Origin of the sequence: Staphylococcus sp. GDY8P131P, from assembly GCF_017891975.1 — a bacterium.
Taxonomy (GTDB): Bacteria; Bacillota; Bacilli; order Staphylococcales; family Staphylococcaceae; genus Staphylococcus; species Staphylococcus nepalensis.
The window spans coordinates 1-109,886 of the sequence record NZ_JAESKF010000001.1 but is presented as its reverse complement, the minus strand read 5'-3'; the positions used below and the strand labels follow the sequence as shown (position 1 = coordinate 109,886).

The 109,886-nt window shown below is 32.5% G+C and carries 107 protein-coding genes; 38 read left to right on the top strand and 69 right to left on the bottom strand.

Annotation, left to right across the window (positions count from 1 at the left end; genetic code table 11):
• Positions 1 to 637 precede the first annotated feature (637 nt).
• The 3 genes from perR to KA894_RS00520 all read right to left on the bottom strand — a co-directional run bounded on the left by perR (position 638) and on the right by KA894_RS00520 (position 2,597).
• A complete protein-coding gene (perR, locus tag KA894_RS00530) occupies positions 638 to 1,090 on the bottom strand; it encodes a peroxide-responsive transcriptional repressor PerR (RefSeq protein WP_119488067.1) in 453 nt (150 codons plus the stop codon).
• A gap of 94 nt (positions 1,091 to 1,184) precedes the next feature.
• Positions 1,185 to 2,135, bottom strand: a complete 951-nt coding sequence (locus KA894_RS00525; protein WP_115342082.1) for a phosphoglycerate dehydrogenase — start codon at positions 2,133 to 2,135, stop codon at positions 1,185 to 1,187.
• 6 nt (positions 2,136 to 2,141) lie between these two features.
• Positions 2,142 to 2,597 (bottom strand): peroxiredoxin, encoded by a 456-nt coding sequence (locus KA894_RS00520; RefSeq protein WP_096808972.1) that lies wholly within the window; start codon positions 2,595 to 2,597, stop codon positions 2,142 to 2,144.
• A gap of 82 nt (positions 2,598 to 2,679) precedes the next feature.
• Here KA894_RS00520 and KA894_RS00515 point away from each other — a divergent pair, with 82 nt between their 5' ends.
• Positions 2,680 to 3,969: a glutamate-1-semialdehyde 2,1-aminomutase gene (locus KA894_RS00515; protein ID WP_103373320.1), complete on the top strand. Its 1,290-nt coding sequence runs from the start codon at positions 2,680 to 2,682 to the stop codon at positions 3,967 to 3,969.
• A 75-nt stretch (positions 3,970 to 4,044) separates the two neighbouring features.
• Positions 4,045 to 5,139, top strand: coding sequence for an FUSC family protein (locus tag KA894_RS00510; protein WP_096808969.1), 1,095 nt, complete (start codon positions 4,045 to 4,047; stop codon positions 5,137 to 5,139).
• A 104-nt stretch (positions 5,140 to 5,243) separates the two neighbouring features.
• On the opposite strand, the gene KA894_RS00505 is transcribed toward KA894_RS00510, so the two are convergent.
• The 3 genes from KA894_RS00505 to mutY form a co-directional block, all read right to left on the bottom strand.
• The gene (locus KA894_RS00505; protein ID WP_096808967.1) at positions 5,244 to 6,980 is read right to left on the bottom strand and encodes an ABC transporter ATP-binding protein; all 1,737 of its coding nucleotides are present in this window, start codon (positions 6,978 to 6,980) and stop codon (positions 5,244 to 5,246) included.
• Positions 6,981 to 7,178: 198 nt separating this feature from the next.
• On the bottom strand, positions 7,179 to 7,721 hold the full coding sequence (gene ntdP, locus KA894_RS00500) for a nucleoside tri-diphosphate phosphatase (protein ID WP_096808965.1): 543 nt from the start codon (positions 7,719 to 7,721) through the stop codon (positions 7,179 to 7,181).
• A gap of 66 nt (positions 7,722 to 7,787) precedes the next feature.
• On the bottom strand, positions 7,788 to 8,834 hold the full coding sequence (gene mutY / locus KA894_RS00495) for an A/G-specific adenine glycosylase (RefSeq protein ID WP_096808963.1): 1,047 nt from the start codon (positions 8,832 to 8,834) through the stop codon (positions 7,788 to 7,790).
• 123 nt (positions 8,835 to 8,957) lie between these two features.
• On the opposite strand from mutY, the gene KA894_RS00490 reads away from it, so the two are divergent.
• Positions 8,958 to 9,935, top strand: a complete 978-nt coding sequence (locus tag KA894_RS00490; protein WP_103373322.1) for a metal-dependent hydrolase — start codon at positions 8,958 to 8,960, stop codon at positions 9,933 to 9,935.
• Between the two features lie 106 nt (positions 9,936 to 10,041).
• Here the strand turns inward: KA894_RS00490 and KA894_RS00485 are convergent, their stop codons facing one another.
• The 7 genes from KA894_RS00485 to KA894_RS00455 all read right to left on the bottom strand — a co-directional run bounded on the left by KA894_RS00485 (position 10,042) and on the right by KA894_RS00455 (position 15,896).
• The gene (locus KA894_RS00485; protein WP_182478045.1) at positions 10,042 to 10,896 is read right to left on the bottom strand and encodes a sugar ABC transporter permease; all 855 of its coding nucleotides are present in this window, start codon (positions 10,894 to 10,896) and stop codon (positions 10,042 to 10,044) included.
• Positions 10,897 to 10,905: 9 nt separating this feature from the next.
• The gene (locus KA894_RS00480; protein WP_103373323.1) at positions 10,906 to 12,438 is read right to left on the bottom strand and encodes an ATP-binding cassette domain-containing protein; all 1,533 of its coding nucleotides are present in this window, start codon (positions 12,436 to 12,438) and stop codon (positions 10,906 to 10,908) included.
• Between the two features lie 15 nt (positions 12,439 to 12,453).
• Complete coding sequence (locus KA894_RS00475) at positions 12,454 to 12,768, bottom strand: YfhH family protein (protein ID WP_096808958.1); 315 nt, start codon at positions 12,766 to 12,768, stop codon at positions 12,454 to 12,456.
• Entirely contained in the window at positions 12,746 to 13,564 is an 819-nt protein-coding gene (gene recX, locus KA894_RS00470; protein WP_096808956.1) for a recombination regulator RecX, read from the bottom strand. Before recX ends, KA894_RS00475 begins: the two co-directional genes overlap by 23 nt.
• A gap of 444 nt (positions 13,565 to 14,008) precedes the next feature.
• Complete coding sequence (gene sgtB, locus KA894_RS00465; protein WP_096808954.1) at positions 14,009 to 14,821, bottom strand: monofunctional peptidoglycan glycosyltransferase SgtB; 813 nt, start codon at positions 14,819 to 14,821, stop codon at positions 14,009 to 14,011.
• A 297-nt stretch (positions 14,822 to 15,118) separates the two neighbouring features.
• Positions 15,119 to 15,637: a type 1 glutamine amidotransferase domain-containing protein gene (locus tag KA894_RS00460; protein ID WP_210133619.1), complete on the bottom strand. Its 519-nt coding sequence runs from the start codon at positions 15,635 to 15,637 to the stop codon at positions 15,119 to 15,121.
• Between the two features lie 88 nt (positions 15,638 to 15,725).
• Positions 15,726 to 15,896, bottom strand: a complete 171-nt coding sequence (locus KA894_RS00455) for an SE1561 family protein (RefSeq protein WP_096808949.1) — start codon at positions 15,894 to 15,896, stop codon at positions 15,726 to 15,728.
• A 177-nt stretch (positions 15,897 to 16,073) separates the two neighbouring features.
• Here KA894_RS00455 and yfkAB point away from each other — a divergent pair, with 177 nt between their 5' ends.
• Positions 16,074 to 17,234, top strand: a complete 1,161-nt coding sequence (gene yfkAB, locus KA894_RS00450) for a radical SAM/CxCxxxxC motif protein YfkAB (RefSeq protein WP_242693594.1) — start codon at positions 16,074 to 16,076, stop codon at positions 17,232 to 17,234.
• A gap of 150 nt (positions 17,235 to 17,384) precedes the next feature.
• On the opposite strand, the gene KA894_RS00445 is transcribed toward yfkAB, so the two are convergent.
• From KA894_RS00445 to KA894_RS00435, 3 genes are all read right to left on the bottom strand, one after another.
• Positions 17,385 to 17,906, bottom strand: a complete 522-nt coding sequence (locus KA894_RS00445; RefSeq protein ID WP_096808945.1) for an acyl-CoA thioesterase — start codon at positions 17,904 to 17,906, stop codon at positions 17,385 to 17,387.
• A gap of 175 nt (positions 17,907 to 18,081) precedes the next feature.
• Positions 18,082 to 19,323 (bottom strand): aminopeptidase, encoded by a 1,242-nt coding sequence (locus KA894_RS00440; protein ID WP_119488069.1) that lies wholly within the window; start codon positions 19,321 to 19,323, stop codon positions 18,082 to 18,084.
• 14 nt (positions 19,324 to 19,337) lie between these two features.
• Positions 19,338 to 19,541, bottom strand: coding sequence for a DUF1128 family protein (locus KA894_RS00435; protein ID WP_096808941.1), 204 nt, complete (start codon positions 19,539 to 19,541; stop codon positions 19,338 to 19,340).
• Positions 19,542 to 19,673: 132 nt separating this feature from the next.
• Between KA894_RS00435 and KA894_RS00430 the strand changes: the two genes are divergently transcribed.
• The 3 genes from KA894_RS00430 (at position 19,674) to KA894_RS00420 (ending at position 21,826) form a co-directional block, all read left to right on the top strand.
• Positions 19,674 to 20,138 carry a low molecular weight protein-tyrosine-phosphatase gene (locus KA894_RS00430; protein ID WP_096808938.1) on the top strand — a complete coding sequence of 155 codons (465 nt, stop codon included), beginning with the start codon at positions 19,674 to 19,676 and terminating at the stop codon, positions 20,136 to 20,138.
• A gap of 6 nt (positions 20,139 to 20,144) precedes the next feature.
• The gene (locus tag KA894_RS00425; protein ID WP_096808936.1) at positions 20,145 to 20,429 is read left to right on the top strand and encodes a YtxH domain-containing protein; all 285 of its coding nucleotides are present in this window, start codon (positions 20,145 to 20,147) and stop codon (positions 20,427 to 20,429) included.
• Between the two features lie 305 nt (positions 20,430 to 20,734).
• Positions 20,735 to 21,826, top strand: a complete 1,092-nt coding sequence (locus KA894_RS00420) for a YihY/virulence factor BrkB family protein (RefSeq protein WP_103372574.1) — start codon at positions 20,735 to 20,737, stop codon at positions 21,824 to 21,826.
• A 72-nt stretch (positions 21,827 to 21,898) separates the two neighbouring features.
• On the opposite strand, the gene vraR is transcribed toward KA894_RS00420, so the two are convergent.
• The 5 genes from vraR to map form a co-directional block, all read right to left on the bottom strand.
• Positions 21,899 to 22,528: a response regulator transcription factor VraR gene (vraR, locus tag KA894_RS00415; RefSeq protein ID WP_096808931.1), complete on the bottom strand. Its 630-nt coding sequence runs from the start codon at positions 22,526 to 22,528 to the stop codon at positions 21,899 to 21,901.
• Positions 22,518 to 23,561: a sensor histidine kinase VraS gene (gene vraS, locus KA894_RS00410; RefSeq protein WP_096808929.1), complete on the bottom strand. Its 1,044-nt coding sequence runs from the start codon at positions 23,559 to 23,561 to the stop codon at positions 22,518 to 22,520. Before vraS ends, vraR begins: the two co-directional genes overlap by 11 nt.
• Entirely contained in the window at positions 23,558 to 24,259 is a 702-nt protein-coding gene (gene vraT / locus KA894_RS00405) for a cell wall-active antibiotics response protein VraT (protein ID WP_096808927.1), read from the bottom strand. The genes vraS and vraT overlap by 4 nt, the downstream gene beginning before the upstream one ends.
• Positions 24,260 to 24,275: 16 nt before the next feature.
• Positions 24,276 to 24,662, bottom strand: a complete 387-nt coding sequence (locus KA894_RS00400) for a hypothetical protein (protein ID WP_103372573.1) — start codon at positions 24,660 to 24,662, stop codon at positions 24,276 to 24,278.
• Positions 24,663 to 24,766: 104 nt separating this feature from the next.
• Positions 24,767 to 25,519, bottom strand: coding sequence for a type I methionyl aminopeptidase (gene map, locus KA894_RS00395; protein ID WP_103372572.1), 753 nt, complete (start codon positions 25,517 to 25,519; stop codon positions 24,767 to 24,769).
• 177 nt (positions 25,520 to 25,696) lie between these two features.
• On the opposite strand from map, the gene KA894_RS00390 reads away from it, so the two are divergent.
• Positions 25,697 to 26,683, top strand: a complete 987-nt coding sequence (locus KA894_RS00390) for an FUSC family protein (protein ID WP_096808922.1) — start codon at positions 25,697 to 25,699, stop codon at positions 26,681 to 26,683.
• Between the two features lie 100 nt (positions 26,684 to 26,783).
• Here the strand turns inward: KA894_RS00390 and gatD are convergent, their stop codons facing one another.
• On the bottom strand, positions 26,784 to 27,509 hold the full coding sequence (gatD, locus tag KA894_RS00385; protein ID WP_096808920.1) for a lipid II isoglutaminyl synthase subunit GatD: 726 nt from the start codon (positions 27,507 to 27,509) through the stop codon (positions 26,784 to 26,786).
• Positions 27,506 to 28,825, bottom strand: a complete 1,320-nt coding sequence (murT, locus tag KA894_RS00380) for a lipid II isoglutaminyl synthase subunit MurT (protein WP_103372594.1) — start codon at positions 28,823 to 28,825, stop codon at positions 27,506 to 27,508. The genes gatD and murT overlap by 4 nt, the downstream gene beginning before the upstream one ends.
• 170 nt (positions 28,826 to 28,995) lie before the next feature.
• Here murT and ftnA point away from each other — a divergent pair, with 170 nt between their 5' ends.
• Positions 28,996 to 29,502, top strand: a complete 507-nt coding sequence (gene ftnA, locus KA894_RS00375; RefSeq protein ID WP_096808915.1) for an H-type ferritin FtnA — start codon at positions 28,996 to 28,998, stop codon at positions 29,500 to 29,502.
• Between the two features lie 487 nt (positions 29,503 to 29,989).
• Positions 29,990 to 30,544 carry a 3'-5' exonuclease gene (locus tag KA894_RS00370; RefSeq protein ID WP_096808913.1) on the top strand — a complete coding sequence of 185 codons (555 nt, stop codon included), beginning with the start codon at positions 29,990 to 29,992 and terminating at the stop codon, positions 30,542 to 30,544.
• Between the two features lie 32 nt (positions 30,545 to 30,576).
• Here KA894_RS00370 and dinB read toward each other — a convergent pair whose 3' ends face one another.
• The 7 genes from dinB to gatC all read right to left on the bottom strand — a co-directional run bounded on the left by dinB (position 30,577) and on the right by gatC (position 38,422).
• A complete protein-coding gene (dinB, locus tag KA894_RS00365; protein ID WP_096808911.1) occupies positions 30,577 to 31,647 on the bottom strand; it encodes a DNA polymerase IV in 1,071 nt (356 codons plus the stop codon).
• A 199-nt stretch (positions 31,648 to 31,846) separates the two neighbouring features.
• Complete coding sequence (locus KA894_RS00360; protein ID WP_096808910.1) at positions 31,847 to 32,401, bottom strand: DUF3267 domain-containing protein; 555 nt, start codon at positions 32,399 to 32,401, stop codon at positions 31,847 to 31,849.
• A 202-nt stretch (positions 32,402 to 32,603) separates the two neighbouring features.
• Complete coding sequence (gene rlmD, locus KA894_RS00355) at positions 32,604 to 33,965, bottom strand: 23S rRNA (uracil(1939)-C(5))-methyltransferase RlmD (protein ID WP_107644091.1); 1,362 nt, start codon at positions 33,963 to 33,965, stop codon at positions 32,604 to 32,606.
• Positions 33,966 to 34,103: 138 nt separating this feature from the next.
• On the bottom strand, positions 34,104 to 35,021 hold the full coding sequence (locus tag KA894_RS00350) for a diacylglycerol kinase (protein ID WP_096808906.1): 918 nt from the start codon (positions 35,019 to 35,021) through the stop codon (positions 34,104 to 34,106).
• 199 nt (positions 35,022 to 35,220) lie between these two features.
• Positions 35,221 to 36,648, bottom strand: a complete 1,428-nt coding sequence (gene gatB / locus KA894_RS00345; RefSeq protein WP_096808904.1) for an Asp-tRNA(Asn)/Glu-tRNA(Gln) amidotransferase subunit GatB — start codon at positions 36,646 to 36,648, stop codon at positions 35,221 to 35,223.
• Between the two features lie 12 nt (positions 36,649 to 36,660).
• Positions 36,661 to 38,118 (bottom strand): Asp-tRNA(Asn)/Glu-tRNA(Gln) amidotransferase subunit GatA, encoded by a 1,458-nt coding sequence (gatA, locus tag KA894_RS00340; RefSeq protein WP_119487898.1) that lies wholly within the window; start codon positions 38,116 to 38,118, stop codon positions 36,661 to 36,663.
• Between the two features lies 1 nt (position 38,119).
• Positions 38,120 to 38,422 (bottom strand): Asp-tRNA(Asn)/Glu-tRNA(Gln) amidotransferase subunit GatC, encoded by a 303-nt coding sequence (gene gatC, locus KA894_RS00335; RefSeq protein ID WP_096808899.1) that lies wholly within the window; start codon positions 38,420 to 38,422, stop codon positions 38,120 to 38,122.
• Between the two features lie 385 nt (positions 38,423 to 38,807).
• Here gatC and putP point away from each other — a divergent pair, with 385 nt between their 5' ends.
• Positions 38,808 to 40,343, top strand: a complete 1,536-nt coding sequence (gene putP / locus KA894_RS00330; RefSeq protein WP_119487897.1) for a sodium/proline symporter PutP — start codon at positions 38,808 to 38,810, stop codon at positions 40,341 to 40,343.
• A gap of 91 nt (positions 40,344 to 40,434) precedes the next feature.
• Here the strand turns inward: putP and KA894_RS00325 are convergent, their stop codons facing one another.
• The 10 genes from KA894_RS00325 to KA894_RS00280 form a co-directional block, all read right to left on the bottom strand.
• The gene (locus tag KA894_RS00325; RefSeq protein ID WP_096808896.1) at positions 40,435 to 41,646 is read right to left on the bottom strand and encodes a CamS family sex pheromone protein; all 1,212 of its coding nucleotides are present in this window, start codon (positions 41,644 to 41,646) and stop codon (positions 40,435 to 40,437) included.
• A gap of 12 nt (positions 41,647 to 41,658) precedes the next feature.
• On the bottom strand, positions 41,659 to 43,662 hold the full coding sequence (gene ligA, locus KA894_RS00320) for an NAD-dependent DNA ligase LigA (protein ID WP_115342076.1): 2,004 nt from the start codon (positions 43,660 to 43,662) through the stop codon (positions 41,659 to 41,661).
• Positions 43,663 to 43,665: 3 nt separating this feature from the next.
• Positions 43,666 to 45,870, bottom strand: coding sequence for a DNA helicase PcrA (gene pcrA / locus KA894_RS00315; RefSeq protein WP_115342075.1), 2,205 nt, complete (start codon positions 45,868 to 45,870; stop codon positions 43,666 to 43,668).
• Complete coding sequence (pcrB, locus tag KA894_RS00310) at positions 45,867 to 46,559, bottom strand: heptaprenylglyceryl phosphate synthase (RefSeq protein WP_210133618.1); 693 nt, start codon at positions 46,557 to 46,559, stop codon at positions 45,867 to 45,869. Before pcrB ends, pcrA begins: the two co-directional genes overlap by 4 nt.
• Positions 46,560 to 46,860: 301 nt before the next feature.
• Positions 46,861 to 47,163 carry a YerC/YecD family TrpR-related protein gene (locus KA894_RS00305; protein ID WP_019469593.1) on the bottom strand — a complete coding sequence of 101 codons (303 nt, stop codon included), beginning with the start codon at positions 47,161 to 47,163 and terminating at the stop codon, positions 46,861 to 46,863.
• A gap of 85 nt (positions 47,164 to 47,248) precedes the next feature.
• Positions 47,249 to 48,544, bottom strand: a complete 1,296-nt coding sequence (gene purB, locus KA894_RS00300) for an adenylosuccinate lyase (protein WP_096808889.1) — start codon at positions 48,542 to 48,544, stop codon at positions 47,249 to 47,251.
• 346 nt (positions 48,545 to 48,890) lie between these two features.
• Complete coding sequence (locus KA894_RS00295) at positions 48,891 to 49,076, bottom strand: NETI motif-containing protein (RefSeq protein WP_103372601.1); 186 nt, start codon at positions 49,074 to 49,076, stop codon at positions 48,891 to 48,893.
• Complete coding sequence (locus tag KA894_RS00290; RefSeq protein ID WP_096808887.1) at positions 49,073 to 49,651, bottom strand: DUF2179 domain-containing protein; 579 nt, start codon at positions 49,649 to 49,651, stop codon at positions 49,073 to 49,075. Before KA894_RS00290 ends, KA894_RS00295 begins: the two co-directional genes overlap by 4 nt.
• A 69-nt stretch (positions 49,652 to 49,720) precedes the next feature.
• Entirely contained in the window at positions 49,721 to 50,557 is an 837-nt protein-coding gene (nadE, locus tag KA894_RS00285) for an ammonia-dependent NAD(+) synthetase (protein ID WP_115342074.1), read from the bottom strand.
• Positions 50,550 to 52,019 (bottom strand): nicotinate phosphoribosyltransferase, encoded by a 1,470-nt coding sequence (locus KA894_RS00280; protein ID WP_115342073.1) that lies wholly within the window; start codon positions 52,017 to 52,019, stop codon positions 50,550 to 50,552. Before KA894_RS00280 ends, nadE begins: the two co-directional genes overlap by 8 nt.
• Positions 52,020 to 52,264: 245 nt before the next feature.
• Between KA894_RS00280 and KA894_RS00275 the strand changes: the two genes are divergently transcribed.
• Both KA894_RS00275 and KA894_RS00270 read left to right on the top strand, forming a co-directional pair.
• Positions 52,265 to 53,332 carry a nitric oxide synthase oxygenase gene (locus tag KA894_RS00275; protein WP_103372602.1) on the top strand — a complete coding sequence of 356 codons (1,068 nt, stop codon included), beginning with the start codon at positions 52,265 to 52,267 and terminating at the stop codon, positions 53,330 to 53,332.
• A gap of 41 nt (positions 53,333 to 53,373) precedes the next feature.
• The gene (locus tag KA894_RS00270) at positions 53,374 to 54,183 is read left to right on the top strand and encodes a prephenate dehydratase (RefSeq protein WP_115342072.1); all 810 of its coding nucleotides are present in this window, start codon (positions 53,374 to 53,376) and stop codon (positions 54,181 to 54,183) included.
• A 206-nt stretch (positions 54,184 to 54,389) separates the two neighbouring features.
• Here the strand turns inward: KA894_RS00270 and KA894_RS00265 are convergent, their stop codons facing one another.
• A complete protein-coding gene (locus KA894_RS00265; protein ID WP_096808882.1) occupies positions 54,390 to 55,949 on the bottom strand; it encodes an SLC13 family permease in 1,560 nt (519 codons plus the stop codon).
• Positions 55,950 to 56,079: 130 nt separating this feature from the next.
• Positions 56,080 to 57,168, bottom strand: a complete 1,089-nt coding sequence (locus tag KA894_RS00260; RefSeq protein WP_096808881.1) for a glycosyl hydrolase family 28-related protein — start codon at positions 57,166 to 57,168, stop codon at positions 56,080 to 56,082.
• Between the two features lie 138 nt (positions 57,169 to 57,306).
• On the opposite strand from KA894_RS00260, the gene KA894_RS00255 reads away from it, so the two are divergent.
• The 3 genes from KA894_RS00255 to KA894_RS00245 all read left to right on the top strand — a co-directional run bounded on the left by KA894_RS00255 (position 57,307) and on the right by KA894_RS00245 (position 60,367).
• The gene (locus KA894_RS00255) at positions 57,307 to 57,858 is read left to right on the top strand and encodes a cysteine hydrolase family protein (RefSeq protein WP_096808880.1); all 552 of its coding nucleotides are present in this window, start codon (positions 57,307 to 57,309) and stop codon (positions 57,856 to 57,858) included.
• Between the two features lie 54 nt (positions 57,859 to 57,912).
• Positions 57,913 to 58,839 carry a manganese-dependent inorganic pyrophosphatase gene (locus KA894_RS00250; protein ID WP_096808879.1) on the top strand — a complete coding sequence of 309 codons (927 nt, stop codon included), beginning with the start codon at positions 57,913 to 57,915 and terminating at the stop codon, positions 58,837 to 58,839.
• 148 nt (positions 58,840 to 58,987) lie between these two features.
• Positions 58,988 to 60,367: an aldehyde dehydrogenase gene (locus KA894_RS00245; protein ID WP_115342071.1), complete on the top strand. Its 1,380-nt coding sequence runs from the start codon at positions 58,988 to 58,990 to the stop codon at positions 60,365 to 60,367.
• 57 nt (positions 60,368 to 60,424) lie between these two features.
• Here the strand turns inward: KA894_RS00245 and pglS are convergent, their stop codons facing one another.
• Complete coding sequence (pglS, locus tag KA894_RS00240; RefSeq protein WP_107644471.1) at positions 60,425 to 61,462, bottom strand: 6-phosphogluconolactonase; 1,038 nt, start codon at positions 61,460 to 61,462, stop codon at positions 60,425 to 60,427.
• Between the two features lie 349 nt (positions 61,463 to 61,811).
• Between pglS and KA894_RS00235 the strand changes: the two genes are divergently transcribed.
• The gene (locus KA894_RS00235) at positions 61,812 to 62,228 is read left to right on the top strand and encodes a YolD-like family protein (RefSeq protein WP_096808876.1); all 417 of its coding nucleotides are present in this window, start codon (positions 61,812 to 61,814) and stop codon (positions 62,226 to 62,228) included.
• A 365-nt stretch (positions 62,229 to 62,593) separates the two neighbouring features.
• Here the strand turns inward: KA894_RS00235 and KA894_RS00230 are convergent, their stop codons facing one another.
• Positions 62,594 to 62,764 (bottom strand): hypothetical protein, encoded by a 171-nt coding sequence (locus KA894_RS00230; RefSeq protein ID WP_017723456.1) that lies wholly within the window; start codon positions 62,762 to 62,764, stop codon positions 62,594 to 62,596.
• A 439-nt stretch (positions 62,765 to 63,203) separates the two neighbouring features.
• Here KA894_RS00230 and KA894_RS00225 point away from each other — a divergent pair, with 439 nt between their 5' ends.
• Positions 63,204 to 64,244: a C45 family autoproteolytic acyltransferase/hydrolase gene (locus KA894_RS00225; protein ID WP_103373735.1), complete on the top strand. Its 1,041-nt coding sequence runs from the start codon at positions 63,204 to 63,206 to the stop codon at positions 64,242 to 64,244.
• Positions 64,245 to 64,337: 93 nt separating this feature from the next.
• On the opposite strand, the gene KA894_RS00220 is transcribed toward KA894_RS00225, so the two are convergent.
• Genes KA894_RS00220 through KA894_RS00210 form a run of 3 tightly spaced genes read right to left on the bottom strand, consistent with a single transcriptional unit; the run spans position 64,338 to position 66,318 of the window.
• A complete protein-coding gene (locus KA894_RS00220; protein WP_103373734.1) occupies positions 64,338 to 65,189 on the bottom strand; it encodes a DUF4097 family beta strand repeat-containing protein in 852 nt (283 codons plus the stop codon).
• Entirely contained in the window at positions 65,186 to 65,746 is a 561-nt protein-coding gene (locus KA894_RS00215) for an HAAS signaling domain-containing protein (RefSeq protein ID WP_096808873.1), read from the bottom strand. Before KA894_RS00215 ends, KA894_RS00220 begins: the two co-directional genes overlap by 4 nt.
• 50 nt (positions 65,747 to 65,796) lie before the next feature.
• Positions 65,797 to 66,318 carry a hypothetical protein gene (locus KA894_RS00210; protein WP_115342070.1) on the bottom strand — a complete coding sequence of 174 codons (522 nt, stop codon included), beginning with the start codon at positions 66,316 to 66,318 and terminating at the stop codon, positions 65,797 to 65,799.
• A 163-nt stretch (positions 66,319 to 66,481) separates the two neighbouring features.
• Here KA894_RS00210 and KA894_RS00205 point away from each other — a divergent pair, with 163 nt between their 5' ends.
• Complete coding sequence (locus KA894_RS00205) at positions 66,482 to 67,042, top strand: thioredoxin family protein (protein WP_103373598.1); 561 nt, start codon at positions 66,482 to 66,484, stop codon at positions 67,040 to 67,042.
• 77 nt (positions 67,043 to 67,119) lie between these two features.
• On the opposite strand, the gene pmtD is transcribed toward KA894_RS00205, so the two are convergent.
• The 7 genes from pmtD to KA894_RS14610 all read right to left on the bottom strand — a co-directional run bounded on the left by pmtD (position 67,120) and on the right by KA894_RS14610 (position 71,355).
• A complete protein-coding gene (gene pmtD / locus KA894_RS00200) occupies positions 67,120 to 67,848 on the bottom strand; it encodes a phenol-soluble modulin export ABC transporter permease subunit PmtD (protein WP_096808870.1) in 729 nt (242 codons plus the stop codon).
• Entirely contained in the window at positions 67,848 to 68,720 is an 873-nt protein-coding gene (gene pmtC / locus KA894_RS00195) for a phenol-soluble modulin export ABC transporter ATP-binding protein PmtC (protein WP_103373597.1), read from the bottom strand. Before pmtC ends, pmtD begins: the two co-directional genes overlap by 1 nt.
• A gap of 18 nt (positions 68,721 to 68,738) precedes the next feature.
• Positions 68,739 to 69,401 carry a phenol-soluble modulin export ABC transporter permease subunit PmtB gene (gene pmtB / locus KA894_RS00190; RefSeq protein WP_096808868.1) on the bottom strand — a complete coding sequence of 221 codons (663 nt, stop codon included), beginning with the start codon at positions 69,399 to 69,401 and terminating at the stop codon, positions 68,739 to 68,741.
• Positions 69,402 to 69,416: 15 nt separating this feature from the next.
• On the bottom strand, positions 69,417 to 70,304 hold the full coding sequence (gene pmtA, locus KA894_RS00185) for a phenol-soluble modulin export ABC transporter ATP-binding protein PmtA (RefSeq protein WP_115342069.1): 888 nt from the start codon (positions 70,302 to 70,304) through the stop codon (positions 69,417 to 69,419).
• A complete protein-coding gene (pmtR, locus tag KA894_RS00180; RefSeq protein WP_096808866.1) occupies positions 70,301 to 70,681 on the bottom strand; it encodes a PSM export ABC transporter transcriptional regulator PmtR in 381 nt (126 codons plus the stop codon). Before pmtR ends, pmtA begins: the two co-directional genes overlap by 4 nt.
• Positions 70,682 to 70,828: 147 nt before the next feature.
• Positions 70,829 to 71,023, bottom strand: coding sequence for an SE1626 family protein (locus KA894_RS00175; RefSeq protein WP_096808865.1), 195 nt, complete (start codon positions 71,021 to 71,023; stop codon positions 70,829 to 70,831).
• A 233-nt stretch (positions 71,024 to 71,256) separates the two neighbouring features.
• Positions 71,257 to 71,355 carry a Trp-rich small protein gene (locus KA894_RS14610; RefSeq protein WP_096808864.1) on the bottom strand — a complete coding sequence of 33 codons (99 nt, stop codon included), beginning with the start codon at positions 71,353 to 71,355 and terminating at the stop codon, positions 71,257 to 71,259.
• A 199-nt stretch (positions 71,356 to 71,554) separates the two neighbouring features.
• On the opposite strand from KA894_RS14610, the gene KA894_RS00170 reads away from it, so the two are divergent.
• Positions 71,555 to 72,847, top strand: coding sequence for an aminotransferase class I/II-fold pyridoxal phosphate-dependent enzyme (locus tag KA894_RS00170; RefSeq protein WP_115342068.1), 1,293 nt, complete (start codon positions 71,555 to 71,557; stop codon positions 72,845 to 72,847).
• 46 nt (positions 72,848 to 72,893) lie between these two features.
• Here the strand turns inward: KA894_RS00170 and KA894_RS00165 are convergent, their stop codons facing one another.
• The 3 genes from KA894_RS00165 to groES all read right to left on the bottom strand — a co-directional run bounded on the left by KA894_RS00165 (position 72,894) and on the right by groES (position 75,727).
• The gene (locus KA894_RS00165) at positions 72,894 to 73,361 is read right to left on the bottom strand and encodes a DinB family protein (protein WP_096808862.1); all 468 of its coding nucleotides are present in this window, start codon (positions 73,359 to 73,361) and stop codon (positions 72,894 to 72,896) included.
• 406 nt (positions 73,362 to 73,767) lie between these two features.
• Positions 73,768 to 75,390, bottom strand: coding sequence for a chaperonin GroEL (gene groL / locus KA894_RS00160; protein ID WP_096808861.1), 1,623 nt, complete (start codon positions 75,388 to 75,390; stop codon positions 73,768 to 73,770).
• Between the two features lie 52 nt (positions 75,391 to 75,442).
• On the bottom strand, positions 75,443 to 75,727 hold the full coding sequence (groES, locus tag KA894_RS00155) for a co-chaperone GroES (RefSeq protein WP_096808860.1): 285 nt from the start codon (positions 75,725 to 75,727) through the stop codon (positions 75,443 to 75,445).
• Positions 75,728 to 75,902: 175 nt separating this feature from the next.
• Between groES and mroQ the strand changes: the two genes are divergently transcribed.
• A complete protein-coding gene (mroQ, locus tag KA894_RS00150; RefSeq protein WP_096808859.1) occupies positions 75,903 to 76,646 on the top strand; it encodes an intramembrane glutamic endopeptidase MroQ in 744 nt (247 codons plus the stop codon).
• A 206-nt stretch (positions 76,647 to 76,852) separates the two neighbouring features.
• On the opposite strand, the gene KA894_RS00145 is transcribed toward mroQ, so the two are convergent.
• A complete protein-coding gene (locus KA894_RS00145; protein WP_210133617.1) occupies positions 76,853 to 78,619 on the bottom strand; it encodes an SdrH family protein in 1,767 nt (588 codons plus the stop codon).
• Positions 78,620 to 78,810: 191 nt separating this feature from the next.
• Between KA894_RS00145 and KA894_RS00140 the strand changes: the two genes are divergently transcribed.
• The 6 genes from KA894_RS00140 to agrA all read left to right on the top strand — a co-directional run bounded on the left by KA894_RS00140 (position 78,811) and on the right by agrA (position 83,896).
• On the top strand, positions 78,811 to 79,440 hold the full coding sequence (locus KA894_RS00140; RefSeq protein ID WP_096808857.1) for a nitroreductase family protein: 630 nt from the start codon (positions 78,811 to 78,813) through the stop codon (positions 79,438 to 79,440).
• Between the two features lie 159 nt (positions 79,441 to 79,599).
• Positions 79,600 to 80,385 (top strand): carbon-nitrogen family hydrolase, encoded by a 786-nt coding sequence (locus KA894_RS00135; RefSeq protein WP_103373159.1) that lies wholly within the window; start codon positions 79,600 to 79,602, stop codon positions 80,383 to 80,385.
• Positions 80,386 to 81,131: 746 nt separating this feature from the next.
• On the top strand, positions 81,132 to 81,701 hold the full coding sequence (locus KA894_RS00130) for an accessory gene regulator AgrB (protein ID WP_096808855.1): 570 nt from the start codon (positions 81,132 to 81,134) through the stop codon (positions 81,699 to 81,701).
• A gap of 2 nt (positions 81,702 to 81,703) precedes the next feature.
• Positions 81,704 to 81,841, top strand: coding sequence for a cyclic lactone autoinducer peptide AgrD (gene agrD / locus KA894_RS00125; RefSeq protein ID WP_107644464.1), 138 nt, complete (start codon positions 81,704 to 81,706; stop codon positions 81,839 to 81,841).
• Positions 81,842 to 81,871: 30 nt separating this feature from the next.
• Positions 81,872 to 83,167 carry a quorum-sensing sensor histidine kinase AgrC gene (gene agrC, locus KA894_RS00120; RefSeq protein ID WP_210133616.1) on the top strand — a complete coding sequence of 432 codons (1,296 nt, stop codon included), beginning with the start codon at positions 81,872 to 81,874 and terminating at the stop codon, positions 83,165 to 83,167.
• A 12-nt stretch (positions 83,168 to 83,179) separates the two neighbouring features.
• Positions 83,180 to 83,896, top strand: coding sequence for a quorum-sensing response regulator AgrA (gene agrA / locus KA894_RS00115; RefSeq protein WP_119488137.1), 717 nt, complete (start codon positions 83,180 to 83,182; stop codon positions 83,894 to 83,896).
• Positions 83,897 to 84,100: 204 nt separating this feature from the next.
• Here agrA and KA894_RS00110 read toward each other — a convergent pair whose 3' ends face one another.
• The 6 genes from KA894_RS00110 to KA894_RS00085 all read right to left on the bottom strand — a co-directional run bounded on the left by KA894_RS00110 (position 84,101) and on the right by KA894_RS00085 (position 90,154).
• Positions 84,101 to 85,066, bottom strand: coding sequence for a carbohydrate kinase family protein (locus KA894_RS00110; protein WP_119488136.1), 966 nt, complete (start codon positions 85,064 to 85,066; stop codon positions 84,101 to 84,103).
• Positions 85,067 to 86,548, bottom strand: coding sequence for a sucrose-6-phosphate hydrolase (locus KA894_RS00105; protein ID WP_210133615.1), 1,482 nt, complete (start codon positions 86,546 to 86,548; stop codon positions 85,067 to 85,069).
• A 78-nt stretch (positions 86,549 to 86,626) separates the two neighbouring features.
• Positions 86,627 to 87,589, bottom strand: a complete 963-nt coding sequence (locus tag KA894_RS00100) for a LacI family DNA-binding transcriptional regulator (RefSeq protein WP_096808849.1) — start codon at positions 87,587 to 87,589, stop codon at positions 86,627 to 86,629.
• A 371-nt stretch (positions 87,590 to 87,960) separates the two neighbouring features.
• Positions 87,961 to 88,185 carry a sulfurtransferase TusA family protein gene (locus KA894_RS00095; protein ID WP_096808848.1) on the bottom strand — a complete coding sequence of 75 codons (225 nt, stop codon included), beginning with the start codon at positions 88,183 to 88,185 and terminating at the stop codon, positions 87,961 to 87,963.
• A gap of 27 nt (positions 88,186 to 88,212) precedes the next feature.
• Complete coding sequence (locus tag KA894_RS00090; RefSeq protein ID WP_119488135.1) at positions 88,213 to 89,307, bottom strand: YeeE/YedE family protein; 1,095 nt, start codon at positions 89,305 to 89,307, stop codon at positions 88,213 to 88,215.
• Between the two features lie 205 nt (positions 89,308 to 89,512).
• The gene (locus KA894_RS00085) at positions 89,513 to 90,154 is read right to left on the bottom strand and encodes a redox-sensing transcriptional repressor Rex (RefSeq protein WP_096808846.1); all 642 of its coding nucleotides are present in this window, start codon (positions 90,152 to 90,154) and stop codon (positions 89,513 to 89,515) included.
• Positions 90,155 to 90,305: 151 nt separating this feature from the next.
• Between KA894_RS00085 and KA894_RS00080 the strand changes: the two genes are divergently transcribed.
• Both KA894_RS00080 and KA894_RS00075 read left to right on the top strand, forming a co-directional pair.
• Entirely contained in the window at positions 90,306 to 92,234 is a 1,929-nt protein-coding gene (locus KA894_RS00080; protein WP_096808845.1) for an ABC-F family ATP-binding cassette domain-containing protein, read from the top strand.
• A gap of 343 nt (positions 92,235 to 92,577) precedes the next feature.
• Positions 92,578 to 94,170 (top strand): MutS-related protein, encoded by a 1,593-nt coding sequence (locus KA894_RS00075; RefSeq protein ID WP_115342046.1) that lies wholly within the window; start codon positions 92,578 to 92,580, stop codon positions 94,168 to 94,170.
• A gap of 272 nt (positions 94,171 to 94,442) precedes the next feature.
• On the opposite strand, the gene KA894_RS00070 is transcribed toward KA894_RS00075, so the two are convergent.
• The 5 genes from KA894_RS00070 to tsaE form a co-directional block, all read right to left on the bottom strand.
• Positions 94,443 to 94,865 carry a VOC family protein gene (locus tag KA894_RS00070; RefSeq protein WP_115342045.1) on the bottom strand — a complete coding sequence of 141 codons (423 nt, stop codon included), beginning with the start codon at positions 94,863 to 94,865 and terminating at the stop codon, positions 94,443 to 94,445.
• 292 nt (positions 94,866 to 95,157) lie between these two features.
• Complete coding sequence (gene tsaD / locus KA894_RS00065) at positions 95,158 to 96,186, bottom strand: tRNA (adenosine(37)-N6)-threonylcarbamoyltransferase complex transferase subunit TsaD (protein WP_210133614.1); 1,029 nt, start codon at positions 96,184 to 96,186, stop codon at positions 95,158 to 95,160.
• Entirely contained in the window at positions 96,179 to 96,643 is a 465-nt protein-coding gene (gene rimI / locus KA894_RS00060; protein WP_096808841.1) for a ribosomal protein S18-alanine N-acetyltransferase, read from the bottom strand. Before rimI ends, tsaD begins: the two co-directional genes overlap by 8 nt.
• Positions 96,616 to 97,278, bottom strand: a complete 663-nt coding sequence (gene tsaB, locus KA894_RS00055; protein ID WP_115342042.1) for a tRNA (adenosine(37)-N6)-threonylcarbamoyltransferase complex dimerization subunit type 1 TsaB — start codon at positions 97,276 to 97,278, stop codon at positions 96,616 to 96,618. The genes rimI and tsaB overlap by 28 nt, the downstream gene beginning before the upstream one ends.
• Positions 97,259 to 97,720, bottom strand: a complete 462-nt coding sequence (tsaE, locus tag KA894_RS00050; RefSeq protein WP_096808839.1) for a tRNA (adenosine(37)-N6)-threonylcarbamoyltransferase complex ATPase subunit type 1 TsaE — start codon at positions 97,718 to 97,720, stop codon at positions 97,259 to 97,261. The genes tsaB and tsaE overlap by 20 nt, the downstream gene beginning before the upstream one ends.
• A 655-nt stretch (positions 97,721 to 98,375) precedes the next feature.
• On the opposite strand from tsaE, the gene ilvD reads away from it, so the two are divergent.
• The 9 genes from ilvD (at position 98,376) to ilvA (ending at position 109,345) form a co-directional block, all read left to right on the top strand.
• The gene (gene ilvD / locus KA894_RS00045; RefSeq protein ID WP_096808838.1) at positions 98,376 to 100,064 is read left to right on the top strand and encodes a dihydroxy-acid dehydratase; all 1,689 of its coding nucleotides are present in this window, start codon (positions 98,376 to 98,378) and stop codon (positions 100,062 to 100,064) included.
• A 12-nt stretch (positions 100,065 to 100,076) separates the two neighbouring features.
• Positions 100,077 to 101,867: a biosynthetic-type acetolactate synthase large subunit gene (ilvB, locus tag KA894_RS00040; RefSeq protein ID WP_096808837.1), complete on the top strand. Its 1,791-nt coding sequence runs from the start codon at positions 100,077 to 100,079 to the stop codon at positions 101,865 to 101,867.
• A complete protein-coding gene (gene ilvN, locus KA894_RS00035) occupies positions 101,864 to 102,337 on the top strand; it encodes an acetolactate synthase small subunit (protein WP_096808836.1) in 474 nt (157 codons plus the stop codon). Before ilvB ends, ilvN begins: the two co-directional genes overlap by 4 nt.
• A gap of 44 nt (positions 102,338 to 102,381) precedes the next feature.
• Positions 102,382 to 103,386: a ketol-acid reductoisomerase gene (gene ilvC, locus KA894_RS00030; RefSeq protein WP_096808835.1), complete on the top strand. Its 1,005-nt coding sequence runs from the start codon at positions 102,382 to 102,384 to the stop codon at positions 103,384 to 103,386.
• A 125-nt stretch (positions 103,387 to 103,511) separates the two neighbouring features.
• The gene (locus tag KA894_RS00025) at positions 103,512 to 105,047 is read left to right on the top strand and encodes a 2-isopropylmalate synthase (protein WP_210133613.1); all 1,536 of its coding nucleotides are present in this window, start codon (positions 103,512 to 103,514) and stop codon (positions 105,045 to 105,047) included.
• Positions 105,044 to 106,084, top strand: coding sequence for a 3-isopropylmalate dehydrogenase (gene leuB, locus KA894_RS00020; RefSeq protein ID WP_096808833.1), 1,041 nt, complete (start codon positions 105,044 to 105,046; stop codon positions 106,082 to 106,084). The genes KA894_RS00025 and leuB overlap by 4 nt, the downstream gene beginning before the upstream one ends.
• A gap of 17 nt (positions 106,085 to 106,101) precedes the next feature.
• On the top strand, positions 106,102 to 107,472 hold the full coding sequence (leuC, locus tag KA894_RS00015) for a 3-isopropylmalate dehydratase large subunit (RefSeq protein WP_103373572.1): 1,371 nt from the start codon (positions 106,102 to 106,104) through the stop codon (positions 107,470 to 107,472).
• A 1-nt stretch (position 107,473) separates the two neighbouring features.
• On the top strand, positions 107,474 to 108,049 hold the full coding sequence (leuD, locus tag KA894_RS00010) for a 3-isopropylmalate dehydratase small subunit (protein ID WP_119488182.1): 576 nt from the start codon (positions 107,474 to 107,476) through the stop codon (positions 108,047 to 108,049).
• Positions 108,050 to 108,076: 27 nt separating this feature from the next.
• The gene (gene ilvA, locus KA894_RS00005) at positions 108,077 to 109,345 is read left to right on the top strand and encodes a threonine ammonia-lyase IlvA (protein WP_103373571.1); all 1,269 of its coding nucleotides are present in this window, start codon (positions 108,077 to 108,079) and stop codon (positions 109,343 to 109,345) included.
• The last annotated feature ends 541 nt before the right edge of the window (positions 109,346 to 109,886 follow it).

Sequence of the window (109,886 nt, the reverse complement as noted above, 5' to 3'; positions counted from 1 at the left end):
ACTAATTTGTGTTATCAATAACACGTTGTTTTTGAATCAACATTTAATGTTGAATTCTGAATTAACGTTGACATATTTCAATTCAGTTTTCAATGTTCATTGATGCGTTACAAGAATTAATTGTAACATTAAGTTTTTGTTAAGTCAATAATAAATTTTGTTTATTTTTATTTAACTTTATTTCGTTTGTTAACTCAACATTTAATATTGTATAACCATTCAAAGGTTTTAACAAGTGTCAAATTTACACTTTGTAATATTTTTTTGTTTGGTTTGTTTTTGGTTGCCATCTCGTTTTGACGACTTTTATATAATATCAAGTTTAATCACAATCGTCAATTCAAATTCTAAATCTTTTTAGTTAAATTTTACCTTAGAGATAACTATTTATTTTTAATATGTATTAAAATATTAAAAAGTGTAAGTATTTTGATGAATTATAGGATGATTTTGAGTATATCCATTCAATTAAGTTTCCAAAATGGAAGTATATTGGAACCATTTAACTGCGCTTATAAATCAATTTACTTCTTTCATTTGTTGTTTCTTCTATATTATAGATAAGAAAAAGGCTTCGTTAATAAAACGAAGCCTCACACTTTAGTAAATTAATTTTTATAAATTTTAATCGATGCTATTATTTTTCATTATCTTGGCAATCTTTACATAAACCATAAATTTCCATACGGTGGTGCGTTACATCGAAGTTTGTTACGTGCTGAGCTAACTGTTCAACTTCATGGAGTTGTGGATAGTGGAAATCTACGATCTTGCCGCAATTTTCACATATAACATGATAGTGATTATGTGTGTTGAAGTCGAAACGGCTTGAAGCATCTCCATAAGGTAATTCTTTTACAATATCTATGCCTTTAAATACACGTAAGTTATTATATATAGTTGCAACACTTATATTTGGAAAATCAGGTGAAAGTGCTTGATAAATTTCATCAGCTGTTGGATGCGTTTCTGAAGCAATTAAAAACTTTAAAATGGCTTGTCTTTGTGGCGTTATTCTAATGCCATTATCTCTTAACGATGCTATTGAATCTTCTAATTGATGTTCAACTGTTTCCATCTCTGCACTCATTTCCCTCACCATCTTTCTATTTAATAATAATTATTACTTAATATTAATATAACGGTTGAGTTAAGGAAATGTCAATAACTAAAGCTCATTTCAATCAATATCCTGCTTGAGGGTTAACCACATTCTCAATTAGCTCATGGTTATTGAGAAAATATACTAGATTTCTTTGGAAAATATCAGTTACTTCTTCCTGATTTTCTATCCCATTCCCCGTAATGTGCGCTGTTATTGAAATGTTATCTAGGTTGTAGAGTTGATTATCTGGATTTAATGGTTCATTTTCAAACACGTCTAAATATGCATGTCTTATCAATTTGTCTTTTAAAACGTTAGCTATAATATTTTCATCCACGATAGTGCCTCTGCCTACATTAATAAACAATGCAGTATCTTTCATCGCCTCGAAATGGCTTCTTTGAAGTAAATGAATCGTATCTTTTGTTTCCGGTAATGTGTTTACAACAATATCCGCTTCAGGTAGAGCTGATGTCAACTCATCAATCGCATATACTTGTGAAAAACCGTCTACTGAATGTCCTGAAGTATTGACGCCTTGAACAATTACATCCATTGCATTTGCTATTTTCGCTGTTTTTTGTGCAATACTACCTGTTCCTAAAAATAAAACTTTTTGTCCACTAACTCTTTTACCAGTTAATTTAGAATCATAATATTTATGTTTTTGATTAATGAAAGAAGTGCTCATATGCTTATAATCGTCTAAAATAAAAGCTATGATGAATTCGGACATTTGTTTAGCGTGCACACCCTTCCCATTAGTAAGTAATATGTTTTGGTTATCAATGTACTCTAATGGTAGCTTATTAACCCCAGTGGAATACCAAGCTAGCCACTTTAAATTTGGACATTCCTCTAAGAATGTTTGATCTATTGCACTATCATATCCAAATAAAATATCTAGATCTTTTTTATCGTTATCATTTATTTCCGAAATACCACTCGTAAATACAAAATTTACATTTGGAAAAGTATCAACTAAATCTCCTTCTAATCCATCCAATCGTTTTAAACTGACAGCCTTCATCTAATCTCACCCCAAAATAGCTTTTAGTTCTTCCATTTGTGATTTTACTTTAACCTTTTCAATTACATCTATAATAATACCATTTTCATCTAAGACAAATGTAGTTCTTACTATCCCCATAGATTCTTTACCAAAAGATTTTTTTAATTGATACACACCAACTTCATTAGATAATTGATAATCCTCGTCTATCAGCAAATCAAAATTCAAGTTAAGTTTATTGCTAAAATTTTGGTGTTTTTTCTTTGTATCTCCACTGATACCATATACTTGTGTATCAAGTTTATTAAAATAAGATAAATTATCTCTAAAATCACATGCTTCTGTAGTACAAGTTGGCGTATTATCTCTAGGATAGAAGTAAATTACTGCTTTACTTCCTTTAAGCGTTTCATTAGAAATAATGTCCCCATTTTGATTTTCTAGTTTGAATTTGGGAAATTGATCTCCTTTTTTTAACAAATAACTCACCCTATTTCTTTTTAATATTAATTATATGATACGATAATAAACGAAAATATTAAATTAAAAGAGGTTGATATTAATGAAATTTACTGAAAGTGAAAGACTTCAAAATTTTTCAAATGAATATATATTAGGTGGCGTCAATTCGCCTTCTCGTTCATATAAAGCTGTAGGAGGTGGTGCTCCAGTAATGATGCAATCTGGAGAAGGCGCTTATCTATATGATGTAGATGGAAATAAGTATATTGATTATTTACAAGCATACGGCCCAATTATAACTGGTCATGCGCATCCTCATATTACAAAAGCAATTCAAGACCAAGCTGCACTGGGTGTTTTATATGGTACACCTACAGAGTTGGAAATAGACTTTGCCAAAAAATTACGCGATGCAATTCCTTCATTAGAAAAAATTCGTTTTGTAAACTCAGGGACAGAAGCTGTGATGACAACCATACGTGTAGCCCGCGCATATACTAGAAGAAATAAAATAATCAAATTTTCAGGTCAATATCACGGTCACTCAGACCTAGTATTAGTAGCAGCTGGCAGTGGACCTTCCCAATTAGGTTCTCCTGATTCAGCAGGTGTGCCTCAAAGCGTTGCGCAAGAAGTTATCACAGTACCTTATAATGATATCGACGCATATAAAGAAGCTATTAATTATTGGGGGGATGACATTGCGGCAGTTTTAGTGGAACCGATTGTTGGAAATTTTGGTATGGTCAAACCTAAACAAGGTTTTTTAGAACAAGTAAATGAAATCACACATAATAATGGAAGTTTAGTAATTTATGACGAGGTCATTACTGCCTTTCGTTTCCATTATGGTGGTGCGCAAGATCTTTACAAAGTTTACCCCGATTTGACTGCTTTTGGGAAAATTATCGGCGGTGGCTTGCCAATAGGCGGTTATGGCGGCAAACAAGAGATAATGGAACAAGTCGCACCATTAGGTCCTGCGTATCAAGCTGGAACGATGGCTGGTAATCCATTATCGATGAAAGCAGGTATTGCTTTATTGGAAGTATTAGAACAAGAAGGCATATATGAACATCTCAACGATTTAGGAAAACGCTTAGAGGAAGGCTTGAATGAACTAATTCAAAAACACCATATAACTGCAACTGTTAATAGAGTATATGGTGCATTGACGCTTTACTTCACAAATGAAGTTGTCACACATTATGACCAAGCTGAAAATTCAGATGGAGAAGCGTTTGCTAAATTCTTCAAACTCATGTTACATCAAGGAATTAACCTTGCACCATCCAAATTTGAAGCATGGTTTTTAACAACTGAACACACTAAAAAAGATATAGATCAAACATTAGCAGCTGTAGATTATGCATTCAGTCAAATGAAATAAACTTGAATTTTATAGGGAATCGTTGTATAACAAGTATAAACATTATTTTATTAAATATACGAAGGAGCGGTACATTTGAAATTAGGAGCACGTATTCTGAAGACAGGTATAGCTATTATACTTGCTTTGTTTATCGCTTCTCTGTTCCCTGATGAAGCAGGATTAAAAGCAATCGCTGCAGTCAGTGCGGTAATCGCGATGCAACCAAGTGTTTTTCGTTCCATTAAAACAATTTCAGAAAGAGCAATTGGTAACCTCATAGGTGCATTACTTGCAGTTGTTATGGTTACAGTTTTTGGTAATAATCCAGTAATCATGGGTGTTACCGTTATACTATTAATTGCCATTTTATTCCGTTTTAATTTGGAACATGTAGCTACACTTGCAAGTATAACTGCATTAATAATTATGGGAACACATACTGGTAACTTTTATGTTTCTGCATTTTACAGATTTGTACTTGTTATGGTAGGTGTAATTAGTTCTTCTGCAGTTAATCTTTTATTTTTACCCCCTAAATTTGAGTCGAAAATTTACTATAACGCTTTGAATATTTGTTCAGACATATTTGTATGGTTCAAACTTGTTTTAAATGACACATCTGAATATCATCATATCAAAGAAGATAGAGGCCTAATTAGCAAACGTATTTCGAAGTTAGAGCAAACATTTGAGTATTATGAAGAGGAAAGACCTTGGACTAAAAAGCAAATGTACGCACAAAACAGAAAAAAAATACTCTTCAAGCAAGTTGTTCGAAGTACACGTCAAGCTTATGATGTATTAAAACGAATGAATCGATACCAAAATGATCTTCATAATTTAAATAATGAATTACTACTACAAATTAAATTAGAGATTGATTTGCTAATCGCTTATCATGAACAAATTTTTATCAGTCTTTCAAAAAAAGCACGTTACGACGTTAGCCACTTCGACAGTCAAATTGAGAATCCGCAAAAAAAAGATTTAATGGATGCCTTTCAACGTGAAATTATCAAAGATCCTTACCAAACAACATATTCTTTCGCTAATATCATGCAGATTATTTCATCCATAGAAGAATATCGTTATACTTTAGAACATTTAGATCGGTTAGTTATTAGTTTCTTTTCTTATCATCAAAATGATAATGAAATTGAAATTGAAGAAGAAGATTTCGATTTATAAATAAAAAGAGGCCGGACGTCATATTGTCCTAGCCTCTTTTTTATTATTAACTGGCGTTGTCTCAAAAAGCAACACAATAGATTTTTTGCTCACTTTTCTACCTATTATAAATTTTGAATACTATATAGGTGTTCATACGTTCCGTTTTTAGCTAATAACTCTTGATGCGTACCACTTTCTACTATCTCACCATTTTCAATAACTACTATTTTATCTGCATGTGTAATTGTAGATAATCTATGCGCGACAATCAATGTAGTACGATTTTCACTTAAGATATTCAATGCTTCTTGAATAATAGATTCGCTTTCTAAATCTAGTGCACTCGTCGCTTCATCTAATATAATAATGGGTGGATTATTAAGGAAAATACGTGCTATAGAAATACGTTGTTTCTGGCCACCAGAAAGTTTAACGCCTCTTTCTCCAACTTCTGTATCATACCCTTCTGATAATTCCATAATAAAATCATGTGCGTTAGCCATTTTTGCAGCAGTAATGACTTCCTGGTCTGTAGCATTCGGTCTACCTAATAAGATATTTTCTTTAATCGTATCTGAGAATAAAATATTATCTTGCTGAACTAACCCAATTTGATGTCTTAAACTACCAGTTAAATATGATTTAATATTAGTACCATCTATTTTAATTTCACCATCTGTTACATCGTAAAATCTTGGGATGAGATTAATCAGCGTAGATTTACCTCCACCACTCATACCAACAAAAGCGACAGTTTCGCCCTCTTCAATATCTAAATTAATATGATTTAATATAGTAGATTCTTCATTATTGTATTTGAAACTAACATCATTTATTTCAATACGCCCTTCTTTAATCTCTAAAGGTAAAGCACCCTTTTTATTTTTAATATCATAACCTTCGTCCATCAATTGGAAAACACGGTCCATAGACGCAAAACTTTGAGTTAATGTAGTAAATGAAGAAACTAGTCTACGTAAAGGGCCGAAGAGTTGTTCAAGATAACCGACAAATGCAGCTAGTGTCCCTACTGTAATAGACCCATTGATAGCTAAAACAGCGCCTGAGCCTATAATGATAAGTGGTCCTAAATCTGTTACTGTATTAATCGCTGAAAAAGAATAGGCATTCCATCGTGTATGTGTAAAGGCACGCTGTAAAAAATTACTGTTATGTTTATCAAAATTAGCTGCTTCGTTATCTTCGATAGCAAAACTTTTAATAACTGACATACCTTGTACACGTTCATGTAAAAAGCCTTGTACTTCTGCTAATGCTTGAGATCTTTTTCTTGTTAAGTTTCTTAAGCGTCCAAAGAAGAAATACACTGTTAAAATATATATTGGGAAAATAATGATTGCTGCTAATGTTAATTTCACATCTAAAACAAACATAATAGATAAAGCGATAACGATAGTGATACAGTCAAGCCAAATATTCATTAACCCTGTTAAAATAAAATCTTTGGTCTGCTCAACATCATTAATCACTCTTGAAATAACTTGGCCCGCTTGATTATTAGCATAAAATCTTGAGCTCAAAGCTTGCAAATGGTTATATAACTTTTTACGAATGTCATATAAAATTTTATTACTCGTCCATTGCGCTAAGTATTGTCTTAAAAATTCTATCGGTGGTCTAACAATCACAAAAATGAATATTGCTATACCTAATGCAATTGCTAATCTTGTAAATTTTTCTTCAATAGTGATTGCCCCATTATTAATAATGTTATCAATAACATATTTAATTAATAATGGAATCAGCATTGGAATACCAAATTTTAATATACCAACAAGTATAGTGGCAATGATCCGCCATTTATATGGTCTTACGAATTGTAAATATCTGCGAATCATATAACTTACTCCTCCCTGCTTATTTCAGCAAATGAAACAGCCTTCGTTGAATTTCAACAAGGCTGTTAATACAATTTATCTTTGACTAGGTGATTATTATCGTGCATTTGCTGTGATTTTCAAAATTAAATAATTATTTTGTATTGTTTATACCTATCTAACTATATACGATAAATCACTTAAATACATTAAATCTGCTTAATAATCTCTAATCTTTTTAAATCTTTCACGCCAGACTTTAATAAAATCTGGAGCAAAGGGACCCTTTTTCTGTTCGATCCATTGTTGTAGAATATCTACATTTCTTCTTAAAATAATATCAATATCAGAAGAATAATTCATTTGCTTCATATGTTGCTCATATTCATCTTCATCTAAAAGATGATATTTACCATTAGGATAGACTTTAATATCTAAATCGTAATCAATGTATTTCAAAGCTTCCTCGTCGCATACAAATGGTGAGGATAAATTACAATAATAATAAACGCCATCTTCCCTAAACATACAAATAACATTAAACCAGTACTCAGAATGGAAATACACAATTGCTGGTTCTCTTGTAATCCATGTGCGATTATCACTTTCTGTTACTAATGTATGGTCATTGCCACCAATGACTACATGATCCGTACCCTTTAAAATAGTCGTTTCAGACCAAACACGATGTATATTACCATCATGTTTATAACTTTGAATTTTTATTGTCTGACCTTCTTTAGGTATGGATTCTTTCACCATGCTCCACACCACCTTTTCTTATTTCACACATTGAATTATAACATAATTATGCTTAACAGAACGACCCTAACTGTTGGTTATCAAAAATTTATATATTTTGGACATACTTACTGGAAAATTATAATTCTCCCTATCTTCTAATTTCATCCATACCATATTTTCAGATAAAGTAACTTCTTGTGGATTAACTTGGGTTTTTGCTAAGTACACGTTGATATCCCAAGTTATATGCGTAAATTGGTGTTTCAATGAATAAACAGGTTTATGTTGAAACTGAATATTCGTTGATAATTGTGCGTTTACACTTTCATCACCTGTAGCTTCAAACATTGGGAATTCCCACATATTGTTTAACAGCCTTTGTGTTCGTTTTTCAATAAGATAAGCGCCGTCTGTGTTTTTTATAATATACACATTTTGTTTTATATGTTTTTTCTTCACTTGTGTAGTTTTCACCGGTAATTGTTCAACTGTTCCTTGTTCAAAAGCTTCGCAATGTGCTTGAACGGGACAAAATAAACACAATGCGTTTTTTGGAGTACAGATTAACGCACCTAATTCCATCATAGCCTGATTAAAAGTACCAGCCTTTTCTTGAACATAAGGCGCTAACTCATTTTCAAAAGCTTTTCTTGTAGATTGTAATTTAATATCTCGATCATCATTATTTAGCCTAGACCAAACCCTAAAAACATTACCGTCAACAGTTGCTAATGGCTTATTGAAAGCAATACTCATTACAGCTGCTTGAGTATAAGGTCCTACGCCTTTAAGTTTTCCAAAAAGTTGCGGATCATCTGGGACTTCCCCATTATAAGATTCATAGACATCTTTTATAGCGGTATGAAAATTACGTGCTCTACTATAATAACCAAGCCCTTCCCAATATTTAAGTACTTCATCTTCGTGAGCTTTGCTCAATTCATAAATAGTCGGGAACCTACTGATAAATTTGTGATAGTAATCAATTACAGTTTTAACTTGTGTTTGTTGTAACATAACTTCACTTAACCAAATATAATACGGATTAGTGGTTTCTCTCCATGGCATTTGACGTTGATTTTCTTCAAACCATGTAACGAGATTATTTTTAAATTGCGATTTATTTAACATGTTATACATCTCTTTCTATGCGTCATTCTAAAACTTTTTTTCTTAATTTTAGTATGTTAATTTTATTATTTAGTATATTAGATTATAATAGATATAATATCGAAATGAAATGAGAGGATACTTATGGATACAGGTACGCATATTGTCATGGGTATCGGTTTAACAGCTTTAGCAACACAAGACCCTGCAATGACCGGTTCATTTGCAGCTACAGCCACCACATTAATTATTGGTTCTTTGATACCTGATAGCGACACAGTTTTAAAGCTTAAAGATAATGCCACTTATATATCAAACCATAGAGGGATAACACATTCAATACCTTTTACAATTTTATGGCCGTTACTTATAACTTTATTTATATTTACGTTTTTTAAAAATATTGATACTGGCCATATTTGGTTGTGGGCACAGCTTGCAGTATTTCTTCATGTTTTTGTAGATATATTTAATTCTTATGGTACTCAAGCACTTAGACCAATTACAAATAAATGGATTCAACTCAGTGTAATTAATACGTTTGATCCAATCATTTTCTCCTTGTTATGTATTGGTATCATACTTTGGATAATAGGTTTACATCCTTACATTTCATTCTTCCCTATTGTTGGAATACTCGTTGTCTATTATATTATTCGCTTTAGAATGCAAGCAATAATTAAGCAACAAGCATTAAAACAAATTAAACAAGAGCATAACCCAGTCAAAGTTTTCGTTGCGCCTACAATGCGTTTTATGGAATGGCGTGTAGCTATTCAAACAGAAGCACATGATTATGTGGGGCGTAGTTACGGCCGCAATATCGTTTTTAGTGATAAATCAAAACGTCATTCATTTCCGAGTAACGATTTAATGAAGTATGTAAAAGACGATAAAAATATCAAAACATTTCTTAACTTTTCATCTATCTATCGTTGGCAAACAAGAAAATTGGATGATGATACAACGGAAATTAGATTAATTGATTTACGTTATTTAAAAAATGGACATTATTCTTTCGTAGCGATTGCTCATTTAGATGAATGTATGAATATTGATCATTCTTATATCGGTTGGGTATTCAGTGAAGATAAATTACAAAAAAAATTATTTGCAAAGTAAACGTTATAAATTAAAAAAATAGGAAGTAATCATGTACTATATCATTGATTACTTCCTATTTTTTAATCTTTTATTAGCGTAAACTGAACTAAATAAAATCAGTTTTCTAATGTTTTTTCATGTCTTTAGATGTTTCAATATGCCCATTCTCTATTTCGTTTGTTGTACTGTTTTCTTTAGATTGATTCATTATTGGAGCAAAAAATCGGAATTTTTTGTATGCTGTTATTCTATACATTGCAAATATCATAATACAAACTGTTGCTACAAAAAATAGGTAATAGAAATGATAGGGGACATTATTCAAACTTAATGCGCCTAAAACGACAGATTGTGAAATACCATCAACGAGATAAAATAATGGGTTTAGCATTAAAATATGAGTGAATAATGTTGAATAACTTGACGGTATGAAAATAATCGGTACAATAAAAAACATTATAAATGATAGGACATACATTATCATATCTACATTTTTTCTAATGACTGTAAATAAACCAATCAGTGTGGAAGTTATCACTACAAAGATTGTAGACATGACCACAAAATACAATGCAGATGGTATAGAACTTTCAATATTTACTGGAGTCATAAAGATAATGAACATTAGTGCAATAAACATTAAGAGATTAGAAATAACAGCTATAACAATATTTTGAAATATTGGGTTTAAATTATACAGTTTAGTAGTAAAATATTCTTTTTTAAACAAATGAACGCTGTGATAAATTGCCATCCAAATAAATATGAAACTTGTTAAAGCTGCTAATCTAAAATAGCCTCGAGCTTGTTTTATTTCTTCTGTACCATTTATTTTAAAAATAAACATTAATAACCATAATAAAAGGATGCTTACAACAAAAGGTATTACAAACCATTTCCATTGTCCTTTTAAGCGATGAAACAAATGTTTACTTAAATATGGTGTGTTTTTATAAAAATTAATTATATTATCTATCATTTACTACACCTACAATTCAATATATATCCATTTATTATTTTTGAAGTCTGCCATAAAATAACCTTCGTCTGATTTAGTTATCCAAAAATTATTATCTATATTAAACTTATTTTTTAATTTTTCCTTATCTTTCATTGGGATAGTAAAACCTGCTAGTTTATTTTGGTCATTAAATATCATTGTTATTGGCTGTTGCGTAATTGGCACAATAAAACGATCATTTCCACCTGCTTCTGGTACAAGTGAATCTGTCACAGTACTGTGTTTTTTATGTAAGTGACTATTATAAAATTCATAGTAATTGCTATAATTATTACTCATAAATGGTGCAAGTGATTTACCACTGTGTTCCTCAAATAACCCAGCTGGGTCAAAATAACGTATATCTTTTTTACTAACTTTATAAGACTGGTTATCAACAGTAACTTTATAACTTTTACTGTTTTCCCCAGTAATTGTAATAAAAGCATATTTAGTCGCTTTTAAATCTTTATCACTTTCCATGTTTTCAAGTTTGATTGAATCGTCTAAAACAATGCCATAAGCTAGTTTTTCTTCATAAGGATTTTTCGATTGATTTTGTATAGAAGCTTGGTCTTCGTTCTGACCAATTTTAATTTTCCCTATATCGTTAAACATTAACAACGCCGTTAAAACCATTCCTAAAATAAAAATACTAACCCATATCCAAATTCTTACTAGAACAACAGGGGGTTTGACGTGATTATATCTATCTACACGTTTGAAGTTATAGGTTAATTCAGGTGTACGTGTTCTATTTTCTTTCCAATCTAGATCAAAATTCTTTTTTTCATCATCTGTTTTTAAAGAATTTCTATCTCTTTCATGATCTTTAAATAGAGGGATAACTTGTTTAATGGAGCCTTCCATTCTAAATTGTCCATGAGAAATCCAAGCTATATAATTACTTGCTTTTGTAATTCTTTCTACATTGTCATCTATCATAACAATGGTTAAATTATTGTTTATGTATTCATTTGATAGCTCAATTGCTTTTTCAAAATATTCATCAGTTAAATTTTGCAGTATTTTATTAAAAATAATAATATTTGCTTTCGAAGTGCGAGAAAGCGTAAAAAGTAAACGCGCATAAGCTTCATCTGAGAGTTCACATATAGGTGTATCGCTTTGTTCTTCTATATGAGCATATTTTAAAACCTGTTCGACTTTATGAGTATTTGTTTTATAAGGAAATAATGTGACTGCATGTGATACATAATCTACCACTGAAATATCTTGCAAATATTTATCATCTATATCTGCATAAAACACATCCATTTTGCGAATAACTTTCCCCTTATCAGGCTTAACTTCACCGCTTAATATACGTCCTATAAGTGATTTTGAAGAACCAGGTTCACCAATAATGCCTAATGATTCACCTTGATAGATATGTAAGTTAATATTATTCAATTCTATATTCTCTGCATCATAACCAAAAGGCTGATACCATTTTTTTGACTTTTTATCTCTATAATAGTGCGTTACATTAAGTAACTTTAAAATAATTGAACTACCCATGCTATCTTCATCCTTCTACAGTTTTAATAATGCTAGAGGCAAACCTTCTTCTGGTTCTGAACTATTAATTCTGAACCCCCATGCAAAAACGCCTTTAAGCCGTTCTACCTTAAAATAATTTCCAGTTCCGTCATTTAATTGATATATTTTACCAAGTTCTACTTTATTTCTATCTATTAAATAACTCTCAGCTATAATGGCTTTACTAGCATATACATCATACTCATTATATATACCGTTCATTTCTGCTTTACGCATTTGTTCTTTATACCCTTGAATTTCATGACGTAATTCTATTTCGCTCATTTCACTCAATTTCTTCCGTTCCATCTTCTATACCACTCTCTTCTAGTTTAGATTTTATTTTATCATATTGGTAACCTTTTCTCATAAGCGTTTCAATTGTTTTATTAATTATTTTTTTACCTGAATATTTTTTTGAAAATTTATTATACGCTTTCTCTAACTCATCTTGTAGCAATATATCTAATGTTTCTTCGGATTGTGAGAAATCCAACGCTTCTATAACTAGGTTAATGGTGTCAAACGTATAACCCTTTTGCATTAGAGATTGTGTTAGTTTTTCTTTTCGTTTTATTTGAGGGCCCTTCTTCTGTTTTAAAATTTTTTTAGCTACTTTTAAAATGTCATCTAACGGCTGTTCCTCAATATAAATAAGCGCATATTCATCAATTAATTTTTGTTCGATACCAGCTTGATGCAATTTTTGTTTGAAAATCTCAGGACCTTTGTCTGTCGTTAAAATCATCGTATTTTTCAAACTATTAGCATAATCTTTATGATCTATTAGTTTTTGTTTATGACAGTATTCTAAAACATTTGCAATAACAGGTTCAGATATATCTTTTTTAGATAAATGTTGCGCTACTTCGTGTTCAGTTCTTTTTCTATAAGATAAATACTGAATAGCTATATTGATAGCTTGTCTATATTGTTCATAGTTTTGAATTTTTTCCATATCTTGTGCTTCAACTATTTGGTCTTTTTTGAGGTTGAAATAGACAAAAGTATCAATATCGATACCCATTTCAAATTCATCATCTAAATATAAATTAAAACGTTCTTTATTATTTTTTTGTACTTCAATTTTTGTGATTTTCGGCATTGTATTCACTCCACTTATAAGAATAACTTATATCGATTATGAATGGAATTATAGTGGTTTTTATATTTAAACATCTACTGAAAAATATGTACTTAATTAAATTATAACATTAAAAAGAAGCGGAACAGAAATCACTTTTCTCAAAAAATGGTTTCGTTGTCCCGCTCCATTAAGGATGGCTAAAAAAGAATAACGTACTGGAGCCTTACATTAAGAGAGGCTCATCTGCACAGTGGATTAAATGAGCTAAAATCCAAATCAAACCATAAATAGTACCAAGAATTAATGAGGACATATGAGTCAAACCACATGGATACACGGTGCTTTAGCATAAATAGCGTTAAAACGGATTGATATAAATTTTTCCTTTATTGTCATTTGATCTGATGCAAATACTAGAAATCAAAACATTACTTACGCTTCAATTCAGAACACCTATGCTATTTATACACCTAACTCTAATAAAGCATTTTTATATTGATCATTAGAGATATACCCCTGTTGTTTCATCTTTTCTAAATCTATCTTTACTCGGTTTATAAAATTGTTTGACATGTCATTAATATTATAAACACTGGGTGCGTTAATTTTACTTGCTAATATAGCACTTTGTAATACTGAAATTTGAGGCAAATTTTGATTATTTTTATCTGTAGTGACTCCAAAATAATAATTTGCGGCTGCTTCAACTGAATAATTATCACTTCCAAAGAATATATTATTCACATAAAAACTGAGTATTTCATCTTTGCTGTACGCTTTTTCAACACGATGTGCAACAAATAATTCTTTGAGTTTACGTGTTATCGATTGTTCATTATCATAAAAATAATTTTTTACTACCTGCTGTGTAATTGTACTTCCACCTTGTACATTTCTATCGCTCAAAGTAGAGAAAATAGCACGTGATGTTCCCTTAATATCAAATCCATGATGCTTATAATATCGTTCATCTTCCATAGCTATAAAAGCGCCTTTAGTATAATCTGGCATATTAGATACAGAAACAAAAGTATCTTTATCTTCAATATTTTGCAAATCATCAACGTCTGCTCGAGACGATAACGCATACATAGCACCTATAAAAATGCCTACTATAACTAATAGTAGAATTAGGAGTTTAAAAAACAGCCCTTTTCCTCTTTTTGTCTTTTGTGATTTTGTGACTGGTTGAAAATAAGTATTGTATTGAGGTTCATTTACAGTATGAGTTTGGGATTTTTTGTGTGTTTGCTTATAACGATCGCTTCTTTTCATGCGGTAGCTCCTTTATATTGCTCTCATATCATTATAAGTGAGTTTATCAATTGTTGGAATTTTTATCTATAGTAAATAGTAAAAATCAGTCCAAGGGTGTATGAGTATATCGTTTTAAGGTTTTATAATAAATAGTTTACTCATCTTTAGGTATATTAACATGACACGCTATTACTTATAAATTACATTTATCAATGAAACGCCTAAGAGACAACAAAAAAGTTAACTCATTCATATAATGAGTTAACTTCTAATTCTAAACTATCTATTCAAACGAATGTTGCTTAATTTAATAAATTAAGCGTTTAGTTGATCTACAATTGCTTTATTAAAATCATCTAAATCGTCGGGTGTACGACTTGTAACAATATTATTATCGACTACTACAGATTCATCGACAACTTGAGCACCTGCATTAGCAAGATCTTTACGAACGTTTAACACCGCTGTTAACGTTCTGCCATTTAAATCATCAGTATCAATTAATATTTGTGGTCCATGGCAAATTGCGAATGTTGGAACATCATTTTTAGTGAAGTATTTAGCAAATGTACCGTATCTACCTTCTGAATCACCACGTAAATGGTCAGGTGAGAAACCGCCTGGTATTAATAAAGCATCATAGTCTTCTGCTTTAGCATCAGCAATACTTACATCTACTGTTTCTTTTGCACCGTGTTTACCTACCACTTCACTATTAGCCTCGTTACCAATAATAACTATTTCATGTCCTGCTTCTTCAATTGCTTCTTTTGGACTTGTTAATTCCACATCTTCAAATTCATTAGTTACAATAATTGCTACTTTTTTAGCCATGAATTATCACCTTTCTCTATTTGCGTTCTATAAACTGTTTAGACTAAAATTTAAATTTTAAACATATCTGATTGAATTTCGTTAACTATTAATCTGACGTATGAGATACTGTCTTAACTTTTTCTTCTAATTGATCCAACAAACCAATCCATTCATCTATATCTTCTACTTTAACTTCATCAGGGTTCACATGATCAATATCATCAATAAATTTCTCTAATCTTTTCTTAATTTGATCAATTGTTTGATTTTCATCCATAATATTTGTAACTCCTTTTTTTCATATATTCTTATATTAACATGGATTTGACAAATTTTGGTAATGTCTGAATAATATTAAACTGAAATAAAAACATCACGTTTTAGAAATGATGATACACATAGTTACGGATCACTTTCCTAATCACAACGAAACCATTATAAAAGGATGTTAAAAATGACTAGTTCAAACTCTGCTTTACCTCATTTTAAAAAGCCTATATCTATATCTCACGACCCTTGGGAAGCCTATAATGACTTTTCAGAACATAATCAATTAACATTAAGTAATATTGAATTTACAACCACCAATTTATGCAATATGCGTTGCAGCCATTGTGCAGTAGGTTATACGCTACAAACTTCAGACCCTACGCCATTGCCAATGGATTTAATTTATCGTCGATTAGACGAAGTGCCCAATTTAAAAACGATATCCATAACCGGTGGCGAACCTATGTTTTCAAAAAAATCTATTAAAAATGTAGTTAAACCCCTGTTGAAATATGCTTTTGACCGTGGCATATATGTACAAATGAATTCTAACCTAATATTGTCATTAGATAGGTATCTAGAGATTGCTGAATATATAGATGTAATGCATATCTCTCACAATTGGGGAACAATTGATACGTTTACTGAAGTGGGTTTTGGTGCTATGCAAAAACAACCACCTTTAAAAGCAAAGCTAAAGTTATATGATCAAATGTTATTAAACACTCGTACACTTTCCGAACAAGGTATGTTTATATCAGCAGAAACCATGTTAAATAAAAGTACACAACCTCACTTAAATAAAATACATAATGAAATTGTTTATGATATGAAATGTCAGAGACATGAAATACATCCGATGTATCCTGCTGATTTTGCAAGTCAACTAGAAGTACTATCATTGAGAGAAATAAAAGAAACTATACATTATCTTTTAGATCATCGTCATCCAGGTACATGGATGCTTTTCGGGACGCTACCAATTTATCCTTGTATTAGGGATGAGGAGGACCAAGCCCTACTTCAAAAGCTTAGAAATGCTCAAAACGTTTCATTGAGAAATGATCCAGATGGGAGAAATAGACTAAACGTCAACGTATTTACTGGTAATATTATTGTCACAGATTTTGGGGATGAAAACGGCACGCTATCTAATATTAAAAATGACAAACTAACAGATGTATTTAGCACATGGCTAAAATCGCCCTTAGCTCAATCCATCAACTGCCATTGCGCTCAATTTAGTTGTTTAGGTCCCAATATACTTGTTAAAAATATGTATTACCCTCAATCAGATTTTAAAGAAAATGAATCAAACATGCGTCGTATATATACTATGGATTAAATAAAGCTGCAATTCAATAAGTTAAATAAAGAGAGCATATCATTTGAAATGTCATAACCTAATCCATCACTCATGACATTTAACTTGATATACTCTCTTTGTTTGTAAGCAATTCGCTTTTATATGTAACTCTCACGGATTTAATACACTTCATTCTATATGTTGTACATTAGCTAAAAATTCAATTGTCTCTTTACTTTCTTGTCTTCTTTCTTTGCGGCGTTTCACCCTTGCTAATGCTGTTTCATGAAACCATGTTTCCGTTTTTGTTTCTGGATAGACTTGTGGCACAGATATTGGTTTGCCAACATCATTCAATGCAACAAATGTTAAAAAGCTAAGTGCTGCTAAATGTCTTTCATTTTTCAATACATCTTCAATTGTAATTTGCACACAAACCTCCATCGAAGAAGTACCTGCATATGACACCATAGCTTCATATGAGACAACGTCTCCTGTTTTGATTGGTTTTAAAAAATCTACGGAGTCTGTAGATGCAGTCACAACTTGTGCGTTACTATGTTTCATTGCGGTAATCGCAGCGATTTCATCTATATTTGCCATAAGCATCCCACCAAACATAGTATGATGATGATTAGTGTCTTGTGGAAATACTTGTCTTGTTTTAATGCTTCTAGATTTTGACATTGCTTTACTATTAGTAGTTCCCATAAAATAACCCTTCCCCTTTTAAAAGCTTAGATAAAACGTATTAAATGAAAGGAGTGGGACAGAAATCGCATTTTTCTTAAACAATTTCATTGTCCCGCTCCAGCAGGCATGAGTAGAAAAAGAATACAAGCGTTAAGACGCTTGCATAAGAACTACTCGTTTTCGTAAATTAATTTTAATCATTAGTCCAATTACCATTTTCAAAAATCAATTCTTGATCACCATTTTCCAGAATACCATAAATAGTTAAATCTGGGCTGCCAATCATAAAGTCTACATGGATTAACGAATCATTCAAACCATGTGCTAGTTTTTCTTCTGTAGTCATGGTCGTGCCGCCTTCAATATTAAAGCCGTATGCTGAACCTAATGCAATATGACAAGACGCATTCTCATCAAATAATGTGTTATAAAATATCGTATTACGGTTTGATATTGGAGAATCATCTGGAACTAAAGCCACTTCACCTAAATGTTTGGCTCCTTCGTCTGTATTTAATAAATCACGTAGCACATCTTCACCTTGTTCAGCAGTAAAATCAACTACTGCACCATCTTTAAATGTCAAGGTAAACCCATCAATAATATTGCCATTATGACTTAACGGCAATTTGTTTGTCACGTACCCATTTACATTTAAACGATCGGGCGCAGTAAATACTTCTTCTGTTGGTATATTAGCAACAAATGCTTGTCCGTTTTCGGTATAACTTGTTGCATCTTCCCATATATGTCCTTTAGGAAGGCCAATTTTTAAATCAGTCCCTTCCGAAATATAATGTAAAGTTTTATAATTCTTATGTTGTAATTTATCAGCATGTTTACTTAAATTAGCAATATGTTCTTCCCAGTTTGTTACTGGGTCATTACCATCTACTCTGACAATGTCTAGAACTTCATCTATAAATTTAACATATGCTTCTTCTACAGATAAATTTGGATATACACGTGCCGCCCACGCTTTAGAAGGAAAAGCAGCTACACACCAAGGAAATTGGTTTTTTTGACTTGCTTCCATATACCCTTTATATGCCGTAGCATATTGCTTTTGAAATGCAGATAATTTATCCCTATCAATACCATTTAATAAATCTGGGTCTTGCGTGATAAGCGCCAAGTTAGCTGCACCACGTTGAACGTAATCCATACGTTTAGCCACTTCGTAATCTTTAACCTCATTAAGTTCGAAATGCTCAACTGGTTCATATTCAAATTTCAAACGCGATAACCGATCATCGCTATACTCAACTTTCACATCAGAAGCGCCTCTTTTATATGCAGCTTCAACTATGTAATGTGTTAATTCCAAAGCATCTACACTTGAACGTATAAATACTGGTTGTCCTTTTTGTATATTCATACCTACTCCAGCTAGAAGCTCGGCGTATTGTTTCAATTTATCTTGTAATTGAACCATGTTTCAACACTCCCTTATTTACGAATTTGTCCAAGTGCGTCTGCAATTGCTGATGCTTCGCTTGGTGTAAATGACGCTTTAGATGTAACATAATCATATACTTCTTTCACTTCTTGTTCATCTGCAGATTTATACTTTTCAGGGTCAATTAAACTTTGATTAACTAAATTTAAACGTTCCCTAATTTCACCGATCATTTCTTCATTGTTCTTTGTCATTACGCTCACCTCTTTTTTATTCATTTTATCAAATTTACTAACCTTGTAAAACTTTTATCCTAATTCCTCTTTAGAAATGATTGAAAAAGCATTAAAATGGGAAATAGGATTATATAATTTGGAGGTACACACATGATTACAGTTGCATTTGTTTGTCTTGGAAATATTTGTCGATCACCTATGGCAGAAGCTATTATGCGACAAAGATTAAAAGATAGAGATATCAATGGTATAGAAGTAACTTCAAGAGGTACTGGTAAATGGAATCTTGGCCAAACACCCCATGAAGGGACACAAAAAATACTAACAGAACACAATGTCCCATTTGATGGCATGATAAGTGAGTTATTTGAATCAGATAACGACTTTGATTATATTATTGCTATGGATCAAAGTAACGTAAATACTATTCAAAGCATTAATCCAAATATTAAAGGACAATTGTATAAATTGTTAGAGTTTAGTGATATGGATGAGACTGATGTACCTGATCCTTATTATACAAATAATTTCGAAGGCGTATATAAAATGGTACAATCATCTTGTGATAATTTAATTGATTTCATTATTAAAGATGCTAATTTAAGAGAGGAGTAACACATCATGCAAAACAAATTAATTCCAGGTATATTATTAGGTGCTGTAATCGGAGGCGCAGCAACACTCGCTGACAAATCTACACGCCAATCATTAAAACAATCAATTAAAGATATTAAAGAAGGCAATCGTTCTCAAAAACCTTCAGCTATTTCAAACATTAAAGATGAAGTCGTATACTGGAAAGATGCAATTGAAGAGATTAGACGCAACAATCCAGAATTAGAACGTTCTTTAAAAAATGCCAAAGACACTTTTGTTGAACGCAAAAACAATCGATTAAATGACTAACGCAAATAGCACTTCATTACTAAATTAACATAGTATAGGTAGAGCATAGCTGATGACTAATTTTAAATCCTATCCTAACTAAAAGATTATTGAAACTATCATCACGCTAACAATGGGCGAGAACAAGAAATCAACTTTCAAATTTCGATTTCTTTCTCGCCCTTTATATATTGATTATTTTCAGCATTTTATTTTTAAAAATTTACTATATCTTAAAAGAATATAGCAACACATATTTACCTTTTATATAATTTAAAGTATATTAAACTGTATACTTTAAATATCAATACATAAGGAGATTTGATATGTCTAAACACGATAAAACTACTTCTAATTTTCTAAATGAAATCAAAGATGATGAAGAAAATAAGAAGCAAAAACACAAGAACGATCAAATTGAACGTGATCGTGTATATATTACACCTAATGAATTTAAATCTAAAACACCAAAAAAAGACAATCAAGCATTTTTTGTATCACGTATCAATAAACCAGCGAAATATACTAAAGATTCGAATTTTTTCTCTTATTTAGTATACAGAATTGGAAAAGATGATGCATCTGGTTTATCAGCACAATTATCGTATTATTTCATGCTATCATTATTTCCAATGCTACTTTTCTTATTATCTATCGTCCCATCTCTCGGCATTAACCAAAAAACGATTAGAAATATGATTAGTGATCATGTGCCGCAAGATTATGCACCTCAAGTAACATCAATCGTTGGTGATATTATGAATAATGCAAGTGGCGGCATTTTATCTGTCGGATTAATTTTAGCACTCTGGTCCGCATCTAACGGTATGACAGCTTTGATGAACTCATTTAATGTGGCCTATGATGTGGAAGATAGCAGAAACTTTATTGTCTCCAAATTATTAAGTGTTCTATTCACGCTTGCGTTAATCATTGTATTACCATTAGCAATCATTTTGCCAACATTTGGTGAACAAATTAGTTCATTACTTTTTGGACCAATAGGTTTAGGCGATCAAATCAAATGGGTATTTAATCTAGTTCGTTTCGCTTTACCTGTCATTGTAGTACTCATTGCATTCATTGTCCTTTATACATTAGCGCCAAATGTTAAGATTAAAATGCTTTCAGTTATACCAGGCGCTATATTTGCAACTATCGTATTTTTAGGTGGTTCATATTTATTTGGTATTTACATTTCAAATTTTGCTAATTACTCTAAAACATATGGTAGTATCGCCGGTATCATTATACTCATGTTATGGTTGTATATTACTGGATTCATCATTATTATCGGTGCGGAAATCAATGCAATTATGCATCAAAGAAAAGTTGTAGCTGGAAAAACACCAGAAGAAATAACAATTGCTCAAATTGAAGACGACCAAAATGATGATGACTACCAAAAAGACAATTAATTTGATTATAATAAACATAAAAGCTAAAACCTAGGCAGACCTTGTCGTATTTCTGCTTAGGTTTTAGCTTTTTTATTGTATTAAATTATGTTGGAATGCATAAATAACAGCTTGTGTTCTATCTTGTACCTCTAATTTGCTTAATACATTACTCACATGTGTTTTAACCGTCTTAATCGTAATGTGGGAAGCGCTAGCTATTTCTTGGTTTGAATAACCTTTTGCAATTAATAATAAGATTTCCATTTCTCGCTCAGTTAACATTTCATACAATTCAGCACGTTGTTTCATGCGATTTCTCATTTTAACTAATACTTCAGCTTCAAATACAGACTCATTGTGATATGTTTTACGAATAGCTTCAGCAATGTCACTCGCACTTGTCGTTTTTAAAATATAACTATCGACACCTGAATCTAAAGCGCGGTACACTTCATTATCTTCAATATAACTTGTTAACATAACCACTTTAATATGCGGCAAATCTTTTTTTATTTGTTCTGTTGCTTCTACGCCATCCATATCATCCATTAATAAATCCATTAAAATTAAATCAGGATGTAGTTCATGTGCTTTTTTTATTGCATCTTTTCCTGATTGCCCTTCTCCAACTACTTCTATGTCTGATTGTGTAGATAAATAACTAGAAATTCCGATTCGAACCATTTCATGGTCATCAACAAACAATACTTTAATCGGCATTTGAATCCTCCTTATTTAATGGGGCCTTGACTTCAATTCGCGTGCCTGAATCTGGCAGAGATACGATATGGAAAGTTGCACCAATTTCAAGGGCGCGTTCTCGCATATTTTTCAAACCATAACTTTGTTCTACCTTATCATCTACGTTAAAGCCTTTACCGTCATCTTGTATACGTAATAATAAATATTCTTCTCTATTAAATAATTCAATTGTAACTTTAGTACCTTTCGAATGTCTTAATGTATTTGAAATTGCCTCTTGGGTAATCCGAAATAAGTGATCTTCAATACCTTTGGGTACTTTGAAGTCTTCAATATCGTGTACGACTTTCATGGGTACTTTTTTCTGCAAGTCAACAACTAAATCTTTGATACCTTGGCCTAGTGATTTATCCTTCAAACCAATTGGTCTTAAATGTAATAGTAATGCGCGCATTTCTAATTGTGAATCTTGAACCATTTTTTCGAGTACTGGAATTTGTTGATCTAAAGGCGCTTGTAATTCAGTTTCTTTAATTGCTGAAAGCATCATGCTTGCTGCAAATAATTGTTGGCTTACAGAATCATGTAGTTCACGAGCCAACCTTTGTCGTTCGTCTTCTATTATTTTTTTAACTTTCACGTCATTCATATTATATGATTCGTTTGTTAAATTTTGCGTTTTCATACGCAACTTGTGAACTTCTTGATTAAGTGGTACCAGTGCTTGATATAATTCAATGGTTTCATTGTACAACTCTATATTTTGGTCATTGATACCTACTGTTTGGCCTTCTATGGAGCGCTCAATTTGATCTTGTAACCAATGATTCTGTTGATTAATTTTATATGCTAATACAGATCCAACGATGATACAAAGTAATATAACTAACAAGTTTATAAATAATAAAACTGGTATGCCAAATATTTGTGTGTAAATCATGCCTTGGAAATATATGATATTAACAAATACTTTGTCTATAAAAAACATGGCGAAAAAAGTACTATATACTAATATCAACATTGACCCTATTGCTCTTATGTAGTGATTCATTTATAAATCACCTCAACATCACCTATAAATGTTGATACATAAATATTAACAGCATAGTTATCTTCTTTTGTTTCTTCTACGACCTTAATATTATTATTTTCTACTTTATATGAGGTCTCGTTAACATAGGCATTACCATAAAGTGTCGAAAAATGTAATTTAATATTGTAATTGAGTGGTACAATTATTTGCACTTTACCTAAAATATGTCTAATAACTACGGTGTTATGCTCTCTGATATTGGCAGCTTTAGACATATCTATGTGAATGTCACCAATGCCATGTTGAATTTGTAAATCCTCCCATTTATACACATAAACAGGTGTCCGTTGTTCGCCAAACCATTTTTGTTTGATAAACTCCGGAGATTCAACAGCTTCTTCAGTCGCAATAACCTTTAAAGGCTTAAACCTATAAAATATATACCTAACAATTAACACAATTAAAAAGACAAATAATATGATAATCGTATACTTATTGGATAATAAGGTAAAGGCGATGAGTAATACGCCTATCCAAAATGATAATAGTCCTCGTACTTTATGGAAATATAAATAGCCCACATAAACTAAAATACAACCTAATAACAATACAAAAATAAAACCAATTTTTTCAAAGAAAATATAATAGAAGTTAGCTATTATCATTAATGCTGTAAACACAATTAGCATCTCAGTTGATATATATTTATGAGTCATGTTTCGCCACCTTTCTTCAAGCGACTAAACTAATGCGTTCGATTAAATCACATTCTGTTTCAACATTCACTTTTTCTTTTGCTTGTTGTGACAAATCGGCTACAATTCGAGCGTAGTCTGCTTCCATTTCATTTAATTCGTTTTTAATATGTTCAATATCATGATGCTCTACCTCTTGAGCGCATTCGATATATGTTTCATCTAATATATCAATATATTTATTCTCTAAAGACAATGTCAAATGATCGATTAATTTTCCTACATACATTTTTCTTTCGAATAGATATTTTATGTACATTTCTATACTTCTTAATTTTTTATCAAGATATTGTCTGTATTCAATTAAGCTTGAATAAAATGTTTGTTTAGTCACTTTTTCTAAATAAGTCGTAATATAATTCATAGAATCACCTCATGATTGATTAAATTCTATTATAAAAAATATCCGGAACCATTAGTATAGGCTCCGGAACCATCTTATATTAGGACTTTAGACCGAAACTTATTTTAATCTATTTTAGTAGTTAAAACTGGTCCTTCTTTTGTGACTATCACCGTATGTTCTATTTGTGCAACAAAACTTTTATCTTGCGTTTCAAATGCCCAGTCATTTTTGCCTTCAGTTACAAAAGTTGCATTAGTAGAGATAAATGGTTCTACTGCAATAACTGTACCTTCTTTTAGTAATGTTTTGTCTTTTGGATCGTAATAATTTAAGACATGACTTGGTGCTTCATGAAGTGATTGCCCTACACCATGTCCAGTTAAATTTTTAATCACTTTCAAATCATTTTTCCGTGCGGTAGCATGCACTGCTTTACCGATTTGACTTAATTTTGCGCCTGGTCTAACTTTTGTCATAGCTTGTTCAAACGCTTCTAAAGCAACATCACAAACTTTTTGTTTTAAAGGATTATCCGCTTCACCTACAACAAATGAAATACCAGTATCTGCATAATAACCATTTTTCAATGCAGAAACATCGATATTGACTAAATCACCTTCACGGATTTTTCTTTTTCCAGGTATACCATGCGCAACTTCTTCGTTCACGCTTATACAAGTTTGGCCTGGAAAGTTTTCATCATGGATTGGTGCTGAAATTGCATCATGTTCTTCAAACAATGCTTTAGCAATGTCATCTAATTCTTTAGTAGTGATACCTGGTTTAGTAGCTGCTTGCATTTTATCTCTTACTAATGCACAGATATAACCAATATCTTTTAACGCTGTTAATTCTTCTTCAGTTTTTACAATCATTTTATCCCGTTCCTTTTTGTAAATTATATTCTTTCTTATTATAGCAGACTTTTTTTGATATAATAAATTAGAAAATTTTTATCATATATAGTTTAACATTTTAAACTGATAATGACATAACCACTTTTACTATTCTGGTTATTTCGATTAATGTATAAATTTAATAGGAGTTTTTTTATGAATGACATCTGGTATAAAAAAATTGTAGGCGCTAGAACAATTAAAACTGGCTTAGCGACCTTTTTAACAGCCTTCTTTTGTTTGGCTTTAAACTTAAATCCGATTTTTGCAATTTTAACTGCAATCGTTACCATCGAACCAACTGCGAAAGCATCTTTAAAAAAAGGGTATAAGAGGCTTCCTGCTACGGTTATTGGTGCATTATTTGCAGTAATATTTACGTTTGTTTTTGGTGATCAATCTCCATTCACATATGCATTTAGCGCAACATGCACAATCATTTTATGTACAAGATTAAATTTACAAGTAGGCACAACCGTAGCGACATTAACTGCTATGGCTATGATCCCTGGTATACATGATGCTTATTACTTTAATTTTTTTTCCAGATTATTAACGGCTATCATTGGGCTTGTTACGGCGGGATTAGTAAACTTTATTATCTTGCCCCCCAAGTATTATGACCAACTAGATGACTCTATTAATTTAACTGAGGAAAAAATGTATGCATTATTTAACCAGCGAATGCGTGAACTCGTAATGGGCAAGTTTAATAAAGGAAGCACGTATCATCAATTAAATTCATTATTAGATTTAAACCAAAAAGTAGAAACATTATTATCTTACCAAAAAGATGAACTCAGTTACCACAAACACCATAATTCTGAATGGATGCGATTAAAGTCATTAACAACTCGCACCCATACAAACCGATTATTTATAACGCATCTATCCAATTTAGTTTACTTGCCTAAAGATACTTATGTTACTTTTACAAAAGATGAAAAAGTTGCCATTTTAAGCATTGCACAAAGTATACATAAAATTCATAGTTCTGGGCACTTCGAACGTCAACCCAAATCTGCATCGTTACTTAAATCGACTGTTAAGGGTCTAGATGAATTTGATAAAAATCAATTAAAAAGCCATATCGTATATGAAATATTATTGATTTATAGAATATTAAATAATCGTTTTGCCTAAACCTGTTTTTTTATAAAATTGTCATTACATAAACTAGAACATTAAAAGCCAAAAGCTGATTTGAATCAATCAACTTTTGGCTTTTAATATTATGGTAATGCTATTTGCTTTGCTGTGAAACACGTTCTATGATCACATTTTTTGCTGCTTCTTCCTCAGTATTATCCACATTTTTTGGTTCAAAAACAATCCCCTTACGATCACAGGCCTTTTCTAATAAATAGTCAGTAATTTCATGATTTTTAGGTAATATGGGACCATGTAAATAGGTGCCAAGTAAGTTTTTATAATGTATGCCTTCTTTTGCATCTTCATCATTATTACCATACCCATAAGTTACTGAACCCAGTGTTCCAAAATCATGATATGTACGCCCACCATGATTTTCGAAACCGACTATAGTACCAAAAGTATCGCTTTCTATAACAATATCTCCAGTTAAGCGATCTTTTTGTGATTCTGTATAAAAATCTAAAATATTTAAACCTTCTAACGCTATACCATCTGGCGTGATATATTTACTTCCTAAAAATTGATATCCTCCACAAACAGTTAATCCAGGCATACCATCTTCAATTGCAGCTTTCAAGCTCTCTTTTATCTTGCTTAGTTCTTGAGTTGCTAATGCTTGTTCTCTATCACTGCCACCACCAATGAAGAAAATATCACATTCTTCAAACGTCACACCTTCTGTTTGATTGATATCAATTACATTTAAAGTGATATTTCGTAATTTTGCACGCTGTTTCAAAGCAATAATGTTTCCAATATCACTATATAAATTTAATTTATCAGGCATAAAGTGATAAACCGTTAACTCATTCATTTTGTTTTATCCTCCTCAAAAGAGTGATTTAATTGTTTTAACATAGGTGATAGCGAAGTATAATTAGGGATTGCCACAGTAAAACTATTTGCATAGTTCATTGTTTTGGCCGTCGCTTTATAAATATCTTTTTCTAAAATAATAGGTGCTTCTACCCCTGCTAATTTTAATCTTAACTGTAATTCTTCTGCGCGAGTACCAGTAACAATAATGGTTTCGATTTGTTGATTTACTAATTTTTCAAAATCTGCATCATAAATCCATGAAGTATCACGGCCATCTGCAGCGTAATCATTTAAACTTATAACGTAAATTTTATTCCCTTCGATTTGTTCTCCTACTGAAAGACTTGCATTCATTCCAGCAGGGTTTTTAGCTAAATTAATCATCGCCTCTTTTTTACCCTTTTTGAAATATTGCATACGCCCATTATCGGAAGTATAACTTTCAAAACCCTTTTGAATAGATTCATCATTCAACCCTAATTCTCTTAACACAGTGTAGGCAGCAATTGCGTTATATGCATTAAAATCACCTGCAATTTTCATATTAAATGTTGTAGTACCAACATTTAGGTTGATAAAAGGTGCCAAATCAAATTGTGTCACCTCATACTTTGTTTCTTCTCGCTTAAAACCACATTCACAATAATAATGTCCTAACTGGTTGTAGTGAATATAATCATAATGTAGCAAACGACCACAATTAGGACAATATCTGCTTTCATTCATTAAACTTTGCTCAAAATTGTGCGCGTTCTTTTTCATACCATAATAAATTACAATATCGCTAGCTGTCTTTAACCTACTTACAAACGGATCGTCAGCATTTAATAATAATTTAATCCCTTTATTATTAATTGCATTTGCAATATTATTTACCATAATATCGATTTCCCCAAATCTATCCATTTGATCACGGAAGAAATTCGTCACAACCATCATTGTTGGTGTAACTTCATTTAACACTCTCGGAATAGAACCCTCATCTATTTCAATAACAGCAATTTTAGTTTCTTTTTTTATTTGTAAAATAAATGCTGATGTAATACCTGCAGCCATATTTGCACCTTCATTATTATGTATGATTTCAATATGATTCTCTTTTAAAGTATGGCCAATTAAATTTGATGTAGTTGTTTTCCCATTTGTACCACTTATAAATACAATCTCATCTACATGAGACGCCAATTCTCTTAATATATTTTTATCCACTTTTCTAGCAACTTGACCTGGTAAATCAGTGCCCTTTTTTCCAGCAGCTCTACTCACTTGTCTTGCCAGTTTTGCTAAGCGGGTTGCAGTCCATTGTCTCATTTATTTCCTCCTCTACTATTCACTAAAATATTATAACACGATTAAGTTGTATTCCAAACAATTCTCAATGCAAAAGACTCCATCTTTTTTCAGATTATAATAATTATTATTTACGAATGAGAATAACTTTGCTATACTATTTAAAAACTAATACATGGAGGCTATTTCTTATGTTAAATAAAGAATTATTAGATGCATTAAACGAACAAATGAATCACGAATATTTTGCTGCACATGCATATATGGCTATGGCTGCGTACTGTGATAGCAAGTCTTACGAAGGCTTTGCGAATTTCTATATCCAGCAAGCCAAAGAAGAAAGATTTCACGGTCACAAAATCTATGACTATATTAATGATCGTGGCGAACAAGCAAAATTTGATTCTATCCCAGCACCTAAATCTGAATTCTCAAGTATTTTAGAAACATTTGAAGATGGTTTAGCACAAGAACAAGATGTAACACGTAGATTTTATAACTTGTCTGACCTAGCCAATAAAGATAAAGACTATGCTACTATTTCATTTTTAAATTGGTTCTTAGATGAACAGGTGGAAGAAGAATCAATGTTCGATACACATATTGATTATTTAAAACGCATCGGCGATGACAGCAATACATTATATTTATATGAAAAAGAATTGGCAGCACGTTCCTTTAATGAAGAGGAAGCATAGTTCAACCATGCCATTATTTACTCGTAAATTCAGTTTGAATTGAATACAAAAGAGAGTAAACAGGAATCATATTTTATAAAATGATTTCCTTGCACACTCGGCAAGAATGATTAGAAAAAAGCATGCAAAAACAAAGACTCACGCATAAGTGCTACTAAATTCAGTACATTGCATGAACTTAACCTTAATACTAAGCTTCATAGATGAAGAAGTTGCTCTTTAGAACTAGCGCTTTAAAATTTGCACTTAGATCTAGTTTTTAAAGAAGTGCGTTTTTATATTTTCTTTCCAGTCATCTATTGCCAATATGATATCTAAGGCTGACACATTATTTATGTTTCAGCCTCTTTTCGTTATTTTTAATACTACGAATATCAAAGCATCAACAAGTACTGACATAGTTGAAAACAGTATGACTCGCTTGACTTCAAAAACAGAATTATATAAAGTCATATCACATTCATAAATGAGAAAGGAATCTTGCTTCATGACCGCCAATGCTTATATTGCTTTAGACTTTGAAACTGCGAATGGAAAACGAACTAGTATTTGCTCAATAGGTATGGTTAAAGTTATCAATCATCAAATCACAGAATCTTTTTACACACTTATAAACCCTAATGACTATTTTTCCAAACAAAATATAGCTGTACACGGTATCCAACCGAATGATGTCATAGATGCACCTACATTTGACTTAGTGTATCCCTATATGATGCAATTCATCGAGAATCTCCCAGTCGTTGCTCACAATGCGGCATTCGATATGAATGTATTATATGAGAGCATTAAAGCGATAGGACAAGACACACCTCCAATGACATATTTTTGTTCTTTACAACTATCTAGAAGAACAATCAATAATCATCGTTATGGATTAAACTATATGATGTCTTATTACAACCTAGATTTTCATGGTCATCATGATGCTTTAAACGATGCTAAAGCATGTGCGATGATAACCTTTCGCTTATTAAAACACTATGATGATTTGAATAGCATGCTCAATATATATGGCAAACAATTGCAAGATAAAGATTGAAATAGAAATGGTGTCTGTTAGTGGCGCTTTAGTTAAATGTAATCATAAATCGTCATATTCTCATATGTTGCTTTTTCTAGATTGCCTACTGTGACTCCCACCAATCGAATAGGTGTTTCCGATTCTTTTAATTCTGTATACAAACTATAGGCAATATTATATATATCTGTCTCATTTTTAACTGGGTCTCTTAAACTTCTTTGCTTAGACAGTGTTTCAAACTTAAAGGTCTTTATTTTAACTGTTACGGTTTTTCCAGATTTTTGAATTCTAGCTAACCGCTCAGCTGTTTTACCACATAACTCCCATATTTTTTGGAGAATTTGTTCGTCATCGTTCATGTCAGTAGCAAATGTTCGTTCTGTTCCAACTGATTTTCTAATTCTTGTGGGTTTAACTTCGTTATAATCTATACCTCTTGCTTTATTGTATAATCCATGCCCACGCTTGCCAAATAAACGGATTAACTCTCGCTCACTTTGATTATACAAATCTTGTCCATTATAAATTTGATGTTCATGCATTTTTTCTTTCGAAGCTTTACCAACCCCTGGAAAATCGCCAATATCTAATCCCATTAATATTTCATGAACATTGTTATAATCGATAACAGTGAGGCCATTGGGTTTGTTCATACCACTTGCTAATTTAGCTAAAAATTTATTATATGATACACCCGCTGAAGAAGTTAATTGTGTTGCTTCGTAAATATCTCTTCGAATATATTGAGCAATTGTAGAAGCAGGTAAATCTGGCCGTACAAGATGTGTTATATCTAAATAAGCTTCATCGAGTGATAAAGGTTCAACCTCTTCTGTATAGCTCTTAAAAATGTTCATTATCGTATTTGACGCTGTTTTGTATGCTTCAAACCGAGGTGATACGTAAAAACCATCAGGACATAATTTATGTGCTTGCGCTGTGGGCATTGCAGAGTGAACACCATATTTTCGAGCTTCATATGATGCTGTTGATACAACGCCCCTCCCGCTTGCTTTTCCACCAACGATGACTGGTTTACCTTTTAATTTAGGATTATCTCTGATTTCCACTTGAGCAAAAAAATAATCCATATCAATATGAATGATTCTTCTTTCTGACAATGCACACACCTCCCTTGTAACATCTTAAATTAATATCATTGGTATTTATCTTACATTCTTAATAATTTCCTTACATAAAATATGCTCATTAAAATGAACACAATTAAAAAAAGAGTTAGCTATCACGATGTAAATACGATATCTGTTTAAACATTGATTACGTATTTACCAGTAATACTAACTCAAATTAATTTACATTCTACGATTTGGTATCAGTTTGTAACTGATTAGAGGGATTTTGGGTAAAATATATGATGCCATCTTCTGTATCTTCAATATATTGAACATTAGCATTTAAAACTCCGGATAATAAATATATATCCCTAACACAGTATCCAATATGGAAACTTGCAATAAAAATAATAGATGAATAAGTAGCAACAGAAAATAGGGTAAATAAAATTAACGTAATAATTAATAAAGGTGCTAACATAATCATGCTATATTGCCATTTTTTAAAATACACTTGAGGCATATGTGACTTTATTAAACCATATTTAATGCGATAAGTAGGCTTTTGTCCTTTTGACAACAAACGAAACATCAGATTATGAACCAATTCATGTAATAAATAAATAACAGTAAATCCTAATATACCATAAATTAAATTAAATAAGATATTTTGCTCTATTACTGAAGCAAATAAATAAGCAAATTTATACGATAACAATATGCTGATCATTACTACTGTAAATTGAAATAATAAGAAGCCTTCTAATAACTTTTTATTAGAAAACAAATCAATTTTAAACATTAGTCACCCTCCAAGCGCTTCGCTATTACCTAGAGTATACAACGATTTAACCCACTATGAAAGAGTAATGCTAGAAAGTAAGTTACTTGTAATTGAATTTTAACAAACCTTCTTACTTTGCAATACTCTGCAATATTAAGCAAACAATAAATTAATTAACTTTACACACTGTATTGCAAGAAATGCAACACATAATCATTTGTTAAATATGTTCAAATTGAGCAACAGTTTCAACATGTGTTGTATGTGGAAACATATCAACTGGTGTAATTTGTGTTAACTTATATTGTTTTGCTAAATGTTGTGCATCCCGTTGTTGTGTTGACGGGTTGCAAGATATATAGACGATTTTTCTTGGATTTAATTCTAAAAGTGTTTCCAAAAAGGTATCGTCACAGCCTTTTCTAGGTGGGTCAACCATCACTACATCTGGTTTAATTCCTTGTGCTTTCCATTTTAAAATAACTTCTTCTGCCTTTCCACAGACAAAAGTAGTATTTTCATATTGGTTTATGGTCGCATTTTGTTTTGCATCTTCAATGGCTTCTGAAACGACTTCTACGCCATAAACATGCTTGGCTTGTGGCGCCATATATAACCCAATCGTACCAATGCCACAATACGTATCAAGTACGATATCTTCACCATTCAACTCTGCGTATTCTATTGCGCGTTGATATAATTTTTCAGTTTGTATCGAGTTAATTTGGTAGAAAGATTGATCACTTATTTTGAAAGTAACGTCTGATAAAGTATCATGAATTGCATCTTTACCATATAAAGTATAAGATTCTGATCCCATTATTACGTTGGAATGTGTATTATTAATATTGTGTTTAATACTTGTGATATAAGGAAACGCATCAACCATTTTTTGGACAAGTAAATCGCTCTGTTTAAATTTTTTCCCGTTTGTCACAAAAATCACCATTAATTCTCTTGAATAGTGCCCAGTTCTTACTACAACATGTCTCATAAGCCCTTGCTTTTTATGTTCGTTATAAACACTTATATTTAATTCATTAAACCAAGCTTTTATTTGATTCATCACTTGTTGATGCAGTTGATCTTGAATTAAGCATTCATCCATATCTATAATGTCATGACTTCTCTGTCTATAAAAACCGGAAATTATTTTTCCTTCTTGGTTTTTACCTACGGGCACTTGAGTTTTATTACGGTAATACCAGGGGTGCTCCATTCCCACAGTGTCGTGGATGATTGTATCTTTAAAGCCGGCTTTCCTATGGAACAAATTAATCACTTGTTCTTTTTTCATATTTAATTGCGCTTGGTATGTCATGTGTTGTAATTGACAACCCCCGCATTTGTAATAGTATACACATGGTGGTTCAACACGATCGCTGCTTGGCTCTTTTATTTCTATTAATTTTCCAATGGCAAAATTCTTTTTAACTTTGATGACCTTAAATGTAATTATTTCATTTATTAACGCGTTAGGTACAAAAATAGGATAACGATCTAATTTAACAACACCGTGTCCTTCATGTGTTAAATCAACCACTTTTCCCTCTAATCTTTCATTTTTTTGTAATGTTTTCATCTTGTCACTCCACATAAAAGAGGTTAGGATACTTTATGTCATTACCTAACCTCGTAGTTTATTATTAATTTTTTGACTATTTATTTTAACTTAAAAGCAAGAAATAATTCAAGTTTGCTTTTATGTGTTTCGTAAATCTTATTGTTCTACTAATTCTTCGTTTTTCATATCACTAGGTGTATATACTTCAATATGTTGTTTTAAATTCAAGAAATTACCTGGTAATTTACCCCCATATTCACCGTCTACATTCAATTGCATATCTATAAATGATGATATATTGATTGATTTCGCTTTTTTATAGTGTACTTTAGGATGCTTGATATGCTCACCTCGTGAAGCAAGTGTCATAATATGACCTAATTCAGCTAAATTAGCTTTTTCAACTATAATTAAAGTAAAATACCCATCATCTAATTTAGCATCAGGCACTAATTTTTCAAATCCTGCCATAGAATTGGTCAAACCTAAAAGAAACAACAAGGCTTCTCCTTGAAAAACTTCACCATCATATTCAATACGAATATCAACAGCTTTCATTTGTGGTAACATTTCAAACCCTTTTATATAGTAAGCAAATGGACCAACGATGGATTTTAACCTACTTGGTGTTTCATAGGAGACCTGTGTTAATTGCCCTCCAGCGGCTAAATTAATAAAATATCTACTATTCATTTTCCCAATATCCACACGTGTTGAATGACCTTCTATAATCACATCAATTGCACTCATGATATCATTTGGTAAATGTAAAGCACGACCAAAATCATTTACAGTGCCCATTGGAATTATCCCTATATTAGGCCTATTCGGATATTCAGCTATACCATTGATGACTTCATTTAATGTACCATCACCACCTGCGGCTATTAGAACATCATAATTTTGTGTTAAACAGCGTCTAGCTTCTGTTGTCGCATCACCAATTTTTTCAGTTGCGTAGGCACTTGTTTCAAAACCGGCCTTTTCTAATTTGATTAATACATCTGGCAATGTACGCTTAAATAATTCTTTACCAGATGTTGGGTTATAAATGATTCTAGCTCGTTTTCTCATATTTTATCCCTCAACTTTTTATACTCAGTTTCTATATTAAATGATTTAGTTAAATGATAAAAGTAATTAGGCTATTTTTTAAAAGAAAATATAGCATCCTACTCAATAATAAAGAACCTGTAGATAGCATTGCTCTACAGGTTCTTTCAAAATTAGATTTTCAAATTTTAAATCTCGAAATTATAGATTAATCATTTGATTATCTTTTGTCTAATTCTTGTTTTAACAATTGGTTAACTAGTTGTGGATTAGCTTGGCCTTTGGATGCCTTCATAATTTGACCAACTAAGAAGCCCATTGCTTTACCTTTACCGTTTTGGTAATCTTCTACTGATTGTGGATTGTTATCTAATGCTTCGTTAACAAATTTAAGTAGTGTTGCTTCATCAGAAATTTGGACGAGGCCTTTATCTTCCATAATTTGTTTTGCGTCGCCGCCATTTTCAGCTAATTCTGGGAATACTTTTTTAGCAATTTTACTACTCATTGTACCGTCTTCGATTAATTGAATCATACCAGCCAAGTTTTGTGGTGTTAATTTTGTATCTAATAATTCAATTTGATGTTTATTTAAATATTCATTAACGCCGCCCATTAGCCAATTTGATGTTAATTTCACATCTGCACCTTCGGCTACTGCACCTTCGAAGAAGTCGGACATTTCTTTTGTTAATGTTAACACGTGTGCATCATATGCTGGTAATCCAAATTGATTCACATATTTTTCTTTTCTTTCATCAGGTAATTCAGGGATTGTTTGACGTACACGCTCTTTCCATGCTTCATCTACGTACAATGGTACAATATCCGGCTCAGGGAAATAACGATAGTCATCTGATCCTTCTTTAACACGCATTAAAATTGTTTTACCTGTTGATTCATCAAAACGTCTCGTTTCTTGGAGGATTTCTCCACCATTTAACAGTTCTTCTTCTTGACGTTTTTCTTCGTATTCTAAACCTTTACGTACGTACGTAAATGAGTTTAAGTTTTTAAGTTCTGCTTTGGTACCGAATGCTTCTTGGCCATATGGACGTAAGGAAATGTTAGCATCACAACGTAATGATCCTTCTTCCATTTTACAGTCAGAAACGCCAGTATATTGAATAATTGAACGTAGTTTTTCTAAATATGCATATGCTTCTTGTGGTGAACGGATGTCTGGCTCAGAAACAATCTCAATTAATGGTGTGCCTTGTCTATTTAAATCAACTAAAGAGTAACCATCTTTATGTGTTGACTTACCAGCATCTTCTTCCATGTGTAAACGCGTAATACCGATACGTTTTGTTTCACCATCTACTTCAATATCGATATAACCATTTTCGCCTATAGGTTGGTCAAATTGTGAAATTTGGTAGGCTTTAGGATTATCTGGATAAAAATAGTTTTTACGATCAAATTTTGATTCTGTTGCAATATCCATATTTAATGCCATTGATGCTCTCATAGCCCAATCAACAGCGCGTCTATTGACTACTGGTAACACACCAGGATAAGCCAAATCAATTACGTTTGTATTTGAGTTAGGTTTTGCCCCAAAATGAGCTGGTGATGGAGAAAACATTTTTGATTCTGTTTTTAACTCAACATGGACCTCTAGTCCAATAACTGTTTCAAAATGCATGATTTCCACTCCTTATAATTTTTCATATTCATTATGCAAATTAAATTTCGTTTCATATTGGTAAGCGATACGATATAACGTTTTCTCATCAAATGGTTTACCGATAAATTGTAAACCAATTGGACGCCCATTCGCTTTTCCACAAGGAACAGAGATACCTGGCAAACCAGCTAAGTTGACTGGTGTTGTTAGTAAATCATTCGCATACATTGTAAGTGGATCATCAATTTCTTCACCTAAATTAAATGCAGCTGTTGGTGTCGTCGGTCCTACTACAACATCATAATTTTCAAAAATACGATTAAAATCATTTTTAATTAAAGTTCTAACTTTTTGTGATTTTTTGTAGAAAGCATCATAATATCCAGAACTTAAAGCAAATGTACCTAAGAAAATACGGCGTTTAACTTCTTCGCCAAACCCTTGACTTCTCGACATTTTATATAATTCTTCAAGTGATTTTGCTTCTGGTGAATGATAACCATATCTAATACCATCGAAACGAGATAAGTTTGATGATGCTTCAGATGATGCAATTACGTAATAAGAAGGGATACCATATTTCGTATTAGGCAGTGATACTTCCTCTACTGTAGCTCCTAATTCACTTAATGTTTCAACTGCTTTTTTCACTGATGCTTTTACTTCTTCAGAAACGCCCTCTCCTATATATTCTTTTGGTAAGGCTACTTTAAGACCTTGAATGTCTTTACCGATTTCTGAAGTGAAATCAGCATCTTCGATTGGTGCGCTTGTAGAATCATTTTCATCCACACCTGTGATTGCTTCTAACACTAAAGCATTGTCTTTAACGTTACGTGTCAATGGTCCGATTTGATCTAATGAAGATGCGAATGCTACCAATCCAAAACGAGATACACGGCCATAAGTTGGTTTTAAACCAACAACGCCACAGTATGCTGCTGGTTGGCGTATTGATCCACCAGTGTCTGTGCCTAAACTAAATGGTACTAATCCTGCTGCTACTGCTGCTGCAGAACCACCAGATGACCCACCAGGCACAGCGCTATGATCAAATGGGTTTACAGTTTTTTTGAAATAAGAAGTTTCTGTAGAACCACCCATTGCAAACTCATCCATGTTTAGTTTTCCAATTAAAATCGCTTGTTCATTGTGTAATTTATTCATAACTGTAGATTCATAAATTGGTACAAAGCCTTCAAGCATCTTACTAGCGCAAGTTGTTTCTACGCCGTCAGTAATAATATTATCTTTAATTCCCATAGGAATACCAAATAGTTTTCCTTCCATTTGGTCTTTAGCTTGTAATTCATCTAATTCTTGTGCTTTTTTAATAGCATTTTCTTTATCTAATGCAAGAAATGATTTGATTGTTGGATCAGTTTCTTCGATAGCATCATAGATATCGTTCACTACTTGTGAAGGTTTAATTTCTTTATTTTTTATTAGTTTAATTAAATTTTCCACAGATTCATAACGGATGGTCATCTTAAGCGTCCTCCTCATTCATGATAGATGGTACTTTAAATTGTCCATCTTCCGTCTCTTTAGCATTTTTTAATGCAAGCTCTTGAGGAATGCCCTCGATTGCTTCGTCTTCTCTTAACACGTTTTGTAAATCTAATACGTGATAAGTTGGCTCAATAGCACTAGTATCTGCTGTATCTATTTGATTAGCAAAATTTAAAATACTTTCTAATGTATCTTGCATTTCTGTTGTTTCTTCTTCAGTAATTTGAAGTTTAGCTAAATTAGCAATATGCTCTACTTCTTCACGTGTAACCTTAGCCATTAAATAAAAGCCTCCTTGTTTACTCATTCATTATAAAATTGTATCAAAATTTCGTTCAAAAATCTAAACTTTTCAACAATATCAACAAATAACCTCGTTTTATTTTAAAATCTTTGAGGAGGTTGCTTCACATTAAGTAACTTAAATAATGAATATCATACGCGTCACTTTTATATGATTAGATTAAACGTCGTCATTGCATAATAAATCATACACTTTTATAAAACTTGAAATCATGTTTTCAATAAATGTAAGGCTTTATTTTAGATTCCATATGTTATTTTTGTAATTTTCTGAAAATTTTTCTACTCTATTTATAAATTCCATTGTATAATCATTCATGTAACACAATTTAATATGACGGAAATAAGGGAGTTGAGCAATTATGTTGATTCTAGGCGCATCGTTAGCCAATCAAGTTCATGCAACTTGGCAAACGTATATTATGATTATTGTCTACTTTATCATTTTACTATTTATTGGTTATTACGGTTATAAACAGGCGACAGGTAATTTAAGTGAATTTATGCTCGGAGGCAGAAGTATAGGTCCCTATGTTACTGCGCTTTCGGCGGGTGCATCAGATATGAGTGGATGGATGATTATGGGACTTCCAGGTTCTGTTTATAGTACAGGATTATCCGCTATGTGGATTACCATAGGCTTGTCACTAGGTGCTTATGTTAACTATTTTGTAGTTGCGCCGCGACTTCGTGTTTATACTGAAATTGCTGGAGACGCCATTACACTACCAGATTTCTTTAAAAATCGGCTCAATGACCGTAAAAATTATCTAAAAATTATTTCAGGTCTCATTATCGTTGTCTTTTTCACTTTATACACACATTCTGGCTTCGTTTCTGGAGGAAAGTTATTTGAAAGTGCCTTTGGTTTAAATTATCATTGGGGACTTGTTATTGTTGCCGCTATAGTTATTTTTTACACATTTTTTGGCGGTTATTTAGCTGTTTCAATTACTGATTTCTTCCAAGGTGTTATCATGCTAATCGCAATGGTTATGGTCCCTATTGTAGCGCTTATCAAACTTAATGGTTTAGATACCTTTAGCGAAGTTGCCACTATGAGACCTACTAATATGGACTTGTTTAAAGGAACAACATTTTTAGGTATCGTTTCATTATTTGCTTGGGGATTAGGCTATTTCGGACAACCTCATATTATTGTTCGATTTATGTCTATTAAGACACATAAACTTTTACCAAAAGCTAGACGCTTAGGGATAAGTTGGATGGTGGTTGGCTTATTAGGAGCAGTAGCAGTTGGTTTAACTGGTATTGCATTTGTTCCTCAATATAATATAAAAATGGAAGATCCTGAAACGTTATTTATTATTATGAGCCAAATATTATTCCACCCACTTGTTGGAGGGTTTTTATTAGCAGCTATCTTGGCAGCAATTATGAGCACAATTTCATCACAATTATTAGTTACTTCTAGTTCTTTAACGGAAGATTTTTATAAACTTATCCGAGGCGAAGATAAAGCTAAAACACACGAAAAAGAATTCGTCCTGGTTGGCAGATTATCCGTTTTGTTAGTAGCTATTATTGCAATCTGGATTGCTTGGTCACCAAATGATACGATATTAAACCTTGTTGGCAATGCTTGGGCTGGGTTCGGAGCTGCATTTAGTCCTTTAGTTATACTTTCACTTTACTGGAAAGGCTTATCCCACATCGGTGCATTAAGCGGTATGGTTACAGGTGCTTTAGTTGTTATTATTTGGATTGCATGGATTAAACCGTTAGCTTCATTTAATGAAATATTTGGCATGTATGAAATCATTCCTGGTTTTTTAGCCAGTGTCATTGTCACTTATGTAGTAAGTAAATTCACGAAAAAGCCCGGCCTTTTTGTCGAACGTGATTTAAATAAAGTAAAACAAATTGTTAAAGAATAAGTTTTCAAATAATATCGTTTCATAATTAAGAAGCCACACAATGTAATCATGAAAAGTATTACAAAGTGTGGCTTTAATTGTTTGTCACATATTAATTATTATTTTTATAAATGTGAACCTGTGGCTCTTTATCATCTTTAGATTTACTTATTAAAGCTTTGGCTTTATTACCATCTTTAATGTGGATTTCATATTCGCCTATATCATCAAAGTATTTTTCAGCTTGTTCAGTTATATATTGTGTGATACCAATTGTTTCTGCTTCGCCATAATAATCAATAGGTACATCGACCGTTAATTGTTTTGCTTTTTTATTATCAAATTTAACTGTACCCACTGCTTGCGTAAAGTTATTAAAATATGTCTGTAAATCATCATTAAATTGTTTGAAATTATTGTTTAGATTTTCATCAACTTTACCCGCTTCTTCAGAAGGTAGTAACGCCGTTTGTTGGTTAATATCCTTCCATTCATTAATACGCGTTTTGCCATCTTCAACCGTAGTACCCGCTATAAATTCCCCAGGGACAATTGAATTTTCCCCAGATTGCTTATAGATTGCAAAATGGATAGGTATCTCTTTTAATTCTTTATGTTCTCTGAGTCTAGAAAGAATTTCTCCTGCCATTTGCTTGCCTTGCTTTTTAATTTCTTTGTCATCTAAATCTTTACTATACGTTTCGCCATCTTTTTCTTTTTGGTAATAATATGTACTATTCATAGCTAATCCGATAGTCATACCCTTGATATTTTTACCTTTCGTATCTCCACTCGCATAAAAATCTTGCTCTAAAATATTAGAAAGATATGCTGGTGTGTTTTCAGCAATTTTTTCTGGATCGGTTTCCCCTTTATGCGATGGGTTAAGACCTAAATTTTCGTTTGCTTTCTTTTCTTTACGTTCATCTTCGTCCATAGCATCTACTTCAGATTTAGTATATTTAGGGCTCAAATAAGCATTAATTGTGTCTTTATCTAAATATTGACCGTCTTGGTACAAGTAATCATCAGTAGGAAAGACTTCTTTACTTAATTCTAAAAGACCGTGTTCAAAATCTTCACCATTATAACTATTTGCCATATTATCTTGTAACAAACCACGTGCTTGGCTCTCTTTAAACGGTAAAATCGTTCTATAATTATTGCCTTGTACATTTTTATCAGTAGCAATTTCCTTTACAGAGCCAGACTCTTCTTGTTGTTTATTATCATTTGACTGTTCTTTATTGTTCTCATCATTATCGTTACCACATGCTGATAATACAAAAATTGCTGAAATAAATAATATAATCGTTCTTTTCATGCATTATCTCCTCTATCCCTCTATTTCATTTTGTTTTTTGACAAAGTCATCTTCTGTCCACACTTCTGTTCCAAATTGCTCAGCTTTCATAAGTTTAGAACCAGCATCTTCACCAGCAATCACTAAATCTGTTTTTTTTGTAACACTATTTGTAACTTTAGCACCGTGAAGTTCTAACCACTTGGAAGCTTCATTTCGAGTCATTTGATATAACTTACCGGTTAAAACAATTGTCTTATTACTAAATTCTGGATGTCCAGCTAAATCACTTGTTTTAATACCTTTATAAGTCATATTAACATTTTTTTCTTTGAGTTTATTGATAAGCGCACGAATGTCTTCATTTTCTAAATATGTCACTAACGATTGAGCTAATTTGTGACCCACATCATATATTTCAATTAACGAGTCTTCTGTAACATCAAATAAAGTATCCATCGTGCCATATTTTTCAGCAATAACTTGACTTGCTTTCACGCCTAAATGTCTTATACCTAAACCAAATAGTAAATGTTCTAATGAATTCGACTTAGCTTTTTCGATAGCATTTAATAAGTTGTCTACCTTTTTTTCACCCATTCTCTCTAATGGTAGCAAATCATCTTTAGTTAAGTAAAATATATCTGCAACATCTTTAATCTTATGATTTTCATAAAGTTGCTGAATAATTTTAGTACCTAAACCATCGATATTCATTGCTTGACGAGAAACAAAATGAATCATGCCTTCTACAAGCTGTGCTTGGCATTTTGGATTAATACATCTCAGTGCTACTTCGCCTTCAATTCTAACAAGTTCATGGTCACAGCTAGGACAATGCGTTGGCATATGATAAACTTCAGCGTTTTGAGGTCTGCGATCTAATACGCTTTTAATGACTTCCGGTATAATATCTCCTGCTTTTTTAATAATTACACTGTCACCAATTCGAATATCTTTTTCGTGTATCAAATCTTCGTTATGTAAAGAAGCTCTAGACACAGTTGTGCCTGCAACCTTTACAGGCTCAAGTATTGCTGTTGGTGTAACAACACCTGTTCTACCAATACTCAATTCAATATCTAATAAGTCTGTGATAACTTCTTCTGCTGGAAACTTATATGCGATTGCCCAACGAGGAGATTTTTGTGTGTATCCTAATTCATCTTGTTGCTCTAAATCATTGACTTTAATAACGATGCCATCAATATCGTATTGCAGTCCTTCACGCGCTTCTGTCCACTTCTCAATATACTCTAAAACTTCTTCAATTGTTTGAAGCCGCTCACGCTCTTGATTTGTCTTGAAACCCAATTCGTCTAATTCATCTAAAGCATCACTTTGTGTATTGGCATTAAACTGTGTAAAATCATTCACACTATATAAGAAAACACTTAATTTCCGTTTTGCTGCAAGTTTAGAATCTAATTGTCTAAGCGATCCAGCGGCAGCATTCCTAGGGTTGGCAAAGGGTTGTTCATCATTTTGAGCTTTAGCTTCATTTAAATCAAAGAAAGATTTTCTAGGCATATACGCTTCACCGCGAACTTCGAACGTTCTAGGTTCATTTATTTTCAAAGGAATCGCATGTATCGTTCTTAAATTTTCAGTAATATCTTCACCTGTTATACCATCCCCGCGTGTTAAACCTTGAACAAATCGTCCATTTTCATATTTAAGAGAAACCGCTAAACCATCAATTTTTAATTCACACATATACTCGATTTTACCAATTTGTTCACGTACACGTTGATCAAATTTTCTCAAATCTTCTTCATTAAACGCGTTGCCTAAACTAAGCATTGGTGTATCATGATTCACTTTTTCAAAAGTTGATTGTGCTGCACCACCCACTCTCACAGTAGGTGAATCCACTGTTTGATATTCTGGATGGTTTGTTTCAATTTCAATCAACTCGTGCAATAATTTATCGTATTCACTATCTGGTACAGAGGGATTATCTTGTACGTAGTATTCATAGCTATATTGATTTAATAATTGATGCAATTCATTAACACGTGATTGTATGTCAGCCACATTTTATTCCCCTTTCTTTTCGATAGGTGCAAACTGAGCAAGCAGACGCTTTGGTCCTTCTGATTTAAATATAATATCTAACTCTACAGAGCCATTTTTTTCATTTACATTACTTACCATACCTTCACCCCAAGATTTATGGATAACTTTATCACCGACATGCCAATTCGTATTTTGTTGTGATTGCTTAGAAGATGCAACACGTTTACTATGACTTCTTTTTTCAGGTTGTTTGGTTGCTGATTTAAAGTGATTGTTTTGTGTTTTAACTGCCGCTTTATTTTCATTTTCCAATAAATCTTCAGGTATTTCTTGTAAGAATCTTGAAGCCATATTAGATTGTGGTCTGCCAAAAAGCATTCTTGAAGTAGCATGCGTTAAATATAATGTTTGTTCTGCACGGGTAATCGCTACATAGCAGATTCTTCTTTCTTCCTGCATTTCATGATCATCATCGCTTTTTATCGCTCTGATATGAGGGAATAACGACTCTTCCATCCCCATAATAAACACGATTGGGAATTCTAATCCTTTGGCTGAGTGCATTGTCATCAATGTTATGCCATCTTCTATTTGCGCTTCGTCTATATCAGCAACTAAAGATAAATCGGTTAAGAAATTAATCAATGACTGTTCTTCTAGTGGTGTATTTTCTTCATAGTCTTTGGGAACCGACATAAATTCATCTATATTTTCTAGTCTACTTCTTGATTCTAGTGTTTTCTCACGTTCTAACATATCTCGATAACCTGATTTAACTAATACTTCTTCAACAATTTCAGTAATCTCTAAAAACTCTTGTTGTTTAATCAAATTTTGAATCGTGTCATAAAAAGTTATACATTCTTGTGTTACCTTTTTAGATAAACCGATAAAATCTACTTCTGCTAAAGCGTCAAACATACTAATATCATTTTGATTCGCATAAGCTTGAATTTTATCTACTGAAGATGGACCAATACCACGTTTAGGTACATTAATTACACGACGCAAGCTAATATCATCATTACTATTAGCTATTATTCTCAAATAGCTTAATAAATCTTTAATTTCTTTACGATCGTAGAATTTTTGACCACCGACCATCGTATAAGGCATATTAGACTTCATAAATGTTTCTTCAAGCACACGTGATTGGGCATTTGTACGATACAAAATTGCCATATCCTTAAACTTTTTGCCGTTGCGTTGATGTTTCATAATTTCTTTTACTACATATTCTGCTTCATCTCTCTCAGTCGTAGCTTCGTAGTAATGGATTTTATCTCCAGATGTGTTGCCAGTCCACAACCCTTTAGGTTTACGCTCTGAGTTATTTTTGATTACTTCATTTGCTGCATTTAATATATTTTTAGTTGATCGGTAATTTTGTTCTAAAAATATCGTTTTTGCTTCAGGATAATCTTCTTCAAAGGACAGTATATTTTGAATATCTGCGCCACGCCATCCATAGATAGATTGATCAGAATCTCCTACTACACATAAATTTTTAAATTTAGCTGCCAAAAGATTTACTAGCGTATACTGTGCTTTATTTGTATCTTGATACTCATCTACGTGTATGTATTGAAATTTATTTTGATAATATTCTAATACATCAGGTACACGTTCAAACAAACGAATTGTAACCATTATTAAATCATCAAAATCCAAAGCTTCGTTTCTTGATAATTGTCGTTGGTAACCTTTATAAACGGTAGCGACCATTTGTTCATGATATGTCTCAGCTTCTTTTTGTGCGTCTTCCGGTGTTTTTAATTCATTTTTCAAATTACTTATAGCGCCAATAAACATTCTCGGCTCAAATTTTTTGCTATCTATATTTTCTTGCTTTAAAACGTCTTTAATAACTGATTTTTGATCAGTAGGGTCAATAATTGTAAAATTACGTTCAATACCAATTCTATCTGCGTCTCTTCTAAGAATTCTTACACACATTGAGTGGAAAGTTGACATCCAAATAACTTGCGCAGGCTCACCCACTAAAGATTCAACACGCGCTTTCATTTCTTTTGCTGCTTTGTTTGTAAAAGTAATCGCTAGAACATTATAGGGAGACACGTCTTTTTCATCAAGCAAGTAAGCTATACGATGGGTCAAGACACGTGTTTTGCCTGAACCAGCACCTGCCATAATAAGAAGTGGCCCTTCTGTAGTTCGTACCGCTAGGCTTTGTTCATCATTCATCTGATTTACTAATGCATTCATTTATGTGACTCCTTTACCTTAACTGTTTTTAGTGCTTTTTTAATATCTTTGTAAACAATATCACCAATGATAATCGTATCAGCAATTGAAGCCATTTCTTCCGCTTCTTCTTGGTTACTAATACCCCCACCATAAAACAACTGGGTATCAGTCAACATGCTTGCTGCTGTTTTAACTTTTTCGCTTTCTCCATATGTACCACTATACTCAAGATACATAACTGGTAATTTATACATTGCATTAATCATTTGAGCGTATGCTTCAATATCGTCCTCTGTTAAATTAGTGTTAGCCTGTGTAAGCTGAGCAACTTTACTGTCTGGGTTCATTACAACGTAGCCTTCAAAAACAACTTCATCAAAATCAATCATGTGACCAAATGATTTTAATGCGTCTAAAAGTATGCCATTATGATATTTTACGTTTGCGCTGTTTAGCACAGTTGGTACAAAATAAAAATCAAATCCTGGCATCACACTTTCTACATTTGAAATTTCTAGAGCTAAAGGTAGTGGATACCTTCTTACTCTACTCATTAATTGAATAACATTATCTTCAGTAACACCGTCTGTCCCACCTATAATAATTGCATCGGTTTTAGACATACAAATAGCGTCTAAATCATTATCAGATATGGATTTGGCAGGATCTAATTTGAAAATATGTTTCCATTTTTTAATGTCATACATGATATGTTACTCCTTTTTTTAGCATACATAAGATTATATCATTTTTAATCAGCGAGTTCTAAAATGATGTAAGAAAATATAGTGTATTTTAACAAGTTGTATTAACGTATTATTTTCATCACTACGCCTTATATACATTTTAATAAACTATATATAAAATAAACGTCTTTGTATCTATTTTATCAATACACTTTAAATTAACAACAGAAAAAAGCTGCCAACAAAGTGAGTTACTTTGCCAACAGCTTTTCAAATGAAATGATGTAAATTACACGCTATGCTACGATTATTGAGTTATGAATTAATCGGTCGTTTCAATATTCATGCGATCTAGAATCATTGTGTACGCATCATTTCCCCATTGTAAAGATCTTTTAACACGGGAAATTGTTGCGGTTGAAGCCCCAGACTCTTGCTCAATTGTCGCATAAGTATAACCTTGTTTAATCATTTTTGCGACTTGTAATCGTTGTGATAATGACTGAATTTCATTCACTGTACATAAATCGTCAAAGAATTGATAACATTCTTCTCTATTTTCTAATGTAAGAATAGCATCAAATAATTCATCTAATGCTTTTCCTCGTAATTTTTCTATTTGCATCAAAAACAACCCCTGTACTTTCAATTTAATCTCAGTTCAACGTACTAATACATTAAAGTGTAACCATTTCATTTGAAAATTTCAATCATTCTAAACCTGCACGGCTAAAAATAGTGTCTACTTGATTTAAATGATGTTTAGGATTAAAACATTCATCTAATTCCTCAGAGCTTAATAACTCAGTAATGGATGAGTCATTTTCAATCAATGTTCTAAATGGTGTTTTAGTTTCCCAAGATGTCATCGCTTTTGGCTGTACTTTATCATAAGCTACTTCGCGTGCTAACCCTTTATTGATTAAGGCTAATAATACACGCTGCGAATAGATAAGGCCGTATGTTTTATCAATATTTGTTAACATATTGTCTTCAAACACAGTAAGTCTTTCTACAATATTTGTAAATCTGTTTAATCCATAATCTAACGCTATCGTAACATCTGGCAACATGATGCGTTCTGCTGATGAATGAGAAATATCTCTTTCATGCCATAATGCTACATTTTCGTATGCAGTGGTTACATATCCTCTGATAACACGTGCGATGCCTGTAATATTTTCTGAACCAATTGGGTTACGTTTATGAGGCATCGCTGATGAACCTTTTTGTCCTTTGGCAAATGCTTCTTCTACTTCTCGTGTTTCAGTTTTTTGTAAATTACGTATTTCTACCGCGAATTTTTCCATAGAAGTGCTGATTAAGGCTAATGTAGCAATATAGTATGCATGGCGGTCTCGTTGTAATGTTTGTGTTGAAACTGGCGCCGCATCTAAACCTAAATGTTCACAGACATATGCTTCGATTTCTGGTGGGATATTTGCAAACGTTCCTACTGCACCACTCATTTTACCTACTTCGATTTCTTCTCTGACGCGTTTGAAGCGCTCTAAATTACGTTTCATTTCTGTATACCATAAAGCCATTTTTACACCAAATGTCGTCGGTTCAGCGTGTACGCCATGTGTGCGTCCCATCATTAATGTATATTTATAGTCTTTGGCTTTTTGCGCTAATACTTCAATAAATCTTTCTAAATCTTTTTCAATAATATCGTTCGCTTGTTTAATTACATAACTTAACGCAGTGTCAACTACGTCTGTTGACGTTAAACCATAGTGAACCCACTTACGTTCTTCCCCTAATGTTTCAGATACTTGTCTTGTAAATGCAACGACATCATGACGTGTTTCTTCTTCAATTTCTTTTGCACGGTTAACGTCAACCTTCGCATTTTGGCGAATTTTTTTTACATCTTCAGCAGGTATATCACCTAATTTACTCCAAGCTTCACACGCTAGTATTTCTACCTCTAACCATGCTTCATAACGATTTTGATCCGTCCATATATTAGACATTTCTTCTCTAGAATAACGTTCTATCATTGAAATAAGCTCCTATCTTACGTAAGTTTTAGTGCACAAACTCCAAAACATGTACATTTAACAATATTTTACGATTAAAGTTCGTGTTTGTTCTTTTCACTATTAGTTTAACAGAATTAGCTTTAAATGTATAAGCCTTTTCTTCCTTCTTTAAGAAATTTTAACATGTTTCATAAAAATAATGGATAGGATTAAAATCCATTTTCATTAAAATGCATTATCTTGTCTTCCTTATATTGTCTGGGATTAATAAACTTAATTTAAAGGGCTTTCAAATAAGCTATGCACTATTCATAGCATATTTAAGGCTGGAACATATATTGATGTCCCAGCCTCCTTCAAGCATTTATTCTTGCAATTTTCCAACAAATTGAATTTCCTGTCTATATACTTCATAAGTACCATTTTTATTTTCTTTGTAAATTGGTTTTTCAAAGCGCTTAACAGGCATATAACCAGCGTCTCGCATACGTTTTAAACAATCTTGAATAGTTTCGTTTTCGCCAACCTTGAATTTTTGTTGTTTCTTCATATACTTTCCACTTTATCTGGATCATATTGTTTGAGTTTTTTACTTCGAACGCCTTTAACCCAGAAACCACCGTGGATTGTTCTTGGCTCGTATGCGATAATAAAGGCTTTTTCGTCTATTTGCTTGATTGTTTCAATCAGTTTTAATTCAAAACGTCTCGGGGTTAAAATTTGCAAAATTAACCTTGCGCCATCTCGGCCATATGCAGTATTGTGCGTGACACCATAACCTAAATCTCTCAATTGTTTTGGTAAATCTAACTCATGTTCAGAAGATGTTACATTAACTACTGTATAGCCCAGTGCTAATTTTTCTTCAATTTTCATTCCTACTATGATACCAATTGAGAACCCAAAAGCATATGCAAAGACATTCTGAATTTGGTCTAAACTAGACATAACCATACCTAAACCAATAACATATACTAAGACTTCTAGGAAACTTACTACTGCTGCAACATAGCGATAACCTTTAAGTGTTAATATCGTTCTCATTGTTAAGCATGTCACATATGCAACATTAATAATAAAAATTGCTAAAACCATTAACCATGGATTAGATGTTATCACTGACATGTCCATTTTCCTTTCTGTCACATTAAATTCAAATTATTTTATCAGTAAGTTACTATTTTGTCACTAAAATTATTCGAAATTTGTTTGGTTTTTTGGCCATGTATATCTTGTATATGCTAATTCTCTTTTATGTGCATTTTTAATATAATGACTTTCGATGATTGATTTAACTTCGCTTGGAACAGGCTTTCCTTCCAAATAGTCATCAATATGATTATAACTAACACCTAATGCATCTTCATCTGGCACTTGTGGTTTATTTTCTTCTAAATCAGCAGTTGGTACTTTTTCATATAGATGTGAGGGAGCGCCCAAATATGCGAGTATTTGACGGCCTTGACGCTTATTCAAACCAAACAGAGGCGCTATATCTGCTGCCCCATCACCGTATTTAGTAAAGAAGCCTGTTAAATTTTCAGCTGAATGGTCAGTACCTACTACAATACCTTGTGTATTGGAAGCAATTGAAAATTGTACTTTCATACGTTCACGCGCTTTTTCGTTTCCCTTTTGAAAATCTGTTAATATAATGTCTGCATTTTTTAACGATTGAACACTTTGATCCACTGCAGGTTTAATATTCACAGTGAATATTTCATCAGGCTGTATAAATTCCAAAGCATCTTCCACTTCGTCCGCGTCACTTTGTTCGCCATAGGGCAATTTGACCGCAATAAATCGACAATCGATATCTTTCTCTTTTAATTCATTAACTGCAATTTGGCACAATTTACCAGCTAAAGTTGAATCTTGTCCGCCTGATATACCTAACACCAAGGATGTGATAAAAGAGTGAGATTGAACGTAGTTTTTTACAAACTGAATGATTTGACGTGTTTCTATCTTGCTATCAATTGTAGGCTTCACTTTCATTTCTCTAACAATAATATCTTGAATTTCACTCATTTTCTTCCTCCATCTCCTTAACCTGTTCTGCCACTTCAAATATACGTTTATGTTTATTTTCCCAACATTCAGTACTTAAATCAACTGGATACTCTTGTGGGTTAAGGTGACGTTTATTTTCATCCCATAAGTAAGATAGGCTTTCCGTTAAATAAGCTTGTGCTTCTTTTTCACTTGGTAAATCGTATACTAATTTACCATCTTTGAAAATATCATGGTGTAATGCTTTTGCTATAAAAGATTTTATAAATTTCATCTTATAAGTGTGAACAGGATGGAATAATTTAAGTGACGACTCGTTATAAGGATCTTCATGAGCCAGTGTAATATAATCGCCTTCAGCTTTATTTGTCTTTTTATTAATAATACGATATACATTTTTCTTACCAGGTGTAGTTACTTTTTCTGCGTTATTAGATAATTTTATACGGTCTACATATGATCCAGAACTATCCTCAACTGCTACCAACTTATAAACAGCGCCTAAAGCAGGTTGATCATAACCTGTGATTAGTTTTGTCCCTACTCCCCATGAATCAACCTTTGCACCTTGAGATTTTAAACTCGTAATTGTCTGCTCATCTAGATCATTCGAAGCGATAATTTTAGCATCAGGGAAACCAGCTTCGTCTAGCATACGACGTGCTTCTTTCGATAAATATGCTATGTCTCCGGAGTCCAAACGAATGCCGACAAAATTAATTTTATCACCTAATTCTTTAGCAACTTTAATTGCTGTTGGCACACCTGATTTTAACGTATGGTAAGTATCAACTAAAAATACACAATCTTTGTGACGTTCTGCATATTTTTTAAACGCTATATATTCATCTCCATAAGTTTGAACCATGGCGTGTGCGTGTGTCCCTGAGACTGGAATACCAAATAGTTTTCCGGCACGTACATTACTTGTTGAATTGAATCCTCCAATATATGCAGCTCTTGCGCCCCATAAAGCTGCATCTGCTTCTTGTGCACGTCTTGTCCCAAATTCCATCAAATTGTCATTGGGCGCTACTTGTTTAATTCTACTAGCTTTTGTAGTGATGAGCGTGTGAAAATTTACAATATTTAATAACATTGTTTCGATTAATTGCGCTTGGATTAAAGGCGCTTCAACTCTTAATAAAGGTTCATTACCGAAACACAACTCGCCTTCTTGCATAGAACGAATATTACCAGTAAATTTTAAATCTTTTAAATATCCCAAAAAATCTTCTTGATAACCAATGGATTTCAAATATTCAATATCTGAATTTGAAAAATGAAATTTTTCGATATAATCAATAACACGTTTTAACCCATTAAAAACCGCGTAACCACTATTAAATGGCATACTTCTAAAATATAAATCAAATATAGCATAACGTTCGTGAATGCCATCATTCCAATAACTTTCTGCCATATTTATTTGATATAAATCATTGTGTAATACAAATGTATCATCTTCAAATTGGTACACCGCTATCTCTCCAATCGGCTTTTTCATTAGTTTAACACAAAATAATAATCGTTTATATCTGAAACAAATATATATGTGTATATAAATACAACGTTTTTGTAGGGGTATTTACATTTATAAATCATTAGTTATTCATAATGATAGTTTTTACATTTTTTCAAATAGTAGCGACAAAATAGTGACAATTATTTTAGTAAGGATTAAAAATATACAAAATACCGTATAATATGTTATGAGGTGTTTATATGTTAAACGAAGCTAAATCTTTTGTTAAAACGATGTATAGAGAACTAAATTATAATGAAGATAGTATATCAAAACGCATTTATCAAATTGAGAAACAAATTAATGCCACAGGCACGTATGAACATACAAATGAAGAACTTATTTATGGTGCTAAAATGGCTTGGAGAAATTCCAATCGTTGTATTGGCCGTGCTTTTTGGGACGCTTTAACAGTAAATGATGCAAGGCACATCCAAACTGAAAATGAATTTATTGACACAATTGAAAGCCATATTCAAATTGCTACAAATAAAGGTAAAATAAAGCCATATATTACAATTTTTTCATCTCATCATCCACCCCAAATTTTTAATAATCAACTTATAAGATATGCTGGATATGAAGATGTTGGCGATCCAGCTGAAAGGAAAGTTACACAATTAGCGGAATATCTAGGATGGGAGAGCAAACATACTCATTTTGATATTTTACCATTAATTTATCAAATGCCTGGAGACAAATTAAAGTTTCATAATTATAATCCTGAGTTAATTAAAGAAGTACCTATCACTCATGAGCAGTTTCCAAAATTAAAAGAACTTGGTTTAAAATGGTATGCAGTCCCTATCATATCTAGTATGGACTTGAAAATTGGGGGTGTGACATATCCGACTGCCCCATTTAATGGTTGGTATATGGTAAATGAAATTGCCGTGCGTAACTTTACGGATTCATATCGATATAATTTATTAGAAACTATTGCAGAAGCATTTGAATTTGATACACTAAAGAATAATTCTTTCAATAAAGACAGAACATTAGTCGAATTGAATTATGCAGTATATCATTCATTTAAAAACGAAGGTGTTTCAATGGTTGATCATTTAACTGCGTCAAAACAATTTGAAAGATTTGAAAAAAATGAACAAAAACATGGAAGAATAGTTACTGGTAAATGGTCTTGGTTGGCGCCCCCATTATCTCCTACACTTGTATCTAATTATCATCATGGATATAAAAATGAGATAAGAGATCCTAACTTCTTTTACAAAAAACAATCATCTACTACAGGCTGTCCCTTCCATTAACACTTTAAAATTACACATATCTTAATAAGGGGTAACGTCAAATGAAATTATATTATTTAGGACCAAAAGGTACTTTTTCATATTTAGCTGCACAAAAATATAAATCTGATTCAGAAATTGAATATGTTTCAAAATCAAATTTATATGAAGTGGTTGCTTCTGTATCAGAAGATGATAATAGTATCGCTGTAGTACCAATAGAAAACTCAATTGAAGGCACTATAAACATTGTTGCTGACGCCTTAACACAACAAAATATTTATGCTCAAGGAGAAATTCATTTAGATATTCAATTTGCTTTATATGGATTAGAAAATGCTACAGTAAACGATATTTCTAAAGTGTATTCCATAGGACCTGCAATTAGTCAAACTAGCAAATATATTCAACAACACGATTTCACATATGATTATGTAGATAGCACAATACAGAGTTTAGAAAAAATCACTAATCATGTTGGCGCTATAGCGCCTTTAGGTAGCGGAGAGACTTACGGTTTTCAACCTATTGAACAAAATATTCAAGATTTTCCTCATAATGTCACGCGTTTCTTAGTAGTCAGCAATCAACCACAACATTTAGATAACGCCAGTGATACCATGCTATTAATCACACCACAATATGATAAACCAGGTTTGTTGGCGAGTATTTTAAACACGTTTGTCCTTTTCAATATCAACTTATCTTGGATTGAATCCAGACCTTTAAAAACACAATTAGGTATGTACCACTTTTTTGTACAAGCAGATACTGGATTAACTGAAGATTTATCAAAAGTGATCAAAATCTTAAATACATTAGACTTTCAAGTCACTGTGATTGGATCATTTAATAAATTAGGGCACACTTAATACAAAATAGCTCCTATAAAGGAAGACCGAGACACAAAAACGGTGCCTTAGGCATGTACACCTACTTTTTAAATTAGTAGCACTTATACATCATTTTTAGCTTATGTAATTCTCTTAAACTAAAATACTTTTGCATAAAAAAAGAGACCCCACTGGGTCTCTTTTTGTTAGGTTAGCGTAACACCGTTATTTTATAAAAATGCGATTTATTTTAATGGTAATGGTTTGGTTACATCTATACCTAATACTGGAGGCACTAAGAAATAAACAACTAACACGATAATAACAATACTTAATATGTTGACCCAAAAACCAACTGATGCCATTTTTTTAATACTGATTTTTCCAGTACCGAAGACAATTGCGTTTGGCGGTGTTCCAACTGGCAGCATGTACGCACAGTTAGCTGCCATCGCTGCTGGGACCATCAGTAATAGTGGATGCACATTTACAGCGACAGACAATGTAGCAAGTATTGGTAAAATCATAGTTGCAGTCGCAGTATTGGAAGTAATTTCTGTTAAAAACAGCACAAATATTGTAATCACAAGCACTATAATTAACGGGCTCACACCTTCGATTAGCTTTAATTGCTCGCCTAACCATTTCGCTAAGCCACTTTCAGAAATACCCTTAGCAAGTGCTAAACCACCGCCAAAGAGAATTAACACGCCCCACGGCAAATCCTTAGCAACATTCCAATCAATAATTCGGGTATGTTGTTCTTTATTTTTAGCAGGTATCAAAAATAACAAAACAGCAATAAACATTGCAATCGTACCGTCCGCTACTTCTGAAGTAAGCGACCAATTTTTCAATAAAAACTCTCTGCTGATCCATAATAAGCTGGCTAAAATAAAAACAGCTTGAACTACTTTTTCTTCATATTTCATTTTACCTAATTCATCTAGTTTTTTTCTAATTAAATTTTGACCGCCTGGTAATTCTTTCATATCATGTTTGAAAGCGACATAGCGCAAATATAGCCACACTAAAACAAGTAATATAATAACGGTTGGCACACCAATTATCATCCATTTAGCAAAACTGATTTCTTCACCAAAAGCTGATTGATATTGCCCTTTTAAAATAATGAGTGGCGGTGTCCCAATAAGTGTACCTAAACCACCTATCGTACCCGCATAACCAATAGCTAACACCATAGATTGTTCGAATTTACTAATGCTCGTGGCATTCATTTGTTCACCTTTTAACTCATTAGCCTCTTTAATAATTGCCAAGCCAATTGGAATCATAATCATAACCGCTGCTGTATTTGAAACAAACATAGATAAAAAGCCCGTTGCAATCATAAATCCTAACAATATTTTCCCTGTGCTTGTGCCTAAAATACTAATAATTGTTAAAGCTACACGTGTATGTAAATTCCATCTTTCCATAGCGATTGCTAAAATAAATCCACCTAAGAATAAGAATATAATATCGTTGCCATATTGAGCAGATACTTCTTCTGGACTGAGCACATGACCAACAGGTAATAAAACGAGTGGCAATAAACTAGTTGCTGCTATCGGTATTGCTTCAGTAATCCACCAAATAGCAATCCAAATTGTAATAGCAAGCACGAAAACACCTTTATTTGATAAATTTTCAGGCTGAAAAATCAATAATGTTAAAATAAATAGTAGCGGTCCTAAAATTAAACCTACAAATTGCCCTGCATTATACGGTTTCTTTTCTTTGTCTTTAGAAAAGAAAGTTAAATACTGAGAACGCCTCATTTCCCCTTTGCTTTTATCACTCATAATGTTCCCCCTTATTTCAGATGTTTTCTGAATTTTCTTAAATTATCACTCTATAACATAATATAATTCTAATTAGATTTCAATATTATATATTAATGTTTTAACTCAGAAATGTGAAACTAAGCGACGTTTAAATTGATTTCACATTCACTTTTTTAATTTTTATATTTCCTTGACTTAAAAGATGCAAGTTCTGTATATCTTTCAAATATAAGGTTTGAGAGCTATAACCAAAATCATTTTGAGCGATTAAAACACGATTGTGCTTTATATTATTGTAACTTTGGATACGAATTGCATCTTTAGCCATATAACCCAAAAATTGGTTACGATAAATATATAAATTCTTTCCTGCTTGCGTCGGCCTTACATTCCCTTTGAGATCTTGTGCATTTTTGCCATCTTTGACTGCTAAAAAACGTAAACCGCCCACGCAATTTTTAAATACATTATGATGCACAAATATATCTTTAGATTTTAAAGGTGTGAGCGCGTATTGGTTCATGCCTTCAAACGTATTAAATCGAATATGAATATTTTCGTAAAATTGATTATACCTGCTTGCATGAGAGCCAATCGCCCTGTTCCATGCATCCATATGAGGCGTTTTAGAACCTCCAAAATAGCAATTTTCAATCACTACATTTTTAGTTATTGTCCCATCAGTAGCGCCAAACTTAGGAAAAGCGCCTTTTACTTGGATATCTAGTTGTACCGCTTCAGAAAATGGGCGTGTACCATTATTATCATTAAATCCTAGGAATTGACATCTATTGATATATAAACCGTTGATTCCACATGCATCAAGTGCGTGACCCCCAACCACATCTTTAAATGTGACGTTTATGATTTGAATATCTTCTGCGTGCCCCATACACATTGCAGTATTGTTATACGGATATTGATACCCATTCATATCAAATGTACCTCCAGCAATATGTATATGCCCATTACCATCATATCCATAATAAGATTTTAACCAGTTTCCATTTTTCAATAATGTATCTTTACCTACTCTTTTTAATACCGCTTCATCATCCAGTATTAAGGTCGTGGAATCATATATTACCAGTGGTCTATGTATATGATACTCCCCTTTAGGGACATAGATTGTAGTATGTTTGTGTTTTTTAGCATATTTTAATGCTTTTTGCATTGCACGTGTATCTGCTCGTTTGTCCTTTCCTTTCAAACCAAATTGTTTAGCATTAATCCGCATTAATCCACCTTCCTTCTCAATTTCATACTCTATAATAAACTAATACAAAGTTTCTTAAACGCTTTATTTGCATCTTTATTGATTTACCTACTTAAGATATAATGGCTGTAATCTAAAATTTTGGGAGTGTTACATAATATGAAAAATAGCGCACTTATCATTGTCGACTATTCAAATGATTTTGTGGCTGATAATGGTAAATTAACTTGTGGCCTTCCTGGTCAACAAATTGAAAATTATATTATCGAAAGAATTGAAGCTTATAACAATAAACAAGCTAATATTTTTTTCCTTATGGATTTACATTATGAAGAAAATACGTATCATCCAGAAAACAAACTTTTCCCTCCTCATAATATAATAGATACTACAGGAAGAGAACTTTATGGCAAAGTAAATGATATTTATCAAAATATCCTGTTTAACGATCATGTACATTATTTAGATAAAACACGTTATGATTCTTTTTGTGGTACGCCATTAGATATTATGTTACGCGAAAGAAACATTACACATTTAGAAATTGTCGGTGTGTGTACCGACATTTGCGTACTCCATACTGCTATTACTGCATATAATTTAGGATATTCTATTTCAATCTCTCATAAAGGCGTGGCGTCGTTTAATCCAACGGGCCATCAATGGGCTTTAGACCACTTTAAAAATTCTCTAGGTGCTGAAGTAGAATAACAATACAAAATCATGATAAAATATAACTAAATATAAAATAAGGAGAATTTAAACATGGCAAAAACTTATATTTTCGGGCATAAAAATCCAGATACAGATGCAATTTCATCAGCGATTATTATGGCAGACTTTGAACAACAAACAGGAAATGCAGAGGCAACACCTTTTCGATTAGGTGAAATAGGTCCTGAAACACAATACGCATTAGATCAGTTTAAAGTTTCAACGCCAGCATTATTAAGCGATGACTTAAATGATCAAAACGTCATTTTAGTGGACCATAATGAATTCCAACAAAGTGCTGATACAATCGATAAAGCATCAATCAAACATGTAGTCGACCACCACAGAATTTCTAACTTTGAAACTGCAGCACCTTTATACTACCGTGCTGAGCCAGTAGGTTGTACTGCAACAATTTTATACAAAATGTATAAAGAACGTGGATTTGAAATCAAACCAGAAATCGCTGGTTTAATGATTTCTGCTATTATTTCAGACAGCTTATTATTTAAGTCTCCTACTTGCACACAAGAAGATATTGAAGCTGCGGAAGCATTAAAATCAATTGCTAATGTTGATTTAGAAGCGTATGGTTTAGAGATGTTAAAAGCTGGAGCCTCTACAACTGATAAAACTGCAACTGAACTATTAAATATGGACGCAAAATCATTTAACATGGGTGACTATATTACACGTATTGGACAAGTTAACACTGTAGACATTAACGAAGTATTTGAACGCCAAGAAGAATTAGAAAAAGAAATGTTAGAAGTTAGTACAAATGAAAAGTATGATCTTTTTGTATTACTTGTAACTGATATAATCAATAGTGACTCTAAAATTCTAGTTGTTGGTGCAGAGAAAGATAAAGTAGGTTCTGCGTTTAATGTTCAACTTGAAAACAATACCGCTTTCCTTCCAGGTGTTGTATCACGTAAAAAACAAGTTGTACCACAAATCACGGAAGCTTTGAGTTAGTTCAACACAATAATTTTAAATAACTATGTTAAATTGAAAACTTAAATATTTTACTAAACAGCAAAACTGGGACATAATTGTTATGTTCCAGTTTTTTATCAACTATTTTGAGCTATCTAAATCGCCAATATACTAGGAGGAATAATATTTGAATTTAATAGAACAAACTTTCCACAATAGTAAACAATATTTTAATACTCATGAGACTAAATCTCTTAAATTTAGAAAAAAACAACTTAAACAGTTAAGCAAAAGTATTAAAAACTATGAAAATGAATTACTTGAAGCTTTTCAAAAAGATTTAGGTAAAAACAAAGTAGAAACATATGCAACAGAAATTGGTTATACATTAAAAAGTATTAAATTAGCTCGTAAAGAACTTAAAAATTGGTCAAAAACCAAACAAGTAAATACGCCATTATATATGTTTCCTACTAAAAGCTATATTATGAAGGAACCTTATGGCACAGTCTTAATTATCGGTCCTTTCAACTACCCTTTCCAATTGCTCATAGAACCATTAATTGGTGCTATTGCAGCTGGTAATACTGTTATACTCAAACCTTCTGAATACACACCAAACGTATCAGAAATAATAGAGAAAATAATTACAGATGCATTTGCCCCTGAGTATATTAGTATTATTCAGGGAAACGCTGAAACTACACAATCTTTACTTCAATTACCTTTTGACTATATTTTCTTTACTGGTAGTGAACAAGTTGGCCACATTGTTTATAAGGCAGCAAGTGAACATTTAACACCTGTTACTTTAGAACTCGGCGGAAAATCCCCGGCCATCATTGACGAAAGTGCTAATATCAAAGTGGCAAGTGAACGTATTAGCTTTGGTAAATTTACGAATGCAGGCCAAACTTGTGTTGCACCGGATTACTTACTTGTAAATCGTAAGGTCAAAAATGAGCTCATTAGCGCGTTAACAAAAACAATCACTGAATTTTATGGAGAAAATATACAGGAAAGCCCAGATTATGGCCGTATTGTAAACGAGAAGCATTTTAACCGTTTAAGTGAATTGTTAAATATCCATAAACCTGAAATAAGTTTTGGCGGTCAAACAGATGCTGATGAAAATTATATTGCACCTACTATTTTAGACGGCATTACCATCAATTCAAAAATTATGGATGATGAAATTTTCGGTCCATTATTGCCAATTATAACTTATGACGATTTTAACGAAGCTATTGATTTAATACGCACTAAACCTAAACCGCTCAGTCTTTATTTATTTAGCGAAGATGAAAACAGTTCAGAACGTGTCTTAAACGAACTATCCTTTGGTGGAGGCGCAATAAACGATACTTTAATGCATTTAGCAAACCCAAACTTACCATTTGGTGGTGTTGGTGCTTCTGGTATAGGAAAATATCACGGTAAGTATACTTTCGATACATTTAGCCATGATAAATCATATATTTTTAAATCTACACGGCTTGAATCAAGCTTACTTTTCCCACCTTATAAAGGGAAATTCAAGTATATTAAAGCCTTTTTCAATAAATAATATTAAAATATAAAAGTCCGAAAACTAAAATTTAGCTTTCGGACTTTTATATTTTTATTATTGTAAAAACTGAACACAAACACCTTCTGGTGCAGTGTATTGACCATCAGATTTTTCTAATTTTCCAGTCACTTTATCTCGTTTAAATACAGTTAGCTCATAACCATCTTCTTGGTGTGCACAAACTAAGAAATCATCTGTCTCAGTAATATTAAAATCGCGGGGAAATGCTCCTCCACTACCCACTATGTCTACTAAGGAAATTGTGGCTCCGTTATCTCCTATTTTAAAAATTGCGATACTGTCATGTCCTCTATTACTAATATATAGGAAGTTTTGATCATGAGATAATCTTACCGCAGCTAACTTTGTAGCACCTTCAAAATTTTCAGGAATCGTTGCATGGCGTTCAATTTCCGAAAATTCACCATTCTTGTACTGCATAACACTTACAACATTAGATAATTCATGAACTACATAAGCAATTTCACCATTTTCATGAAATGTAATATGTCTTGGTCCATCACCTGGTTCAAAGTCAAATACGGCATATTCGCTATAACCTTCTTCACCAAATTCATATGTTATAAGCTTATCAGTACCTAAATCCATTGCTACAACATACTGTTCATCTGGTGTGGTATCTAAATAATGAACATGAGGTTGCTCTTGTCTTTCTAGAGGACCTGTAGGATAATCATGTGCTAATTCTTGGATTAAACGAACCACTTCACCCGTAATTGGATTTGCTTCATAGATACGAGCAAGCCCTGCACCATAAACCGCTTCAAAAACATATTTACCATCTGGCGATACTGAAACATAACATCCGCTACCTTTTGTGGAAGCTAAACATTTATTGATAAGACTGAGTTTGCCATCTTCTCCTATTTTAAGACTTGCAATGCCACAATCTTCCCCTTCTCGTGTTACAGCATATAAAAAAGCGTCATGTTGATTTACATATGTCGACGCTTCTAATTCATAACCCGTTTCCACTTCAGTAATCGTCCCCGTTTGTTCATCTAATTCAAAGCGGTAGACGCCCTTACCTTCTTTTTTTGTATATGAACCAATATATCCTATTGTTGTCATGTAAACCCCTCCATATTATGATACTTTCATTTTAATAAATATTACGAATAAAAGACAATATAATGTTTTTTATTGATAAACATACATATACATCGTTTAAATAATGTTTCTTCATAAAAACTCACCTTGCTTATTAAACCAAATGCTTATGTCATCCTATCATTTTCCATGATACATTTTAAACATTTCTTTAACCGTCTCCATTAGTTGAAAAACATTGTCATACTTATGATACCACTTTCAATGAAAATTTAACTATTACCTACTTTTGACAATAGATTTATAAATTTTTGAAAAATAACTTGCACAAACACGAACAAATGTTCTATTATGATATTGAGGTGATTTGATGCATTCAGATAAATACAATAATAAAGAAACAGATTACAGAAAAATTCCAAGAGAAAAACTAAACCCTAATATCCCACAAGGGCGTGGTATGGTTAAATGGGCCCCGTTCGCTACATTACCTGAGCAATTTGAAGCTATACAACAGCATATCGTAGATCAAAATAAAATTGACCGCCCTATTTTATCAGACGATCAATTAAATGAACTCAATAGTCAATTACACTATGCTTTACATAAAAATACACTTATCCACATAGAATATTACCAAGATGGTTGGTTAGAACATACCATCCTGAAAATTAAAAATATAGATATGGTTCATATGACGTTAAAAGGTCATGCATGTCATAATAACGAAATCGTTAAATTGTCTTTATTTGATATCATGCAAATCTCGCACGACACTAGGCATTAACTTTACTTCACATAGATTGAACCTATAAATTGCTTAATTCCTTCAATCAGATAAGCATTAACAACTTCGTTGAACGTTTTGAATATGTAGACATTCATACTGTATATGGAAGTCAGAAAGGAAACTATGTTGTCTTTTTAATTTTTTCTTCCTTAAGTAAAGAAGTTTAGGAAAAATCATACAAGAACTAGAGCGTTTGCATAATAACTGTCGGCCTTCATAAGCAGTAACCTCTTTAAAGATTAAAAGATTTATGCAGTGACATTTAATACCAGTCATCTAACATTTGTATCATACATAGCCTTGATTGTTTATCAGTATTTCAGACAAAAAAATAGAACACTCTAGGGTGTTCTATTAGTAAATTAATTATTTGATTCAATATCTGAAACAATTTCTTTTGTTTTACTTTCGATATCTTCAAAATCTTTTTTGAAAATATAAGCAAATACTACAGCACCGATGCCTGCTGCTAATGATACAGTAAGGATTGTACCAAATACAAATTTAAATAAACCTTTAATAAAATTCCACATTCTGTTTCACCTCAATAATTTATTAACATGTCTAATATTTATGATAGCACATTTAACTACATCAATAAATATATACCCATTTCCAAATATACTATTCTAAATATTTTTAATGTAATATTCCATATTCAAGACATAAAATAAATTATTATTAAATCTAAATCTGTTAAAACAATCGACACGAATATACTCACTACTATTTGAAGTTGACATTATACTACTATAAAATAATTGTAGATGTTAATTACCCCACCAAGTTGATATAGCATCTCTTAATTTTCCATAATAATTTAACATACTCATCACCTCATTCAACTAACATACAAATTTAGTTTTAAAAGTTATCCTTATCATAACTGTCGAAGTAACATAATACAATTAACGTGAGATTACAATGAAGTGACATTTTTGTAAGATTACACTTTAATATAGGAGTTTAGAAATGCAAAATATACAATCAGATATTTTAACACATCGTGGGTCCCACTTTGATTTAGGCGTAAAAACCGCCGAATGGATGCAACAAACGCCCATGCTTAAAAATAGAGAAAGCGAATGGAAAAAACGTATGCCTCGTTTTGATATCCATATCAAAGAGACTTACGATGTTTTTCAAACTTATGCCCCTCAAATTTGGGAAGAGATAAAAGGGATGCAAGAAGTTTTAAATCTTCCTACTAACCAAATGATACTTAATTTTGGACATTATCGTTTTACCCCGTTAAAAAATAGCGGCTGTACTGTATTCTTAGGTGAAGATTATATGGTACGCAATTACGATTATCACCCTGCTACATATGACGGTCGTTATTTACTATTTCAACCAAATGATGGCGGGCTAGCGCAGATTGGCCCAACATCTCGTATAACTGGGAGAATGGATGGTATGAACGAGGCCGGTCTAGCTATGGGTTACAACTTTATGCATCGTAAACATCCTGGCGATGGCTTTGTTTGTTATATGATAGGCAGACTCATTTTACAGTATTGTAAAAATGTGTCAGAGGCAATTCAACTTTTAAAGGAAATACCACATAGAAGTTCTTTTAGTTATATTGTCATGGATAAGCAACTCGCGTCTGCTATTGTAGAAGTTACACCGCGTTCAATTGATGTGCGCTATGATTCTACTTGCACGAACCATTTCAAACTTTTAACGCATGAAAATAGAAATTACACAAAAGAATCCGAAGAACGTTTAAAACGACTGGTCAATCATAAACCAACAAACTTAAATAAAGCAGACGCTTTTCAACTATTTAATGATCCACAGTACCAAATATACAGTAAATTGTTCAGAAGCTGGTCTGGCACTATACATACAAGTATGTATGAACCACAATCTTTAACTGCACAGATTGGAATAGGTCAAAATAGCTTTCCTACGAAAATAGATTTTGCAAAATGGCTTAAAGGCGATACGTTGTCTACCTACACTATTGCAGGTCACCTAGACACCGATTTAACATTTGCAACTTACTAAGTATTCCATATAAAAATATCTCCCTCTAAAGTTTTCACTTTTTTAGTGTCTACTTTAGAGGGAGCATTTCAATCCCTAAGCCTCTTTAAATTATTAATCGATATTAATATCTCCGTCATTTGTATATAACTCTAGAATATTGTCTCCGTTTCCTACTCTATCGTTCACAAAACGACTATTATTGATATTTGTTGTACCATGAACAGGGTATAATTTTAATAATATATTATTAGGTGCTTGTTTATAACTAATATTAATATCACCCTTTTTCGTAGATGCTTTAAAATTTGAATTAACATCTATATCTGATAAATATATATTACTGTGATTGGCTAACAGTACAGATTTCTGAATTAACGAGTTTTCACTTAATATTCTTGCATTTTCAGTTTTAATATCAGCATTTATAACTTCACTGTCATCGAGCTTTATTTGTGAGTTTACACCTTTATATAATAATTTTTCAAATTTAGTTTTGTCTATATTTACTTTACCACCATTTTTATTATTTTTAGATATTTCAGCTGATTTTATATTTAAATTCTTAATGTTAATAGAATTATAACTACTTGACAACTTAAGTTTATTTAATTTTTCTTTAGGTAAGGTGATTATTAAATGATCGTCAAACTGTCTAAAGGGGTTGAAATTTAAACCGTAGTGGTTTTCTAACTCCTTAGTTTCTTTTACCTTTAAAGTATTATCCACTTCTTTTATGTCAATATTTCTTTTACCTTTATATTTTATCGAAGTTTGGCCACCTGATTTAATTAAGACTTTACAATTTTCAGTCAATACATCTAAATTTTTAATATCATTCGTATTCAACACCTTATTAACAGTGTTCAATTTTTCATTTTGCTTTTCAAAACCGAACCAGGCAATACTTCCTATTAGGAAACAAATGATAAACAGCCCTAGTCCGCCTATAAATAATCGCTTCATAGATCTGCACTTCCTTTAATTGTTCGGATATTCCATCTTAGGTATTTTAAAATCAAGCGATAAACAAGCTGGCTCAACTTAGCAATAATCACAAACAACACGATACCTAATCCTGTAAAAGAAAAAGCAAAAAAATAATTACTAATTGCAAGGCTCATCATATGATTTAGTAATCCGTGAATAATTAATAATATGGGGCTGATTGTTAAGAAAAAAGCCACAAGCAATAAACCAAACATAAATACAGCCAATACCACCATTGGTAACAAAATAATAACTAACGAAAGAATCCCCATACCAAGGGATGCCATAATAGCTTTGACAATATTTTTAGCATTTGGTCTATATTCTGCAGAAACGATTGCATTTTTTACCATAATCTCTTTACCGATTTGCTTTGGGGATTCTAACGCGCCAATAATTTGATACTCATTTTTACCGTCACTTTCTTGTTCAAAAAAATATTGTTCATACTCATACATGATCTTGTCTCGCTCATTACGAGGTAGATTATGTAATTCTTGTTCTAGAGCATTTAAAAAAGTGATTTTATCCAAGTTATCTACCACCATTCAATTCGTAAAATTGAACCAAATTCTATTGCAATTCAAAAAATAACATACCTAAATGGAATGTCATTTTTAAAGTTACTTCTTATTGATTTCAATTTTTTTATTTTATTATCTTTATGAATGAGAGATAATTTTATTTGATTATCTTTATCCACATAAATAGTAGCCTTAAATCCATTACGCAATTTTTTCTCAATAAAATTTTTACCCAGATAGTTTTTTACATTTTGTATACGATTGTTAATTGAGGTGTTGAAATTCGTATTGATGCTCTGATCACTTATTAAAGTCATTGATTTAACCGTATCATTACTTTTATCAACTTTATAAATCAAGTCTGGCTGTGATTTTGTATAATAAATTTGATATTTTTTTAACATCACATCATCATTTTTAATATAATTACGAATATCAATCTGAGAATTAACCTTATTTTGATTAATCGTTAAACATGATAAATTTGTAGTTTGTTCATTTTTTAAATAATTAATTAGCATCCAAACCATTGCGGCCATTAATAAAAAAATAATAAATACCAAAGTTTTACGTCGTTTCAAAGTAGCTTACACACTCCATTATACGTAAACAATATAGCATACTCAGATAGTATTTTCATTTAAAACATATGATGAAACTTATCATTTTTCTGAGTATTAAAAATTTTCTTTCACTAACAATTGTTGCTATAATAATACCTAATAAATTAAAGGGGGAAAAACAATGACAAGTTTAGAAACTTATTTCAAAAACAGTCAACCGCTTGATCAATACATTGAGGATATGACTGAAAACCAAGAAAATGTACTATCTATTTATAATTCATTCTCAATTCCTCAAGATGATGAACGTCTTGAAAAAATTAAATCACTACCTTATAGCAAGGTGCTTGTTATCACGGAAGATTGGTGTGGAGATGCCATGATGAATCTTCCTATTTTGAAACATATAAGTGAAGCACTTCATTTTGAAGTGAGAGTATTTCACCGTGATGAAAACACAGATTTAATAGATCAATACTTAACGAACGGTACAGCTAGATCCATTCCAATTTTTGTTTTTCTTAACGATGAATTTGAACAACAAACTGTTTGGGGACCTCGTTCTAGACACGCACAGAACTTTGTTGATGAAACACGCTCAAAGCTACCTGCAAAAGATGACCCAACGTTTGACGATAAAGCTGCAGAAACACATGCAATTATCTCCAATCGTTACAAAACAGATTCACAAATGTGGAAATATGTCTACGACTCAATTTTAGATAAATTGATTACTAAATAACTAAAGACGTATGGATTGCGCTAATATAACCGCAATTCATACGTCTTTTAAAAAAATTTTAATTTCGGTTATTTATATTAAATATCTTTCTTAGATGCATAGAACAAGTTGATGATAAATAAAATAACAATAGAAGCTGATGTTATAAACCATTGCCAATTAGAAAACGTATAATCCCCAGTAGTTGTTTTCGATGTTAAATAACTAAATGGGATATATTTTAATGCATCTTGAATATTGTCTCCAATTTTTGGAATCATTGGTAAAAATGGTTCCGCAAACGGCACAATTAATACTAAGAAAATACCCAAAGTAAAGATAAGCGCTGTTTTAGGTACGATTAGCGCAAATAAATATAATAATAAACCAAAGAATAGATGAAACATTAAGAAAAACCAAAGTAATTCAAAGATTTTTTCAGTTTTAACATTTTCACCGTCTACAATACCTTGAACAATTAAAATGAAAATCACAAGTATCGCTGTTATTAATATTGCTATTAATATAATAGAAATTACTTTTGCAATAACATAACCTACACGGCTCGATGTCTTATTCATATACAATTGTATTGTTCCTTGAGATATATCGCGTGTAATGGTTTTAATTACAAAAAGCAAGCCCATAATTGAAAAGAACCAACTACCTATCGCAAGTAATGTATTTCCATTCATTTCGTCAGATTGTTGAACAAATAGAATTGTAAATCCAATCATTGGCAAAATAGTCAATAGTAACGCTAAATAAGTCAATGGACTTTTAAAAATACTAATCAAGTCATATTTTACAAGTTGAATGCTATTCATTATTGGCCGCCTTTCTGATTTATATTAAAGTAAGTATCACGTAAAGAACTTTTACGTGTCTCAATATATTTAGGGAATATTGATTTACTAGCCAGTCCTTTGAGGATATTTCTATAATTTTTTTGTGCTTTCAATATAATTTCTCCACTCTCTTTTTGTGACTGTAAAACATCAAAATGTTCATTTAAGTAAGCTAACCCTTCATCAAAATCTTCTAATTCAAGATGTAACACTGTAGAATCAGTGGGTGCGCCTTCTTTCATATCTACATCTTGTACAAAGGTACCATCCCGTAAGAATACAGCTCTATCACAAATTAATTCGATGTCTTCAAGTTTATGACTAGAGATTAATATTTTCATATCTAGTTCTTGTACGAGTGATTGAATAGTTGTTAAAACATCTATAGAACCATCCGGATCCATACCATTTGTTGGTTCATCTAAGATCAAATATTTAGGCTTATTCATCAAAGAAACTGCAATTGCTAACTTTTGTTTCATACCCATTGAATATTTTTTTATTTTCTTTTTTATATAATTGCGCATTCCAAAAGCATCAATGATTTGGTCAGCGTACTTTTTATCGAAGCCTTTGCCTAACACATTAGCGAACAGTTTCAAATTATATAAGCCAGACTTATTATCGTATAATTTCGGATGTTCAATTAAGTAGCCTATATTTTCTTTATTACTTAATTGTACCTCTCCTTTGTAATTAACAATATTGCCATTCATGACCTTCATCAGTGTTGTTTTACCTACACCATTTTTTCCTATTAAACCTACAATTTGACTATGACCGAAGTCAAAATCAATATGGTCTAATACATTATTGCTACCATACGTTTTCGTAATTTCTTTTAATTGCATAGTACGCCTCCTTTAAAATTAAGTTAATTTTCTATATTGAATTATATAATTTATCACAAAAAATATAATGCTTAGAGCTAAAAAGCCATAGTTAAAGCTATCTTTAAAATACTTAAAATGTTCAAAATTATAATTGAATAATAAGGAATATCCAATAATCATTATCGCAATTAAAAACGGAATAAAAATCAGCATACCTAATATATAAGGAATGAAAGAAATATATTCTGACTTTTGTTCAGTGTATTTCTTAAACCCTATTGGGATTGCAAATAAATTAATTGCAATATATGAGAAAGGCAATGTGAAATTAATATTAATTGCATCCTTTGAAAAATCATTATTTGTTGCACCATATAAAGATAAAATACCGGCACCAATTAAAGTGAAAATAATTACTGTGAGATAGTTGGCATTAAGTAAAGACAGTTTAGAAACTGGCAAACTGGCAAAAAAATGATATGCATGTTTATGTCCTAATTTACTATTAAATCGAAAGACATGACCAGAATCTAACACTGAAATGGCTACTAAAATCATTCCAAGTGTAGAGTATAATACTTTAGCTAAATTGGTATGATAGTCCAACACAAGCTGCAATGGAGACGCAACGAGTAAAACGGTATAAATAGCAATTGTCCATTTACGCAACTTAAGATTTCGAATAAGTAAATTTTTCATCTTAGACCTCCCGTATTATTCGTTTTCATAACGATCGTACTCATTATTTCGGGTCCCTTTTTCGAGATAAACCATTAAATCTTCAATTGTAGGAGTAGTAATTGTAACAGAATTCCCGAATATTTCATAAAATACATTGGCTTGTGTGGTTAAAGCAGTATATCCTGTTTTATTTCTTTCAAAATAATATGTGAGTTGAACTAACTCTTCATCAATTTGTTGAGGATCACCTTTAACAATTTGAAATTGCTTTAAAATATTATCTAAAAAATCACCTAAAGCGATGTGGCCATCTTTAATGTAAACTAAGTAATCCGCGATTTTCTCTAAATCTGAAATGATATGTGTGGATATAAAAACGGTTTTTCTTTCGTCAATTAATTCTTTTTGTATTATATCTAAAACTTCATTTCTAATAATTGGGTCTAACCCAGAAGTTGGCTCATCAAATATAAATAATTCAGCTTGATGGCTAAACGCAATCGCTATAGATAATTTCATCTTCATACCAGTTGAAAAAGTTTTAATTTTTTTATTAAAAGATAAACCAAACTTTTCAATGTAATACTTAAAGATCTCATGGTCCCAACGGCTATAAAAAGGAGCAATATAATTTTCAATTTTTTTAATTGTCCATTTATCATTAAGATATAATTCTGAATAAACAAAACCAATTTTATCTTTAATAGCTACAGCATTATTTTTCATTTTTTGATTAAAAATGAATATATCACCATCATGAGGTTCAATTAAATCCATAATCAACCTAATGATAGTTGTTTTTCCTGCGCCATTAGCACCAATAAATCCCGTTACAAAACCTTGAGGTACACGAAAAGTAATATCGTTCAATTGAAATGCTTTATGTTGATAATGAACATTTTTCAATTCTATAACATTCATTCTTCGTCCTCCTCATAGATTAAAGTAAGGATCTCTTGTAATTCAGACAATGACATCCCTATTGTCTTAGCTTCTTTACTCATCGATTTAGCTAAAGACTCTATGACTATAAACTGTTTTTCTTTTAATATTGAACTATCTTGTTCTTTTACAAATGTACCTTTACCTCTAATAGTAAAAACAAAACCATCCTTTTCCAAATCTTCATAAGCACGTTTTGTGGTAATCACACTCACACTTAAATCTAATGCTAACTCTCTCATGGATGGTAAATGTTCTCCAGGAACAACGTAGCCTTTTAAAATATTTTCTTTTATTTGTTGTTTAATTTGCTCATAAATCGGTCTTTCACTACTATTTTTCAAAAGTATTTTCATTAACGTCCTCCCCCATAACTGTATATATACAATATATACAATATACACACAGTTGTAAAGAAAAATTTGTAATAAAATTAAAAACGAAATAAAAGCTATAAATAAATGTATTTACTATGCGATACACTCATTTATAGCTTTTTAAAATTATTTCTTTTTATTATGTTGATTATTCCTTTTTCGTCTATCATTACTTCTATTTATAAATGCACAAACCATAAACATAATCGCGGCAATTAGTAATTTAATTCCAGAATTTTCATGACCTGTAGCTTGTAAATAGTAGCCAACAATAAATAATATGATAGCAATAATCACAAATATTTTTGTTAAATGTTTCACTATACTCACCCCAAATAACTACATTGTACCAAAGTTTTCTTTTAATTTCTAAAAGCATTACATTAGTATAATGCGTATTTACCATTTTCTAGTTACTAATTTCTATTACGCGCAATAAAATATATTGTTTGCAGTTTCTACTTTACGATGATAAAATATATATTGCATCCACGGATTATACTACACAACCCCAAGTCTGGTACCGCAGACTTGGGGTTTTTGTGTAAGGCCGCCTATTTGTTTTTCCATTTGTCTTCTAACCAAACTCGAAATACAACAAGCAAGCCACCTGTTAATAACGTAACTATGATTTCTTGCCACCACGTAACCATACTACACCCCCCACAGAAAAAAGTACCATGTAGGAATTTGATGGCCTATTTATATTCTAACATAAAATAGAACGTGTGTTCGTATAAATAACTATAATTTTACAATTTTCTTATAAAACACGTGCAACACTTTAATTTTAACCTATTTCAAGATAATATAGATATATCATTTAAAAAAGTAAAGAGAGGTTGACCAACTATGAATCCTTTAGCTTTAGATTTAAACGAGCAATTATCTAAATCCAGCCCAGAAATTGCTGACATGCTTTCTGATCTTGGAAAGTTAATGTATTATCCAAAAGGTATTTTATCACAATCAGCTGAAGCAAAAGCTACTAAGTATAATGCTACAATCGGTATGGCAACATATAAAGATAGTAAAATGTATGCTGAAACATTAAACGATATGTTCAATCATTTAGAACCAGATGAAATTTTCCCCTATGCTCCACCTCAAGGTTTAGAGACGCTGCGCGACTTGTGGCAACAAAAAATGTTGAAAGAAAACCCTGATTTAAATTCTAATGACATGTCTAGACCTATCGTTACCAATGCATTGACACATGGTTTATCCCTAGTTGGAGATATGTTCGTTGATAGCGGCGATACGATTTTATTACCATCACATAATTGGGGTAATTATAAACTTGTATATAGTACAAGACACAGCGCTGAAATTGAAACGTATGACATCTTTGATGAGAATGGCCATTTTACTACTGAACAACTTGTTCATACATTAGAACAATACAATAAAGAAAAAGTTGTTTTAATTTTAAATTATCCAAATAACCCAACTGGTTACACACCTACAAAAGATGAGGCAACCATCATAGTTGATGCAATTAAATCACTTGCTGAACGTGGGACAAACGTAATTGCGTTAGTAGATGACGCATACTATGGTTTATTTTATGAAGATGTTTACACACAATCTCTATTTACTGCATTAACGAATTTACATTTATCAAACTTATTACCAATCCGTTTGGATGGCGCTACTAAAGAATTTTTTGCATGGGGCTTAAGAGTAGGATTTATCAGCTTTGGCGTTGAAGACGATACTACCAAACAAGTTTTAGAAGCCAAAGTAAAAGGATTGATAAGAAGCAATATTTCGAGCGGCCCAATGCCATCACAAAGCGCTGTTAAATATGTTCTTGAAAATCATGATGAATTTGATAAAGAGATTCAAAATAATATTAATACGCTAAACGATAGATACCGTGTTACAAAATCTGTTGTTTATGATGAAAAATATGCAGCATACTGGCAACCATATGATTTTAACTCTGGTTATTTTATGGCGCTCCAAGTTAAAGCCGTTAACCCAGAACAATTACGTAAACATTTAATTGAAAAATATTCAATCGGCATCATCGCATTAAATGATTCTGACATTAGAATTGCTTTCAGTTGTGTTGAAAAAAATGATATACCTCATGTTTTTGATTCCATTGCAAAAGGCATTGAAGATCTACAAAATGCTTAACAATAAAAAAGAGATGAAATTGCTAAAAAGCAATTTCATCTCTTTTTTATTGTTGTTGTTTCAAGACACGTGACATTTCTTCAATTTTACCGGCATGTAACGGGATATGAATCGCGTTTAGTACTAATAATTCATCTAATGTACTACAACCTGCAATCGTTTCAGTCAACTCAGCTTCTAATTCTTCATCTGTAAGTTTTCTAGAACGTTCAGGCAATGTTTGTAACGTATCTAATATCTCATTAATATCTGGTACTGTTTCGTCTTCCCAGTTTTCCGGTGAAGAACCATAACCAAACAGTTTTGTATATTTCTCTATATCCACTGTATTTTTATCATATAAAGATAAAGCTGTTTCGAATATAGTTAATACATGACCATATTGCCAATGTATCGTGTTTGGAAATAAATCAATTTTATCATCTAACACTTGATCATTATTCCAATTTTCATAATTTGAAATAAGATAATTAATGCCCATATCAATCACATCGTATACTGATTTTTTTGTCATAATTAAACTCCCTCCACAATTAGATATATCATACGTACAAGACACTCCTTTAACGTTTCAAGAGTTATCTAAAATGTACACTCACTCTCTACCCTTTTATTTATTAATTATTCATTTCATCTAAATTTATAATTAAATTTCAAATAATTTTAATTTCCTAAATCGTCCTGTTTCTACACATTTCTCACCATTACTACTGATAAAATTATCATATGGATAGCCAGTGTATGATTTATTTCATGTTCTTATTTATTAAAGCATGTTTCAGGATTAAAATTAAAAAACGTTTCTCAAAAGTTTGATAATCTAATGAGAAACGTCAATAAAGCATTATTTTAAAATTTTTACGTAAAATGATGTCATGTCAACAACCTAAATATTGATATAACAGCCTTGAATGGTTATTTTACATCATACCTGGCATACCACCCATGCCTGGTTGTGGGTCATTACCGCTTTCTTCTGGGATATTAGCTACAACTGCTTCAGTAGTTAAGAACATTGCTGCAACACTTGCTGCATGTTGAAGCGATGAACGTGTCACTTTTGTTGGGTCCACAATTCCAGCTTCTAGCATATTAACCCATTCGTTAGTTGCCGCATTAAAACCGACACCTACTTCTGAATTTTTAAGTCTTTCAACTATAATTGAACCTTCTAGACCAGCGTTTATTGCTATTTGACGAACTGGTGCTTCTAAAGCTTTCAGGACAATATTCACTCCTGTAGCTACATCGCCATCAGCTTCAATTTTAGATACTTTATCATAAATATTCATAAATGCTGTGCCACCGCCTGCTACGATACCTTCTTCCACAGCAGCTCTAGTAGAGTTTAAAGCATCTTCAATACGTAATTTGCGTTCTTTTAATTCAGTTTCACTTGCTGCGCCCACTTTAATTACTGCAACGCCACCTGCTAATTTAGCTAAACGTTCTTGTAATTTTTCTCTATCAAAATCTGAATCAGTTTCTTCAATTTGAGCTTTGATTTGGCTTACTCTTGCATCTATATTATTTTGATCGCCATCACCATCGACGATTGTAGTATTGTCTTTAGTAACTTCAGCTTTATTTGATGTACCTAACATATCAAGTGATGCATCTTTTAACTCTAAACCTAAATCATCTGTAATAACTTGCGCACCTGTTAAGATTGCTAAATCTTCTAACATTGCTTTACGACGATCACCAAATCCGGGTGCTTTTACAGCTACTGCAGTAAACGTGCCGCGCATACGGTTTAAAACAATGTTTGTTAATGCGTCGCCCTCTACATCATCAGCTACAATTAAAATTGGACGATTAGATTGAACTACTTGTTCTAATAGCGGTAAGATATCTTGGAATGATGAAATCTTTTTATCTGTAATTAAAATGTATGGTCTTTCTAGCTCAGCAACCATTTTATCGGAATCAGTTACCATATATGGTGATTGATAACCTCTATCGAATTGCATACCTTCAACCACTTCTAGTTCTGTGTTAAAACCACTTGATTCTTCAATAGTAATAACGCCATCATTGCCAACTTTTTCCATTGCTTCAGAAATATATTTACCGATTTCTTCATCTGCTGCCGAAATAGAACCAACTTGTGCAATTTCATTTTTATTATCCACATTTTGTGAAATTTCATGTAATGCTTCAATTGCAACGTCAACAGCTTTATCAATGCCTTGGCGTAAACCAACTGGGTTAGCACCACTTGTTACGTTTTTCAAACCTTCTTGAATCATTGCTTGTGCTAATACAGTTGCAGTAGTAGTACCATCGCCAGCAATCTCATTTGTCTTATTAGCTACTTCTTGTACTAATTTCGCACCCATATTTTCATATGGATCTTCTAATTCAATCTCTTTAGCGATTGTTACCCCATCATTTGTAATTAATGGTGATGTATATTCTTTATCTAATACAACGTTACGTCCTTTTGGTCCAATTGTAACTTTGACAGCATTTGCTAATTTGTCTACACCTCTAAGCATAGATTGACGTGCATCTTCAGAGAATTTTAAATCTTTAGCCATATTTCTCGTACCTCCATGTTGTTAGTATTTTATAAAGTTAATTTTTTATTTTCTATTCAATAATTGCTAAAATATCGTCTTCATTAAGGATTAAATAAGTTTCGTCTCCACGTTTAACTTCAGTACCGGCAAATTGTTGAAATACAACGTTATCGCCTTCGTTTACTTCAGGAGCAACTCGAGAACCATCTTTTAAAATACGCCCTGCACCTACTGCAATTATCGTACCTTCGTTTGACTTCTCTTTAGCGCTATCTGTTAATACGATACCACTTTTTGTTGTTTGCTCTTGTTCTATTTTTTGAATAATTACTCGGTTACCTAATGGTTTTAACATTGATTGTTCCTCCTTAGAATTAAAAATCTTTAGCACTTAGTTAATCAGAGTGCTAATCTACTTTCTATAATAATCAAAGTTGGTCAATATTTCAAGTTAAAACCATCACTGTTTATTTTGTATGAAAAACTAATTTGCGCTAAAATAGAGTATAAACTATTTTTGGAGGTTCATTATGTCTCGTTTGTGGGTATCCATATTGACATTAATTATTTATGGCCTTGCACAATATGGTGTTTTATTTTTTCATATGGCAGGCTTTTTTAACAATCTAAGTGGTAAATCATTAGCATTTGCTAATATTTATACACAAGTAACTTTATTTATTATTGCAGCATTTATCATCATTATTATCAACAACTTTATTTCTAATCCTACACAGCTTGAACAACAGCATAAGGAAAAGAAACGTTATGCAATTTTATGGTCATTAATTGGATATGTATGTGTTATGTTTTATCAAATTATTGCCGGCATTATCAATATGTATGTTCTAGGTGGCCCTAAATCAAGCCCTAACACTGAACAATTAATGAAAGTAGCCCAAGAAATACCTGTCTTTATTATTTTAATCTCAGTAGTAGGGCCTATTCTTGAAGAATATGTATTTAGAAAAGTTATATTCGGTGAATTGTATAACCTTATGAAGGGTAGTAAAGCGTTACGATTCATTGTAGCTTCAATCGTAAGTTCTATTATTTTTAGTGCTGCGCATGGCGACCCTGCTTTCTTTATAATTTACTTTGGCATGGGAATGATTTTTTCAGGTTTATATGCTTTTACAAAACGTATATGGGTGCCAATTGTTGTACATATGATGCAAAACGGTTTTGTAGTTATCATTCAAGTTTTAGTAGGGCCAGAAAAAATAAAAGAATTACAAGAAACAGCTTCATTTATCTTTAATTTAATTATTTAGATTATTGGAGTGACAAAATATATTAAGAAAAGAGCCTGAGACAACGATTGTCTCAGGCTCTTTATTGATATCAAAAGCATGTGGTTAAACCAAAAACATCATTGTTTCAATTTTGATATCCACGCTTAGGAAGGATAACGAAACTTTTTCTAGATTAGGTTTTTCTTTCATCTCTTTTTTTATGTCAATTCAATTAATGACTGTATTTATTTTATTTTGCTGTTTTTACGATGAACAAAATATCCAACCAGTACACCTACAAAAATTACAATAATCGCTGTGATTAAAGCAAATAAAGTGCGTTCAAATTTGATATCAATGGTATTTTGGGCATCTCTTTTTGTAGTCTCGGTTATTTCTTCATCACTACTTGAGTGATACTCATATTTGCCTGAAGCATTTTTGGTTTTTGGATTTTTCAAATCTGGCATTGAACCAATTTCTCCAGTAATCAATGCTAATACTTGATTATCTAAATTTTGATAATAATCTTGTGATTTTAACGGGTTAAAATACTGGAACTTAAAATAATTTGTGCCTTTTTGTAACTCGTTTAAAAAACTATTATCATCAAATTTGTGTGGTCTAAGCATTGATAAAATTTCTTTGTTCGAAACATCATCTTGATTATCGTTTAATTGTTTTGCTTGATTCACAACAAAAGGATTATATTTGAAAGATCCAGTAGACATTTGGCTAAATCTGTTTAAAATTTGATGTTCATTATTTATATTTGAGGATGCTTGTTTTGTACTTTCATTAGCTGGTAAATCACCATAGTTTAATTCGCTATGTTGGTTATTCGAATGTGACCTTTGTGTAATGTTGTTTTGCTGACCATTAGACTTTTCATTTTCAACTGATCTTTGCACATTAGGTCGTGATGGGTTTGAAGGCCTATTTGGTTGTATTCGTTGATAATTATCACCGATATCGCCCTTATCATCTTCATTATTAGGCTTCGAAGGGTTATTAAGATTATTGGAGTTAGACGACTGACCTGAGGAAGTTGAATTACCTGCCCCTTCGTTTGTATTACCTACGCCATTTGGATTTGTTGTGCCCTCGCCATTCGAGTTGTCTGGGTTGGTTGGCGTACCTCCACCACCATTATTTGGTTGTTCCGAATTGTTTGAATCATCTGCGCCTTCATTGGTGTCGCCAGATTCATTCGGATTTGAGGTGTTTCCATCATTCGGTTTATCTGGATTTGTTGGCGTACCTCCACCACCATTATTTGGTTGTTCCGAATTGTTTGAATCATCTGTGCCTTCATTGGTGTCGCCAGGTTCATTCGGATTTGAGGTGTTTCCATCATTCGGTTTATCTGGATTTGTTGGTGTATCTCCGCCACCATTATTTGGTTGTTCCGAATTGTTTGAATCATCTGCGCCTTCATTGGTGTCGCCAGATTCATCCGGATTTGAGGTGTTTCCATCATTCGGTTTATCTGGATTTGTTGGCGTACCTCCACCACCATTATTTGGTTGTTCCGAATTTGTATCGTCACTTATATCTGAGTGTGAAGTACTATCATCGTTTGTATTATCTGAATTGATCGGTATATGTTCATCATTTGATTCATCTGGATTATTGGATGTGCTTTCGCCATTATCGTTTGGTTGATTCGAATTTGTTGAATCATTTGTGCCTTCATTTGTACCATCATTTACATCTTGATTTGGTATATCCGTTGAAGCATTATTTGTATTAGCAGTTGCTTCATCAACATTCGAATTTGTATTTTCTGTATTATAGTTTGTTGCATAAAGGTCAGAAACTGAAGGCATAAACTTTGAATTTACCGCCTTATTTTTATCGCTAATATCTTTGGCTAAATTCATTGATAAATTGTTATTTTTGTTAGTATCTTTATTTTCTTCTTCGGCTAGAATAGGTTTAGACATTAAAGTAGCTCCTACAGCAAAAGCGAAGCCAGAAACTAACAGTTTATTTGTTTTATACCTTTTCATTCTCTCACCTCCGATTATTCATTTTACATTCAGTTTTATTATATTAGAAAGCATACTTTTTTTCATTAGTTAGATGCTTTTTGAAAGGAAAAAGTAATAAATCTGAAATTTTTTGTAAAAACCCTATTTACAAACTCTGATATAATATTTATACTAGGTATATAATTTGAATTATTAAAGGAGCTATCATAATGGGAATTTTCACTAAAAAATCAAAAGATTTAGATGCATTGCAAAATGCTATAGAAACTAGACGCACAGTATATAGTTTAGATAAAGAAATTTCAATTTCTGATAAAGAAGTTGAAAATATAATTGAACACGCTATTAAACATGTACCATCTTCATTTAACTCACAATCAACACGCGTTGTATTATTATTGAATAATAATCATGATAAATTTTGGGAAATCGCAAAAGAAGAACTTAAAAATGTAATGGGCCCTGACCGTGATTTCCAACCTACTGCAGACAAAATTGACAACTTCAAACATTCACATGGCACTATTTTATTCTTTGAAGATGAAGAAGTAATCGAAGGTTTACAAAATCAAATGCCAAACTACGCAGAAAATTTTGCGGTTTGGTCTAATCAAACAAATGCTATGCACCAATTCGCAATTTGGACAGCATTAAGTACTGAGGGCATTGGTGCTTCTCTCCAACATTACAACCCTCTTGTAGATGTAGCCGTTGCTGAAGCATTTGATATTCCAAAAACTTGGAAACTTGTGGGACAAATGCCTTTCGGTAATGTCCGTGAAGAAGCTGGCGAAAAAGAATTTAATGATGTAAGCAAACGTTTCCTTATTAGAAAATAATTAAATTCATATGCTAGTTAATAGAATTAAATTTTTATAATTTTTATAACTGACGGTAAGTTGTTAAACTTCTCTGTCAGTTTTTTTATTAAACAAATTTTGAATTTTCTAAAAATATTTAGTATATTAACTTTAATACTAAATTAAGGGGCGATAGAGATGAATATAGAAGTCTTTCAATTTAAAATTGAACCATCTAATGTTTCATTAAATGAAGAAACAATTAAAAATTGGTTTTCTAAATATGTGACATCAGAAACAGATGTTGTCGTATTACCAGAAATGTGGAATAACGGTTATGCCCTACCTCAATTAAATAAGCTTGCTGATCAACAATTATCACGAAGCTTTGAATTTATATCAAAATTAGCGATACAATATCATGTTGATATCGTTGCGGGTTCTGTATCAAACAGTATGAAAGAAGATATTTATAATACTGCCTTTGCAGTATCTAAACACGGTTATCTCATTAATAGTTACGATAAAGTACACCTTGTTCCTATGTTAGATGAACCACTCTATATGAGTGCAGGTAATGCTGTTCCTGAACCCTTTTCACTTTCGAATGGAGTAAAAATTGCACAAATCATTTGCTATGATTTACGTTTTCCTGAATTACTACGTTATCCAGCACGTAAAGGCGCAGAAATAGCAATTTATGTAGCACAGTGGCCAAGTGTTAGATTAGATCATTGGGTTGCGCTGTTGAAAGCACGAGCAATTGAAAATGATATGTTCGTTATCGGTTGCAATAGTTGTGGTGATGATGGTAAAACCGAGTATGCGGGCAATTCTATTATTATTAATCCTAATGGCGAAGTGATAGACCAACTCAACGATAAAGAAGGACAACTAAGTTGTTCTTTAGATTTAAATGAAGTATCTAAACAACGTGAATCAATACCAGTTTTTAAAAATTTGAGACCTCATCTTTATAAATGAATATAAAAAACCGTGAGCTTGGGAGCGACTCACGGTTTTGTAACTTATTATTAAGGGAATGTTTTATACAGTTATTTCTCTATCTATTTTTGGGGATGTTATTAATTATGAAAAAAATTAGTGAATTTATCGATTAAAATGATAAATTGAATGATGTTTACGATAGCTTACATGTTTAATTTTAATTTGTCTCTGTTATAGACAATGTTAAAATTGAATTGGATTTGAGACTGGGAAAGGTCTACAAATACAAATAAGGGATTTGCTTAAAGAATTAAGCGAGTTGTGTACTTATTTAGTACTATTTTACGAAATCACTAGCTATTGCTGAAAAGGTTCTTGTCACTACATCAGCCTCCTCTTGTCCGTATTCAAAGAACTGAAAACGATAACTAAACTTGTAACTTCAATAACTATACGAAGAAAGCACAGTTACAATTTTTAGTTGTATTAATTAGACTCCTGCTCATAAGTCTAATCAATATAGTCATTTAAACGATTCAGTTAAAATGACTCAAGCAATGTTATCACTTCTTTGTGATACAATTATATTTAACCATATATCTGTTTAATTGCGTGAGATATTCCCTAACTCGTAATATTTCATACTTATTCGTTAAGAATTGTATGTTAAAATAAAGAAGATAAGAATTTCAAACAGTTAGGAATTCAAAATATACACTTAAGCAATGAGACGCCTAAAATATAATTAAAATTGTATAATACGAGTGAGGAGAGAAAAGCCAATGGTAAAGTTAATTGATAATAAAATTGACAACTTTGCTAAACACCTACAATTACGCAACAACTTAGATCATATAGAATATTTAAAAATGCGTTTAGGTATGCAAGTTTTTGTAAGTAATATTTTTAAGACGATTATAATTTATGGCGTTTCTATCCTTTGTCATCTATTTTTATACACACTAACTGTCCACTTATCATTTTTTATAATTAGGCATTTTGCGCATGGCGCGCATGCTAAAAATTCTCTAATTTGTTATTTAGAAAGTTTAGTTTATTTTGTTTTACTGCCTTGGATAGTCGGGTATATACAAGTGCCGTTTCTGGTAATGTTTCCACTAGCTATTATAGGTTTAATTATAATTATAATATACGCACCATCTGCTACTAAAAAGCAACCTATCCCAAAAAGACTAAGAAAAGGTAAGAGAATCAAAGCTATAAGTGTAACGTTACTATTGTTGATAATTTCAATCTTTTTAAATGAGCCTTATCAACAATTAATGTTACTTGGTATTATTATTATATCTATCTTGCAACTTCCAATATTTTTCCCTAAGGAGGATGGTTAATTATGAATATTTTCGAATCGTTTTTAACATTTTTTGCTAAGTTTTTTGCTATTATTGGTGCAATTTCGGGTGTTAAACCTTGTACTGCATTTGCCGATGAACCTGAAATTCCTAAAGAATTAACAGATTTATACGAATAGAATAATAGTTAGTTAGAAAGTGTGTATAATATGGTGATTTTAATATCAGTGCTTTTATCGTTGTTACAAGCAATTATTTTATTTTATAATATGAAGCTTATAAGTGGGGTTCATTTTACTAAGAGGGATTATATTTCAATTATTGGGATAATAATCCCTTCTGCTGTTTTATTTCTTACTATTGAATCTCAAGCAGTCTTATTTTTGTTTATAGCAAGTATAGTATTCATGTATTTCAAAAACAAATTCATGGGTATTGTCACCGCATTAATTTGTTTTTTTATTTTATATATGGCCAATTTCACAAGTTTATGGCTAAGCAGTTTAATTGTAGACGTAATAATCATAAAATATAATTTTTCAATATTTTACGCTGTTACTTACACGATATTTTCATTAATTTATGCCTACATTGCTAAATTTTTTATTAAACGCTTATCTTTTTCAGATTTATCGTTAAACAAAATATATTTAACATTAGTTAGTTTATTTTTATTAACGATTTTAGGCCTAATTTATTTTTATTTACCACAACAAGATGTAACTTTTGGTGATGCTAAATTTATTTCAATTATGTATGCAGTCGTAATTGTTACTACTGCGATTTTAATTGTTACCATTTCTTTTAGTATTATTCGCCAAATCCAGTATAAGCGTAATATGCAAGAAATTGAAAATTATTATAAATATACGTTGCAAATCGAAGAAATTAATAATGAAATGCGTAAATTTCGACATGATTATGTTAATATACTTTCAACTTTATCTGATTTTATAAGAGAAGATGATATGGAAGGCCTACGTAAATATTTCAATGAAGAAATTATGCCGATGCAAGATAATATGCAAATGAAGTCACTCAAAATTAATGGTATTGAAAATTTAAAAGTTCGTGAAATTAAAGGTTTATTAACTACTAAAATTTTACAAGCACAAGAAAAAAACATTAGACTAAGCATTGAGGTGCCTGAGCCAATTGAAAAAATTGATATGCCGATTATCAACTTAAGTAGAGTGATTGGTATATTACTAGATAATGCGATTGAGGCATCAGAAAAAATTGAAGAAGATCCTTTAATTCGTATTGCTTTTATTAAAAATGAAGACGCATCTGTGACATTTATTGTTATGAATAAATGTAAACCAGATATGCCTAGGGTACATACATTATTCCAAGAAAATTATTCTACAAAAGGTAAAAACCGAGGATTAGGTTTATCTAACCTAAAAGAAATAACCGATGCAACTTCCAATGTTTTATTAGATACGACCATTGATAATAACTATTTTATTCAAAAAGTAGAAATATTAAATTCAGATTCATAAGGATGTGTATATATGAAAATATTCATTTGTGAAGATGATGAGAGACAACGTGAAAATTTGGTTTCTATTATCAATAATTACATCATGATAGAAGAAAAACCGATGGAAATTGAAGTAGCAACCTCTGATCCTTATGAGGTATTGGAACATGCAAAGGAACTTAAAGATATCGGTTGTTACTTTCTAGACATACAATTAGAAGCTGATATTAATGGTATTAAATTAGCGAGCGAAATCCGAAAATATGATCCAGTCAGTAATATCATTTTCGTCACTAGTCATAGTGAACTGACCTATCTGACATTTGTTTATAAAGTTGCGGCTATGGATTTTATTTTCAAGGATGATCCTGATGAATTGAAATCAAGAGTTATTGATTGTCTTGAAACTTCTGAAACACGATTGAAATTACTTTCTAAAGAAAGTACTGTAGAAACAATTGAATTAAAACGTGGAAGCAATTCTGTTTATGTACAATACGATGATGTAATGTTCTTTGAGTCTTCCTCTAATTCTCATCGTTTAATTGCTCATTTAGATAATAGACAAATTGAATTCTATGGTAACTTGAAAGAAATCGACAATTTAGATGAACGCTTTTTCAGATGCCATAATAGTTTCGTTATTAACAGGCACAATATTGAATCTATTGATTCTAAATCACGTATTGTTTACTTTAAAAATAACGAACACTGCTACGCTTCCGTACGTAATGTAAAAAAAATTTAATACATACTAAACTTAGCTATGAAAAATCAATGACGATTGATTTTTCATAGCTATTTTTTTATAGTTGTAGAGATTGAGACACAAAATGGTATGCTTCCTTTAAAGAGAGCATATCAAAATGAATTGTTTTAACCTTAATGTTTACTATATTGGTAATAGCTTATTGAATTAAATATATACTCATTTCGTTCTAAGCCTTTGTTTTTAACCTTTTAATGCTTGTTCTACCTCATCCAAAGTGGGGATACTACCGATTGCACCGTATTTGGTCGTAACTTTTGCAGCTACTATATTACTAAATTGCAGCATTGTTTCGCCTTCAGTTTTCAAAGCTTCTATAGGGTTATTGATTTGAGATACTGATAATCTATTAATTAATGCACCTATAAATGCATCGCCAGCACCTGTTGTATCTACTGCTTGTACTTTATATCCTAAGTGACTAATGACTGTGCCATCTTTTAAATGAATTTCAGCACCATCTCTACCTTTAGTATAAATGACCGCTTCAACAGTGCCTTGGAACAGCCATGCGATCGCTTTTTGTTCATCTTCAAATCCTGTTACAAATGTTAATTCTTCGTCAGAAATTTTCACAATATGTGTTAATGGTAGAAACTCATGAATGGCTGCTCTACAAGCCACTTCACTGTCCCATAATGGTAAACGTACATTAGGATCAAAAATAATAGTACCATTTACTGATTTAACCTTATCTATTAATGCTTTATGCGCTTGTTTCATTGGGCTGTCTACCAAATCTACTGAACAAAAATGTAGCATATCATTTTCCGATACTGTGATATGTGCTATATTGTTAGCATCATACAACATATCTGCAGATGGTTTGCGATAAAATGAAAAATCTCGTTCACCGTCCTTAGTTAAACTTACAAATGCTAATGCAGTGTTTGCTTCATTTGTACGCTGAATATAATCAGTTTTGACACCAATCTCTTCTATTGTCTCAACAATTAAATCTCCGAATGCATCGGTGCCTAATTGCGTTATCATTTCAGCTTGTCCGCCCAATTTTGTCGTCGTACAAGCAACATTGCAAGGAGCGCCCCCTACCTGCCTTGTAAACCCTTCAACGTCTTTTAATTTTGAGTCCTTCTGGTCAGGGATAAAATCTATTAGTGCTTCTCCTATTGCAAGTAAACGTTTCATTTATTTATCATCCTTTAAATCATATTTTGTAAAATTAAGAAATACTTGTCCAGATTCCGTAGAAGCTTTTATACCTATGGCTTCATCATCCGTAAAAATTCTTGAAGTCATCACACGCTCACCATCATTACAGAATAGTTCAATACTTGAAGTATCAACAAATAATTGCAATTGAGATAAAGGCTTATCTAAATAGGTACTTCGTGTTTTTCCATCAACTGGTTCTGGCAATGTACCACTTTCACTGCGATCCAATGTGATTTTTCTTGTTTTCGTATTATAAGTGATGAGTGTCGATTGTAATTTAGATGCTCTGATTTCAAAATAGATCTCAGTAGCTTCATTTTCTAAAATATCAATGATTAACTCAAATTGTTTACCTTCATATGGATACAAAAAACGTGTAAATTTATTTGCATAACCTAGCGCTGTTTCCTTATTAGATCTCAATTGTTGAAGGGCCTTAATTGGACGTTGCTTTAAATTGCCTTGCTCAATGGACAAAATACGTGGGATTGTTAAACAATGTGCCCAATCATCAGAGTCAGAAGGATAATTTATTTCTGGCAAACCCATCCACCCTATTAGTATTCTGTTTCCAGAAGCATCTGTAAAAGTTTGTGGTGCATAAAAGTCAAAACCATGATCTAATTCATGAAAATCTCCATGATTCATATCTAAATTTTCGATATCGTATTGGCCCATGATATAACCAGATTGATATATATTTCTAAATTTCTCTCCTTCTGGTTCAACACCTTGTGGACAGAATAATAATAAATCAAAGCCATCTAAATTAAAATAGTCTGGACATTCCCATATATATCCAAAGGCATCTAGTTTTGTTTGAATTTCACCTTGAAACGTCCAATTAACAATATCTTTGGATTGATATTGGAGTATTCGGCCGAACCCTTCCTCATTTTGAGCAGCAATAAAGGCATAATAAATCCCATCTTTAACATACACTTTTGGGTCTCTAAAATGCTGTGTATAACCTGACGGAGGTCCCGATATCACAGCTTTAGGAAATTTATGTACTTCACCGTTTTTATGCACTTTAGCTATATGTTGTGTTGATTTTCGATTCCAGTCTTCATCTCTGTGATTGCCAGTATACATATAATATAAGTTATCTTGATAAACAAACGCACTGCCACTATACACTCCGTGACTATCATCTTTTGTATCTGGTTTTAATGAAATACCTTTATCGGCAAAATTGATTAAATCTTTACTTGTATATGTATACCAATATTTCAAACCATGAACAGGTCCTAAAGGGAACCATTGATGAGAAATATAATAGTCTCCGTTAAAATAAATAAGTCCATTAGGATCGTTTAATAGTCCTGTTTTCGGTTGTATATGAAATAATTGTCTATATTTGGATTGATTAACACGTTCTGTTAATTCATTTATTGTATCTTGATCCATATCTTCATAACGTTGATAACGTTCATCTCTTGTCCATTCACGCACTGTTTTTCCTCCTATTGCAAATTCTTCCGGATTTTGGTACCGGTTCCACTTAATATAATTTATCATACCATCGATTGTTTATATTTTAAATGACAGACTGACATCAATTAATATTTTAGACTCTGCTGGAACGTGTTGAATCAGTTTCTCTAACTGGTTCATAGCTACTTCACCAGCTTCTTCAAAGTGATATAGCACAGTTTGGATTGATGGGGAGACAATTTCAGTAACTGGATCGCCACCAAATCCAACAACCATTGGATTAAACATTTGATTTGATTGTTCTGAAATCACTTTATGCACTGCTAATGCAATAGAATCTGTCGCGCCTATAACTACTTCTAAGTCTGGCGATGCATTAAGTGTTTTCTTTACATCTGGCATTGCTTCTTTAAAATTGAATGAGGTTAATGTCATTTGAGGCATTACACCATTTACTTTCAAACCATCTATAAGCCCTTCTTTCCTCTGTATGCCAACTGCCTCATCGCTTTCTGTAACGCCAAAAAACTGAACACACGTAAAACCCTTTTCTCCAATATATTTTCCTACTAAATAACCAGCTCGATAATCGTCATGAATAACACAATTCAAATCAGTATGTGCTTGCCCAACGATGATGACTGGTACATCTATTTTATTAATCACTTCTAAATGTCGGTCAGTGATTTCTGTAGCCATAAAAATGATGCCATCTACTTTGCTTCTATTAAAGGTTTCTAACGCGTCTATTTCTTTTTCAATATCTAAATTTGTGTAATTAAGTAATAATCTATAATTTAAATTATCACAAATTGTTTTAACACCCTGAATAGTTTCATCAACAGCAAAAGAGTTCATACGTGGGATAATCGCACCTACCATATTCGTCCTTCTTGCTCTTAAACTTTGTGCAAATTGATTGGGTTGGTAGTTATTTTCACTGATAATTTTATCTAATTTTTGTTTTGTTTTATTACTGACTGAACCATTATTTAGATACCTAGAAACTGTACTTTTAGATACACCAGCAATTTTTGCAATGTCTTCAATGTTTTTCATAAATTTTCACTCTCATTAATTTGCTATTGTAAACATCATCTATTTTATCATATTGCAACCGCTTTAAATACTATTTAAAAATAAAATGAACTATGTTGGCTAAGAAACGCTTGTGCTTAAGATATTTGTTTCAATAAACGCCTGCCAATATAATAAACCATTGTGCTATCTATATTTAATTATCATAAATTGTCTTCAAAAATTGAACACTTAACGTAGAAAAACACCTTCGTATAAATTCATTTTATTATGAATCCAACGAAGGTGTTTATATATTATTTAAAAATTGGCTTTATTCACTTGGAATAAACCCAGATTTTTATTTCAATCATGAACATCTATATTTCAGTCCGACTATTTATTGAAAAGCATTATGCCTTTTGAACTGTAATTGTCCATGAAGCATCATCTAGCTGTTCGTAATTAGTCACTGGATAACCTTCTTCAGCTGCCCAGTTTGGAATCGCTTCTGTTGCTTGCGTGCAATCAAAGTCAATTTTTAACTCCTCACCATTTTCCAATGTACTCATTTTCTTTTGTGCTTCAATTAAAGGGAAGGGACATACCATTCCTACTGTTCCTAATTCATGTACCATAATTAATTCCTCCTTTAAGTTAAAATCTTAAGTCGTTTGAGTTTGCGTTGTAACTGTATGCTTCGCAGATTTTTCTACTTTTTGTGCTTTTTTCATTGGTTTGATAAATATAAAGTAGCTCATGAACCATGCACCTAATATCATGGAAGCAAGTGCTATCCAACCTTTCCACGACATTGTAGCTGTTTCTACTAATCCGTTTCCTATTGAACAACCGCCAGCTACTGATGCACCAAAGCCCATGCAAACACCGCCAATAATGCTGTTACGAATTGTTTTCTTATCTGGTAATCTCCACTTAAATTCTTTGGATCCTTTGGCTGCAATATAAGAACCAGCAAAAATTCCTAAGACAAGGAAAACACCCCAATCTAAAAGCTTAAGGTCTCCAGTTACGAAAAATTGAACTAAGTTTGCAGATGGCGTTGTGATTCCTAAACCATACATTCTTCCTGTAGATTCACTGACAGGCCATGCTAAAAGTGCAATGAGACCAACTGCTATAGCTGCTACAAATGGATGATATTTTTTCTCAAATAAATAATGACGAACGCCTGTAAATTTTTGCTTTAATTTCGGAACTGCAACTTTTGGTTTTGGTTTACGCAATGTTTTCACAACAAATGTGATAGTTATAATCGTTAATAACAAAACCCAAACCCAAGTTGGAATACCAGTTGTTTGTGACATACTAGTATTTACATTAGTTGGTTTATTAACCCCGTCCATTAAAGGTAACAATAAACCAAATTTAGTAGCAGCAGAAGTAAATGCATATGCGATAAGTGCTAACCAACTTCCAATCAATCCTTCTCCAGCTCTATACCATGTCCCAGTGGCGCAACCACCAGCTAATATGATACCAATCCCAAAAATAAATGAACCTATTACCGTTCCAATTATTGGATATGTTGATTCTGGAATTTGTACTAATCCAGTGGAAGTCAATATTAATAAGCCAATACTTTGTACAGATATCGCTATTAATAATGCGTAGAACATTTTGTTACTTTTTTGAATATACATATCTCTAAAACCGCCAGCAAGACAAAATCGTGTACGTTGCATGACAAATCCTAGAAGCGCACCCACGACCAATCCACTGATTATTAACCACGTCATAACATTACCTCTTTTCCCGATAAAATCAATATGAATTATCATATTAGATTTATATGGAAATTTCAACCTTTAATGATTAATAATTTAAAAAAAGTATAAATTCACTAATTAAATATGAAACTATTTGGAAAATAAAAAAGCTTTTTATAAATGTATCGTCATGATTGGTGACTTACATCTATAAAAAGCTCAGTGCTTTAAAATCTTATTTATTACTGTAGTTTTTCATAAAGAATAATAAAGATTGTAGCTCAATTCCCAAATCAATATGGTGGACTTGAACATCTACTGGTGTATACACACGTGTTGGTGTAAAGTTGAGCACGCCTTTAATGCCAGCATCAACCAAAGTATCTACAACTTGTTGTGCAGCATCTTCAGGCGTTGTTAAAATCACAACATCTATTTGTTCTTGTTTTAATATATCAGTAGCCTTCGAAAATGGACTCACAGTAACTTGCCCAATTTCAGTACCGATCACTTCATCTCGTATATCAAAAGCTTCCGTTATGGTCATTTCATCATGAATAGAAAAGTTATATGTTAATAATGCTTTACCTAGGTTTCCTACACCCACGATGGCGATTTTAATTTCATCATTTTCACTAATTTCATTTTTGAAAAAATGTAATAAACTGTCAATATTATAGCCATACCCTTTTTTGCCTAATTCACCAAAATAAGAAAAATCACGACGTATTGTTGCAGAATCAATATTTAATCCTTCACTAATTGTTTTAGAATTAACTCTGTCTATACCTTTAGATTTTAATGTATTGACAAATCTATAATATAACGGTAAACGCTTCAATGTGGCACGAGGAATCTTTTCGCTTTGGTTAGCCAAGATCTTGTCCTCCTATACTATGATCTATTACTAATTAATCTTATAATTACTACAACATTATACATTAATACATGCTAAAAATAAACACTGATAGTTTTAACAATGCTTAGAATACGGTAGAATGATAATGGATAGAGAGGTGCAAAATCGGATGATATTATTACAACTAAATGATATAACAAAATCATTCGACGGAGAAGATATTTTTAATGACGTAGATTTTGAAGTTAAAACAGGCGAACGTATTGGTATAGTCGGTCGCAATGGTGCTGGTAAATCTACTTTAATGAAAATTATTGCTGGCGTCGAAGATTATGATAGTGGCCATGTTTCAAAGAGTAAAAATTTAAAACTCGGCTATTTAACACAGCAAATGACATTAAATACAAATCAAACTGTTATTGAAGAAATGTCTAAACCATTTGAGAGTATGAAACAACTTGAAAATGAAATGAAAAAAGAAACAGATTGGTTAGCGCAACATGCAAATGAATATGATACAGAAGAATATAAAACACATATTGACCGCTATGAATATTTATCAAATGAATTTGAACAACAAGATGGATATCAATACGAAAGTAAAATCAAAACAGTGCTTCATGGTCTGAATTTTACTGAATCAGATTACAACCGCCCTATTAATGATTTTAGCGGAGGTCAAAAAACAAGACTTTCACTAGCCCAAATGCTCCTTAGCGAACCTGATTTATTATTATTAGACGAGCCTACGAACCATTTAGACATGGAGACCACGCAATGGTTAGAAGGGTATTTGAATTACTTTAAAGGCGCTATTGTAATCATCAGCCATGACAGATACTTTTTAGATAAAATTGTAAACCAAATCTATGATGTTGCACTCGGAGATGTACAGCATTATGTAGGTAATTACAAACAATTCATTGAACAAAGGGATAAATATTATGAAAAACGCATGCAAGAATACGAACGTCAACAAGCTGAAATAAAACGCTTAGAAACTTTTGTAGAAAAAAATATTGCACGTGCTTCAACTACTGGCATGGCAAAAAGTCGTCGAAAAATGCTCGAAAAAATTGAAAGAATCAATAAACCAATGATTGATGCCAAAAGTGCGAATATCCAATTTAACTTTGATAGAAACACAGGTAACGATGTTTTCCATATAAAAAATTTAGAAATTGGCTATGAACAAGCTATCACTAAGGGGATTAATATTGAAGTTTCTAAAGGAGATCATATAGCCATTATTGGGCCCAATGGTATTGGTAAATCTACATTAATCAAGACAATTGCAGGCATTCAGCCTCAATTAGCTGGGCAAATTACTACAGGTGCCAATTTAAAAATAGGTTATTATGATCAAAAACAAGCTGAATTCAAATCAAACAAGACGATTCTCGATTATCTATGGGATCAATATCCCTCAATGAATGAAAAAGATATTCGGGCAGTGTTGGGTCGTTTCTTATTTGTCCAAGAAGATGTCAAAAAAATTATCAACGATCTTTCGGGTGGTGAAAAAGCCCGGTTACAATTAGCGTTACTCATGCTCGAACGCAACAATGTCCTTATATTAGATGAGCCAACTAACCACCTTGATATAGATTCGAAAGAAATGCTCGAACAAGCATTAGATCATTTTGAAGGAACCATATTATTTGTTTCCCATGATCGTTATTTTATTAATCAACTGGCAAATAAAGTTTATGATTTAGATCATGAGGGCGGCACAATGTATCTAGGTAATTATCAATATTTCATTGAAAAAAAAGAAGAAAATGCAGCTATCCAAGCCAAAAAAGAACAAGAAACTCCGACGCAATCTGAAGTAACCACCACGCAAAATAATAATTATTTTGATCAAAAACTTCAAAAACGAGAACAGCGGCAAATCGAACGGCAAATCGAACAAGTTGAAGCTGATATAGAAAACTACGAAAGTAAAATTGGTGAAATTAACGAACAATTAACCTTACCAGATATATATAGCAATCCTGAAGAAGCAAGTCGTTTAGCCAAAGAAAAAGAAGAAAGCGAACAAAAATTAGAACAAGTGATGTCTAAATGGACAGAATTACAAGAAAAGTTAATATAATTATGAACTACTCAAAAATACGGAATGATTTTATCATTTTCCGTATTTTTTATGTTTTTTTACACTCGAATTATTAACAGCGATAAACCTTATAACGAGAGCTGTCCACAGAGTTATCCTAGTTATCCACAAGCAAAAAGCAATACCATTTTGTATTGAATTTTCAGATAACAAGTCATATCCACACACATACACACTACTTATCCACAGGTTGTACACTAACTGTTGATAAGTACGCACGTTCCCTATTGACATCTAGCAAAGTTTATTTAATTTAACTAATTGTTTATTAATCCATTTAATGACATAATTATTGTAATCATTAAAAAGAGAGATCGGACCTATGTTACCGTTATTTTGGTTTTTTATTGCTTTTATCATCGCTGCTTTCCTCGTGTCTATGATGACAAATATTGTGACAAATAAAAAATTAAAGCATGATATCCAGCTCTTATGGTCAAAGCAAAAGCCTCTAGAGAATTTTGTTCGGCCGAACCATATATATAGTTATCAGTTTGATACATATCAATTTCAATATGATAAAAACGCATTAGTAGATGATAAAACTTATTCAGATTTAAACATTAACGCTATGTTTGAGAAAATGAACTTTAATTTTACTGCTATAGGGGAAATGAGATTATATGCAACCTTAAGAAAAATGTTTACAATCAGTAACCAAAGCTTAATACATAAATTTAAACATGATGAATCATTTCGGATACAACTTTCTATACATTTAGCAGAAATCGGTAAAGCAATTTATCCAACATTCCCGGACCAACTATATACGGTTAAACGAAATAATTGTTTTATGTTATGCACGTATTTCCCTTTGATTTTTATTATTTTTTCTTTTTTCAATCCTGGTTTAGGCATATTACTAACGATACTTAGTGCCATTTTTAATATGGTTTTAAGCGGGGTGCTAAAAAAGACATTCAATCAAGATTTAAATTCAATATTTTATACATCAATGGTTATTAAAAAAGCGTATGCGCTACAAAAAATTGATGGCGTCCCTACGATAGATGTTGATTTCAGTCATTTTAAAACTGCTCGTAAACTGAGTGGATTGTTAGGAAAAGTTAATACGTCTGAAGATGCTATGGTATTTGCTTTTTTATTTAAAACTATGTTTATGCTGGATTACCACATTTTTCACTTAATACAAAATAGTTTTAAAAAATACGAGTCCGAAGTGATGTCATGTTACGACTATATAACAAATATTGATAATCATTATGCTGTGGCATTATGGAGGGAAACATTAACACAATATACATTTCCAGAAGAAAACGAAGCAAGCACACTGGAATTTGAGGAAATTACACATCCCCTACTTGATTACGCAGTGCCTAATGATTTAGAGATCAATAGTCATATTTTACTAACTGGTTCAAACGCTTCCGGTAAGTCTACTTTTATGAAATCTATCGCGTTAAATCTTATATTAGCTCAAACAGTATATACCGTGACCGCAAAGCATTTCAAATTTAAACCAGGTTTAGTTTATACTTCTATGGTTAATCAAGACGATATATTATCTGGCGATAGTTATTTTATGACCGAGATTAAATCAATAAAGCGTTTATTTGATATACAAACAAATAACATGGTTTATTGTTTCATAGATGAAATTTTCAAGGGAACAAATACTACAGAAAGAATTGCAGCTTCTGAATCTGTTTTAAATTACTTAGGCCCCTGTAAACATTACAGAGTGATTGCTGCAACTCATGATATTGAATTAACTTCATTATTAAAACACAATTATATAAATTATCATTTTAATGAAATCATTTCTGACAATGGAATTACTTTCGATTACAAAGTGAAATCTGGCAAAGCAGATACGAGGAATGCTATTGAACTATTAAGAATTATGGATTTTCCTGAACAAGTTTATTCACGTGCTCAGGCGTTATCCTCTTAAAATGATTTCATGGTGTAAATTAAGTTTTTACGCAATATTGTTTAATCTTAAAACCAAAGGCGAGATGCAGAAATCATATCCTTCTAAACCAATGTATCTTATCCTAGCAAACCTAACTGAAAACCATACAATTATTGAATTTTTTATAAATAATGAGAGACCGATGTGGTCTCTTTTTTATGTAAAAGAAGCTTAGTAAAGTGTAGTAAATAAGCGAAACCTCTTTACTAAGCACTGCACGTCTTCATAACCATTTGACGTATTTAAATTTATTATTCTGCATTAATCATCCAAGTTATGCCAAATGGATCATTGAACATACCATAAAGATTAGACCATTCTGTCTTACCTAAAGGCATTGTTTCTTCACATCCTGCTATAATCGCTTTATTAAAAAAGTCAATCGCAAGTTGTTTCTCCGCTTCATTATGATAGTCAAACGTAAATGTTACAATCGCACCACTATTATCAATTTTTTTATTTTTCCATGTATCACTACAATAAAATGTTTCTCCTAAAATTTTGAAGGACGCATTCATTGTAAAGTTTTTATCGACTTGATATTCTTCAGGCATATCCGCAAACATTTCATGATCTCCGCCTACACGCTGAATATCTGTTGCACCTAATTTTTTTTCGTAAAAATCTAATGCAGCTAAACTATTTTGAAAGTTAAAATACTGAACTGATTTCATTTCAAAACCCCCTTTTTTTAATGCGTGAATCCATACAAAAACACTAAAATACTTATACCCCATTTCTCACATTTAAACATTTTAACTTAGTATGCTATACAAAATTACTTTTTACTTAAAAACAAGATCTAATTTACTTCAATACAAATTTTTATATCAAATTTAAATATTAAAAAAGCAGAAAATGAAACCAACCATCAAGTTGATGTCATATTTCTGCTTATCTAGTTACTTTTCTCTTATTTGACCGAAACAAACGTAGAAATACATGAGCTATTATATTTTTAAATAATTATTTAACTATTGAAAATTGTTCTATATCCATATTATTAAAACCATTTAATGACATATCTCCTGTATAACCTGCTTGATATAAATAATGCGCTGCTGCGCCAATCATTGCTGCATTATCTGTACACAGGCTTGGGCTTGGAATACGCAAGTTAATACCATGCGTGTCACATACTTCAGTTAATTGCGCCCTTAAACCTTTGTTACTTGCAACGCCTCCTGCTACAATTAACTGTTTCACATCATAAGCTTCACAAGCTGATATTGATTTTCCAACCAATACTTCTACAACACTATTTTGAAAACTAGTTGCTACATCTTCAGGTTTGATTTCACAATTTTTTTGACGTAAATTATGCAATTTGTTAATCACTGCACTTTTTAACCCACTAAAACTAAAATCATAACTATTAGCGTCTAACCATACGCGCGGAAAGCCATAACTATCTTGACCTTTTGCTGCTAACTGATCAATTTGTGGCCCACCTGGATAACCTAATCCAATCGTTCTCGCAACTTTATCATAAGCCTCTCCAACTGCGTCATCTCGTGTTTCTCCTATGACTTCAAAATTTAAATGGTCTTTCATATATACAAGTTCTGTGTGACCTCCCGAAACAATTAAAGCCATTAATGGAAATTGTAAAGGGTGCTCTAAATGATTAGCATAAATATGACCTGCAATATGATGCACGGGTATCAAAGGTTTGTCGTAAGCAAAAGCAAGCGCCTTTGCAGCATTGACACCTACTAATAAAGCACCTATTAGTCCAGGTCCTTGCGTTACTGCAATTGCATTGATATCCTTCATTTGTAATTTTGCTTCTCTTAAAGCTTGATCAATTGTTGTAGTGATACCTTCAACATGATGCCTACTCGCAACTTCTGGTACGACGCCACCAAAACGTTTATGACTTTCAATTTGACTTAACACAATATTGCTTAAAATTTGCGTTCCGTTTTTTATAATACTTACACTAGTTTCATCACAACTAGATTCAACTGCTAAAATTAATGTTTGATTATTCATTTAAATTCACCCACATCACTATCGCATCCTCACCTTCACCGTAATAATTTTTTCGCTTACCACCATATTGAAAACCTAAATTAGTATAAACATGTTGTGCTACTTCGTTATCTACACGTACTTCTAAACTCATAATTTCACATTTCGTTTGTACGTAGTTCATTGCATATTTTAATAATAATTGTCCTAACCCGTAACCTCTATAAGCCTCATCTATTGCCACAGTTGTAATCTGAGCTTGATCAATCACAATCCATATACCAATATAACCAACAATTTCCTCATTAAATTCTATTATAAAATAGTGCGCAAATTCATTTTTTTCTATCTCATGATAAAAAGCGTCTATTGTCCAACTACTGTCATTAAAGCTATTTCTTTCTATATCAAATACTTGTGGTACATCTTTTATAGTCATCAAACGTATATTTAATTCTTGTTCTGTTGGTTTAACCAATTTCTCTCGGCCTCAGATAATTTAATATAATTGGGTTTAAATTGATGAATATCGGCAGTAGTTTCAATAAGTTTTTTCATATATTTTGCTTTAGGTAAGTTAGGTATACCCTCACTATCTAATAAGTCTTTTAATTTTTCAGTGTCTATACCCACAAATACATATGGTTTGTCCATACGATGTAATAAATCAAGGAGCGTTTGTATTGGTAAATATTGGTCTTCTTTAACTTTCACTAAATTATTTGCTTTATATTCATAAATACCTGTATATACTGCTTCTCTCCGGGCATCAAAAATAGGTACAATTAAACGTTTATCATCTTGCACAGTGGCAGCTAACGCTTTGAGTGATGAAACACCGTATAATTCAGCATTCAATGCGTATGCTAAAGTTTTAGCAACTGTTACACCAATTCTTAATCCTGTGTAAGAACCTGGTCCTTGAGCTACAATAATCGCGTCAATATCTTCTTTCGCTATTTGGCTTTCACCAATCACCTGTTGGATAGCTGGCATCAATTGAGTAGAATGATTCTGCTTTATATTTGAATTTATTTCGCTAAGTACGTTATCATCTTGCATCACTGCAACAGATAAAGGTTGATTCGATGTATCAATCAACAAGCATTTCATGTTCAACAGCCTCCTTTATTTTTAGATAATGTTGACCAACGGCTTTTATTTCTATGTCTCTTTCAGTTGGGCTTACTGTTTTAATATTAATAATAAGATGCTCAGGTGGTAAAAATTCTGTTATAAATTGACTCCACTCTATCAATGTGATTGCTTTATCTTCAAAATATTCATCGAAACCTAAATCTTCTTCGCTATCTTCTAATCTATAACAATCCATATGATGTAATTTTAAAGTTTCACCTTGATAAGATTTAATGATATTAAAAGTTGGAGAATTAATATTACGTTTGACCCCCAGTGCTTTACCAATAAATTGACTTAATGTTGTTTTTCCCGCACCTAGATCACCGTTCAATAATATGATATCTCCGGCAGATAGATGTTTCGTTAATATTTCACCAAATTGCTCCATATTTTCCAATCCTTTAATTTTAATCATATTCCTCTCCTTTTTTTTAGCGACACTTCCAAATTAATTTGGATTAGTGTCGAGCTTGCTTCATGTAACCTGCTTAACTAAGCAATTTTTTAGTCATACTTACTACAATGGAACGACAAATTTATTTTTTTAAATATGTTTGTTGTCCAACCCGCTCCATTTAAATATTATTTAAGTTTAAATCGACTTATACTTTATATAAATGAATATATTCTATAAAAATGATGGTACGCTCAAACATTTGATTTTATTAAATTAACTATTACAGTTTAACAAATTTTTTAGTATTTTACTTCAAACTAAAATAAGTTCTAAGTATTTAAAATTGTGTGAATTGAGAGAAAATTTAAAAAAATCATTGACAGTATAGCTTCAGTATAGTAAATTTAATTTATCGAATTTTTAGACAATTCAATTTAACAAATAAAAACAAACCATTCTATCGGAAAGGAGCATAATAAAATGACCAAACATACAACGCAATACCAACCAACAACTTCAAATATTTTAGTCATTTTATTATGCTATTAGGACTGGAACTTTAGTAAAGAATCTACTAAATGTTTAAGTCCTATTTCTAGTTGAATGGGACTCAAAAGCGTCCCAATTATTTATTGGGACGCTTTTTTATTTTCAAATTTATGGGGGAATTAATATGAGAAGCGATATGATCAAAAAAGGAGATCATCAAGCTCCAGCAAGAAGCCTTTTGCACGCAACAGGCGCTTTAGAAAAACCAACAGATATGAACAAGCCTTTCGTAGCTATTTGTAATTCATACATTGACATTGTCCCAGGACATGTTCATTTAAGAGAACTTGCGGATATTGCTAAAGAAGCAATTCGTGAAGCAGGCGCTATTCCCTTTGAATTTGACACTATCGGTGTTGATGACGGTATTGCAATGGGACATATTGGAATGAGATATTCACTTCCGTCCAGAGAAATCATTGCAGACGCTGCAGAAACTGTTATCAATGCACATTGGTTTGATGGTGTTTTTTACATACCGAACTGTGACAAGATTACACCTGGCATGTTATTAGCATCTGTAAGAACTAACGTTCCAGCTATTTTCTGCTCAGGTGGGCCTATGAAAGCAGGCTTATCATCACAAGGTAAAGCATTAACTTTGTCTTCCATGTTTGAGGCCGTTGGTGCATTTAAAGATGGTTCAATTTCAAAAGACGAATTTCTAGATATGGAACAAAATGCTTGCCCTACTTGTGGTTCATGTTCTGGTATGTTTACAGCGAATTCAATGAATTGCTTAATGGAAGTTTTAGGATTGGCTCTCCCATATAATGGCACAGCATTAGCAGTAAGCGAACAACGTAGAGAAATGATTCGTGAAGCAGCGTTTAAACTTGTTGATAATATCAAAAATGATATTAAACCAAGAGACATTGTAACAAAAGAAGCAATTGATGATGCATTCGCTTTAGACATGGCAATGGGTGGTTCAACAAACACTGTTTTACACACTTTAGCTATTGCAAATGAAGCTGGTATCGACTACGACCTCTCAAGAATTAACGAGATTGCAAAGAAAACACCTTACCTCTCAAAAATCGCACCAAGTTCTTCATATTCAATGCATGATGTACACGAGGCAGGTGGCGTTCCAGCTATTATCAATGAATTATTTAAGAAAGAAGGTACATTGCATCCAGATAGAATTACAGCTACAGGAAAAACGCTTCGTGAAAACAATGAGAACAAAGCAATACTAAATAGTGACGTTATTAGACATCTCGATAATCCATATGACAAACAAGGTGGCCTTTCCATCTTATACGGTAACTTAGCTCCAAATGGTGCAGTTATTAAGGTTGGTGGAGTCGACCCTTCAATTAAAGTATTTAAAGGAAAAGCAATCTGTTTCGATTCACATGATGAAGCTGTGGAAGCGATTGATAATCACGTTGTGCGTGAAGGACACGTAGTTGTTATCAGATATGAAGGACCTAAAGGTGGCCCTGGTATGCCAGAGATGTTAGCTCCTACATCTTCTATTGTAGGTAGAGGTTTAGGTAAAGATGTTGCATTAATTACAGATGGTAGATTTTCAGGAGCGACGAGAGGCATAGCAGTCGGACATATTTCACCAGAAGCTGCATCAGGTGGCCCTATCGCTTTAATTGAAAATAACGACGAAATTACGATTGATTTAACGAACAGGACATTAAACGTAGAAGTTTTAGATGAAGTATTGGAATCCAGAAAACAAAACTTAAAACAATTTAAAGCAAAAGTAAAAACTGGTTATCTTGCACGTTATACTGCATTAGTAACAAGCGCTAACACAGGTGGTATTATGCAAGTACCTGAAGATCTCATTTAAGGAGTGAGCATTATGTCTAAACAAACTGAAATACTTGAATACGAAAAGTCAGAAAATTTAGATTATTTAGAAACAACAGAAACAATTGAACCTGAAATGGAATTAGAAAAAGAAACAATTGATGAAATGAAATCTGGTTCAGAATTATTAGTAGATTCGCTCGCAAATGAAGGTGTAGATTTCATATTTGGTTACCCTGGCGGTGCAGTACTCCCATTATATGACACATTTTATGAAGGGAAAATCGAGCACATTTTAGCTAGACATGAACAAGGCGCAACTCACGCTGCTGAAGGGTATGCCCGTGTTTCTGGTAAAACAGGTGTTGTTGTAGTGACAAGCGGACCAGGAGCCACAAATGCGATCACTGGTATTGCAGATGCATATAGTGACTCTTTACCATTGGTAGTTATTACTGGCCAAGTAGCGACAGCAGGTATTGGCAAAGACGCCTTTCAAGAAGCGGATTTACTTTCAATGACGACGCCAATTACTAAGCATAACTATCAAATCAAAAATGTAAATGAAATACCAAAAGTACTTCATGAAGCATTTCACATTGCTAATTCTGGAAGAAAAGGACCAGTTGTCATTGACTTCCCTAAAGACATGGGTATTTTATCAACTAATGTAGATGTTTCAAATGAACTAGATTTACCTGGTTACTCGGTACCTAACAAACCGGATAAAACTGAAATTCAAAAATTACGTGATTATTTGAAAACTTCTAAAAAGCCTATTGTACTTTCAGGAGCTGGTATTAACCATGCTAAAGCAAATGAAGTATTGACCGAGTTTGTTACACGACATCAATTACCTGTAGTAAGCACTTTATTAGGACTAGGAGCAATTCCATATGACAATCCCCTGTTTTTAGGAATGGGAGGTATGCATGGTTCCTATGCAAGTAACATGGCATTAACAGAGTGTGATTTACTCATTAATTTTGGAAGCCGCTTCGATGATAGGCTTGCTAGTAAACCAGATGAATTTGCTCCTAATGCCAAAATTGTTCATATAGATATCGACCCTTCAGAAATAAATAAAATTATCAAAGTGGATTTAGGTATTGTAGCGGACTGTAAAGCAACTTTAGAAGCTTTATTAGATTTTGAAAGCTATTCAATCAGACACGAAGAATGGCTAGAAACATGTTTTAACAATAAATCAGCACAGCCTTTCGCTTTTAAAGAAGACGCTGATGGTACTTTCTCAAAACCACAACGCACAATTGAATATATAGGAGAAATTACTCAAGGTGACGCCGTGGTTACTACTGACGTAGGCCAACATCAAATGTGGGTTGCACAATACTACCCATTTAAAAACCATGGTCAATTAGTAACAAGCGGTGGCTTAGGAACAATGGGCTTTGGTATCCCCGCTGCAATCGGTGCAAAGTTAGCAGAACCTGATAAAACGGTCGTAGCTTTTGTAGGTGATGGCGGTTTCCAAATGACAAACCAAGAAATGGCAATCTTAGAAGAATACAACTTGGATATTAAAATAGTAATCATAAACAATGGTACTTTAGGGATGGTTAAGCAATGGCAAGATAAATTCTTTAATAAACGTTTCTCTCATTCTGTATTTAACGGACAACCTGATTTCTTAAAATTAGGAGAAGCTTATAACGTTAAAGGATTTCTTATAGATGATCCGGCGCATTTAGAACAAAAACTAGATGAAGCTTTCCAACATGATGGTCCCGCGTTAATTGACGTTCGTATTTCACCAATTGAACCCGTTAATCCAATGGTTCCTAGTGGTAAAGCTAACTACGAGATGGAGGGATTATTATGAGACGCACATTTAGAACCAAAGTTATGGACAAGGCTGGTACTTTAAACAGATTAACAGGTATTTTTGTACGGAGGCAATTTAATATTGTCACACTATCAGTAACGCCCACTCGAGAAGAAGGAATTTCTAATATTACTTTTGTAGCAGAAATCCCAGATTCAGATGTGTTACGAAATCTATTAAGACAACTCGAAAAACAAATAAACATCATAGAAGTAGAAGACATCACGGATACAAACACATACAACAGAGAATTAGTACTTGTGAAATTAGAAACACCAAGTAATCATCAAGATTTACAAAATATTATTAAACCATATGATGCGCTAGTTTCAGTTCTAAAAAGTGAGGCGCCTTATACGTATCTTCAAGCTTCTGGCCCACAGTATACAATGGACAACTTATTAGACGATCTATCATCATATAACATTGAACAAGTTTCTAGAACTGGTTCAGCAAGTTTAGTTTAAAGCTAAGTACTAAAACGATATTTTAAAACATGGAGGATTTTATTATGACAACAGTTTATTATGACCAATCAGTTACGAAAGATGCATTACAAGGTAAAAAAATTGCAATCATTGGATATGGTTCACAAGGCCATGCCCATGCTCAAAATTTAAAAGACAACGGCTACGATGTCATCATCGGTATTAGACCTGGACGCTCTTTTGATAAAGCAAAAGATGACGGCTTCGAAGTTTACCCTGTAAATGAAGCAGCAAAACAAGCTGATGTCATCATGGTGCTTTTACCCGATGAAATTCAAGGACAAGTATATAAAGAAGAAATTGAACCTAATTTAGAACCAAATAACGCACTTGTTTTTGCACACGGCTTTAATATTCACTTTAATGTGATCCAACCACCAGAAACAGTAGATGTATTTTTAGTAGCACCAAAAGGTCCCGGACATTTAGTTAGACGTACATTTACTGAAGGAAGCGCAGTACCTGCCCTATTTGCAGTCGAACAAGATGCAAGTGGTGAAGCTACTGATTTAGCGTTAAGTTATGCTAAAGGAATTGGTGCAACACGTGCAGGCGTTTTAGAAACATCATTTAAAGAAGAAACTGAAACAGATTTATTTGGTGAACAAGCAGTGCTCTGTGGTGGTACAACAAAATTAATTCAATCTGGTTTCGAAACACTTGTCGAAGCTGGTTATCAACCAGAAATCGCTTATTTTGAAGTGTTACATGAAATGAAACTTATTGTTGACTTAATGTACGAGGGCGGTATGGAAAATATGCGTTATTCAATTTCAAATACAGCTGAATTTGGTGATTATGTATCAGGTCCACGCGTAATTACTCCAGATGTTAAAGATAATATGAAAGCAGTGCTTAACGACATTCAACAAGGAAACTTCAGTGATCGTTTCATCAAAGATAATGAAAATAACTTTGAAGAATTCCATAAATTGCGTGACGAACAACACGGACATCAAATTGAAGCAGTCGGCAAAGATCTACGTGAAATGATGCCGTTTATTAAATCAAAAAGTATTGAAAAATAATTAGTTATATGATGATATCTGGAGAATCAAACTGTGTAAAATATCTTTGATATTTACTGTAATGTGCGATTCTTCAGCCATTACATCATATGTTGCTAAAATTTATTTATTAGGAGATGTTTAAAATGAATAGCCATATTCAAATATTTGATACCACACTAAGAGACGGCGAACAAACACCGGGCGTCAATTTTTCATTCGATGAGCGTCTAAAAATCGCTAAGCAACTTGAAAAATGGGGTGTAGATATTATAGAAGCTGGTTTCCCCGCTTCAAGTACAGGTAGTTTTAAATCTGTGGAAGAGATTTCTAAAACCTTAACAACAACTGCTGTTTGTGGATTAGCACGTTGTGTGAAGAAAGATATTGACGCCGTTTATGAATCAACTAAGGAAGCTGTAAAGCCTAGAATACACGTATTCTTAGCAACTAGCCCTATCCACCGTGATTCAAAACTAATGATGTCTAAAGAAGACGTTTTAGCATCAATCAAAGAGCATGTAGTCTATGCTACAAATTACTTTGAGCTCGTTCAATTTTCACCAGAAGATGCTACAAGAACTGAATTACCTTTCTTAATCGAATGTGTCCAAACTGCTGTTGATGCTGGAGCAAGTGTAATCAATATACCTGATACTGTTGGCTTTAGTTACCCTTCAGAATATGGCAAAATTTTTAAAACACTCCAAGAAAAAATTAAAACTGATCATGAAGTCATCTACAGTGCACACTGTCATGACGATTTAGGTTTAGCAGTTGCAAATAGTATGGCTGCAATAGAGAACGGCGCAAAACGTATTGAGGGAACTTTAAATGGTATTGGGGAACGTGCAGGTAATACGGCCCTTGAGGAAGTAGCACTTGGCCTTTACGTTCGACAAGATCATTACGGTAACCAAACTAGAATAAATCTTGAAGAAACGAAAGACACTTCTGATTTGATTGCTCGATACGCAGGTATTCGAGTCCCTAGAAACAAAGCAATTGTTGGTCAAAATGCATTCAGCCATGAATCAGGAATTCATCAAGATGGCGTCCTTAAGAACCCTGAAACATATGAAATTATGACACCTCAACTCGTAGGCGTTAAAACAACTGAATTACCATTAGGAAAACTATCGGGTAAACACGCATTTTCAGAAAAACTAATTGCATTAGGCTATGAAGTTGAACCAGAAGAACAAAAAGCACTATTTAAGCAATTTAAAACAATTGCCGATAAGAAAAAAGCAGTTACTGATAGAGATATTCACGCATTAATTCAAGGTACTGAGCATGAACAAAATGCGATTTACAAAGTTGAAACATTGCAACTACAATTCGTTTCAAATGGATTACAAAGTGCTGTGGTCGTCATTAAAGATAAAGATGGTCATACGTATCAAGATTCAAGTATCGGTACCGGCTCTATTGTTTCTGTATATAATGCAGTAGATCGTATTTTCAATCGCGAAACGGAACTTATTGATTATCGCATAGAGTCTGTAACTGAAGGAACGGATGCACAAGCAGAAGTACACGTACAAATTAAAATTGGAGATCAAGAAGTTACTGGCGTAGGTATCGATCATGACATTTTATTAGCTTCATGCAAATCATATGTAGAAGCTCATGCTAAATATGTCTCAAATTCGAAAGTGGAAGAAGGTATTCACTCATGAGTTATAAAATTGTTGCTCTACCCGGCGATGGTATTGGACCTGAAATTTTAAATGGTTCATTAGAAATTCTTTCTCAATTAAGTTCTGACTTTAATTTTAATTATGAAATAGAAACCCATGATTTTGGCGGCATCGCAATAGACAATCACGGTACGCCGCTACCCGATACGACACTAAATGCTTGTAAGCAAGCAGATGCCATTCTGCTAGGTGCTGTAGGAGGACCTAAATGGACAGATCCTAATAATAGACCCGAACAAGGCCTATTAGGTATTCGTAAATCATTAGGTTTATTTGCTAACATCCGCCCTACTACAGTCACTAGTGGTACAAGTCACTTGTCACCTATTAAAAAAGAACGCGTTGCAGGTACCGATTTTATCTTAGTCAGAGAATTAACGGGCGGTATATACTTCGGTGAACCAAAACATTGGAATGAAAAACAAGCTTTAGATTCTTTAACTTATACACGTGAAGAAATTGAACGAATCGCAAGAGTTGCCTTTGATTTAGCTCAAAAACGTCACAAGAAATTGACTTCTGTGGATAAAGAAAATGTGCTTTCATCTAGTAAATTATGGCGTAAGGTTATCAATGACGTTGCTAATGAATACCCAGATGTAGAAGTAAATCATTTACTTGTCGATGCTTGTGCAATGCATTTAATTACTAACCCGTCTCAATTTGACGTCATCGTCACTGAAAATTTATTCGGAGATATTTTAAGTGATGAAGCATCGGTTATCCCAGGTTCTTTAGGTCTTTCTCCGTCAGCCAGTTTTAGTGAAAATGGGCCAAGGCTATATGAACCTATTCACGGTTCTGCGCCTGATATCGCTAACCAAGATAAAGCCAATCCATTCGGCATGCTTTTATCACTCGTCATGTGTCTAAGAGAAAGTCTTAAAGAAACAGAAGCCGCTAATAAATTAGAATCGGTCGTTTACCAACTTATTGAAGAAGAAAAAACAACGCGCGACCTCAATGGTAATTATAATACATCAGATATTTTTAAATTCGTTAAACAAAATCTTTAAAAAGGAGGAGATGTCATATGGGTAAAACACTATTTGATAAAGTTTGGAACAAGCATGTCTTAACTGGTAAAGAAGGTGACCCACAATTATTATATATAGATTTGCATCTTATACATGAAGTCACATCTCCTCAAGCATTTGAAGGACTAAGACTACAAAATAGAAAACTTCGTAGACCAGATTTAACATATGCGACATTAGATCATAACGTACCGACAGTAGATATTTTTAACATTAAAGATGAAATAGCGAATAAACAAATCACAACACTTCAAAAAAACGCTACAGAATTTGACGTTCATATATTTGATATGGGATCTGACGAACAAGGCATCGTGCATATGGTTGGTCCTGAAACTGGACTTACACAACCTGGCAAAACGATTGTATGTGGTGATTCTCATACAGCTACACACGGTGCTTTCGGTGCAATCGCTTTTGGTATTGGTACAAGTGAAGTTGAACACGTCTTTGCCACACAAACGTTATGGCAAACCAAACCAAAAAATCTTAAAATCGATGTTACAGGTCAATTACCTACAGGTGTATATGCTAAAGACATTATCTTATATCTGATTAATCAATATGGTGTAGATTTCGGTACGGGGTATGCCCTTGAATTCTCTGGCGAAACAATCAGTAGTTTGTCAATGGAAGCTAGAATGACCATTTGTAATATGGCAATTGAAGCTGGAGCCAAATACGGCATGATGGCCCCTGATGAAACAACATTTGAATATGTTCAAGGGCGCCCTTACGCAACAAATTATAAATACGCAGTTGATGAATGGCGTGAGCTGTATACAGATAAAGACGCAGAATTTGATAAAGTTATTCAACTTGATGTGTCAGATTTAGAGCCGCAAGTAACTTGGGGGACAAGCCCTGAAATGGGTGTGAGTTTTAATACACCCTTCCCAGAAATTGAAGATGTGAATGATGAACGTGCTTATAACTATATGGGATTAGAACCAGGCCAAAAAGCAGAAGATATTGAATTAGGTTATGTATTCTTAGGTTCATGTACGAATGCTCGACTATCTGACCTTATTGAAGCAAGCCATATTGTAGAAGGAAATCAAGTGCATCCTAATATCACTGCAATTGTTGTGCCAGGATCTAGAACCGTAAAAATAGAAGCTGAAAAATTAGGTCTTGATAAAGTATTTAAAAATGCTGGTTTTGAATGGAGAGAACCAGGTTGCTCCATGTGCCTAGGAATGAATCCAGACCAAGTACCAGATGGGGTTCACTGCGCTTCAACAAGTAACCGTAATTTTGAGGGACGCCAAGGTAAAGGTGCACGAACACACTTAGTCTCCCCTGCCATGGCTGCTGCGGCAGCAATTAACGGTAGATTTGTAGACGTTAGAAAGGTGGTTGTATAATATGGATATCCAACCTATTACAACTTATTCAGGAAAAGTTGTGCCATTATTTCACGATAATATTGACACTGACCAAATTATCCCCAAAGTACACTTGAAACGTATTTCAAAATCAGGATTTGGGCCCTTTGCTTTTGATGAATGGCGTTATTTAGCAGACGGATCAGACAATCCAGAGTTCAACCCAAATAAACCTGAATACAAAGACGCTTCTATTTTGGTGACAGGTGATAATTTTGGATGTGGATCAAGTCGTGAACATGCAGCTTGGGCCATTAAAGATTACGGTTTTGATATTATTATTGCCGGTAGTTATAGCGATATTTTTTATATGAACTGTACTAAAAACGCTATGCTGCCTATCGTTTTAGATGAAAACGAAAGAGAATATATAGTAGAAACAGGAGAAGTCACTGTTGATTTGCCTAATCAAACAGTGACTGCAGGAAACAAACAATTTCATTTTGACATTGATGAAACCTGGAAAAACAAGCTTATTAACGGACTTGATGATATTGCAGTAACACTTCAATATGAAGATCAAATTCAAGCATACGAAACAGCAAAAACATTTTAACGAAACTTAAATAAAGGTGTGAAATTTATGACTGTAAAAACAACTGTTTCTTCCAAAGATATCGATGAAGCTTTCTTACAATTAAAAGATGTTGTTAAAGAAACACCCTTACAAAAGGATCATTACTTATCACTTAAATATGATTGTAACGTCTATTTAAAAAGAGAAGACTTACAATGGGTTAGGTCCTTTAAACTGAGAGGTGCTTATAACGCAATTATAGCGTTAAATGAAAATGATAGACAAAATGGTATTACATGTGCCAGTGCAGGTAATCACGCACAAGGTGTTGCATATACAGCTAACAAATTAAATTTAAAAGCAGTTATTTTTATGCCTGTAACGACCCCACTTCAAAAAATTAACCAAGTGAAATTTTTTGGAGGCCGTAATGCAGAAGTTGTCCTAACAGGAGATACTTTTGATGACTGCTTGAAAGAAGCACTTACGTATACTGAGAACCATAAAATGAATTTCATTGACCCCTTTAACAACATTTATACAATTGCTGGGCAAGGCACATTAGCAAAAGAAATCATTGAACAATCTGCTGAAGATGATATACAATTTGATTATTTATTCTCAGCAATTGGCGGTGGTGGTTTAATTTCAGGTGTAGGTACTTATTTTAAAGCACATTCACCACAAACTTCTATCATCGGTGTAGAGCCTGCTGGGGCTAGCAGTATGTATGCTTCAGTAGTACTACAAAATCAAATTGTAACTTTACCTGATATTGATAAATTTGTAGACGGTGCGTCAGTAGCAAAAGTAGGCGAAATCACTTATGATATCGCTAAAAATGTAGTAGATGATTACGTTCAAGTGCATGAAGGTGCTGTATGTTCAACTATATTGGACATGTATTCTAAACAAGCGATTATTGCTGAACCTGCAGGCGCATTGAGTGTGACAGCACTAGAACAATACCGTTCAGAAATTAAAGGTAAGACAGTTGTTTGCGTTGTGAGCGGTGGCAATAATGATATTAATCGTATGAAAGAAATTGAAGAACGCTCGTTGTTATTTGAAGAAATGAAACACTATTTCATTCTTAACTTTCCACAACGCCCTGGCGCTTTAAGAGAATTTGTCAATGAAGTCCTTGGACCGAAAGATGATATTACCAAATTTGAATACCTTAAAAAGAGCTCACAAAATACAGGAACAGTTATCATCGGTATCCAATTAAATAATCATCAAGATTTAGATAACCTCAAATCAAATGTAGATCAATTTGATCCTTCAAATATCTATATCAATGAAAATAAAATGCTTTATTCACTACTTATTTAATATTCGACAACGTCCCTCTTCTCCGTTTACGGAGTTAGTGGGACTTATACATGAGCTGAGGGCTCATGTATTCCTTTAGTTCGTCAGCTTCAAACGCTTTCTCATGACAATTGTTTTTCAGTGCTTCACACTGGTAGTTAAGTCCTTTTGGCAAAAAAAAGAGACCTTTCGGTCTCGGCTCATCGCATCCTATATGCTTGCCTGGCAACGTCCTACTCTTGCGGAACGTAAGTCGGCTACCATCAGCGCTAAGAAGCTTTCTTGCCATGAGGCAAGCGCTCGCATCTTTCCTCACTTGCACGCTTTCCTTACTCACTTACCACTTGTAAGCTCGTTTCGTCTTTCGCTTAGTTCGTCAGCTTCAAACGCTTTCTCATGACAATTGTTTTTCAGTGCTTCACACTGGTAGTTAAGTCCTTTTGGCAAAAAAAAGAGACCTTTCGGTCTCGGCTCATCGCATCCTATATGCTTGCCTGGCAACGAACAACTCTTGAGGAACGTAAGTCGGCTACCATCAGCGCTAAGAATCTTTCTTGACATG

Excerpts from the sequence above, each read along its gene's own strand:
- KA894_RS00110 (WP_119488136.1), bottom strand. The coding sequence starts at position 85,066 with ATGAAACGTTTACTTGCAATAGGAGAAGCACTAATAGATTTTATCCCT.
- KA894_RS00350 (WP_096808906.1), bottom strand. The coding sequence starts at position 35,021 with ATGAGAAAACGAGCTAGAATCATTTATAACCCAACATCTGGTAAAGAA.
- leuD (WP_119488182.1), top strand. The coding sequence starts at position 107,474 with ATGGATATCCAACCTATTACAACTTATTCAGGAAAAGTTGTGCCATTA.
- rlmD (WP_107644091.1), bottom strand. The coding sequence starts at position 33,965 with ATGAAAACATTACAAAAAAATGAAAGATTAGAGGGAAAAGTGGTTGAT.
- ilvD (WP_096808838.1), top strand. The coding sequence starts at position 98,376 with ATGAGAAGCGATATGATCAAAAAAGGAGATCATCAAGCTCCAGCAAGA.
- groES (WP_096808860.1), bottom strand. The coding sequence starts at position 75,727 with ATGTTAAAACCATTAGGTAACCGAGTAATTATTCAAAAAATAGAACAA.
- KA894_RS00075 (WP_115342046.1), top strand. The coding sequence starts at position 92,578 with ATGTTACCGTTATTTTGGTTTTTTATTGCTTTTATCATCGCTGCTTTC.
- KA894_RS00455 (WP_096808949.1), bottom strand. The coding sequence starts at position 15,896 with ATGGATGAAAATCAAACAATTGATCAAATTAAGAAAAGATTAGAGAAA.
- purB (WP_096808889.1), bottom strand. The coding sequence starts at position 48,544 with ATGATAGAACGTTATTCTAGAGAAGAAATGTCTAATATATGGACGGAT.
- KA894_RS00130 (WP_096808855.1), top strand. The coding sequence starts at position 81,132 with ATGGTAAAGTTAATTGATAATAAAATTGACAACTTTGCTAAACACCTA.
- gatD (WP_096808920.1), bottom strand. The coding sequence starts at position 27,509 with ATGAATGAGTTAACGGTTTATCACTTTATGCCTGATAAATTAAATTTA.
- KA894_RS00490 (WP_103373322.1), top strand. The coding sequence starts at position 8,958 with ATGGATACAGGTACGCATATTGTCATGGGTATCGGTTTAACAGCTTTA.
- KA894_RS00100 (WP_096808849.1), bottom strand. The coding sequence starts at position 87,589 with ATGAAAAACATTGAAGACATTGCAAAAATTGCTGGTGTATCTAAAAGT.
- KA894_RS00090 (WP_119488135.1), bottom strand. The coding sequence starts at position 89,307 with ATGACGTGGTTAATAATCAGTGGATTGGTCGTGGGTGCGCTTCTAGGA.
- ilvA (WP_103373571.1), top strand. The coding sequence starts at position 108,077 with ATGACTGTAAAAACAACTGTTTCTTCCAAAGATATCGATGAAGCTTTC.
- leuC (WP_103373572.1), top strand. The coding sequence starts at position 106,102 with ATGGGTAAAACACTATTTGATAAAGTTTGGAACAAGCATGTCTTAACT.
- tsaE (WP_096808839.1), bottom strand. The coding sequence starts at position 97,720 with ATGATTAAAATTAAAGGATTGGAAAATATGGAGCAATTTGGTGAAATA.
- KA894_RS00295 (WP_103372601.1), bottom strand. The coding sequence starts at position 49,076 with ATGAAGAAACAACAAAAATTCAAGGTTGGCGAAAACGAAACTATTCAA.
- ilvC (WP_096808835.1), top strand. The coding sequence starts at position 102,382 with ATGACAACAGTTTATTATGACCAATCAGTTACGAAAGATGCATTACAA.
- KA894_RS00070 (WP_115342045.1), bottom strand. The coding sequence starts at position 94,865 with ATGAAATCAGTTCAGTATTTTAACTTTCAAAATAGTTTAGCTGCATTA.
- vraS (WP_096808929.1), bottom strand. The coding sequence starts at position 23,561 with ATGAATCACTACATAAGAGCAATAGGGTCAATGTTGATATTAGTATAT.
- groL (WP_096808861.1), bottom strand. The coding sequence starts at position 75,390 with ATGGCTAAAGATTTAAAATTCTCTGAAGATGCACGTCAATCTATGCTT.
- KA894_RS00445 (WP_096808945.1), bottom strand. The coding sequence starts at position 17,906 with ATGGGAACTACTAATAGTAAAGCAATGTCAAAATCTAGAAGCATTAAA.
- pmtR (WP_096808866.1), bottom strand. The coding sequence starts at position 70,681 with ATGAAAATACTTTTGAAAAATAGTAGTGAAAGACCGATTTATGAGCAA.
- KA894_RS00460 (WP_210133619.1), bottom strand. The coding sequence starts at position 15,637 with ATGGCTAAAAAAGTAGCAATTATTGTAACTAATGAATTTGAAGATGTG.
- KA894_RS00325 (WP_096808896.1), bottom strand. The coding sequence starts at position 41,646 with ATGAAAAGAACGATTATATTATTTATTTCAGCAATTTTTGTATTATCA.
- recX (WP_096808956.1), bottom strand. The coding sequence starts at position 13,564 with ATGCCGAAAATCACAAAAATTGAAGTACAAAAAAATAATAAAGAACGT.
- KA894_RS00390 (WP_096808922.1), top strand. The coding sequence starts at position 25,697 with ATGAATGACATCTGGTATAAAAAAATTGTAGGCGCTAGAACAATTAAA.
- yfkAB (WP_242693594.1), top strand. The coding sequence starts at position 16,074 with ATGACTAGTTCAAACTCTGCTTTACCTCATTTTAAAAAGCCTATATCT.
- KA894_RS00265 (WP_096808882.1), bottom strand. The coding sequence starts at position 55,949 with ATGAGTGATAAAAGCAAAGGGGAAATGAGGCGTTCTCAGTATTTAACT.
- pmtA (WP_115342069.1), bottom strand. The coding sequence starts at position 70,304 with ATGAATGTTATAGAATTGAAAAATGTTCATTATCAACATAAAGCATTT.
- KA894_RS00025 (WP_210133613.1), top strand. The coding sequence starts at position 103,512 with ATGAATAGCCATATTCAAATATTTGATACCACACTAAGAGACGGCGAA.
- KA894_RS00165 (WP_096808862.1), bottom strand. The coding sequence starts at position 73,361 with ATGACAAAAAAATCAGTATACGATGTGATTGATATGGGCATTAATTAT.
- KA894_RS00505 (WP_096808967.1), bottom strand. The coding sequence starts at position 6,980 with ATGATTCGCAGATATTTACAATTCGTAAGACCATATAAATGGCGGATC.
- KA894_RS00260 (WP_096808881.1), bottom strand. The coding sequence starts at position 57,168 with ATGCGGATTAATGCTAAACAATTTGGTTTGAAAGGAAAGGACAAACGA.
- KA894_RS00485 (WP_182478045.1), bottom strand. The coding sequence starts at position 10,896 with ATGATAGATAATATAATTAATTTTTATAAAAACACACCATATTTAAGT.
- KA894_RS00170 (WP_115342068.1), top strand. The coding sequence starts at position 71,555 with ATGAATCCTTTAGCTTTAGATTTAAACGAGCAATTATCTAAATCCAGC.
- KA894_RS00480 (WP_103373323.1), bottom strand. The coding sequence starts at position 12,438 with ATGGGTAGTTCAATTATTTTAAAGTTACTTAATGTAACGCACTATTAT.
- KA894_RS00235 (WP_096808876.1), top strand. The coding sequence starts at position 61,812 with ATGCATTCAGATAAATACAATAATAAAGAAACAGATTACAGAAAAATT.
- tsaB (WP_115342042.1), bottom strand. The coding sequence starts at position 97,278 with ATGAAATGCTTGTTGATTGATACATCGAATCAACCTTTATCTGTTGCA.
- KA894_RS00225 (WP_103373735.1), top strand. The coding sequence starts at position 63,204 with ATGCAAAATATACAATCAGATATTTTAACACATCGTGGGTCCCACTTT.
- KA894_RS00250 (WP_096808879.1), top strand. The coding sequence starts at position 57,913 with ATGGCAAAAACTTATATTTTCGGGCATAAAAATCCAGATACAGATGCA.
- agrD (WP_107644464.1), top strand. The coding sequence starts at position 81,704 with ATGAATATTTTCGAATCGTTTTTAACATTTTTTGCTAAGTTTTTTGCT.
- KA894_RS00095 (WP_096808848.1), bottom strand. The coding sequence starts at position 88,185 with ATGGTACATGAATTAGGAACAGTAGGAATGGTATGTCCCTTCCCTTTA.
- putP (WP_119487897.1), top strand. The coding sequence starts at position 38,808 with ATGTTGATTCTAGGCGCATCGTTAGCCAATCAAGTTCATGCAACTTGG.
- perR (WP_119488067.1), bottom strand. The coding sequence starts at position 1,090 with ATGAGTGCAGAGATGGAAACAGTTGAACATCAATTAGAAGATTCAATA.
- map (WP_103372572.1), bottom strand. The coding sequence starts at position 25,519 with ATGATTGTAAAAACTGAAGAAGAATTAACAGCGTTAAAAGATATTGGT.
- ilvN (WP_096808836.1), top strand. The coding sequence starts at position 101,864 with ATGAGACGCACATTTAGAACCAAAGTTATGGACAAGGCTGGTACTTTA.
- KA894_RS00230 (WP_017723456.1), bottom strand. The coding sequence starts at position 62,764 with ATGTGGAATTTTATTAAAGGTTTATTTAAATTTGTATTTGGTACAATC.
- gatB (WP_096808904.1), bottom strand. The coding sequence starts at position 36,648 with ATGCATTTTGAAACAGTTATTGGACTAGAGGTCCATGTTGAGTTAAAA.
- pcrA (WP_115342075.1), bottom strand. The coding sequence starts at position 45,870 with ATGAATGCATTAGTAAATCAGATGAATGATGAACAAAGCCTAGCGGTA.
- pcrB (WP_210133618.1), bottom strand. The coding sequence starts at position 46,559 with ATGTATGACATTAAAAAATGGAAACATATTTTCAAATTAGATCCTGCC.
- KA894_RS00255 (WP_096808880.1), top strand. The coding sequence starts at position 57,307 with ATGAAAAATAGCGCACTTATCATTGTCGACTATTCAAATGATTTTGTG.
- KA894_RS00360 (WP_096808910.1), bottom strand. The coding sequence starts at position 32,401 with ATGTTTAAAATTGATTTGTTTTCTAATAAAAAGTTATTAGAAGGCTTC.
- KA894_RS00135 (WP_103373159.1), top strand. The coding sequence starts at position 79,600 with ATGAATATAGAAGTCTTTCAATTTAAAATTGAACCATCTAATGTTTCA.
- murT (WP_103372594.1), bottom strand. The coding sequence starts at position 28,825 with ATGAGACAATGGACTGCAACCCGCTTAGCAAAACTGGCAAGACAAGTG.
- gatA (WP_119487898.1), bottom strand. The coding sequence starts at position 38,118 with ATGACCATCCGTTATGAATCTGTGGAAAATTTAATTAAACTAATAAAA.
- KA894_RS00080 (WP_096808845.1), top strand. The coding sequence starts at position 90,306 with ATGATATTATTACAACTAAATGATATAACAAAATCATTCGACGGAGAA.
- KA894_RS00275 (WP_103372602.1), top strand. The coding sequence starts at position 52,265 with ATGTTAAACGAAGCTAAATCTTTTGTTAAAACGATGTATAGAGAACTA.
- agrA (WP_119488137.1), top strand. The coding sequence starts at position 83,180 with ATGAAAATATTCATTTGTGAAGATGATGAGAGACAACGTGAAAATTTG.
- KA894_RS00145 (WP_210133617.1), bottom strand. The coding sequence starts at position 78,619 with ATGAAAAGGTATAAAACAAATAAACTGTTAGTTTCTGGCTTCGCTTTT.
- pmtD (WP_096808870.1), bottom strand. The coding sequence starts at position 67,848 with ATGAATAGCATTCAACTTGTAAAATATGACTTGATTAGTATTTTTAAA.
- KA894_RS00425 (WP_096808936.1), top strand. The coding sequence starts at position 20,145 with ATGCAAAACAAATTAATTCCAGGTATATTATTAGGTGCTGTAATCGGA.
- agrC (WP_210133616.1), top strand. The coding sequence starts at position 81,872 with ATGGTGATTTTAATATCAGTGCTTTTATCGTTGTTACAAGCAATTATT.
- pmtB (WP_096808868.1), bottom strand. The coding sequence starts at position 69,401 with ATGAAAAATTTACTTATTCGAAATCTTAAGTTGCGTAAATGGACAATT.
- KA894_RS00525 (WP_115342082.1), bottom strand. The coding sequence starts at position 2,135 with ATGAAGGCTGTCAGTTTAAAACGATTGGATGGATTAGAAGGAGATTTA.
- gatC (WP_096808899.1), bottom strand. The coding sequence starts at position 38,422 with ATGGCTAAGGTTACACGTGAAGAAGTAGAGCATATTGCTAATTTAGCT.
- KA894_RS14610 (WP_096808864.1), bottom strand. The coding sequence starts at position 71,355 with ATGGTTACGTGGTGGCAAGAAATCATAGTTACGTTATTAACAGGTGGC.
- KA894_RS00220 (WP_103373734.1), bottom strand. The coding sequence starts at position 65,189 with ATGAAGCGATTATTTATAGGCGGACTAGGGCTGTTTATCATTTGTTTC.
- tsaD (WP_210133614.1), bottom strand. The coding sequence starts at position 96,186 with ATGAATAATCAAACATTAATTTTAGCAGTTGAATCTAGTTGTGATGAA.
- KA894_RS00400 (WP_103372573.1), bottom strand. The coding sequence starts at position 24,662 with ATGAATTATATTACGACTTATTTAGAAAAAGTGACTAAACAAACATTT.
- KA894_RS00440 (WP_119488069.1), bottom strand. The coding sequence starts at position 19,323 with ATGGTTCAATTACAAGATAAATTGAAACAATACGCCGAGCTTCTAGCT.
- ilvB (WP_096808837.1), top strand. The coding sequence starts at position 100,077 with ATGTCTAAACAAACTGAAATACTTGAATACGAAAAGTCAGAAAATTTA.
- sgtB (WP_096808954.1), bottom strand. The coding sequence starts at position 14,821 with ATGAAAAGAAGCGATCGTTATAAGCAAACACACAAAAAATCCCAAACT.
- pglS (WP_107644471.1), bottom strand. The coding sequence starts at position 61,462 with ATGACAACAATAGGATATATTGGTTCATATACAAAAAAAGAAGGTAAG.
- KA894_RS00205 (WP_103373598.1), top strand. The coding sequence starts at position 66,482 with ATGACAAGTTTAGAAACTTATTTCAAAAACAGTCAACCGCTTGATCAA.
- leuB (WP_096808833.1), top strand. The coding sequence starts at position 105,044 with ATGAGTTATAAAATTGTTGCTCTACCCGGCGATGGTATTGGACCTGAA.
- KA894_RS00515 (WP_103373320.1), top strand. The coding sequence starts at position 2,680 with ATGAAATTTACTGAAAGTGAAAGACTTCAAAATTTTTCAAATGAATAT.
- nadE (WP_115342074.1), bottom strand. The coding sequence starts at position 50,557 with ATGAGTGAAATTCAAGATATTATTGTTAGAGAAATGAAAGTGAAGCCT.
- KA894_RS00270 (WP_115342072.1), top strand. The coding sequence starts at position 53,374 with ATGAAATTATATTATTTAGGACCAAAAGGTACTTTTTCATATTTAGCT.
- KA894_RS00420 (WP_103372574.1), top strand. The coding sequence starts at position 20,735 with ATGTCTAAACACGATAAAACTACTTCTAATTTTCTAAATGAAATCAAA.
- KA894_RS00140 (WP_096808857.1), top strand. The coding sequence starts at position 78,811 with ATGGGAATTTTCACTAAAAAATCAAAAGATTTAGATGCATTGCAAAAT.
- vraR (WP_096808931.1), bottom strand. The coding sequence starts at position 22,528 with ATGCCGATTAAAGTATTGTTTGTTGATGACCATGAAATGGTTCGAATC.
- KA894_RS00305 (WP_019469593.1), bottom strand. The coding sequence starts at position 47,163 with ATGCAAATAGAAAAATTACGAGGAAAAGCATTAGATGAATTATTTGAT.
- KA894_RS00430 (WP_096808938.1), top strand. The coding sequence starts at position 19,674 with ATGATTACAGTTGCATTTGTTTGTCTTGGAAATATTTGTCGATCACCT.
- KA894_RS00435 (WP_096808941.1), bottom strand. The coding sequence starts at position 19,541 with ATGACAAAGAACAATGAAGAAATGATCGGTGAAATTAGGGAACGTTTA.
- ntdP (WP_096808965.1), bottom strand. The coding sequence starts at position 7,721 with ATGGTGAAAGAATCCATACCTAAAGAAGGTCAGACAATAAAAATTCAA.
- vraT (WP_096808927.1), bottom strand. The coding sequence starts at position 24,259 with ATGACTCATAAATATATATCAACTGAGATGCTAATTGTGTTTACAGCA.
- mutY (WP_096808963.1), bottom strand. The coding sequence starts at position 8,834 with ATGTTAAATAAATCGCAATTTAAAAATAATCTCGTTACATGGTTTGAA.
- ftnA (WP_096808915.1), top strand. The coding sequence starts at position 28,996 with ATGTTAAATAAAGAATTATTAGATGCATTAAACGAACAAATGAATCAC.
- mroQ (WP_096808859.1), top strand. The coding sequence starts at position 75,903 with ATGTCTCGTTTGTGGGTATCCATATTGACATTAATTATTTATGGCCTT.
- KA894_RS00370 (WP_096808913.1), top strand. The coding sequence starts at position 29,990 with ATGACCGCCAATGCTTATATTGCTTTAGACTTTGAAACTGCGAATGGA.
- KA894_RS00290 (WP_096808887.1), bottom strand. The coding sequence starts at position 49,651 with ATGTCAGTGATAACATCTAATCCATGGTTAATGGTTTTAGCAATTTTT.
- KA894_RS00475 (WP_096808958.1), bottom strand. The coding sequence starts at position 12,768 with ATGGAACGGAAGAAATTGAGTGAAATGAGCGAAATAGAATTACGTCAT.
- pmtC (WP_103373597.1), bottom strand. The coding sequence starts at position 68,720 with ATGCAATTAAAAGAAATTACGAAAACGTATGGTAGCAATAATGTATTA.